The 112,490-nt window shown below is 66.4% G+C and carries 97 protein-coding genes, 3 tRNA genes and 1 pseudogene (1 of these 101 cut by a window edge); 48 read left to right on the top strand and 53 right to left on the bottom strand.

The genetic code is table 11. The features are described 5' to 3' along the window. The 9 genes and pseudogenes from AC5RVD_RS06830 to AC5RVD_RS06790 all read right to left on the bottom strand — a co-directional run. Window positions 1–334, bottom strand: a pseudogene (locus AC5RVD_RS06830) (hypothetical protein); the annotation flags it as partial. Then, window positions 318–2,000, bottom strand: coding sequence for an ABC-F family ATP-binding cassette domain-containing protein (locus AC5RVD_RS06825; protein WP_494126452.1), 1,683 nt, complete (start codon window positions 1,998–2,000; stop codon window positions 318–320). The gene AC5RVD_RS06825 and the pseudogene AC5RVD_RS06830, both read right to left, overlap by 17 nt. Before the next feature lie 275 nt (window positions 2,001–2,275). Further along, window positions 2,276–5,131 carry a helix-turn-helix transcriptional regulator gene (locus AC5RVD_RS06820; RefSeq protein WP_494126451.1) on the bottom strand — a complete coding sequence of 952 codons (2,856 nt, stop codon included), beginning with the start codon at window positions 5,129–5,131 and terminating at the stop codon, window positions 2,276–2,278. Window positions 5,132–5,170: 39 nt separating this feature from the next. Beyond that, window positions 5,171–5,995, bottom strand: a complete 825-nt coding sequence (locus tag AC5RVD_RS06815) for a fumarylacetoacetate hydrolase family protein (RefSeq protein WP_494126450.1) — start codon at window positions 5,993–5,995, stop codon at window positions 5,171–5,173. A 106-nt stretch (window positions 5,996–6,101) separates the two neighbouring features. Next, window positions 6,102–7,097, bottom strand: a complete 996-nt coding sequence (locus tag AC5RVD_RS06810; RefSeq protein WP_494126449.1) for a cation diffusion facilitator family transporter — start codon at window positions 7,095–7,097, stop codon at window positions 6,102–6,104. Further along, window positions 7,094–7,576: a transporter substrate-binding domain-containing protein gene (locus tag AC5RVD_RS06805; protein WP_494126448.1), complete on the bottom strand. Its 483-nt coding sequence runs from the start codon at window positions 7,574–7,576 to the stop codon at window positions 7,094–7,096. Before AC5RVD_RS06805 ends, AC5RVD_RS06810 begins: the two co-directional genes overlap by 4 nt. Window positions 7,577–7,732: 156 nt before the next feature. Further along, window positions 7,733–8,752 (bottom strand): PHP domain-containing protein, encoded by a 1,020-nt coding sequence (locus AC5RVD_RS06800; RefSeq protein ID WP_494126447.1) that lies wholly within the window; start codon window positions 8,750–8,752, stop codon window positions 7,733–7,735. Window positions 8,753–8,791: 39 nt separating this feature from the next. Next, window positions 8,792–10,231 carry a phytoene desaturase family protein gene (locus AC5RVD_RS06795; RefSeq protein ID WP_494126446.1) on the bottom strand — a complete coding sequence of 480 codons (1,440 nt, stop codon included), beginning with the start codon at window positions 10,229–10,231 and terminating at the stop codon, window positions 8,792–8,794. Next, on the bottom strand, window positions 10,228–11,817 hold the full coding sequence (locus tag AC5RVD_RS06790; RefSeq protein ID WP_494126445.1) for a glycosyltransferase family 87 protein: 1,590 nt from the start codon (window positions 11,815–11,817) through the stop codon (window positions 10,228–10,230). Before AC5RVD_RS06790 ends, AC5RVD_RS06795 begins: the two co-directional genes overlap by 4 nt. Before the next feature lie 140 nt (window positions 11,818–11,957). On the opposite strand from AC5RVD_RS06790, the gene AC5RVD_RS06785 reads away from it, so the two are divergent. From AC5RVD_RS06785 to AC5RVD_RS06750, 8 genes are all read left to right on the top strand, one after another. Then, window positions 11,958–13,187, top strand: a complete 1,230-nt coding sequence (locus AC5RVD_RS06785) for a cytidylyltransferase domain-containing protein (protein ID WP_494126444.1) — start codon at window positions 11,958–11,960, stop codon at window positions 13,185–13,187. Continuing rightward, entirely contained in the window at window positions 13,187–14,104 is a 918-nt protein-coding gene (locus AC5RVD_RS06780) for an N-acetylneuraminate synthase family protein (RefSeq protein WP_494107057.1), read from the top strand. Before AC5RVD_RS06785 ends, AC5RVD_RS06780 begins: the two co-directional genes overlap by 1 nt. Window positions 14,105–14,113: 9 nt before the next feature. Further along, window positions 14,114–15,085 carry a glycosyltransferase gene (locus tag AC5RVD_RS06775; protein ID WP_494126443.1) on the top strand — a complete coding sequence of 324 codons (972 nt, stop codon included), beginning with the start codon at window positions 14,114–14,116 and terminating at the stop codon, window positions 15,083–15,085. Continuing rightward, entirely contained in the window at window positions 15,082–16,434 is a 1,353-nt protein-coding gene (locus AC5RVD_RS06770) for a polysialyltransferase family glycosyltransferase (RefSeq protein WP_494126442.1), read from the top strand. Before AC5RVD_RS06775 ends, AC5RVD_RS06770 begins: the two co-directional genes overlap by 4 nt. Window positions 16,435–16,444: 10 nt before the next feature. Beyond that, on the top strand, window positions 16,445–17,557 hold the full coding sequence (locus AC5RVD_RS06765; RefSeq protein ID WP_494126441.1) for a hypothetical protein: 1,113 nt from the start codon (window positions 16,445–16,447) through the stop codon (window positions 17,555–17,557). A gap of 68 nt (window positions 17,558–17,625) precedes the next feature. Next, on the top strand, window positions 17,626–18,801 hold the full coding sequence (locus AC5RVD_RS06760; protein ID WP_494126440.1) for a DUF6716 putative glycosyltransferase: 1,176 nt from the start codon (window positions 17,626–17,628) through the stop codon (window positions 18,799–18,801). Between the two features lie 129 nt (window positions 18,802–18,930). Further along, the gene (locus AC5RVD_RS06755) at window positions 18,931–20,016 is read left to right on the top strand and encodes an inositol-3-phosphate synthase (RefSeq protein WP_494113578.1); all 1,086 of its coding nucleotides are present in this window, start codon (window positions 18,931–18,933) and stop codon (window positions 20,014–20,016) included. A gap of 89 nt (window positions 20,017–20,105) precedes the next feature. Further along, window positions 20,106–21,206: an acyltransferase gene (locus tag AC5RVD_RS06750; protein WP_494126439.1), complete on the top strand. Its 1,101-nt coding sequence runs from the start codon at window positions 20,106–20,108 to the stop codon at window positions 21,204–21,206. Window positions 21,207–21,281: 75 nt separating this feature from the next. Here the strand turns inward: AC5RVD_RS06750 and AC5RVD_RS06745 are convergent, their stop codons facing one another. From AC5RVD_RS06745 to AC5RVD_RS06735, 3 genes are all read right to left on the bottom strand, one after another. Beyond that, a complete protein-coding gene (locus tag AC5RVD_RS06745) occupies window positions 21,282–22,970 on the bottom strand; it encodes a formate--tetrahydrofolate ligase (RefSeq protein WP_494126438.1) in 1,689 nt (562 codons plus the stop codon). 251 nt (window positions 22,971–23,221) lie between these two features. Next, the gene (locus AC5RVD_RS06740) at window positions 23,222–23,482 is read right to left on the bottom strand and encodes a GlsB/YeaQ/YmgE family stress response membrane protein (RefSeq protein ID WP_494065357.1); all 261 of its coding nucleotides are present in this window, start codon (window positions 23,480–23,482) and stop codon (window positions 23,222–23,224) included. Window positions 23,483–23,804: 322 nt separating this feature from the next. Continuing rightward, window positions 23,805–24,197: a hypothetical protein gene (locus AC5RVD_RS06735; protein WP_494126437.1), complete on the bottom strand. Its 393-nt coding sequence runs from the start codon at window positions 24,195–24,197 to the stop codon at window positions 23,805–23,807. A gap of 741 nt (window positions 24,198–24,938) precedes the next feature. Between AC5RVD_RS06735 and AC5RVD_RS06730 the strand changes: the two genes are divergently transcribed. Then, window positions 24,939–26,114, top strand: coding sequence for a DUF418 domain-containing protein (locus tag AC5RVD_RS06730; RefSeq protein WP_494126436.1), 1,176 nt, complete (start codon window positions 24,939–24,941; stop codon window positions 26,112–26,114). On the opposite strand, the gene AC5RVD_RS06725 is transcribed toward AC5RVD_RS06730, so the two are convergent. Both AC5RVD_RS06725 and AC5RVD_RS06720 read right to left on the bottom strand, forming a co-directional pair. After that, window positions 26,111–26,797 (bottom strand): histidine phosphatase family protein, encoded by a 687-nt coding sequence (locus AC5RVD_RS06725; protein WP_494126435.1) that lies wholly within the window; start codon window positions 26,795–26,797, stop codon window positions 26,111–26,113. The genes AC5RVD_RS06730 and AC5RVD_RS06725 overlap by 4 nt on opposite strands. 2 nt (window positions 26,798–26,799) lie before the next feature. Next, on the bottom strand, window positions 26,800–28,266 hold the full coding sequence (locus AC5RVD_RS06720; protein WP_494126434.1) for a CCA tRNA nucleotidyltransferase: 1,467 nt from the start codon (window positions 28,264–28,266) through the stop codon (window positions 26,800–26,802). Window positions 28,267–28,369: 103 nt separating this feature from the next. On the opposite strand from AC5RVD_RS06720, the gene AC5RVD_RS06715 reads away from it, so the two are divergent. From AC5RVD_RS06715 to AC5RVD_RS06690, 6 genes are all read left to right on the top strand, one after another. Then, on the top strand, window positions 28,370–28,894 hold the full coding sequence (locus tag AC5RVD_RS06715; RefSeq protein WP_494126433.1) for an NUDIX hydrolase: 525 nt from the start codon (window positions 28,370–28,372) through the stop codon (window positions 28,892–28,894). A gap of 55 nt (window positions 28,895–28,949) precedes the next feature. Beyond that, window positions 28,950–30,647, top strand: coding sequence for a murein biosynthesis integral membrane protein MurJ (murJ, locus tag AC5RVD_RS06710; RefSeq protein WP_494126432.1), 1,698 nt, complete (start codon window positions 28,950–28,952; stop codon window positions 30,645–30,647). A gap of 92 nt (window positions 30,648–30,739) precedes the next feature. Continuing rightward, on the top strand, window positions 30,740–32,263 hold the full coding sequence (locus AC5RVD_RS06705) for an ABC transporter substrate-binding protein (RefSeq protein ID WP_494126431.1): 1,524 nt from the start codon (window positions 30,740–30,742) through the stop codon (window positions 32,261–32,263). A 141-nt stretch (window positions 32,264–32,404) separates the two neighbouring features. Then, entirely contained in the window at window positions 32,405–33,388 is a 984-nt protein-coding gene (gene trxB / locus AC5RVD_RS06700; protein ID WP_494126430.1) for a thioredoxin-disulfide reductase, read from the top strand. 24 nt (window positions 33,389–33,412) lie between these two features. Beyond that, the gene (trxA, locus tag AC5RVD_RS06695; RefSeq protein WP_494110919.1) at window positions 33,413–33,739 is read left to right on the top strand and encodes a thioredoxin; all 327 of its coding nucleotides are present in this window, start codon (window positions 33,413–33,415) and stop codon (window positions 33,737–33,739) included. Between the two features lie 4 nt (window positions 33,740–33,743). Further along, complete coding sequence (locus tag AC5RVD_RS06690) at window positions 33,744–34,931, top strand: N-acetylmuramoyl-L-alanine amidase (RefSeq protein ID WP_494126429.1); 1,188 nt, start codon at window positions 33,744–33,746, stop codon at window positions 34,929–34,931. A gap of 3,661 nt (window positions 34,932–38,592) precedes the next feature. On the opposite strand, the gene AC5RVD_RS06685 is transcribed toward AC5RVD_RS06690, so the two are convergent. From AC5RVD_RS06685 to rpmH, 8 genes are all read right to left on the bottom strand, one after another. Beyond that, window positions 38,593–39,891, bottom strand: a complete 1,299-nt coding sequence (locus tag AC5RVD_RS06685; protein ID WP_494126428.1) for a ParB/RepB/Spo0J family partition protein — start codon at window positions 39,889–39,891, stop codon at window positions 38,593–38,595. A gap of 84 nt (window positions 39,892–39,975) precedes the next feature. Beyond that, entirely contained in the window at window positions 39,976–41,061 is a 1,086-nt protein-coding gene (locus AC5RVD_RS06680; RefSeq protein ID WP_494126427.1) for a ParA family protein, read from the bottom strand. Window positions 41,062–41,160: 99 nt separating this feature from the next. Continuing rightward, window positions 41,161–41,802 carry a 16S rRNA (guanine(527)-N(7))-methyltransferase RsmG gene (gene rsmG, locus AC5RVD_RS06675; protein ID WP_494110923.1) on the bottom strand — a complete coding sequence of 214 codons (642 nt, stop codon included), beginning with the start codon at window positions 41,800–41,802 and terminating at the stop codon, window positions 41,161–41,163. 34 nt (window positions 41,803–41,836) lie between these two features. Further along, a complete protein-coding gene (locus AC5RVD_RS06670) occupies window positions 41,837–42,403 on the bottom strand; it encodes a Jag family protein (RefSeq protein ID WP_494126426.1) in 567 nt (188 codons plus the stop codon). Continuing rightward, window positions 42,400–43,365, bottom strand: coding sequence for a membrane protein insertase YidC (yidC, locus tag AC5RVD_RS06665; RefSeq protein ID WP_494110925.1), 966 nt, complete (start codon window positions 43,363–43,365; stop codon window positions 42,400–42,402). Before yidC ends, AC5RVD_RS06670 begins: the two co-directional genes overlap by 4 nt. After that, window positions 43,365–43,709, bottom strand: coding sequence for a membrane protein insertion efficiency factor YidD (yidD, locus tag AC5RVD_RS06660; protein ID WP_494126425.1), 345 nt, complete (start codon window positions 43,707–43,709; stop codon window positions 43,365–43,367). Before yidD ends, yidC begins: the two co-directional genes overlap by 1 nt. Window positions 43,710–43,765: 56 nt before the next feature. Beyond that, window positions 43,766–44,170, bottom strand: coding sequence for a ribonuclease P protein component (gene rnpA / locus AC5RVD_RS06655; RefSeq protein WP_493988365.1), 405 nt, complete (start codon window positions 44,168–44,170; stop codon window positions 43,766–43,768). A gap of 71 nt (window positions 44,171–44,241) precedes the next feature. Continuing rightward, on the bottom strand, window positions 44,242–44,379 hold the full coding sequence (gene rpmH, locus AC5RVD_RS06650; protein WP_127513203.1) for a 50S ribosomal protein L34: 138 nt from the start codon (window positions 44,377–44,379) through the stop codon (window positions 44,242–44,244). A 401-nt stretch (window positions 44,380–44,780) separates the two neighbouring features. On the opposite strand from rpmH, the gene dnaA reads away from it, so the two are divergent. The 12 genes from dnaA to AC5RVD_RS06590 all read left to right on the top strand — a co-directional run bounded on the left by dnaA (window position 44,781) and on the right by AC5RVD_RS06590 (window position 57,705). Then, window positions 44,781–46,223, top strand: coding sequence for a chromosomal replication initiator protein DnaA (gene dnaA / locus AC5RVD_RS06645; protein WP_494126424.1), 1,443 nt, complete (start codon window positions 44,781–44,783; stop codon window positions 46,221–46,223). A 519-nt stretch (window positions 46,224–46,742) separates the two neighbouring features. Beyond that, window positions 46,743–47,867, top strand: a complete 1,125-nt coding sequence (gene dnaN / locus AC5RVD_RS06640) for a DNA polymerase III subunit beta (protein WP_494110927.1) — start codon at window positions 46,743–46,745, stop codon at window positions 47,865–47,867. A 34-nt stretch (window positions 47,868–47,901) separates the two neighbouring features. After that, the gene (gnd, locus tag AC5RVD_RS06635) at window positions 47,902–48,831 is read left to right on the top strand and encodes a phosphogluconate dehydrogenase (NAD(+)-dependent, decarboxylating) (RefSeq protein WP_494126423.1); all 930 of its coding nucleotides are present in this window, start codon (window positions 47,902–47,904) and stop codon (window positions 48,829–48,831) included. Between the two features lie 10 nt (window positions 48,832–48,841). Next, window positions 48,842–50,038 carry a DNA replication/repair protein RecF gene (gene recF / locus AC5RVD_RS06630; protein ID WP_494126422.1) on the top strand — a complete coding sequence of 399 codons (1,197 nt, stop codon included), beginning with the start codon at window positions 48,842–48,844 and terminating at the stop codon, window positions 50,036–50,038. Further along, complete coding sequence (locus AC5RVD_RS06625; RefSeq protein WP_494110930.1) at window positions 50,019–50,648, top strand: DciA family protein; 630 nt, start codon at window positions 50,019–50,021, stop codon at window positions 50,646–50,648. The genes recF and AC5RVD_RS06625 overlap by 20 nt, the downstream gene beginning before the upstream one ends. Before the next feature lie 315 nt (window positions 50,649–50,963). Beyond that, on the top strand, window positions 50,964–52,988 hold the full coding sequence (gene gyrB / locus AC5RVD_RS06620) for a DNA topoisomerase (ATP-hydrolyzing) subunit B (RefSeq protein ID WP_494126469.1): 2,025 nt from the start codon (window positions 50,964–50,966) through the stop codon (window positions 52,986–52,988). Window positions 52,989–53,058: 70 nt separating this feature from the next. After that, on the top strand, window positions 53,059–55,734 hold the full coding sequence (gyrA, locus tag AC5RVD_RS06615) for a DNA gyrase subunit A (protein WP_494126421.1): 2,676 nt from the start codon (window positions 53,059–53,061) through the stop codon (window positions 55,732–55,734). Beyond that, complete coding sequence (locus AC5RVD_RS06610) at window positions 55,731–56,294, top strand: DUF3566 domain-containing protein (protein ID WP_494126420.1); 564 nt, start codon at window positions 55,731–55,733, stop codon at window positions 56,292–56,294. Before gyrA ends, AC5RVD_RS06610 begins: the two co-directional genes overlap by 4 nt. 60 nt (window positions 56,295–56,354) lie before the next feature. Continuing rightward, window positions 56,355–56,428 (top strand) — tRNA-Ile (locus AC5RVD_RS06605). Window positions 56,429–56,464: 36 nt separating this feature from the next. Further along, the gene (locus AC5RVD_RS06600) at window positions 56,465–56,581 is read left to right on the top strand and encodes a DLW-39 family protein (protein WP_494107038.1); all 117 of its coding nucleotides are present in this window, start codon (window positions 56,465–56,467) and stop codon (window positions 56,579–56,581) included. A 36-nt stretch (window positions 56,582–56,617) separates the two neighbouring features. After that, window positions 56,618–56,690, top strand: a tRNA-Ala gene (locus AC5RVD_RS06595). A 109-nt stretch (window positions 56,691–56,799) separates the two neighbouring features. Beyond that, window positions 56,800–57,705, top strand: a complete 906-nt coding sequence (locus AC5RVD_RS06590) for a DMT family transporter (RefSeq protein WP_494126419.1) — start codon at window positions 56,800–56,802, stop codon at window positions 57,703–57,705. A gap of 3 nt (window positions 57,706–57,708) precedes the next feature. Here AC5RVD_RS06590 and AC5RVD_RS06585 read toward each other — a convergent pair whose 3' ends face one another. Further along, a complete protein-coding gene (locus AC5RVD_RS06585; protein ID WP_494110933.1) occupies window positions 57,709–58,548 on the bottom strand; it encodes a glycosyltransferase family 2 protein in 840 nt (279 codons plus the stop codon). Between the two features lie 126 nt (window positions 58,549–58,674). Further along, a complete protein-coding gene (locus AC5RVD_RS06580) occupies window positions 58,675–59,685 on the bottom strand; it encodes a hypothetical protein (RefSeq protein WP_494126418.1) in 1,011 nt (336 codons plus the stop codon). A gap of 119 nt (window positions 59,686–59,804) precedes the next feature. Here AC5RVD_RS06580 and AC5RVD_RS06575 point away from each other — a divergent pair, with 119 nt between their 5' ends. The 3 genes from AC5RVD_RS06575 (at window position 59,805) to AC5RVD_RS06565 (ending at window position 63,159) form a co-directional block, all read left to right on the top strand. Further along, a complete protein-coding gene (locus AC5RVD_RS06575; RefSeq protein ID WP_493988400.1) occupies window positions 59,805–60,347 on the top strand; it encodes a peptidylprolyl isomerase in 543 nt (180 codons plus the stop codon). Between the two features lie 61 nt (window positions 60,348–60,408). Next, entirely contained in the window at window positions 60,409–61,266 is an 858-nt protein-coding gene (locus AC5RVD_RS06570) for a rhomboid family intramembrane serine protease (protein ID WP_494110935.1), read from the top strand. Between the two features lie 717 nt (window positions 61,267–61,983). Beyond that, complete coding sequence (locus AC5RVD_RS06565; protein ID WP_494110936.1) at window positions 61,984–63,159, top strand: NAD(P)-dependent malic enzyme; 1,176 nt, start codon at window positions 61,984–61,986, stop codon at window positions 63,157–63,159. Between the two features lie 86 nt (window positions 63,160–63,245). Here the strand turns inward: AC5RVD_RS06565 and AC5RVD_RS06560 are convergent, their stop codons facing one another. Both AC5RVD_RS06560 and AC5RVD_RS06555 read right to left on the bottom strand, forming a co-directional pair. Then, a complete protein-coding gene (locus AC5RVD_RS06560) occupies window positions 63,246–64,238 on the bottom strand; it encodes a magnesium and cobalt transport protein CorA (RefSeq protein ID WP_493988403.1) in 993 nt (330 codons plus the stop codon). 6 nt (window positions 64,239–64,244) lie between these two features. Then, complete coding sequence (locus AC5RVD_RS06555) at window positions 64,245–64,496, bottom strand: cell division protein CrgA (RefSeq protein WP_493988404.1); 252 nt, start codon at window positions 64,494–64,496, stop codon at window positions 64,245–64,247. A gap of 269 nt (window positions 64,497–64,765) precedes the next feature. On the opposite strand from AC5RVD_RS06555, the gene AC5RVD_RS06550 reads away from it, so the two are divergent. After that, on the top strand, window positions 64,766–65,410 hold the full coding sequence (locus tag AC5RVD_RS06550; RefSeq protein ID WP_494110937.1) for an anthranilate synthase component II: 645 nt from the start codon (window positions 64,766–64,768) through the stop codon (window positions 65,408–65,410). 51 nt (window positions 65,411–65,461) lie between these two features. Here the strand turns inward: AC5RVD_RS06550 and pknB are convergent, their stop codons facing one another. The 7 genes from pknB to AC5RVD_RS06515 are packed head-to-tail and all read right to left on the bottom strand — an operon-like array spanning window position 65,462 to window position 74,833. Continuing rightward, window positions 65,462–67,405: a Stk1 family PASTA domain-containing Ser/Thr kinase gene (pknB, locus tag AC5RVD_RS06545; protein WP_494126417.1), complete on the bottom strand. Its 1,944-nt coding sequence runs from the start codon at window positions 67,403–67,405 to the stop codon at window positions 65,462–65,464. Between the two features lie 37 nt (window positions 67,406–67,442). Further along, the gene (locus AC5RVD_RS06540; RefSeq protein WP_494126416.1) at window positions 67,443–69,212 is read right to left on the bottom strand and encodes a protein kinase domain-containing protein; all 1,770 of its coding nucleotides are present in this window, start codon (window positions 69,210–69,212) and stop codon (window positions 67,443–67,445) included. Then, window positions 69,209–70,657, bottom strand: coding sequence for a peptidoglycan D,D-transpeptidase FtsI family protein (locus AC5RVD_RS06535; protein ID WP_493988408.1), 1,449 nt, complete (start codon window positions 70,655–70,657; stop codon window positions 69,209–69,211). The genes AC5RVD_RS06540 and AC5RVD_RS06535 overlap by 4 nt, the downstream gene beginning before the upstream one ends. Next, entirely contained in the window at window positions 70,654–72,075 is a 1,422-nt protein-coding gene (locus AC5RVD_RS06530; RefSeq protein WP_494110940.1) for an FtsW/RodA/SpoVE family cell cycle protein, read from the bottom strand. The genes AC5RVD_RS06535 and AC5RVD_RS06530 overlap by 4 nt, the downstream gene beginning before the upstream one ends. A 3-nt stretch (window positions 72,076–72,078) precedes the next feature. Next, window positions 72,079–73,617, bottom strand: a complete 1,539-nt coding sequence (locus tag AC5RVD_RS06525; protein ID WP_494126415.1) for a PP2C family protein-serine/threonine phosphatase — start codon at window positions 73,615–73,617, stop codon at window positions 72,079–72,081. 2 nt (window positions 73,618–73,619) lie between these two features. Continuing rightward, window positions 73,620–74,096: an FHA domain-containing protein FhaB/FipA gene (locus AC5RVD_RS06520; RefSeq protein WP_494110942.1), complete on the bottom strand. Its 477-nt coding sequence runs from the start codon at window positions 74,094–74,096 to the stop codon at window positions 73,620–73,622. Further along, window positions 74,096–74,833: an FHA domain-containing protein gene (locus AC5RVD_RS06515; RefSeq protein ID WP_494126414.1), complete on the bottom strand. Its 738-nt coding sequence runs from the start codon at window positions 74,831–74,833 to the stop codon at window positions 74,096–74,098. The genes AC5RVD_RS06520 and AC5RVD_RS06515 overlap by 1 nt, the downstream gene beginning before the upstream one ends. A gap of 362 nt (window positions 74,834–75,195) precedes the next feature. Here AC5RVD_RS06515 and AC5RVD_RS06510 point away from each other — a divergent pair. Further along, window positions 75,196–75,278 (top strand) — tRNA-Leu (locus AC5RVD_RS06510). A 169-nt stretch (window positions 75,279–75,447) separates the two neighbouring features. Here the strand turns inward: AC5RVD_RS06510 and AC5RVD_RS06505 are convergent. Beyond that, a complete protein-coding gene (locus AC5RVD_RS06505; RefSeq protein ID WP_493988896.1) occupies window positions 75,448–75,798 on the bottom strand; it encodes a DUF5997 family protein in 351 nt (116 codons plus the stop codon). Between the two features lie 60 nt (window positions 75,799–75,858). Between AC5RVD_RS06505 and AC5RVD_RS06500 the strand changes: the two genes are divergently transcribed. The 3 genes from AC5RVD_RS06500 to AC5RVD_RS06490 are packed head-to-tail and all read left to right on the top strand — an operon-like array spanning window position 75,859 to window position 78,343. Further along, window positions 75,859–76,671: a LysR substrate-binding domain-containing protein gene (locus AC5RVD_RS06500; RefSeq protein WP_494126413.1), complete on the top strand. Its 813-nt coding sequence runs from the start codon at window positions 75,859–75,861 to the stop codon at window positions 76,669–76,671. A gap of 50 nt (window positions 76,672–76,721) precedes the next feature. Further along, window positions 76,722–77,501 (top strand): inositol monophosphatase family protein, encoded by a 780-nt coding sequence (locus AC5RVD_RS06495; RefSeq protein ID WP_494126412.1) that lies wholly within the window; start codon window positions 76,722–76,724, stop codon window positions 77,499–77,501. Window positions 77,502–77,545: 44 nt separating this feature from the next. Further along, window positions 77,546–78,343 carry an enoyl-CoA hydratase/isomerase family protein gene (locus AC5RVD_RS06490; RefSeq protein WP_494110946.1) on the top strand — a complete coding sequence of 266 codons (798 nt, stop codon included), beginning with the start codon at window positions 77,546–77,548 and terminating at the stop codon, window positions 78,341–78,343. Between the two features lie 23 nt (window positions 78,344–78,366). Here AC5RVD_RS06490 and AC5RVD_RS06485 read toward each other — a convergent pair whose 3' ends face one another. Both AC5RVD_RS06485 and AC5RVD_RS06480 read right to left on the bottom strand, forming a co-directional pair. Then, window positions 78,367–78,789 (bottom strand): hypothetical protein, encoded by a 423-nt coding sequence (locus AC5RVD_RS06485; RefSeq protein ID WP_494126411.1) that lies wholly within the window; start codon window positions 78,787–78,789, stop codon window positions 78,367–78,369. Between the two features lie 66 nt (window positions 78,790–78,855). Next, on the bottom strand, window positions 78,856–80,550 hold the full coding sequence (locus AC5RVD_RS06480; RefSeq protein ID WP_494126410.1) for an NERD domain-containing protein: 1,695 nt from the start codon (window positions 80,548–80,550) through the stop codon (window positions 78,856–78,858). A 226-nt stretch (window positions 80,551–80,776) separates the two neighbouring features. On the opposite strand from AC5RVD_RS06480, the gene AC5RVD_RS06475 reads away from it, so the two are divergent. Beyond that, complete coding sequence (locus tag AC5RVD_RS06475) at window positions 80,777–81,361, top strand: SRPBCC family protein (RefSeq protein ID WP_494110949.1); 585 nt, start codon at window positions 80,777–80,779, stop codon at window positions 81,359–81,361. Window positions 81,362–81,411: 50 nt separating this feature from the next. Here the strand turns inward: AC5RVD_RS06475 and pstS are convergent, their stop codons facing one another. Both pstS and AC5RVD_RS06465 read right to left on the bottom strand, forming a co-directional pair. Next, window positions 81,412–82,527, bottom strand: a complete 1,116-nt coding sequence (pstS, locus tag AC5RVD_RS06470) for a phosphate ABC transporter substrate-binding protein PstS (protein WP_494110950.1) — start codon at window positions 82,525–82,527, stop codon at window positions 81,412–81,414. A gap of 42 nt (window positions 82,528–82,569) precedes the next feature. Further along, the gene (locus AC5RVD_RS06465) at window positions 82,570–84,075 is read right to left on the bottom strand and encodes an FAD-dependent oxidoreductase (RefSeq protein ID WP_494110951.1); all 1,506 of its coding nucleotides are present in this window, start codon (window positions 84,073–84,075) and stop codon (window positions 82,570–82,572) included. 124 nt (window positions 84,076–84,199) lie between these two features. On the opposite strand from AC5RVD_RS06465, the gene AC5RVD_RS06460 reads away from it, so the two are divergent. Beyond that, on the top strand, window positions 84,200–84,766 hold the full coding sequence (locus tag AC5RVD_RS06460; RefSeq protein WP_494110952.1) for a cysteine hydrolase family protein: 567 nt from the start codon (window positions 84,200–84,202) through the stop codon (window positions 84,764–84,766). A 13-nt stretch (window positions 84,767–84,779) separates the two neighbouring features. Here the strand turns inward: AC5RVD_RS06460 and AC5RVD_RS06455 are convergent, their stop codons facing one another. Then, window positions 84,780–85,370, bottom strand: a complete 591-nt coding sequence (locus AC5RVD_RS06455; protein ID WP_494126409.1) for a TetR/AcrR family transcriptional regulator — start codon at window positions 85,368–85,370, stop codon at window positions 84,780–84,782. A 356-nt stretch (window positions 85,371–85,726) separates the two neighbouring features. Between AC5RVD_RS06455 and AC5RVD_RS06450 the strand changes: the two genes are divergently transcribed. After that, window positions 85,727–87,337 carry an MFS transporter gene (locus AC5RVD_RS06450; RefSeq protein WP_494110954.1) on the top strand — a complete coding sequence of 537 codons (1,611 nt, stop codon included), beginning with the start codon at window positions 85,727–85,729 and terminating at the stop codon, window positions 87,335–87,337. Between the two features lie 95 nt (window positions 87,338–87,432). On the opposite strand, the gene AC5RVD_RS06445 is transcribed toward AC5RVD_RS06450, so the two are convergent. The 3 genes from AC5RVD_RS06445 to AC5RVD_RS06435 all read right to left on the bottom strand — a co-directional run bounded on the left by AC5RVD_RS06445 (window position 87,433) and on the right by AC5RVD_RS06435 (window position 91,357). Beyond that, on the bottom strand, window positions 87,433–88,908 hold the full coding sequence (locus tag AC5RVD_RS06445) for an MDR family MFS transporter (RefSeq protein WP_494126408.1): 1,476 nt from the start codon (window positions 88,906–88,908) through the stop codon (window positions 87,433–87,435). Window positions 88,909–89,005: 97 nt separating this feature from the next. Next, a complete protein-coding gene (locus tag AC5RVD_RS06440; RefSeq protein WP_494126407.1) occupies window positions 89,006–89,485 on the bottom strand; it encodes a MarR family winged helix-turn-helix transcriptional regulator in 480 nt (159 codons plus the stop codon). A gap of 132 nt (window positions 89,486–89,617) precedes the next feature. Then, entirely contained in the window at window positions 89,618–91,357 is a 1,740-nt protein-coding gene (locus tag AC5RVD_RS06435) for a CocE/NonD family hydrolase (protein WP_494110957.1), read from the bottom strand. 230 nt (window positions 91,358–91,587) lie between these two features. Here AC5RVD_RS06435 and AC5RVD_RS06430 point away from each other — a divergent pair, with 230 nt between their 5' ends. Then, a complete protein-coding gene (locus tag AC5RVD_RS06430) occupies window positions 91,588–92,529 on the top strand; it encodes an MBL fold metallo-hydrolase (RefSeq protein ID WP_494110958.1) in 942 nt (313 codons plus the stop codon). Between the two features lie 78 nt (window positions 92,530–92,607). Here the strand turns inward: AC5RVD_RS06430 and AC5RVD_RS06425 are convergent, their stop codons facing one another. The 5 genes from AC5RVD_RS06425 to AC5RVD_RS06405 form a co-directional block, all read right to left on the bottom strand. Next, window positions 92,608–93,534 (bottom strand): alpha/beta hydrolase, encoded by a 927-nt coding sequence (locus tag AC5RVD_RS06425; protein WP_494126406.1) that lies wholly within the window; start codon window positions 93,532–93,534, stop codon window positions 92,608–92,610. Beyond that, window positions 93,531–94,652, bottom strand: a complete 1,122-nt coding sequence (locus AC5RVD_RS06420) for an FAD-dependent oxidoreductase (protein WP_493988429.1) — start codon at window positions 94,650–94,652, stop codon at window positions 93,531–93,533. The genes AC5RVD_RS06425 and AC5RVD_RS06420 overlap by 4 nt, the downstream gene beginning before the upstream one ends. Window positions 94,653–94,785: 133 nt before the next feature. Further along, window positions 94,786–95,739, bottom strand: a complete 954-nt coding sequence (locus AC5RVD_RS06415; RefSeq protein WP_494123005.1) for a phosphotriesterase family protein — start codon at window positions 95,737–95,739, stop codon at window positions 94,786–94,788. A gap of 48 nt (window positions 95,740–95,787) precedes the next feature. Then, window positions 95,788–96,777 carry a phosphotriesterase family protein gene (locus AC5RVD_RS06410; RefSeq protein WP_494126405.1) on the bottom strand — a complete coding sequence of 330 codons (990 nt, stop codon included), beginning with the start codon at window positions 96,775–96,777 and terminating at the stop codon, window positions 95,788–95,790. 288 nt (window positions 96,778–97,065) lie between these two features. Continuing rightward, complete coding sequence (locus AC5RVD_RS06405; RefSeq protein ID WP_494110962.1) at window positions 97,066–97,809, bottom strand: GntR family transcriptional regulator; 744 nt, start codon at window positions 97,807–97,809, stop codon at window positions 97,066–97,068. A gap of 148 nt (window positions 97,810–97,957) precedes the next feature. On the opposite strand from AC5RVD_RS06405, the gene AC5RVD_RS06400 reads away from it, so the two are divergent. Beyond that, window positions 97,958–98,200: a DUF2630 family protein gene (locus AC5RVD_RS06400; RefSeq protein WP_493988433.1), complete on the top strand. Its 243-nt coding sequence runs from the start codon at window positions 97,958–97,960 to the stop codon at window positions 98,198–98,200. 65 nt (window positions 98,201–98,265) lie between these two features. On the opposite strand, the gene ku is transcribed toward AC5RVD_RS06400, so the two are convergent. After that, window positions 98,266–99,120: a non-homologous end joining protein Ku gene (gene ku / locus AC5RVD_RS06395; RefSeq protein WP_494110963.1), complete on the bottom strand. Its 855-nt coding sequence runs from the start codon at window positions 99,118–99,120 to the stop codon at window positions 98,266–98,268. Between the two features lie 82 nt (window positions 99,121–99,202). On the opposite strand from ku, the gene AC5RVD_RS06390 reads away from it, so the two are divergent. The 5 genes from AC5RVD_RS06390 to AC5RVD_RS06370 all read left to right on the top strand — a co-directional run bounded on the left by AC5RVD_RS06390 (window position 99,203) and on the right by AC5RVD_RS06370 (window position 105,708). Beyond that, window positions 99,203–101,872 carry an ATP-dependent DNA ligase gene (locus AC5RVD_RS06390; RefSeq protein ID WP_494126404.1) on the top strand — a complete coding sequence of 890 codons (2,670 nt, stop codon included), beginning with the start codon at window positions 99,203–99,205 and terminating at the stop codon, window positions 101,870–101,872. 134 nt (window positions 101,873–102,006) lie between these two features. After that, on the top strand, window positions 102,007–103,086 hold the full coding sequence (locus tag AC5RVD_RS06385; protein WP_494110965.1) for a LacI family DNA-binding transcriptional regulator: 1,080 nt from the start codon (window positions 102,007–102,009) through the stop codon (window positions 103,084–103,086). A 20-nt stretch (window positions 103,087–103,106) separates the two neighbouring features. Continuing rightward, on the top strand, window positions 103,107–103,892 hold the full coding sequence (locus tag AC5RVD_RS06380) for an alpha/beta hydrolase (RefSeq protein ID WP_494126403.1): 786 nt from the start codon (window positions 103,107–103,109) through the stop codon (window positions 103,890–103,892). Window positions 103,893–103,932: 40 nt separating this feature from the next. Further along, the gene (locus AC5RVD_RS06375) at window positions 103,933–104,847 is read left to right on the top strand and encodes a carbohydrate kinase family protein (protein WP_494126402.1); all 915 of its coding nucleotides are present in this window, start codon (window positions 103,933–103,935) and stop codon (window positions 104,845–104,847) included. Window positions 104,848–104,886: 39 nt separating this feature from the next. Further along, window positions 104,887–105,708: an HAD family hydrolase gene (locus AC5RVD_RS06370; protein WP_494126401.1), complete on the top strand. Its 822-nt coding sequence runs from the start codon at window positions 104,887–104,889 to the stop codon at window positions 105,706–105,708. Between the two features lie 19 nt (window positions 105,709–105,727). On the opposite strand, the gene AC5RVD_RS06365 is transcribed toward AC5RVD_RS06370, so the two are convergent. Beyond that, window positions 105,728–106,405: a hypothetical protein gene (locus tag AC5RVD_RS06365; RefSeq protein ID WP_494126400.1), complete on the bottom strand. Its 678-nt coding sequence runs from the start codon at window positions 106,403–106,405 to the stop codon at window positions 105,728–105,730. 48 nt (window positions 106,406–106,453) lie between these two features. On the opposite strand from AC5RVD_RS06365, the gene AC5RVD_RS06360 reads away from it, so the two are divergent. The 3 genes from AC5RVD_RS06360 to AC5RVD_RS06350 are packed head-to-tail and all read left to right on the top strand — an operon-like array spanning window position 106,454 to window position 108,910. Then, window positions 106,454–107,257 (top strand): glycerophosphodiester phosphodiesterase family protein, encoded by an 804-nt coding sequence (locus AC5RVD_RS06360; protein ID WP_494126399.1) that lies wholly within the window; start codon window positions 106,454–106,456, stop codon window positions 107,255–107,257. After that, window positions 107,254–108,375 (top strand): glycerate kinase, encoded by a 1,122-nt coding sequence (locus AC5RVD_RS06355; RefSeq protein WP_494126398.1) that lies wholly within the window; start codon window positions 107,254–107,256, stop codon window positions 108,373–108,375. Before AC5RVD_RS06360 ends, AC5RVD_RS06355 begins: the two co-directional genes overlap by 4 nt. A gap of 28 nt (window positions 108,376–108,403) precedes the next feature. Next, complete coding sequence (locus AC5RVD_RS06350) at window positions 108,404–108,910, top strand: hypothetical protein (RefSeq protein WP_494126397.1); 507 nt, start codon at window positions 108,404–108,406, stop codon at window positions 108,908–108,910. A 114-nt stretch (window positions 108,911–109,024) separates the two neighbouring features. Here AC5RVD_RS06350 and AC5RVD_RS06345 read toward each other — a convergent pair whose 3' ends face one another. The 4 genes from AC5RVD_RS06345 to pgm form a co-directional block, all read right to left on the bottom strand. Continuing rightward, a complete protein-coding gene (locus tag AC5RVD_RS06345; RefSeq protein ID WP_494110973.1) occupies window positions 109,025–109,276 on the bottom strand; it encodes a hypothetical protein in 252 nt (83 codons plus the stop codon). Window positions 109,277–109,422: 146 nt separating this feature from the next. After that, a complete protein-coding gene (locus tag AC5RVD_RS06340) occupies window positions 109,423–109,632 on the bottom strand; it encodes a dodecin (protein ID WP_494110974.1) in 210 nt (69 codons plus the stop codon). A 138-nt stretch (window positions 109,633–109,770) separates the two neighbouring features. Next, complete coding sequence (locus tag AC5RVD_RS06335) at window positions 109,771–111,096, bottom strand: uracil-xanthine permease family protein (protein ID WP_494126396.1); 1,326 nt, start codon at window positions 111,094–111,096, stop codon at window positions 109,771–109,773. Between the two features lie 119 nt (window positions 111,097–111,215). Beyond that, a protein-coding gene (gene pgm / locus AC5RVD_RS06330) for a phosphoglucomutase (alpha-D-glucose-1,6-bisphosphate-dependent) (RefSeq protein ID WP_494126395.1) crosses the window boundary here: on the bottom strand, window positions 111,216–112,490 show its 3' portion. The gene runs 372 nt beyond the window's last position; only the last 1,275 of its 1,647 coding nucleotides appear in the window; the start codon falls outside the window, past its right edge; it ends in the stop codon at window positions 111,216–111,218.

Here is a 112,490-nt window from a genome sequence, read left to right as displayed (position 1 = left end):
CCGCGCTGGCGGCCGCGATCAGCCCGCCGGCCCGGACGCTGTTGGCCGTGCCGATCCTGGCGGCGAGCGGGCCGGCCAGGGGCAGCGAGATGACCGATCCGAGGCCGAGGGCCAGCAGCAGCGCGCCGATGCTGCCGGCGCTGATGTCCAGCGTCGCCGCGGCCGCCGGGATGCGGGCCGCCCAGCTGGCGAAGACCAGCCCGTTGAGCCCGAAGATGGCGAAGGTCGCGTAGGTGGCGGCGCGGACCGGGCCGGGTGTGCCGGGCCCGCGCTTCAGGGCCTTGCTCCGCTCGACGTTCTCCCCGACACCGGGCGGCTCAGCGCTCCCGGACAACGCGTTCCTCGTCCCAGACCGGGGTTTCGCTCTCGTAGACCCTGCCGTCGGTGCCGAAGACCAAAAACCGGTCAAAGCTGCGCGCGAACCAGCGGTCGTGGGTGACGGCCAGCACCGTGCCTTCGAAGGCGTCGATGGCCCGCTCCAACGCCTCCGCGGAATGCAGGTCCAGGTTGTCGGTCGGCTCGTCGAGCAGCAGCAGGGTGGCGCCGGAGAGTTCCAGCAACAGGATCTGCAGCCGGGCCTGCTGGCCGCCGGAGAGCGAGTCGTACAGCTGTTCCGCCTGCCGGGCCAGGCCGTAGCGGTCCAGGACGGCGGCCGCGGCTTCGCGTCCCAAACCGGAGCGGTGGTCGTCGCCGCGGTGCAGGATGTCCACCAGGGAACGGCCGAGCAGGTCGGGGCGGATGTGGGTCTGCGCAAAGAAGCCGGGACGGATCCTCGCCCCGAGCTTGACGGTGCCGGCGTGCGGCACGTGGGCTATCCGGACCTCCGAGACGGGCAGGTGCTCTTTCTCCGGGTCGCTGCCGCCGCCGGCGAGCAGGCGCAGGAAGTGGGACTTGCCGGAACCGTTGGAGCCCAGCACCCCCACCCGGTCGCCGAACCAGATCTCGGTGCTGAAGGGCTTCATCAGGCCGGTCAGCTCCAGCTTGGTGGCCACCACTGCCCGCTTGGCCGTCCGCCCGCCCTTGAGCCGCATCTGCACGTTCTGTTCGATCGGCACGGCCTCCGGCGGCCCGGCCTCCAGGAACTTCTCCAGCCGGGTCTGGGCGGCGTGGTACCGATTGGCCATGTCGGAGCGGAACGCGGCCTTGTTCTTGTACATGTTCACCAGCTCTTTGAGCTTGGCGTGCTCCTCGTCCCACCGCTTGCGCAGTTCTTCGAAGCGGGCGTTGCGGTCGTCCCGGGCCTGCAGGTAACTCTCGAAGCCTCCGCCGTGGACCCAGGCCGTGGCCCCGAGGGCGCCGGGTTCGAGCGTGACGATCCGGGTGGCCGCATTGGCCAGCAGTTCACGGTCGTGGCTGACGAACAGCACCGACTTCCGGGATTCCCGCAGCTTCTCTTCCAGCCAGCGCTTGCCGGGGACGTCCAGATAGTTGTCCGGTTCGTCCAGCAGCAGCAGTTCGTCCGGGCCGGCGAAGAGCGCTTCCAGCACCAGGCGCTTTTGCTCGCCGCCGGACAGGGTCGATGCGGTGCGGTGCTGCGCGCGGTCGAAGGGCACGCCCAGGGCGGCCGTGGTGACCTCGTCCCAGACGGTCTCCTGCTCGTAGCCGCCGGCGTCGCCCCAGTCCGCGAGCGCCTGCGCATAACGCATCTGGGTGGGCTCGTCGTCGCGCTCCATCATGGCCAGCTCGGCTTCGTCCACGGCCCGTGCCGCGGCGGCGAGGGCAGGCGGGGCGGCGCCGACCAAGAGGTCGCGGACCGTGGTCCCGTCCCGGACCTGCCCGACGAACTGCCGCATGATGCCCATGGTGCCGGAGCGCGCCACGGCGCCTTCGTCCGGGGCGATGTCGCCGGCGATGATCCGCAGCAGGGTGGTCTTGCCGGTGCCGTTGGGTCCGATCAGCGCGGTTTTGGCGCCGTCGCCGACCTTGAAGCCAACGCCGTTGAGCAACTGGCGGCCGTCGGAGAGGAAATAGGCGATGTTGGAGACGTCGAGATGGGCCACGGACCCAGTCTGTCATGGTCGCGGGCATACGAAATGGCTCAAAGTCAGGCCTCCCCATTAGCCAACTCACTTCGAGCCATTTCGTGTGCGGCATCGGATCCACCGCCCTAAGGCACGTCCCCCCAACTCGGATCCGGATGCCGCCGCCTCCGGTGTGGTCTCCCGTTCCGGTTGCTGACACCTTCAATCATGGTCCCGGCGGCTTCGGTATGCCAGATTAATCCACCCTAGTTAGGAAAACCTAGGGTGTGCCGCTGCGCTAACACCGGCATGTCTCAGTCCTGCCGGTCCAGCACGGCCGCCAGTTCCTTGCGGGACGCAATCCCGAGCTTGGCGAACGACCGGGACAGGTGCCATTCCACCGCCTTGATGGTGATGAACAGTTCTGCCGCAATTTTCCGGTTTGTGAGTCCCCTGGCCGCCAGGGAGCAGACCCGGTACTCGGCCGGGGTCAGCCGGTCCGCCTTGTTCTCCGCGATCAGCGGCAGGTGCAGATCCTGCTGCGCCAGCAGGCGGGTCATGCGCCGTGCCACCGCGGCGGCCCCTATCCGGTTCCCCAGGACCAGCGCCTTGCGCGCCGCCGCCAGCGCTTCGGTCCGGAACGCCTGCAGCGCGTCCGCCTGCGCCGGCTGCAGGCAGATCTCGGCCAGGTCGGCCAGGGCCAGTGCCAGCTGGTAGCGGCCCTCATGGGCTTCGAGCAGCGAGATGGCTTCGCGCAGCATGACGACGGCGCCCGGCCCGGGCTGGGCCAGCGCGGCGGCCCGCAGCACGGTGCCGGTCAGGCGCGGAGCGCCGAAGGAGCGGACCTCTTGGAGCAGCTCGGCGGCAACCGCGGAGGCGTATTCGGTCTGCCCGGCACGGGCGGCGGATTCGATGGCGCTGCGCGTCCACAGGTTCAGCGTCGGGCCCAGACCGGCCCCGAGGTCCATGGCGGTGGCGAAGTATTCTAGCGCCAGCTGGTGGTCACCGTGTCCGGCGGCCACGACTCCGTGCAGCTGCAGCGCCATCGCCTGGACCAGCGGCACGCGTTCTTCCGCGAGCGGGACCCGTTTCAGCAGGGCGTCGGCGGCGGCAAGGTCATCCCGGGCAAGGTAGACCTCGGCCAGCGTGACGCAGGCTACCTCCAGGTACGTCCGCCAGCCGGTGTCCGCCGCCTGCATGCTCGTTTCCAGGTCCATCTGGGCCAGCCGCAGCCGCCCCCGGTTCAAGTGGATTGCACCGCGGCAGTAGGTCAGGGTGGCGTTCGCCATGGGCGAGGAGTTGGCCCGCGCCTCGGCTATGGCTGCGTCCAGCAGCTCCAGGGCCGCGGCGTCCTGTTCGGAGCCGTTGAGCGCACCGGTCGCGTAGTTGATGATGTTGGACTCCGCGCCGACTTCCGCCAGCAGTTTTCCGCCGGCGCACGCCCGCAGGGCCAATACCCCGCTGCGTTGGGCATCCGTTCCGGTCACGGTCAACCGCAGCGCCTCCTGCACCAGCAGCAGCCGGTCGCTCGGGCCGTCCTGGGCCGGGTCCTGCGCCAGGATGCTCGCCAGTTCCTGCCTGTACTCCGCCGAGAACTGCAGTTGCTGGAACCCTGCCCCTGTCGCCAGCGCAACCACCCGCCGCCTGAGCTCGGTGTGCGGGTCGCCGTCGTTGTCCAGTTCGCTCAGGGCCTGGCTGTAGTAACGCGCACTTTCCTGGATCCGGTTGATCGAATACCGGGCCTCGGCGAACTCCAGCAGCAGCTCGACGCGCGCCCGGGTGCCGCGGGTCATGGCCAGCGCCCGTCGTCCCAGGACCTCCGCCTGCGGGAGGTGGCCGGCGGCCTGATGGGCCAGCGACGCTTCAATCACGATCCGGCGCTGCAGCTCCTGTGCCAGCCCGTTCTCCGCCATGGCCCGTTCGATGAGCCGGACGGCGAACTCCGCCGCGCCGATCCGGCGGGCTCCCCCGGCGGCGTCGAGCAGGATCTCGGCCGAGGCAGGGTCGGCGCCCGGTTCGGTCGCCAGGAGGTGGCCCGCCACCACGGCGCTCTCGCTGCCCTGTGCGATCAGGGCGGCCGCCGCCCGGCCGTGCAGTTCGGCCTGCCGTTCGGGCTCCAGCGAGGCGAGCACCGCTTCGGCCACCAGGGCGTGCTGGATGCGCGGGCGGGGACGCAGGGCGCTCAGGAACCGCGCGGCGGCAAGGCGTTTCAGCACCGGGGTCAGGTCCGCCGCCGACAGCCCCGTCATGCGCGCCAGGAGTTGGTGGCTCGCGTCCTCCCCCAGGACGACGACGGCGTCCAGCACGGCGCGCTCGGTCGCCGAGAGCCGGTCGAGGCGGTCTTGAAGGACGGCGGCTTCCGCCTGGGCCTTGCCGATTGCGGCGGTATCGAGAGTTGGGCCGGCGCCGCCCTCCAGGAGCTCGTGGACATAGAACGGCGTTCCCCCCGCCGCCGCGTGGATGCGCGCCGCCACGGCATGGTCCGCGGCGGGCCTCCGGGTGGCCGTCCATTCGGCCACGGCCTGGCGGTCCAGCGGTTCCAGCGGCCAGTGCACGCGGCCATCGGCGCGGGAGGCACTGCCCCGGGCACCGCCGTCGTCGGCGTCCAGCAGCAGGGAGTCCGCCAGGATGCCGTCGCCGCGCTCTGCACCCTGGCCGGTACGCACCCCGCGCAGCAGCAGCAGCGGGACGTCGATCAGCAGGCCCGCCATGTCGGACAGCGACTGGAGCGAGAGTTCGTCGAGCCACTGGGCGTCGTCCACCACGGCGGCCACCGGTCCCTCCTGGGCCAGCGAGCGCAGCACCCAGGAGGCGGAATAGGTCAGGGCGTCCTTGTGCAGCGGACCGCCCGCGTAGGTCAGGAAGGTATGGAGCACCCGGCCCTGCCCGTCGAACGGCGGGCCGTGGTCCGGCACCTGCTGGGCCAGCGGCGCGAACCACTGCCAGAACATGGATCCGGGCAGCGAGCGGCGGGCGGCCCCGGCGGCGCGCAGCAGTTTCCAGCCGCGCGCGGAGGCATCGGCGCACACCGCCTCCAGCAGGGACGTCTTGCCGATTCCGGACGGGCCGCTGACGGTCAGTTCGAGGCTGCGGCCGGACTCCACAGCAGTGGCGAGGTCGCGCCACTGCGCCACCTCCCGGTCACGCCCAAACAGCCGTGTTTGTGCCACTCCTTGATCCTAGGACGCCGGAGGGAGAAATTCGACGTTTCAGCGCGGTTCTTCGGCCACGCAGCGGTTGTGCATCTCGCCGATTCCCTCGATCCGGGTCACCAGATGCGCGCCTGCGGGAATCCATTCCCGCGGTTTCCGGGCCAGTCCCACGCCGGCCGGGGTGCCGGTGGCCAGCAGGTCGCCGGGTTCCAGGGTCATGAATTGGCTGACGTAGGACACCAGCTGCGCGCAGGAAAAGATCAGGTCAGAGGTGTTGCCCGACTGCTTGGTCACGCCGTCCAGCTCGCATTCCACCGCCAGCCCGGCCTCCGGATCCAGCTCGTCTGCCGTGACGACGACGGGGCCCACCGGAGTCATCCGGTCCCAGTTTTTGCCCTGGAACCATTCCGAGGTGCGGCCCTGCCAGTCCCGGACCGAGACGTCGTTCATCACCGTGTAGCCGGCGATCGCGTCCCGGGCTGCGGCGTCATCGGCGTGCCGGACGCGGGAGCCGATCACCACGGTCAGCTCGGCCTCCCAGTCGATCTTCGTGCTGGCGGCGGGCAGCACTACGTCGTCCGTGGGGCCGACCAGCGCGTTCGCGTACTTGGTGAAGATCGTGGGGTACTTCGGGACCTCCTGGCCCACTTCTTTGGCGTGGGCGTAATAGTTCAGGCCGGCGCAGAGGATCTTGCCCGGGTGCAGGATCGGCAGCTGAAGTTCCGACGCCGCGGGCGCCGGGCCCTGCTCGCCGGAGAGCGTGCGCCAGTCCCCGCGCTGCAGCAGCTCTCCGACGTCCCTGGCGGGCAGGTATTCGGTGGCGTCGCCGTCCTGCCGGAACGCCTGCGTGGTCCCGTTCCGCCGTACTGTCCCCAGACGCATCTGTACCTCCTTGCGGCAGCCGTGCACCGCCGTCGTGATGTTGTTGGGCTCCGATGGCAGCCCTCTTTGCACGATATACGGTTGCTGCGTGGCGCGCGGGGAGCGTTCAGAGGTTCCTTTCGGACTGGCGCTCGGATGCTCCGCCCGCTTCCTCGGGCAGTTCGGAGACGGGCACCAGGACCAGGTCGTGGATCATCCAATGCAGATCGATGCAACCGTCTCTGGCCTCTTCGAGGACATCGACCGAAGGGACGCGGCCGTTGCGGGGGACGACGAAGGCTTCAACGTGCAGCACGTGGCCCTGGTCGCGGACACGCGAGCCGGCTTGTTCGACCCATTCCAGTTGGCGCAGATAATCATCGATGCGTTCGATCAGCGGGTGGGGCTCCGAGTCATCGTAGGTGGTGGCCCGGGTGTCCATCAGGTCGGTGACGGAGCCTCGCATGTTTTTGTAGCCGTCGCGCAGAATTCCTCCGGCGATGAACAGCGCGGCGGCGGCGTCGGCCCACCAAAGCCCGACCCCGATGCCCGCGACCCCGACGATGGAGCCGGCGGCCGTCATCCAGTCCGCCTTGTTCATGTCCGCATCGGCATAGAGGACTTTGTCGTGCAGTTGCTCGGCGAGTTTTTCTTTGGCCCGGCCCAGCAGTACCGGCGGTACGGCAGTCGCTGCCATGACGGCGATCATGAGCCACCCGAGCCAGATGGTGTGGCCCAGCAGCTGGACCGATCCGATGGGCGGATGCTCCCCTTTCAGCAGGCCCATGCCGGAGTCAATCACCAGGAACGCGCCCATGGTGCAGAGCGCCACCGCCGCCACAAGATGCGCGATCCCGGTTGACCGGTGGTATCCGTAGGGGTATTTCCTGGTGGGCGGCCGGTTGATGATTTTCATGGCCAGCAGGAACGCGATGGGTGGGGCGAAGGAGAGCATGTCTTCGATCCAGGCCGCCTTCATCGCCTGTGAATTGCCCATGACCAGAAAGACCAGGGTGACCGACACTGCCAGGACGGCGATGGTGATCCACTGGATCCTGATTGCCCGCCGGAGGGCCTTTTCCTGCTGATCGGGCAGCTCGGTGCGGCCGAATTTGGTATTCATCCCTGTCCCTTCCGATCGAGAAGAAACTTTTCCAGTTCCCGCAGGAAGGCGTTTTCGCCCATCCTCGACGCCATGACGTATTTCTCTTTTCCTCCGTCGGGGGCCTGGCCCTCGGCGTAGGGCTGGGTCAGGGCGGCTTTGTCCGACCACGGCGATTTTTTCGTCAGGCCTCCGATGACGAGGTCCAGCTCGCCGCGTTCGAGCTGCCCCATCAGGGATTCCTCGCCGGCAGTTGTCCATTCAACGGTTGCTCCACGGGCAGCAGCGAATTGCTTCACCAAGTCTGCCTCCGACCCTGCCGGGTCCTCGCCGTCCCGCACTGACGTCCAGGGCGGGTTGTGCGAGACACCCACTCTGAGGGTTCCGCCGGTGATGCGGTTCAACGTTCCTTCCGGATCCGCAGGCACCTGCAGCCCGCAGGAGGCCATCAGCAGCATGACCAGCGCCGCCACGGCCGCCTTCGAAAAACTGTTCAGCATACTTCAGGACCATAACCGAATGATCGCCGAATTTCGGGCGCTCTGATCGTTACTCGGGCTCGGCGCCGGCGGGCCTGCGATCCGATTCCGCAAGGGCGGCGGAATCGGTTGACAGCAGGGCGGGGTGCCGGCCGCCCGGGTCCACTCGAGCAGGGGCTACCGGCCCTCGCGGCACCACTCGAGCAGGCGCTCCACCGGCCAGGTAGTGATGATCCGTTCGGCCGGGACGCCGTTTGCGGCCGCCCGTTCGGCGCCGTAGTGGAGGAAGTCGAGCTGACCGGGCGCGTGGGCGTCGCTGTCGATGCTGAACAGGCAGCCGGCGTCGAGGGCCAGCTGGATGAGCTCGTCCGGAGGGTCCTGCCGCTCGGGTCGGGAGTTGATTTCGACCGCAACGTTGTTCTCCGCGCAGGCGGCGAACACGCGCCCGGCGTCGAACTCCGACTGCGGGCGCGTTCCCCGTGATCCCTTGACCAGCCGCCCCGTGCAGTGGCCCAGCACGTTGGTGCGCGGGTTCTCGATGGCGCCGAGCATCCTGCGGGTCATGGTGCCCCGGTCCGACCTCAACTTGGAATGCACGCTGGCGACCACCACATCCAGCCGGTCGAGCATCTCCGGCGACTGGTCCAGTTCGCCGCTCTCCAGGATGTCGGCTTCAATCCCGGTCAGCACCCGGAAGCCGTCCGCTCCGGCGTTGAGCTCCTCGACCAGCTCAAGCTGCCTAACCAGCCGCTCCGCACTCAGGCCATTGGCAACCGTGAGGTTCGGCGAGTGGTCGGTCAGGGCGAGGTAGTCGCGGCCGAGCCAGCGGGCGGCATCGGCCATGGCTTCCGGCGGCGAGCCGCCGTCGGACCAGTCGCTGTGGCTGTGCAGATCGCCGCGCAGGGCCTGGTGCAGCTCGTGGCCTCCCTCGGCCAGGGGTGCGGCGGCGCGCTCCCGCACCTTCGCCAGATAGTCGGGGACCTCGCCGTCGACCGCCTGCTGGATCACCACGAAGGTGCTGGAACCGATCCCTTTCATGCTCTTCAGCCGGCCGGTGCGCGCCCGCTCGGCGAGTTCGCCGGGATCCAACCCGCCGGCGACCGCAGCTGCCCTCCGGAACGCCTGCACTTTGTACGTGGGGGCGAGTTCGCGCTCCAGCCAGAAGGCGATTTCGTTCAAGGCCGCGACAGGATCCATGGGACCATCTTCCACTGGCACCGCCCGCTGAGCCATGGCTTACGGACTCAGGGACGGGACAGCCAGCCCGAATTGCTCCCGCAGAGCCAGTTCGGCGGCGCGGTAGCCGGCCATGCCGTGCACGCCCGGGCCGGGCGGCGTCCCGGCCGAGCACAAATAGACGCCGTGCAGCGGGGTCTGCCAGGGCTTCCGGCTCAGCACCGGACGCGCCGCGAGCTGCGGGAGGCTGACGGCCCCGGTCCCGAAGTCGCCGCCGACGTAGTTGGGATTGTAGGCCTCGTAGTCGGCCGCGGACATGCTGGCCGAATCCACCACGAGGTCGGTAAAGCCGGGGGCGGCACGCTCCAGCGCAGCGGTGATGACCGGCTCCATGTCCCGGGTGGAACCGCCCGGAACGTGGCAATAGGTCCAGAGCACGTGGCGCCCCGCGGGCGCGCGGGACGGATCGACCACGGCGGGCTGCGCGGTCAGGATCACCGGATCCTCCGAGTGCCGGCCGCGGGCGATGTCCCGCTCGGAGGCTGCCATCTGTTCCCGCGTGCCGCCCAGATGCACGGTGCCGGCCCGGCGCAGGTCCGGATGGTTCCACGGAACCGGCCCGGACAGGATGTAGTCCACCTTGGCCGCCCCGGGTCCGTAGCGGAAGCGCTGCAGGGCGCGCGCATAGCGGGACGGGAGCCGGCCGCCGGCCAGCCGCAGCAGCTCGGTGGGCGAGGTATCCAGCATCACTGCCTCGGCGTCGGTCAGCTCGGCGAGCGAGGAGACCCGGTGCCCGGTCTCCAGCCGGCCGCCGTGGGCCTGCAGATCCTCGACCAAGGCGTCGATGATGGCCTGGGATCCCCGGGCGGGCAGGGGGAAGCCAACGGCATGGGCGAGCGCGCCGAGCATCAGCCCCGCACCCGCGGACGAGAGGCGGCGCACCCCGCCGGTCGTGTGTGCGGCGACGCCGGTCAGCAGCGCCGGTGCGAACTGTTCCTTAAAGCGCAGGTTCCAGGCGGGTGAGCCCTGCTCCAGGGCACGGAGCCCGTATCGGAAGGCCGTGACCGGGCTCGAGGGCACTTGGAGGAGCTGGTCCATGGTGAACTCGAGCAGCGCGTCGGTCCGGGCGACGAGCGGCTCCATCAGCTGCCGGTACGCGCCGCCGTCGGCCCCCAGCCCGTCCACGGTCCGGTTAAGGTCGCGATGGGCCACCGCCGCGGCGGCCCCGTGGATCACCTGGCCGTAGGAGACGTCCGGCACCAGCAGTTCGATCCGCTGGTCCAGCCCGAAGTCCCGGAAAAACGGCGAGGCCGCGGCCATCGGATGTACCGCGGAGCAGACGTCGTGCCAGTGGCCCGGCTCCATCAGTTCCACCGTGCGCGAGCCGCCGCCGGGCGTGGCTGCCGCTTCGAAGACTGTGACGCCGAGGCCCGCGCGCGCCATGATGACGGCCGCGGCCAACCCGTTCGGCCCGGCGCCGACTACCGCTACATCCGTCACGTTGGATCTCCTTCCCGCTGTTGCTTCCACCTTGTGGCCTGCGCACCCTCACCGGCAATGCCCCGCCAGGTCGAAGGCCGCCGCGCGGCTTCCATGCCGGGCGAAGCATATTCGGTCTGCCCGTTCGCCGTGGCGGCCGCCGAACCTGCACTGCTGCCTCGGGCGCGGTCCGGAAGCGGCAGGGTGAACTTGTCCGGCGCCCCGTTGTACTCCCCGCCCTGCGGGTCGTCGGTGCCCACGCGGCGGACCGGATCATGCCCCGGCAGCCAGATGGCACGCACCACCTTCCCCGCTATGTATGCCGTTGCTGCAATATGCGCTAGTACGGCGAGTACGTAGTACGGGGCGTCCAGGTTGCGTGCCGCTTCGCCGCCGCTCGTCACCTGGCCCAGATGCATCCAGGTGGCCCACCAGTGCATCGCCTCGAAGAACTGCCAGATCAGGAAGTCGCGCCACCGGGGATGGGCGAGTACGGCCAGCGGGACCAGCCACACCACGAATTGCGGCGAGTAGACCTTGTTGGTGAGCACGAAGGCCGCCACGACCAGGAAAACCAGCGACGCCATCCGCGGGCGCCTCGGCGCCGCCAACGCCAGGAGCGCGATGCCCGCGCAGGCGGCCGCAAACAGGAGGAAGGAGGCGGCGTTGATGAATTCGGGGCTGAGGACGGGCAGCTGCTGCCGTTGCGCCGTCAGGTTGTAGGCGTACCAGATCGACGAATGACCGGCTTCGCGCTGCCGGCTGTAGTCGAGGAAGTGGAACCAGCCGTCGAAGTCCCGCAGCATGAACGGAAGATTGACCGCCAGCCAGGTCGCGGCCGCCGCCAGGGCGGACCGGACCAGGGGCCGGTACCTGCCGGTCCGCACCGCCAGCAGCAGGATGGGCCCGAAGATCAGCACCGGGTACAACTTGAGCGCGGCGCCGAGGGCGATGAGCACCCCGGCCAGGCCCGGGCGGCGCCGTGCGAAGGCGAGCATCGCCAGGGCCGCCAGCATTGCGGCCCAGAGGTCCCAGTTGATCGTCCCGGCGAGCACAATGCCCGGTGCCAGCGCCACCATCGCCGCGTCCCAGGGCCGCCGGTGGCTCATCCGCGCCGTCGCGATGACGGTGACCAGCCAAACCACGGCCACCAAGGTGGCGTTGATATCGAAATACGCCAGGGACCGTTCCGGGGACGCGCCCTCCCCGGGAACCAGCCACGCCGTCGCCCCGGCCACCAGTCCCAGCAACACGGGGTACTCGAAGGAACTTCCCGCCGTGACGAACGGCATCACACCCTCGGCCAGGCCGCGGGACTCGAACAGCACCGGCCAGTCCGAATAGCAGCCCATGTAGAAATAGTCCGGCAACTCCCACCCGGCCAGCCGGCACGGCGTCTTGACCAGAACGGAAAGCAGCGCGGCGAGCGTGGTCAAGATGATCAGCACCCGCTCCACGGTGAAAAATCCGGGCGAGACCAGGCCCGGGGCGCTGTGCCGGCCCAACGGTCCGCCCACCATTTCGGTGAACTGCCTCAGGAGCGGGTCGTTACGGCTGGGCACCACTATGCGCAGCGGCGTGCGGCGCGAAGAGCGAAACCCGGGCATGGTTCAAGACTACTGTCGGCGGCACCATCGGCCGCAGAGCCGGGTCCGTGCGGCAGGTTACCCATTTCGTCCGCTGTTGCACGCCTTCCCGTAACCTGGTCCACCCCCGGCCGTTACCGGTGCTTCCTAGCGTGACTCCAATGAGTTACAAAGACCCCCGGGAAGTCCTGGTCGTCATCCCGGCCCGCGGCGGTTCCAAGGGGATCCCGTTCAAGAACCTGTCGCCGGTGGCCGGGCAAAGCCTCGTGGCGCGCGCAATCGACAGTGCCTTGGCGGCCCCGTCGGTGACCGACGTCGTCGTCAGCACCGACCATCCGGACATCGCGGCCGAAGCCGAACGATGCGGCGCCCGCGTCGTCATCCGCCCCGCGGAGCTTTCCGGGGACACCGCCACCAGCGAATCCGCCGTGCTGCACGTGCTCGCCGCGCTGCCCCGGCGGCCGGCGGTCACCGTCCTGCTGCAGTGCACCTCGCCGTTCATTGAACCGGAGCACCTGGACCGGGCCGTCCTGCACGTGCTGGAGGACCGCGCCGACGTCGCCTTCTCCGTCACGGAGAGCCACGCGTTCCATTGGTCGCTTGACGACGACGGTGCCGTCACCGCCGTCGGGCACAGCGCCGACGTGCGGCCCCGCCGCCAGGACCGCCGGCCGCAGTACCGCGAGACAGGGGCGTTCTACGCCATGCGCACCGAGGGTTTCCTCGAACGCGGGCACCGTTTCTTCGGCCGGTTGAAGCTGCAGGAAGTGCCCGCCGGGCAGGCCGTCGAAATCGACTCGCTGGAAGACCTCGACGTGGTCCGGGCACTGGCGAGCCGGGCGGGCGCCCCGGTGGCCGGCGCGGTCGACGTGGACGCCCTGGTCATGGACTTCGACGGCGTCCACACCGACGACCACGCCTTCGTGAATGCCGAGGGCGAAGAGTTTGTCCGCGTCAGCCGCGAGGACGGCATGGGAATCGCCCGGCTGCGCAGCACCGGCATTCCGCAACTGATTTTGTCCACCGAACGCAACAAGGTGGTCAGCGCCCGGGCCGGGAAGCTCGGCATCGACGTCCTCCAGGACGTCTCGGACAAGGCCGGAGCGGTCCGCCAGTGGATGGCCGCGAACCGGCTGGATCCCGACCGGGTTGCCTACGTGGGCAACGACGTCAACGACCTGCCCGCCATGGGCGTCGTTGGTTGGCCGGTGGCCGTGGGCGACGCCCGCGCCGAGGTCAAGGCTGCGGCACGGACCGTGCTGCAGCATCACGGCGGCGAAGGTGCGGTCCGCGAAATCTGCGAACTCATCCTCGCCGCCCACAGCGGTGCCGCCGACGAGCGCCGCCGGCAACAAGCCACCACAGCAGCAACAACAGAAAGAGTGCACTGATGACTACCGAAGCTACCGTTTCCGCCAATGTTCCCGCCGGTTCCCCGGCGCCCGTCGCGATCGGCGACGTGCAGGTCGGGGCCGGCCAGCCGGTTTACGTGATCGGCGAGATCGGCATCAACCACAACGGTGACATCGAAATCGCCAAGCAGCTGATCGACGTCGCCGCCGAGGCCGGCGCGAACGCGGTGAAGTTCCAGAAGCGCACCCCGGAGATCTCCACCCCCGCGGACATGCGGGACAAGATGCGCTCCACCCCGTGGGGCGAGATGACCTACCTGGACTACCGGTACCGCGTTGAGTTCGACATGCCGATCTACCAGAAGCTGATCTCCCACGCCGCCGACCGGGGCCTGCACTGCTTCGCCTCGCCGTGGGACGTGCCCTCGGTCGCGTTCATGGAGGAAGCCGGCGCGCTGACCCACAAGGTCGCCTCCGCCTCCGTGACCGACCTTGAACTGCTCACCGCGCTGCGCGAGACCGGCAAGCCGGTGATCCTTTCCACCGGCATGTCCACGATCGAGCAGATCGACAAGGCCGTGGAGGTTCTGGGCACGGACAAGCTGATCCTGATGCACGCCACCTCCACCTACCCGCTGCCGCCGGAAGAGGCGAACCTGCGGATGATCACCACCCTGCAGGAGCGTTACCAGGTGCCGGTCGGCTACTCCGGGCACGAACGCGGCCTGCAGATCTCGCTGGCCGCCGTGGCCCTGGGCGCCGTGACGGTGGAACGACACATCACCCTGGACCGGACCATGTGGGGATCGGACCAGGCGTCCTCGCTGGAGCCCAAGGGCTTCGAGGCGCTGATCCGCGACATCCGGATTCTGGAAGAGGCCATGGGCGACGGCGTCAAGCGCGTCTTCCCGGGCGAACTGGCACCGCTGTCCCGCCTGCGCCGGGTGGACGGCTAACCACACGTCATGAACCAGCCATTACTGAGCGTCATCATCCCGGCGAAAGACCAGGCCCCTTTCATCCGCGACGCGATGACCAGCCTGACCCGCCAGTTCGATGATCCCTCGGTCATGGAAATCATCGTCGTCGATGACGGTTCCACCGACGGTACCGGGGAGCTGGCCGCCGCCTTCACCGGCCGGCTCCCCGGCCTGCGCATCCTCCGCAACGACGCCGCGACCGGCCTGGCCGCAGCCCGCAACAAAGGACTGGACGCCTCCACCGGACGCTACATCGCCTTCTTCGACCCGGATGACTGGTACGCGCCCGGCCACCTGTCACGCATCACCGCCGAGATCATGGAGCTGGGGGTGGACTTCCTGCGCGTGGACCACGTCCGGCACGCCAATGGAATCCGGACCATCCATCGCGCGCCGCAGGCAGTGCGCGGCGTTGCCCTCGACCCCCGCCAGGACATCGGACCCGTCGACGCCTCAAGCATGGTGGACTATCCGTTCGCTCCCTTCGGCATCTTCGACGGCGCGCTAAAGGACGCCGGGCTGCTGCACTTTGTGGACGGCCTGCACACCGCCGAGGACCGTCCGTGGATTTGGCGCCTGCATCTGGAGGCAACCTCCTACGCGGTTTCGGACCAGTTGGGCGCTTTCTATCGCCGCGGCGTCGCGACGTCCTTAAGCCAGATATTCGACCGCAGGCAGTTGGACTTCCTGCGCAGCTACGCCGAGGTCTTTCGACTGGTGGCCGCAGACCGCGAGGCAGACCGTTTTCGGCCGAAAGCGATCCGGCAATTCTTGGCCATCGCCTGCCATCATCTCGATCGGTCGGACTCGATGTCCAAAGCTGTCCGCCGGGAACTAACGTCCGGGATCCGCGCTGCCGTCGCCAGCCTTCCGGCCCCCGCGGTCAGCGGCTGTTTGGCGGCCCTGGACAAGAACCGGCGTCAGAAGCTGGCAACAGCGATCGGAACAGTGAAGTGAAAGAACTCTTCGTCGTATCAACCCTCTACCAGGTCGTCTCGCTTGCCGCGGCCGTGGACGACGGGACCGTGCCCGAAACCGGCGCCGAACGCATCCTCGTGTTGACCAACAACGCGATGATTCCGGAGATCACCGTCCCGTTCCACGAGTCGCCGGGCTTCACCGAAGCCGCCCGCAGGTTCGACCGCGTGGTGGACCTCGGCAAGCTGCTCTGGCCCCGGCGGCCGGGGCAGTTCAATCCGCGCGAACAAGACCTGGATCTGTGGCAAAAGCTGCTGCGCTCGGAATGGGATCTGGGCGACGCCCCGGTCCATCTTTACGTCGAGTCCATCCAGGTCAACCCTGCGGTTGCCCTGGCCCGGACCTTCGCCCGGGCCGCCGTCTCGGTACATTCGGACGGCCTGATGAGCTACGGCCCCACGCGCAACCCTGTCCCGATGGCCGTGGCCCAGCGGCTCGACTCCCTGCTGTATGTGGACCTTGTCCCGGGGCTGCGCCCGCAGTTGTTGCGCGAGCATGACCCCAAGCTGCTGCCGGTGGATCCGGCCTCCCTGCGCCGCGCCATGGAGGAGTTGAACCGGTCGGTGCCGCCCATGGTGCTTCCGGTGTCCAAACCGGAGGCCGCCGCTGGAAGCGCGCTGCTGCTGGGCCAGTACCTGGCCGAACTCGGAATCCTGTCGGCCGAGGAAGAAGTGGCGCTGCACCGCCGGATGATCGAAAAGGCCGTGGAACGGGGGCTGCGGCACTGCATCTTCAAACCCCATCCCAGCGCCGGCCCGGGAGCCGTGCGCTCCGTCCAGTCGGCGGCCGGGGACCTCGGCGTACAGCTGGATATCCTGGAGTCTTCGCTACCCGCGGAAGTGGTGATGCAGCGTCTGCAGCCGCAGTTGGTGGTCAGCTGTTTCTCCACCGCCCTCATGACCGCCAAGTACCTGTTCGACATCGAAGCGGCGGCGGTGGGAACGGAGCTGCTGCTGGAGCGGCTGACTCCGTACGAAAACAGCAACCGCGTGCCGGTCACCATCATCGACGCGATCCTGGAACGGAACTTCCAAGCCCCGGACCAGGAGGCGGCAGACACTCCACCTGCCGGCCGCCTGCAGCAACTGGTCGAGGCCGTCTCCTACTGCATGCAGGCCGATACGCTGGCAGCAGGCCGCCGGAGTGCGGAGACTTATCTGCACCACATCCAGGACGGACCCCACATGCGCTACTTCAAGCGGCGGCGGCTGACCAAGCTTCAGCTGCCGGGCGGATTGCCGCCGGCCGTGGCCGCCCATCCGCTGGCCAAAGTCGGGCGGATGGGCCGGCGAGCGGTCCGCAAACTCCGGCCACGGGTTGCCTCGTGAGGCAGGCGCGATGACGGAAACAGCGATCACCGCGGACTTCCTTTCCCAGCTTGGAGCGGCGGCGGACGGCCGTCCGACCGGTCGGCCCGTCGGGTCCAAGACGCAGCGGGGGCGCCGGAGCGAACTGGTGCGCCCGCGCTTCGGCCGGGCTGCCGTCTGGGCCGAGTCCCCCTTGCAGTTGCTCAGCGCGGTCGAGGCACACGGTGCCGGCCTGCTGGGTCAGGAAACGCTCATCTACCCCCGCAGCGATGCCGTAGGCATGGACAGCACCCTGCAGTCTCTGATGGAACAGGTGCCGAGCGGCGTCCGGTTCGCGCCGCCGTCGGCCGCCCTCCCTGCCGTGCGCAACAAAAAGCTCGACCGCTGGGTCACCGGCGACGCCTACTCCGGCAAGGTCCAAGCGGAACTGTTGCGCGGCGTCGGCGCGGACGAACTGGTTATCGTGGACGACGGCCTGGCGACGCTGAGCCTGCTGCACATGCTGGTCAGCGTGCGACCCGTCCCGCTGATCCGACCGCGGGCCGTGCCGACCACCCGCCGCAAGGCGCTGGGCCTGGCCACCTGGTGGACCCTGCGCCGGATGGCCAGCCAGGGCCGGCTGCTGGTGTTCACGGCATTGGCCGTTCAGCCGGCAGTGGAGAAGAAGTTCCGGGCCCTCGGCGGGCATTTGGAACGGCACCGTTTCGAGTGGCTGGGCACCCAGCCTGTCACCGAGAACATCAGCGAACCGACGATTGTGGTCGGTTCGGCCATGCCCGCCGACGGACTGATCCGGGCGGAGCCATACCTGGACTGGGTGCGGTCGCTGACCGACGACGGACCGGTGGCGTATTTCCCGCACCGCCGTGAACAACTGGAACTGCTTAGCGTCTTGGCGGAGCATCCGCTGATCCGCGTCAAGCAACACACCATTCCGGTGGAAATGCGCCTGCGCGGCCTCCGGCCCGGGCAGGTAGTCCGCGCCCTGCCGTCCACGGTGCTGGCCTCGCTGCGCCTGATCCTTGCCCCTTCCGGCGTACCGCTGAAGGGGCAGCCGGTACCGGACGACTGGTGGCTGCCCGAGACAACCGAAGAACTGCGCCGGCACTTGAGCAGCTCCCTGGGCCACGGAGGCAATCGGTGACGGCGGATCCGCGGCAAGCCGCTACACCCGCGGCCGCCGGGCGCCACCCGATTCAGCCGTTCCGTCTGTTGGCAATTGCCGACAGCGACTCCTACCTGAAGTTCGCCTGCGCCACGCTGGAGGCCGTCGGTGCCGGGTGGGAGCGCGAGGTGCTGCTGGTGCGCTCCCCCATCCTTCCGACACTGGAGCAGACCCAGGCTGCTACCGCCGGGACGTTCCTGGCCGGCAAGGCGCCGCGGGTGATCCCCGCCTCCGGCTTGCGGGCCGCGCTGGCCGGCGCCGACGTCGTGCTGGCAGCAGCCACCGGACCCATTGTGGAGGAAATCTTCACCCAGGCGTCCCGGATGCCGCAGCGGCCGGCCCTGGTGTCCGCGCTGCCCGGCGTCGCCTTCCCCGCGACCCGCAAGGCGCTGAACTACCGGGCGCTCGGCGACGCGTTCATCACCCACAGCCACGCCGAGTGCCGGGCGTTCAGCGACTTGGCCGACGCCATGGGGCTGCCCCAGCGGATCCTGGTTTCGCGGCTGCCGTTCCTGGCCTCGCCCGGCCGTCCGGAGCAGCAGCATAAGCCGCTGGCCTCGGTGGTGTTCGCGCCGCAGGCGAAAGTCCCGGTGGAGCGCGAGCAGCGGGTCGCCATCCTGCAGGCCCTCGCGGCGTTGGCCAGGCGGCGGCCGGAGCTGTCCGTGCGGGTGAAGCTGCGGGCCTGGGCGGGCGAGCCGCAGACGCACACGGAGCAGTACCCGTTCGACCAGTTGTGGTCGGACCTGGTCGCGGCGCGCGCGGTGGCCGGGCACGAACTGCAGTTCTGCACGGGCCCCATGTCGGAACAGCTCACCCCGGGAGCGGCCATGGTGACCGTCAGCTCCACCGCCGCCCTGGAGGCGCTCGACGCCGGCCTGCCGGTGCTCATCCTGGACGACTTTGGACTCTCCGAGCAGATGTTGAACAAGGTGTTCGACGGTTCCGGCCTGGTCGGCAACCTGCAGGACCTGGTGGCCGGCCGATTCGGGCACCCCGACCCGCGCTGGCTGCGGGACAACTACTTCCACGCCCAGTCGGTGCGGCTGGACGAATTGCTGGCCAGCTTCGCGGGGCGCGCCAGGGCCGGAAAGCTGGCGACCGATCCGGAGCGCCTGGCCGCGGTGCAACGCCGCAAGCTGCGCGCCAGGCTGCGCACCGTCCTGCCCGCGCCGGCACTGAGGCTGGTGCGCCGGCTGCGCAACGCCCGGCGACAGCCCGCCTGAGCGCCCAAACCACTCCGCGTACCTGCCCGGGAATGGACAAACCCGCTGATGTGTTGAAACACGGCGTAGACTGGATAGGCTGCCCGCCATCGGCGCGGCGGCCATACAGAAGTGTTTCGAAGGAGAACCGTGGCAGAGAACCCCATCCGGGTAGCGATCGTCGGTGTTGGAAACTGTGCGGCCTCGCTGGTCCAGGGCGTCCACTACTATCGTGGCGCCGACCCGAGCGCAACGATCCCCGGCCTGATGCACGTCAAGTTCGGCGCCTACCACGTCGACGACGTGGAGTTCGTTGCCGCATTCGACGTCGACGGCAAGAAGGTGGGCCTGGATCTGGCTGACGCGATCGGCGCCAGCGAGAACAACACCATCAAGATCGCCGATGTTCCCGCTACGGGCGTCAAGGTCCAGCGCGGGCACACCCTGGACGGCCTGGGCAAGTACTACCGCGAGACCATCGTGGAGTCCGACTACGAGCCCGTGGACATGGTCGCTGCTTTGCGCAAGGCCAAGGTAGACGTCATGGTCTGCTACCTGCCGGTCGGCTCCGAGAAGGCCGCCAAGTTCTACGCGCAGTGCGCCATCGACGCCGGCGTCGCCTTTGTTAACGCACTTCCGGTCTTCATCGCCGGCACCCAGGAATGGGCCGACAAATTCACCGCGGCCGGGGTTCCGATCGTCGGCGACGACATCAAGAGCCAGATCGGTGCCACCATCACCCACCGCGTGATGGCCAAGCTGTTCGAAGACCGCGGCGTGGTGCTGGACCGGACCTACCAGCTGAACGTCGGCGGCAACATGGACTTCAAGAACATGCTCGAGCGCGAGCGCCTGGAGTCCAAGAAGATCTCCAAGACCCAGGCCGTCACCTCCAACACTTCGGCCGTGCTCGGCGACGACGACGTGCACATCGGCCCCTCGGACTACGTGTCCTGGCTGGATGACCGCAAGTGGGCGTTCGTCCGCCTCGAAGGCCGCAACTTCGGCGACGCCCCGGTCTCCCTTGAATACAAGCTCGAGGTCTGGGACTCCCCCAACTCGGCCGGCGTGATCATCGACGCCATCCGTGCCGCCAAGATCGCCCTGGACCGCGGCGTCGGCGGGCCGATCCTCTCGGCTTCCAGCTACTTCATGAAATCTCCGCCGGAACAGTACGACGACGACACCGCCCGCGCGAAGGTCGAAGCCTTCATCCGCGGCGACTCCGACCGCTAAGACGCCCTAAGAACCGGGGCCGGTCCGTTGAGGCCCGGCCCCGGTTCTTCTTTTGCCAGCAGGCGGCGGCTTCCGGGTAGATTGGGCTCATGGCCGTCCCCTCCCTGTCCCCCGCCGGGAAGCTCGGAGGACCGACCCCCCTCCCCCGCCGCAACTACGCGCTGGACATCCTGCGCATTGTCAGCATCGTCGGCGTGGTTGCCATTCACTCCTTCGGTGAACTGGCCGGCGACGATGACCGCCGCCACCAACCGGACTGGATCTGGGCGGCGATCATCGACATTGCCTTCATCTGCGTGGTGCCGGTCTTCGTGGTCATCTCCGGCGCGCTGGTGCTGGCGCCGCGGACGCACGCGGAAGGCGCCATCGCGTTCTACCGCAAACGCGCCCTGCGGCTGCTGCCCGCCCTCGTGGCCTGGCACCTGGCCTACATCTTCCTTGGCAGCCACCTGATGCTCGGACGCGAACTCGAACCGGTCGCCGTGCTGGTGTCCGTCTTCGACACCCACGTGTACCCGCACCTGTACTTCCTGTGGCTGATCCTGGGCCTGTACCTGGTGGCACCGCCGCTTGCCCGCTACCTGCAGCGGGTAACGTTACGACGGGCGGCCGCCGCGACCGGCGGCGTGCTGGTCCTGACGCTGGCGCTGTTCAGCCTCCAGGCCGCCAGCATCCAGTACGAGTGGGGCTGGCAGTACCCCTGGAACATCCTGACCCAGTGGTTTCCTTACCTGGGATACTTCATGGCCGGTTGGGTGCTCACCCAGGTGCGCCTCCCGCGCGGTGCGGTCGCCGCGGCGGGGGGCGCCGCCGTCGTGCTGTCCGTTTTCAACATCTGGCACTGGATCAACCAGGATTCCACGCCGCTGCTCAACATCATCACGCCGTCCAGCTACGTGGGGCTCGGTGTCACCGCGGCAGCGTTGTGCATCTTTGCCTCGGTGTACCACCTGCTGGCCGGGTGGCAGCCGCCGGGCTGGCTGGGCCGGATGCTCGTCCAGCTGTCCAACGCCTCATTCGGCGTGTTCCTGTGCCACTACCTGTTCCTGACGTGGCTGAGCTTCCACGTCTTCCCGGACCGCGATCCGACGCTGCCGCTCTTGTTCCTGAAGTTCTCCGTGGCCACGGCCTGCTCCTTCGCCCTGACCCTGGTTGCGTTGCGGATTCCGGTGCTGCGGCGGTTGTTCTAGGCCGAAGCGGCCGTAGCAAGCCGACGCTGCCGTCCCGGGCCCGAGCTGCAGTACCCAGCCGAAGCGGCACAGGGGCTAGAAGAGTCCGGTGATGACGCCGTCGTCGTCCACGTCCATTCGGCCGGCCGCAGGTTCCTTCGGCAGGCCCGGCATGGTCATGACGTCGCCGGTCAGCGCCACGATGAAGCCCGCCCCGGTCTTCGGGATCAGGTCCCGCACGGTGATGCTGAATCCGCTCGGGGCGCCCAGGACCGAGGGGTTGTCCGTGAAGGAATACTGCGTCTTGGCCATGCACACCGGAAGCTTGCCCCACCCGTTCGCCTCGATTTCGGCCAGCCGCTTGCGGGCCGGGCTGGTGAACTCCACGTGGTCCGCCCCGTAGATTTGCTGGGCGATCGTCTCGATCTTTTTCTCCACGGTCAGGTCCAGGTCGTACAACGGGGAGAACGACTGCGGCTGCTGAAGGACGTCCGCCACCTTCGCGGCCAACGCATCGCCGCCGGGGCCGCCGCCGCCCTGGCCCCAGACATCGGCAATAGCCGCTTCAACACCCTTCTGCCGGCACCAGTCCATCACCCAGTCGAGTTCTTCCGGGCTGTCGGTGGTGAACTTGTTGATGCCCACCACGGGCGTGAGTCCGAATTTGAGTGCGTTGTCCACGTGACGCTCAAGATTGGCGATGCCGGCTTGCACGGCGTCCAGGTTCGGTTCCTTCAGCTGCTCCTTCGGGATGCCGCCGTGCATTTTCAGCGCCCGGATAGTGGCCAGCACCACGATGGCGGACGGGGCGAAACCGCCGGCGCGCGCCTTGATGTCCATGAACTTCTCGGCGCCAAGATCGGACCCGAACCCGGCTTCGGTAACCACGACGTCGGCGAGCCGGCGGGCGGTCTGCGTGGCCAGCAGCGAGTTGCAGCCGTGGGCGATGTTGGCGAACGGGCCGCCGTGCACAAAGGCGGGCGTTCCGGCGATGGTCTGGACCAGGTTCGGCTTGATCGCGTCTTTGAGCAGCATGGCAAGCGCGCCCTGCACGCCCAGGTCTGCCACGGTGACCGGCTTGCGGTCGTAGGTGTAGCCGACGGTAATCCGGGACAGCCGGGCCTTCAGGTCGGCGAGGTCGGACGAGAGGCAGAAGACCGCCATGACCTCGGAGGCGACGGTGATATCAAAGCCCGCTTCCCGCGGCACTCCCTGCGTCGGCCCGCCCAGTCCGATCACTACCTGTCGCAACGCCCGGTCGTTCATGTCCAGCACCCGCCGGAACGTCAGCCTGCGGGGGTCGATGCCCAGCGCGTTGCCCTGGTAGATATGGTTGTCCACCAGCGCCATCAACGCGTTGTTCGCCGAGGTGATGGCGTGGAAGTCTCCGGTGAAGTGCAGGTTGATGTCATCCATCGGGAGCACCTGCGAATAGCCGCCGCCGGTTGCCCCGCCCTTCATGCCCAGGATCGGGCCGAGGGACGGTTCACGGATGGCCACCATGGTCTTGTGCCCGGCCCTGGCCAGGGCGTCCGCCAGGCCCACCGTAAGCGTGGATTTGCCTTCACCGGCAGGCGTGGGCGACATAGCGGTCACCAGAACCACCTGGCCGCGCGGTTCCTGGTGGCCCTCCCCCAGTTTGGCGGGATCAACTTTGGCCTTGTAGCTGCCATAGAACTCGAGGGCTTCCGCCGGGATGCCCGCGGCGTCGGCAATGTCGGTGATGGGCCGCAAAGTGGCGCGCCGGGCAATCTCCAGGTCGGTCAGCGGAGCCGGTTCAGACATCGTCGTCCTTCTTCCTTCGCATAAGCCAAACAGGCGGCAGCGCCGCCACAGCCAACGTATCAGCCGAGCAGGCCGTCGTCACCGGTCTTCGCCGGGACAGAAGAGAAGCCGCAGAACGAGGACTGGTGAGCCGGCTGGAACCAATGATGCGAATCGCCGCCTTGAATCGTCCGGCTCTTCGTCCGTGCAACAAAAAATGGCCTGCCGCGCGATGATCACGCGGCAGGCCATCTCCTGTTTATTTGCAGCCGTTAGCGGCGAACAGCCCGACGACCGGACAGGCTTTCTGCTACACCGATCAGAAGTACCGCAGCAATGACGGCGACGATGAATCCAAGCACGTTCAGCTCGAAGATGTCGCCGGTGCCCAGCAGGTTCGCGATGACACCGCCAATGACTGCTCCGACTATGCCAAGCAGCAGCGTGGCCACGAGCCCTAGGTTCTGCTTTCCGGGCTTGATAAGGCGGGCAAGTGCGCCGATAACCAGCCCTGCAATGATGAAACCGATCATGTTGCCTCCTCAGGTTGCGATGAAACCACAATAAGCATACTTAGTGATCGGTTGCAAAACGTTTCATTAGAGCGGCATCGGTCAGGCGTCGCTCGGATGGCGCTGCCGGGCTGCCTCGAGACGGGGGCCTTCAATGAAACACCGCTGCACTGAATCGTCGACAAATGCTTACGGAGGAGGTGCTTAAAGGCCGAGGCCCGCGCCTGGGAGCAACCCGGGCGCGGGCCTGAAGCTACATCGGGTCCAATGCGACTCATCGGATCCTCCTCGCGGATGTGTCCCCTACAGGACGGCGTATTTATTTGCACTTGCCGGCTGGAACTCAGCGGATGAGCTGCCGGTGCGACAGCAATTCGTCGCGCACCTGTTCCAAGCGCTGTTCGTCAACACACACGTTCTGTATTCGTTTCCACAGCGAGACGCTTTGGCGGAGCTTGCGGATCATGGCATTCACCTCCTGCCGGCCCAAGTAGTTCGGCATGCCCGCTTCTGCGGAAACTTTCCGGCTGCCCGGCGCCGGCCCGGCGGAACCCGGGCTCCCGGCATCGGCACCGGCGTCGCCGGGACTGTCGCGACGGGTGTCCAGGTCGCGCAGGCTTCCGGCGGTGATCACCTCGCCGTGGCCGCGCCGCTCCCCTTCCCGGGCCTGCGTTGGCTCGGGCGGGCGGATGGATCGTTCCGGTGCAGGCAATACGGCTGCATCCAGCGGTTTCATGAGGGGTTCCTCTCTGGGATCGGCGGAATTTTCTCCGGACTGGGTTGGAGTTCGGGCAGGACGCATGGCGGTATCCATCGGGATTTCCGGTGCCGGCGCGGGACCCCCGGCCTTGCTCGAAGCAGGAGCGGGGTCCGCGACAGCGGCAGCGGGGAATGCGGTAAGGGTGCTCATAGCGAAGTCCTCAAGGCAGAAGGTGAGGCCTCCGCGCGGGAGAGCTAGAAAAGAGCGGTGATCGACATACGGCAGCGGATCAAGACTTGAACCGGCCCAATCAGCGAAGTTCTAATGCGCAGAAATGGCGGAGGCGGGTCGTCGGAGCGCGGCGAAGGAGTTAAACACTCCGCCCGGCGTCTTGGTTATATTCACGATTCCCACCTCCCTTTCCTGATAGCGCCAATAGATTGTGTCCGAGTAGAAGCCCCTGATTGAGAAAGTTCAATCGGACTCGTCCAACGTACCCGATTGCTGCTGCTTCTGCCTAGCCGACCGGGGAACTTATTGCGCTTTTTCGCGCAGTACCGGCGTGTCGCCCGCGACACGCCGTACAACGACGCCGGCGCCCCCTTTTAGACCGGTGGGCTTCCCCTGTCAACGGCCCGCTGGTTCTCGCCTCGTCCGGCGGCGCCCCCGGATGATCGCCCGTTCCAGAAGCCGGGCAGGGTTCCTAGACTGGACCCGGATGCGAGCACCCACCCCCGACGGGACAACGGCATGGAAAATGGAGTTCCGCCAGGACCTGTGAACGGAGCTGTGGCCCCGAAGGCCCCGGCCCGCATCAACGAACTTGATGCCCTGCGGGCCTTCGCGCTGCTGGGCATCCTGTGCGTGAACATCTGGTACTTCGCCGACCCGTACGCCGTTACGGGCGGCTCGAGTCCGGAGTTCCAATCCGGTGCGGACACCGCGGTCCGCTTCGCGGTCAGCCTCCTGTTCGAGGCCAAGTTCTACATCCTGTTCTCGTTCCTGTTCGGCTACAGCTTCGTCCTGCAGTGGGCTTCCGCCGTGGCGGACGGCCAGTCGGTGGTCATCAGGACCGTGCGCCGGGCAGCCGGCCTCGTGGTGCTCGGGCTGCTCCACGGCCTGCTCCTGTTCCACGGGGACATCCTGCTCGCCTATGGCCTGCTGGGCCTGGTGCTGCTCTGCACCCGGACGCTTCCCGCGCCGGCCGCAGCCGCAGCCGGCGTGACAGTCATCGGCTGCATGGGAGTCTTCATTGTTCTGCTGGGACTGGTCTCGGCAGCCGTAGGGACATACGGCGGCAGTGCCGCGGGGGTTGCGCCGGCGTTCGGGCTGGCCGGCTCTCCCGCCGACGTTCTGGCCCAGAACGCGTCGCTGTACCCGCTGTCGCAGCCCACCGCCGTGCTCCTCCAGGGCCCGATTGCCCTCGGCGCGTTCTACCTCGGCATGTCGTGTGCCAAAGGACGGCTCTTTGAGCACGGCATCGCAGAACGCACACTCCGCCGCATGGCTTTCGTGGCGTTGCCGGCCGGGCTGGCGGCTTCTGCGTTGCAGGCGTGGCTACAGCATTATGTCGGCGGTGCTGCCATGACCGTGGTGGCCTTCGGCATTTCCACGCTGACGGCGCCGCTGCTGACGGCCGGTTACGTCGGTGCGCTGCTGCTGTCCTTCCGCACTGCGGCCGGACGTGCCCTGTGCACCGTGCTGGCCCCCGCCGGCCGCCTGGCGCTGACCAACTACGTGGGACAGTCCGTGCTGATGGGCCTGGTCTTCACGGGCTTCGGGCTGGCGTTGACCGGCCGGTTGGCCCCGCCCGCGGTGCTCGGCGTGGCGGCGCTCCTCTTTGTGGCCCAACTGCTGGCCAGTGCCTGGTGGGTCAAGAGGTTTCGGTACGGGCCGCTGGAGTGGCTGCTGCGCTGCCTCACCTACTGGCGGCGTCCGGCCATGCTCCGTTAGAGGTTCCAGCCTGCGATCGCGGGCGTCTTCTTGTCCCAGCCCAACCGGCAGACGGCAGCGGTTTCCAGGACAAAGTGCCGGCCCGCGACGGGTTCCAGGCCAAGCCAGCGGGCGGCAAGCACACGGAGGAAATGTCCGTGTGCCACCAGCAAGACCTGCCGGGGCCCCGGCGGTTCGGACGAAGAGGTGGGAAGCGAAGGGGTGGGAAGCGGAGCGGCGGGGGCGGTGCCGCCCCCCGGAGTCTGGCCGTCGAAGGGAGAGCCGGCAGTGCTGTCCAGCACCTTGGCGATTACATGGTCGGCCCGGTCTGCCACCTCTTGCAGGGACTCGCCGCCGCGGACGCCGTGGGTCCAGATGAGGTACGAGGGATCCTTGGCCCGGATGGAGGCGCTCTGAAGACCTTCATAGTCTCCGTAATCCCATTCATGCGCCTCGGCCACCACCTCCGCATCCGGGTAGCCGGCCAGTTCGGCCGTCCGGCGGGCCCGCACCAAGGGGGAGGTCAAAACGGTGTGGAAACGGACTCCCGCCAGCTTCGCCGCGGCGTCGCGGGCCTGCTGGACGCCGGCCGGAGTCAACTCCAGGTCGGCCAACCCGGTGTACCGGTGGTCGCGCGACCACTCGGTTTCGCCGTGGCGCATCAGCCACAACACCGGAAAATCGTGCGGACCATCCACAGTCATGGCTAAGCCTGCTCCGTGTATTCCGGCTGCGCGCGCCACCAGGCCAGCAGTTTTGCTTCTGCCTCTTCCTGCACCGCCGGACCGTTCTCCAGCCGCTCTTCCAGCAGGAACTTGTAGGCGCGGCCGACCAGCGGGCCGGGCCCAATCCCGAGCAGCGCCATGATCTGGGCGCCGTCCAGGTCGGGACGAACCGCTTCCAGTTCCTCCTGCTCCTTCAGCGTGGCAATCCGCTGCTCCAGGTCGTCGTAGGCAAAGGCGAGCCGCTCCGCCTTGCGCTTGTTCCGCGTGGTCACGTCCGAGCGCGTCAGCCGGTGCAGCCGCTCCAGCAGTGGTCCGGCGTCGTTGACGTAGCGGCGGACGGCCGAATCCGTCCACCCCGCCTCCCCGTAGCCGTAGAAACGCATGTGCAGTTCGACCAGCCGGGACACGGCCTTAATGGTGTCGTTGTCGAAGCGCAGCTTCTTCATCCGCTTGGCGGTGAGTTTGGAGCCCACGACATCGTGGTGGCGGAAGCTGACCGCACCCGAGGGTTCGAACCGGCGGGTAGCCGGCTTGCCGACGTCGTGCATCAGGGCCGCGAACCGCAGGACGAAGTCCGGACCCGGCACCGCACCGCCGTCGTCCGTCTCCAGGGCACAGGCCTGCTCCAACACGGTGAGGGAATGCTGGTAGACGTCCTTGTGCCGGTGGTGCTCATCAATCTCCAGCCGCAGCGCCGCGACCTCCGGCAGCACGTAATCCGCCAGGCCGGTGTCCACCAGCAGGTCCACACCGGCGCGCGGGTCCTTGCCGTTGATGAGCTTGGTCAGTTCGTCGCGGACGCGTTCGGCGGAGATGATCTCGATCCGCCCGGCCATGTCCGTCATCGCGGCCTCCACCTCGGGTGCCACGGTGACGTTGAGCTGGGCGGCAAACCGTGCGGCACGCATCATCCGGAGGGGATCATCGGAGAACGACGCCGACGGCGCGCCCGGGGTGCGCAGCAGCCCCGCGTGGAGGTCCTTGACGCCGCCATGCGGATCCACCAGTTCCAGCGACGGCAGCCGCAGGGCCATGGCGTTCATGGTGAAGTCGCGGCGGAACAGGTCGTCCTCCAGGGACGTTCCGAACGCCACCACGGGCTTGCGGGAATCCGGGTCGTAGGCCTCGGCCCGGTAGGTGGTCACCTCGATCATGTGCTGGCCCTTGCGCAGGCCGATGGTCCCGAAATCGCGGCCGATCTCCCAGAACTTGTCCGCCCACTTCTTGACGACGGCGATGGTGGCATCGGGATCGGCGTCGGTCGTGAAATCGAGGTCCGGGGAGACCCGGCCCAGGAACAGGTCGCGCACGGGGCCGCCGACCAGCGAGAGTTCGTGGCCCGCTGCCGCGAACAGTTCTCCCAGTTCGATCACAACGTCCGGCAACGGCAGGGACGGGACGCTGGAACCGGGAGCTGATGCGAACTGCGAACCAAAAAGGTGAACCATAGTGACTTAAGCGTGCCAGATGCCGGGCGCGATGTTTAACAAAGTCCCGGCGGCTCGGCCCCGGCATCATCGGGCCGTTACAAAAATCGTTAGAGTGGACTGCATGGCACACCCGGTTCCGAGCGCCCCGAAGCGCACCCCGCTGACAGCGTCAGTGGGCAGCGCCGCGCCCGGACACCATACGCTGCCCACGGTGGAGGAGATATCGGCCGGCGGCGTGGTGGTCGATACGTCGACCCCGGACCTGAACGTGGCGATCATCGCCCGCTTCAACCGCGGCGGCCGGCTTGAGTGGTGCCTGCCGAAGGGCCACCCCGAGGGCCGGGAGACCAACGAAGAGGCCGCCGTCCGGGAAGTCGAAGAAGAAACAGGGATCAAGGGGCGCGTGCTGGCCACACTGGGCAGCATCGACTACTGGTTCACCGTCAGCGGCCACCGGGTCCACAAGACCGTGCACCACTTCCTGCTCGAGGCCACCGGCGGCCTGCTGACCATCGAGAATGATCCGGACCATGAGGCCGTAGACGTGGCATGGGTTCCGCTGGCGGAGCTGGGCCGAAAGCTGTCCTTCCCCAACGAGCGGCGGATCGTGGACCTGGCCCGGGAAGTCCTGCCCGGGCACCTTTGAGCCCGCACGCCGGGTCCGGCGATCCGCCCGGTTTCAGGTGAGAACATAGAGGACGATGTCCGAGACCCAGACCCCCTCCCCCAGTGCGACCGTGCAGCACAGCACAGCCAAGTCCAGTGCCATCATGGCGGCCGGGACCATGGTGTCCCGCGTCCTGGGCTTCGTCCGCACCGCCCTGCTGGCGGTCGCGATCGGCGCCAACACGACGATGGGCGACATCTTCGAGAAGGCCAACACCATCCCGAACATCATCTACCTGCTGCTGGCGGGCGGGGTGTTCAACGTGGTGCTGGTGCCGCAGATCATCAAGGCCAGCCAGAAGAGCGACGGCGGCGCGGACTTCGTCAGCCGCCTGCTGAGCCTGACGCTGCTAGTACTGGCCGGGATCGCGCTGCTGGCGACGCTGCTGGCCGCGCCGATCATCACCGCCCTGACCCGGGGCTGGACCCCGGTGATGCTGGAACTGGGCACCGTCTTCGCCATCTGGTGCCTGCCGCAGATCTTCTTCTACGGGCTGTACGCCGTCGTAGGCCAGGTGCTCAACGCCCACGGCCGGTTCGGCTGGTACATGTGGGCCCCTGCCCTGAACAACGTCGTCGCCATCGGAACGCTGGGGTTGTACATATCCCTCTACGGCCGCTACCTGCCCGCGAAGGACAACCCGGAGCTTTGGACCAGTTCCCAGACGATGGTGCTGGCCGGCGGCACCACGCTGGGCATCGTGCTGCAGGCACTCATCCTGTTGTGGCCACTGGGACGGCTGGGGCTGGGCCTGAAGCTCAAGCTCGGCTGGCGCGGCATGGGCTTCGCAGCCACCGGAAAGGTCGCGCTGTGGAGCCTGGCCACCATGGTCATCGCGAACACCGCGTACCTCTTTTACGGGTCGATCGCCTCGGGCGCCACGGCCGCGCGCGCCGAGCTGGCCGGGCCCGGCGCCTCGGTCCCCGGCGAGTACGCCCTGAATACCGCCCAGCTGATCGCCATGCTGCCGCATTCGGTCTTCGTCCTCTCGGTGGCCACGGTGCTGTTCAACCAGTTGTCCCGCCAGCAATCCATCGGTGCGGTGGACGACGTCCGGCACACCGTGAACTCGGGGCTGCGCACCATCGGTGTCGCCACCGTCTTCGGGTCGGCCGCTGTGGTCGTGCTGGCCGGGCCGCTGGCCCGGCTGTTTGCCGGATCGGGCCCGACGGCGGCGGCCTCCGCTGCGTCGATGGGTCAAGTCCTCGCCATCCTGGCGGCAGGCATGCCCTTCATGAGCATCTATTTCTTCCTGGGCCGCGTGTTCTACGCGGAGGAAGACGCCAGGACGCCGTTGATCATGCAGGCGATCTGCTCCGGCGCTTCGGTGGTGCTGGCCGTGCTGATCGCCTGGTTGATTGATCCCACCTGGGTGGTCTACGCGCTGGCGCTGCTGTTCACGGTGTTCCACGTGGTCTCGGCGGTACTTGCCCACTACTTTGCCCGCCGCAGGCTGGGCGACTACGGCGCGGGCCGCGTGGTGGATACCTACATCCGCCTCGGGTATGCCGGACTGGGCTCGGGTTTAGTGGGTGCAGGGGTCCTGTGGCTGTTCGGCGGTTACGCTACCGGCGGATTCGCGTGGCAGTCCATCGTCACCGCCATGGTGACCATCGCCGTCGTCGGACTGGTCATGGCAGCGGTTTACCTGCTGCTCCTGCGCGCGCTTCGGGTCGACGAGCTGCAGGAGTTCCTGCGGCCGATACTTAAACGGTTGCCCGGACGCGCCTGACAGAAGCGGGTATCGACTCCGGCACCGGATAGCATGGAAACCAAATTATCTAGTCACGGGCACCCGCCCAGGACATTCGCCGGGAGGAACTAGTGCCGCAGCCAGTTGATGTGGGCATGCTGCTTGGTGGCCGTTACAAGGTCACTGCCCAAGTGCTTGCGTCCGCAGAAAACGATTTGGTCCTCGACGGCGTGGACCAGGTGCTCAACCGGCCCGTCAGCATCCTGGTGGCAGCACCGGAGAATGCCAGCCAGGTCGCCATGAGCGCCCGCGAAATCGCCACCGGTGAGCGGATGGGCAACGTCCAGGTGCTGGACCTCGGCAATGCCGACGGGTTCACCTATCTGGTGACCAACGAGGCCCAGGCGGCCGACCTGCTGGACTTGGTGATCCAGCAGGACGGACCGTATGTGGAGCCCTTCTTCACCGACACACTCGGTTCCGAAATCTTCGGCCAGGCTCGCTCCACCGAGCCGGAGCCGTATGAGGACGAATATGAGGACTACGACGACGAGCCTCGGCAAAGCCTGCGCGAGAGGCTGAACAAACTCGACCTGCCCAAGTTGGGCAGGAACGGGACCGAAGGGACGTCCAAGGCCCGGTTCGGCGCCCGTCCCGCGGCCGCTGCCCCCGGCGCCGGGTCCGCTGCCGGAGCTGCGGCCGCAGCAGCAGCTGCCGGCGCCAGCGTGCCGCCGCCTCCCTCGGCGCCCCCGGCCCCACGGGTCGCGAGCCCCTCCACAGCGCCGGTGTCGCGGCAGGCTCCGGCGGCTAGCCGGCCGGCTGCCGCCCAGGCTCCGGCAGACAAGCCCAAGGTCAGCTTGTGGCCCGGGGACGACAACGAGACCGGTGTGCGGTCAGCCGGCATGTTCCCGTCCGCTGCCCGCACCAGCAGCGAACCTGCGGCGGACGACTACGAGTACGACGAATACGACGACGAGGAACGCAACAGCCCGCGGTCGTCCCGGTTGTTGGTGGGCGGATTGCTCGCTGTCCTGTTGGTGATCGCGATCGTGGTGGCGGTGAGCCAGCTGAATCTGTTCCGCGGCGGCCCGGTCGCCGGCGGCTCGCAGGCCGGAAACGAAACCGCGGCCGCGTCCGGCCCGGCAGAGACCGGCGCGGCAGAAGAAACGGCGGCTCCGGCCGACGAAATCGTCGAGCCGGTCATCGCAGGACTCACGCGCCAAGTACCGGACCTGCCGGAACTCGACGTAGAGAACGACGGCAAGCTGCCCGAAGCCATCGACGGCAACCCCGCCACTTACTGGGCAAGTTACCAGTACGCGTCAGACCAGTTCGGCGGTTACGCCGGAAACATGGCGCTGGTTGTCGAGTTGGAAGAGTCCTCAAACATCAGTTCGGTGGTGTTGACGCAACTGAGCGGCACCGGAGGAAACTTCTCCGTGCTCCTGAACGATGAACCGACGTTGGACGGGGCCGACCAGGTCGCGCAGGGAAGCTTCACGGCACAAAAGACCACGATTCCGGTCCCTGAACAGGATGGCACTGCCCCCAAGGCGCAGTACGTCCTGATCAACTTCACGCAGTTGCCGAGGCTGTCCAACCCCATGGGCGGCATGCCGTTCGGCATCCGCATGGCCGAGATCGAAGTCTCCTAGCCCGTCGGGGAGGCGCCTGCGCCGCTGGCGTGCGGAATAAGCCGGGGGCACGCACCGTTGACACAAGTGCCGGGCTAACCGCCCCCTCGGGTGGCCGGCCCTTAGGTTTACATCAACATCAGAGGAAGAGGTTCGCAGGCAGTGAGCACAGATACCACACCGTCCGTCCGCGACGTCATCATTGTTGGGTCCGGTCCGGCCGGCTACACGGCAGCTGTTTACACCGCACGTGCCAACCTCAAGCCACTGCTCATCGCCAGCTCCGTGGAGGCAGGCGGCGAGCTGATGAACACCACCGACGTGGAAAACTATCCCGGGTTCCCCGGCGGCATCCTCGGCCCGGAGCTGATGGAGAACTTCCAAAAGCAGGCCGAGCGCTTCGGTACCGAGATCCTGTTTGAAGACGTCACAAGCCTTGAACTGGAAGGTCCGGTCAAGAAGGTGACCATCGGTACAGGCGAAACCTTCCTGGCACGCTCGGTGATTATCTCCACGGGTTCCGCCTACCGGGAGCTTGGTCTACCGGACGAAAAGCGCCTCGCCGGCCACGGTGTCAGCTGGTGCGCAACCTGCGACGGTTTCTTTTTCAAGGGCCAGAACATCGCGGTGATCGGCGGTGGCGACTCGGCCATGGAAGAAGCACTCTTCCTGACCAAATTCGCGGAGTCTGTCACGGTGGTCCACCGGCGGGACACCCTGCGCGCCTCTAAGATCATGCAGGACCGTGCCTTGGCACACGAAAAGATCAAGTTCGTGTGGAACTCGGAGGTCGTGGGCCTTGAAGGCGACACCAAGGTCACCGCCCTGAAGCTCAAGAACACCGTCGACGGCTCCGAGTCCGTGCTGCCTGTAACCGGCGTCTTCGTCGCCATCGGCAACGATCCCCGGGTTTCCCTGGTGAAGGATCAGCTGGAATTGACCCCGGAGGGTACGATCGCCGTCGAGGGCCGGTCGTCCCGGACCTCCCTGGCGGGCGTCTTCGCTGCCGGCGACGTTATTGACCCCACCTACCGCCAGGCCATCACCGCCTCGGGCAGCGGCTGCGCCGCGGCCATCGATGTGGAACACTATCTGGCCGAGCGCGCAGACACCTTGGCCGGCGTCGCCGAACCCGCAACAGTCTGATTTGGTTGGAAAAGGAGAAACAGCATGAGCAACGCAAAAGATGTCACTGACGCTACTTTCGACGCGGACGTCCTGAAGTCCGCCAAGCCCGTGATCGTCGATTTCTGGGCAGAGTGGTGCGGCCCGTGCCGCATGCTCTCCCCGATCCTCGATGACATTGCTGCTGAGCATTCCGACAAGGTAGAGGTCGTCAAGCTCAACGTGGATGACAACCCCGCGACGGCAGCGCAGTATGGCATCACGTCCATCCCTGCTGTCTATGTCTTCAAGGACGGCGCGGTGGCCGCGACCTCCATCGGGGCCAAGCCGAAGCAGGTCATCGAGCAGGAATTCGCCGAGTTCCTTAACTAGCCAGATGGAAAACGACGCTGCGGACCAGAGCCTGCGCCGTTCAGACATAAGTCGACGCGTAGTAGCCCTTCGTGAAGGGCTACTACGCGCCGGCGTTTCCATGGCCTATCTGGCTCCGGATCAAGTAAACAACCCGACGGTCTTCGACGACCACGTTGATGCGGCCGTACGCACCTTCCAGCAACACCGGGGGCTGATGGTCGACGGTGTGGTCGGTCAGGAAACCGAGCGAGCCCTGGCGGAGGCTCAGTTCAAACTCGGGGATCGTCCGCTGACCTTCACGTTGGAGGCATCGCCTCTTCGGGGCGATGATGTCACCGAGTTGCAGCGGCAGTTGTCTTTCCTCGGCTTCTACTACGGTCACATTGATGGCGAGTACGGGGAACGGACCTACCACGCCGTCCGCGAACTGCAACTAAATCTGGGGCTTGAACCTTCCGGCGTTGCCGACCAACAACTGGCTGCCTCGATGGACCGAATCAACCGGACGATCAGTCCAAGCCAAGCGTTTTCACTCCGCGATTACGAACGACTCAACCAGGCCTCTGCGGCGTTGCGCGGCCGGACTATCGCGATCGCTCCCGGCTCTGGCGTAGAGCACTGGGCCGACATCCCCGACGTTGCCTCTGGCCGCCGCCTGACCGAAAAACTCGTGGCCGGCGACGTCGCCGGCCGAGTGAAGAAGATCCTGACCGAACTCGGCGCCAGTGTTGAAATTGTTGAAAAACAAACGCACGACGGCGGCGCAGACCGCACAGACCTCATCAAGAGGGCTTCTCCGAGCTTGAGCATCGCCCTTCACTGCGACTGGTTGCCGCAAGAGGCAGCCAACGGCGTCAGTGCGTTCTTTTGGGGCCGTCCCGAATCAGGTGAAGTCCGGTCTCCCATTGGACACCGTGCCGGCGAACTGATCCTGAAGGAGATCGTGGCCCGCACTGGGTCGACGAACCTGGGCATTCACGGTCGAAGCTGGGATATCCTGCGGCTCCCCAGTACCCCGTCTGTTCAGCTGGATCTTGGTTATTTAAGCAGCCCTTTCGACTCCCCTCGCCTCGCTGACCCCATCTATCGGCAAGTCTTGGCCGACTCCATCGTTATTGCTATTCAGAGGCTCTATCTGTTGGAAGAGGACGATGAGCCGACGGGCACCCTGGCGCTCGACGACGTCCTTCGGTTTAACCCGGGCACCTGACACCGGCTCACGTCTCCTCTGTTTCACGTGAAACTAGGGGTAGGTTCCTTTGTGGAGCACGGGGCGGGCGCGGGTCCGAGCCAGCGGCGTTTCACGTGAAACAACAACATTGCTACTAGCCACTGCTGACCCTCGTGCCCACGGGCCGCCGCCTGAGTGCCCAAGATGTTTGGCGCGCTTTCTGGCCGGCCTGGGTACATCCACTCGAGGCCGCCTAATTCGGAGTAATTTGCCCCTCGGAGTAGCTGCGACTGGCCGGGTATGGAGCCGAATGCTTACCCCATGTACGCGGGCTTCCACTTAGCCAGGCACTGCGTTATCTTCGATGAGCGCAGTGCCGGCGCCGGATCCGAGCACCTCGGGTGGCTCGGCCTCTCCCCCGCCCTGAGCTGGCCTAATGGATACTGACGCACGCGGTCATGCCGCCGCTAAGCCTCACTTCGCCTGCGAAGGGCGCTGCCCTTCACCGGTCCGGTTACGCGTCTACAGGCGAAAACCAGTACCGCATACGGATGCGTGACATTGTTCCGCATGAAACCGTCATTAAGTGCGCCGGTGGGGGTATGCCCAAAGCCGCACCATTTCAATCACGCACATGGTGGCGCCGGTCGGTCCAAACGGCGACGGATGGTAGCAAGTTTCACGTGAAACGCCTGGCCCAGTCATGTGTGCGATTGCGAGACCCCTCCCCGAAGAGCCGCGGAGCAGCGGCGCCCGCCTATGGAAAAGTTCCGCGGGAGAACCGTGCGCGCCCGGCTTTCCTCAACCACCTATGTACGGTCCGACGTAATCTCGAAGGCCATTGTGCCCCACCAGGCCCTGTTTGTTTGGGCCCCGACGAGGACCCCTTCGCCCGCCACCGGCCGCGCCGCCGTGAAAGGCTTCCGGCCGCTGCACAATCCCTCCTCCGGTGCGACATGTGCATGACCTGTGCGGTGCGGGCTGATAGGACGGACCCGAATCGTGATCGACCTGCCGCTGGCGCGCGGTCCGGCTAAACCCTACGCAAGTCCCTTGTTTCACTTGAAACTATCCACCAAACAGCCCCGGGGGTGCCGTCTCAGCTGCCTTGATACAGATACATGTCTGCCAAGTGGTAGTTTCACGGGAAACATCCCCCTTTCATACGGACAGCACGACGGATGTCTTGTACCTGATCGTGTGGCCGCAGCAGCGGAAACTCAAGACTCCTATGTGCTGGGCGGCAGGTACCCGCGCTCCGGGCTATGTGCAGGAGGTGATAGAAGGTGCGCGCTCCCCTTCGCGGCGTGACAGCATGTGCTGGGCACAAATTGCATGGCCGAAGTAGTAGAACCGGGTCGCACAACTCACCCAACTGCTGCGCAGGGTCAATGTTTCACGTGAACTTGGGGATCCGGGTCTCGAGACTGCTCGGTGATCTCCTCGAAGCCCAAGGCAAATGACGCGGACAGCCGAACCAATAGACCAGGGACCCTCCCCTGTCCCCCAGTTCGTTGGAAGGTCCGAACCCTCGACGGCTCCTTCTGGGCGATATTGGTGCCCCGATCCAGGCTTCCGCCGATGAAATCCCGGGCCTTGGCTACTGCAAGCGCACCTCCTGTGGCCGCCCCTCCGGCGCGTCGCGGAGAGCTACCGGTTCCGTTGGGCGACAGCATCGACACTCGCGGCGGCGGTAGATATGGAGGATTGTAACCCGTTGCAGAACGGTTCAGCTCGCAGGGGGCGGCGTCGCGCGGTCCCGCGAGCAGGTAAGCAGGTCTCACCTGCCCACGCCCGCTGGCGACCAAAGCCGTACGCCGGCCGCGTCTGGAAGTTTCACGTGAAACACACCGAAACAAACCGTCGGCTTGCACATAGTCGTCTGGAAAGCATGAGCGAATAATGCGGCGCGTTGTCTCACGGACGCAGGTGCAAGCGTTCCCGGTGCCAAGCCTTGGTGCTCTTGGGACAGTCATCCCCGCTGCTCCCCGGACGAACGGCTCGGTAGGTAAACTTCCGGCATGCTGGTTGGACTGAACGCTAGACAAAGAGGCGATCACCCACCCGCGCGTTTGCTATGCCTCGAGAGCGCAGACGATCCTCGCCACATTAGTGCGGGCGGTTTCACGTGAAACACGCCGAACCGTGTTCGCTGACTGAGGCCGCGCGGACACGTGTGCTGAAAAAGCCCGTAAGGGGTATCTCGCCGGATCTCGTCCGAAGAGGTGTTTGATCCGGTCGAATGGCTGCCCCAAGTAGAACGTTAAGTCCTGGCGATAGGCGGACGGAAAAGAGTCCGGCCCCTGGTTCCTAACCACGTTCCACGCGGTCGCCGTGCCCGGCCCCGCGTCCTCCGGCGCCCATGCCACCAGCTGGCTACGCCCCAGAAGTTTCACGTGAAACAACGCAGTCCCTCTGCGCTGGCAAGTAGGACACGATTAGCGCTTGCACTAAGTCACTTGACGCGTATCCATCTCTATGAAGGAAGTCTCACCGACGGCCGGTGCTAGCGGTTCCATTTGCTGCGCGTTTGGACCCTACGGGGCGGTGCAGTGCCGCTGCTCCCCCGGCGACCGCCTCAGCACGTGAACTAGCGCGCACCGGGTGGGCTGGACGCTGGCGACGGCAGCGATCTCTCATCCGCTTGCTAAGCCTTGAGAGTGCAGAGGATCCTCGCAAGGTTGGGCCGGGCTGTTTCACGTGAAACACGTTCTCTACGTTCTCTGACTGCACCCGAGCTCAGTCATGTGCTGAAACCAAAGCTACAAAAGGGGTACATCGCTGGATCTCGTCCGAAGAAGTGTTTGACGCGGTCGAACGGCTTACCCAGTAGAGAGTCAAGGCCCTGGCGATAATCGGACGGACAGTGTAGCCCCCCCGGTTCCCTAGCCACGATCCACGCGTTCGGCGTGCGCAGGCCCGCGAGCCTGTGCACAAGCCACCAGCGAACCAAGACCGAAGGCCGGCCACGCCGCAGGAGTTTCACGTGAAACACACTATCCATCTGCCCTTTGCCCCCCCGGCCAGTAGGCCACGATTAGCGCCGGCACGAAGTCACTCGGCGCCCATCGATCTCATTGCGAATGGTCTATCACAGACGGCCGGTGCTAGCGGTTCCACTGCCTTAGCTGTGAGGCTCAACGGGCAGTGCAGTGCCGCTGCTCCCCCGGAGAACGGCTCGTGAACTAGCGACGCGCGTCAGGTGGACTGGCCCCTGCGCACAATACCGATCTTCCGTCCACCTGCTAAGCCTCGAGTCTGCAAGCGATCCTCGCCAAGTGGGTCCGAGCGGTTTCACGTGAAACACGTTCTCTAGGTTCTCTACGTTCTATGCTTGGACCCGAGCTCAGTCAGCTGAAACCAAAGCCACATAAGGGGTACATCGTCGGATCTCGTCCGAAACGGTGTTTGATGAGGTCGGACTTCTTATCCAGTAGAGAGTCAAGGCCCTGGCGATAGTCGGACGGACAGGGTCGCCCCTGTTCCCTAGCCACGTTCCAAACGGTCAGCGTGCGCGAGCCCGCGGACGATACCGACTCTCTTCTGAAAGGGGGCTAGCCGCCGTGGGTTTGGGAGGGGACCCTCAGCCTCGTCCAAATCCAACGCTCCCTACAATTCCTATGCCTTGCGGTCGCTAAGAGCGATGGAAATGGGCCCCGTCCCTGTGGAACGGAGCCCATTGTTTCACGTGGAACGAAGGCTATGACGTCGTGGGGTTCAGGACGTCCATGATGCGGTTCAGGTCGTCGACGCTGGCGAACTCGATGCTGACACGTCCCTTCTTGGCGCCCAGGGTGATCTTTACGCTGGTATCCAAGCGGTCGGACAGGGAGGTAGCAAGGTAGTCGAGCCGCTCGTGCCGAGCTCCTTCGCGCGGCTTGCTTTCCCGTTTGGGTCGGCGTACGCCGTCACTCAGGGAAACAATTTCCTCGGTTGCGCGAACGGAAAGGCCCTCGGCGACAATGCGCTGAGCCAGCTTTTCCATTTCTCCGGGATCGACGAGTCCCAGGAGGGCACGGGCATGGCCAGCGCTCAATACGCCGGCGGCAACTCGCCGCTGGACGAGCGGCGGAAGCTTCATCAACCGCAAAGTGTTGGAGACCTGCGGTCTCGAGCGACCGATGCGGTCCGCTAGTTCATCATGAGTACAACCGAAGTCATCAAGCAGCTGCTGATAGGCCGCGGCCTCTTCGAGCGGATTCAGCTGGCTCCGATGGAGGTTCTCGAGCAGCGCGTCCCGCAACAGGTCATCATCTGAGGTGGACCTGATGATCGCTGGAATCGTTTCCAGGCCCGCGGCTTTGGTGGCGCGCCAGCGGCGTTCACCCATGACCAACTCGTACCGTGCGCCACCATCGTCGGAGGGACGCACAACGATCGGCTGAAGGACGCCGATCTCGCGTATGGAGTGCACCAGCTCCGCCATGTCTTCCTCGTCGAAGACGGTGCGAGGCTGTTTACGGTTCGGCTGAATGGCGGAAACAAGGACTTCGGCGAAGGTAGCACCCGGAACCTCGACCAAGTCAACTGCTCCGGCCGTTTCACGTGAAACGGGCACGTCGTCCGAGGCTGAGTTGGACTCGAGTGCTTGGTTACCCTCCGACGCTGCTGCATTGCTTGCCTTTGCGGACGCGTCGGGGTGACCGGCAGCGCCGTTGCCGCCCGTCCGCGAAGACGCGCCTTCCGAATCTCCCTTTACCGTTTTCTTCGCAGCAGGCTTCTTGGCGGTGGTTGTCCCCACCTTGCGAGGAGCCCGCAGCACTTCGGCTACCTGTGCGGCGCTCGATCCTGTCACCGTCTCGGAGTCGGTCGTCGTGAGGACTGCGGTGTTCCCCTCTTCCCTCCTGCTGGAAGCGGGAAAGAAAACGTCTACGGGTCGCTGGGTCCGGCGTTTCGCGGAAGCTCCCTGCCCCTCCGTCGGCTCGGTCTCCTCACTTGCCGGAGCGCTGGGAATCAACGCGCCCAGGCCTCTGCCCAAGCCGCGACGTTTCTCACTCATCTGGACCCTCTTCCGTCATGCGCCGAGCTGGCATGCACCAGCTCGCTTAAGGCGTAATTCTACCGTTGCAGTGCGGCTTCACAGTTACTTGCCGCGCTCGGCGATTTCGGCTGCTGCCTCTTGATATGACAGGGCCCCGCTGGACGACGGATCATAAGTGATCACCGTCTGCTGGTAACTCGGAGCCTCCGAGATGCGAACCGATCGCGGAACGACTGCACCCAAAACTTCGTTCGGGAAATGCTCGCGCACCTCGGCTGCAACCTGGGCTGCAAGGTTTGTGCGTCCGTCGTACATGGTCAGCAAGATGGTCGAAACTACCAATCCAGCGTTGAGGTGCTTCTGGATCATCTCAATGTTCTTGAGGAGCTGGCTCAGCCCTTCCAAGGCGTAGTACTCGCATTGGATGGGAATCAGTACCTCTTGGGCTGCAACGAAAGCATTAACGGTCAGCAGCCCCAGGCTGGGCGGGCAATCGATAAACACATAATCCAGCCTGGGCAGTCCGGCCGCCTCCCGTTCCTGCGCGTATACCTCGATGGCCCGGCGCAGGCGTTGTTCACGGGCCACCAACGAGACCAGCTCGATCTCTGCCCCGGCCAAGTGAATCGTGGCCGGTGCGACGATCAGGTGGGCGATGTCGGGGCATTGCGCAATCACATCCCCCAGCGGCATATCGTTGATCAGCACGTCGTAAATACTGTCGACTTCAGCGTGATGCTCGACCCCGAGGGCCGTCGAAGCGTTGCCCTGCGGGTCGATATCGATGACCAGTACGTTCAGACCGGCCGTAGCCAGGGCCGCTGCGATGTTGACCGTCGTCGTGGTCTTGCCGACCCCACCCTTTTGATTGCTGACAGTCAAAACCCGGGTATGAGCGGGCCGGGGAAGCTCCTTGGCCTTCAGCCTCTCGCGCCTGCGGTTTTCGCTCGCCAGTTCCTGCGCGAGAGGTGTGCTTTCGTCGATCGAATCCATAACGTTTGGAACCGTAGCCTCTATCTTCATGTTGGAGTTGGCTATTTCAGCCTCGTTCCCAGGGGAGGTTTCACGTGAAACAGGACCACTATGGGGGTCAAGCGCAACCGCGTTCGGTTGTTTGGCTACTTCTTGAGGCGACGATTCTTCGGCTTCGGTCCCCATGAAACCCGACACCGTGTTGTTGATCGCCACTTGGATTCCGCCCGCTTTCTCTGTCCGCCACCGGCCACTCTTAGCCTATCGTTGCGCGGTCGGATTCACGGGCGTTCCGTGGGTGTGTGGAGCAATAGGTCACGCAGCAACCCGGATGCGCACCACCGTCGTCGGCTCTTCCAAGAGACCGTCTCCTACGGTCAGGACCTCTGTTTCACGGCCGCCGAGCTTCCTGATGACCTTTTCAGCCTTCTGGACTTCGTCAGCCGCACTGCGGCCCTTGATGGCCAGCATCTCGCCGGTGCCGTGCAGCAGTGGAATGGAGAGGCGGGCGAGCTTGTCGAGAGCCGACACTGCTCGAGAAGTCACGACATCCGCTGTGACTTCATCCCCCGCAAGTTCGGCTCGCGTCCGCAGCACTGCGACATTGTCGAGTGCGAGATCCTCAATGACTTCATTGAGCCAGGCGACCCTGCGCTCCAGCGGTTCGATCAGCGTCAGCCGCAGGTCAGGCCGCGCCAAGGCGAAGGTCAGTCCCGGCAGGCCGGCCCCGCTTCCTACATCCGCAACCGCGGCGTCGCGCCCGATCAAGTTTGCGACGACGGCACAGTTGAGGACGTGCCGGTTCCACAACCTCGGGACCTCCCGGGGGCCCAGCAAACCTCGTTCGATGCCGGAAGTGGCCAAATGCGCAACGTACCGCTCCGCCAGGCCCAGGCGTTCACCAAAAACGGCGTGAGCCGCTCTGGACTCCGCCACACTCATTTCAACTACGGACATACCTCTGCCTATCAGACCGATCCGCCGGACAAGGTCAGGACTCCACCGACACCACGATGTGGCGGTTGGACCCCTCGCCCTCGGATTCGCTGATCAGCCCGAGTTCAGCAACGGCGTCATGGACGATCTTGCGTTCGTACGCACTCATCGGCTCGAGCGTCACGTCGCGGCCTGTCTCCTTGGCTTCGGCGACGGCGTCTTCGGCGATCTTAAGCAGTTCTTCGCTACGGCCTTCGCGGTAGCCGGTGATGTCCAGAACCAGGCGGGAGCGGTTGCCGGTGGTGGTTAGAACCGACAACCGGGCCAGCTCCTGCAGTGCTTCGAGGACCTCGCCGTCAGGGCCCACCAGCGCCTTGAGCGCGTTGTTGTCTTCCTCTTCGGAGACGATCGAGATATAGGTGCGGCCGTTACGGACCTCAATGTCGATGTCCCCGTCGATGTCCGCGATGTCGAGGAGTTCTTCGAGGTAGTCCGCAGCTACATCTCCTTCTTCCTCCAAGCGCTTGGCGGAATTCGAGACAGCGTCCTCCTGCTGTTCATCCGCCGCAGCAGCCTCGTCGGAAAGTTCTTCGGTCACTTCGGATACGCTTTCGCTGCTCATTTTTTCTTCCTGTTCTTCCGCTGTGGCTGCTGGCGCTGGCCTTTCACCTCTGCTGGGGAGTCGGCCGCGGGCGCCTCGGTCTTCCGCTCGCCCAGAAGCGGTACCATCGGCAGGCCCTTCTTCGCACGGCGTTCGGCCAGTTCGCGGGCAGCCTGCGAACCCGGGGTGGGCATGCGCCGGATCACGAAGAACTGCTGCGCCATGGTCCACACGTTGGTGGTTGTCCAGTAGATCAGCACGCCGATGGGGAAGTTGATGCCGCCGATGCCGAAGACGAGAGGCAGGATGTAGAGCATCATCTGCTGCTGCTTCATGAACGGGGACTGCATTGCTTCGGCGGACATGTTCTTGGCCATGATCTGCTTCTGCGTGATGAACTGCGACGCAGTCATCGCCAGAATCATGATGATCGACAGGATGACCACGGAGACTTGCTGGGCGCCCCCTCCGCCGTGCAGGAGGGACGCGGAAAGCGGCGCACCGAAAATGGACGAATCGTCGAACTGACGGATGAGGTCAGGCGATAGAGCGCCAATCCCCTCGCCGTTCGCACTGGCGCGCGAAGCGTTGTTCAGCACGCTGAACAACGCAAAGAAGAACGGCATCTGCACCAGCATCGGCAGGCAGGCCGAGAACGGGTTGGTGCCGTGCTTCTTGTACAGCGCCATTTGCTCCTGCGTCATGGCCTGACGGGAAAGCTGGTCGGTCTTTCCCTTGTACTTCTGCTGCAGCTTTCGGAGATCAGGCTGCAGTGCCTGCATCCCGCGCTGGGCCTTGATCTGCTTGACGAAGACCGGAATGAGGGCTGCGCGGATCACCAGCACCAACCCGATGATCGAGAACGTCCACGTCCAGCCGTTGGCCGGATCCATCCCAAGCCAGGAGAAGCCGGCGTGGAATGCCCACAGGATCCCGGAGACGACCCACGTGAACGGGGTCAGGATGGTGTTTAAGAAGTCCATTACTGATTTGCTCCTCGGGCCGCGCCGCGGCCTTCATCGTCGGCCGGAATGAATGGGTGGTTAAGCTCCACGATCCGGGGGATTCTGGAAGGGTTCTCCTGCAGCCAATGGTCGAAGGATGCAGACGCCGGAACATGATCTACTCCGCCTGGGTTCCATGGATGGCACCGGAGCAGGCGGCGGACGGCCAGCCAACTGCCCTTGGCGGCGCCATGGACCGTCACTGCTTCCAATGCGTACGCAGAACAGGACGGGAAAAAGCGGCAGACCTGGCCGTACAGGGGCGAAACGAGTTTGCGGTACACCCGCAGCAGACCGATCAACGCATACTGCGGAGGACTCATGGTCCTCCTGGGCACGGCGGAATGAGCGGGAACAGGTACGTCATGGGCGCAGGCACTCATTCGGCTCTTCCCTTCTCTCCGTGCGCAGCTTCTGCTGTGGCGGTGCGCGTTAAGGTCAACTTGCCGAGGGCGGCCTTGAGAGCCTTCCGGTAATCCAGTTCCAAAGCCGTGAAGTCTGCGTTGGCAGCTGCCGGAAGGGCCCGCACAACCACGGTGATCCCTCGGGAATACTCATTCTCCCTTAACCCGGCTGCTGCCAGTTCCCGCAGTCTCCTTTTAACGCGGTTGCGGATGACGGCGTTCCCCACGGCCTTCGAGACGATGAAGCCAAAAGATGCCGGTCGGGCCGGGTCTGCTGCCGCCGCATATAACACTAAGTTCCGGCGCCCTGAGCGGGCGCCGGAACGTACAGTTGTTGAGAAGTCCGCCGATGCGCGCATCCGGTGCTGGCTGGGAAGCATGCGCTACCCAGCCGGCCGAAGAACACCGCTGCGGGAACTGAACCTCACAGCCGGGTCGACAAACTGGCTATTTAGGCCGACAGTTCGGTGCGGCCCTTGCTGCGGCGGGCGGCCAGAATGGCGCGGCCGGCGCGAGTGCGCATGCGAAGGCGGAAGCCGTGCTTCTTGGCACGACGGCGGTTATTCGGCTGAAAAGTCCGCTTGCTCACGGTGGTTACTCCAAGACGATCGACAGATGCGGTTGGACCCATTGCAACAAGGGGGAAGAACAGGTCGGCGCTCTATATGGGGTCTATTCCGTTGCCAGGGCGTCGGACGCACAAGGACAACAAAGTAGACATGAAGGACTAGTCAACGTTAGGCGATGGCGGTGAGTACCGTCAAACCGGCGGTCTCGGCGCCCGGGCGTTTCCGTGGATAACGCCTGTGGACAACTCTACGCCAAGGCCGCTTTGAGCGGTCTTGGCGCCTCCCTAAAGTGGCGTCCACAGGGGCCTGCATCGCAACTGTCGCCCAGCAGATTCATGCTCTACTCTTGGCAGGAGCCCCTTATCCACTGTCTGTGAATAAGTCTGTGGATTTCGGGCGGGCTGTCGGCAAATGCCGAAGCATGCCGAGCATTTCTGAGGGGTACTACGTGGACACGGACCAGATAAACGACGTCGGAAGTTCCTGGCGCAAAGTGGTCCGGACGCTGGAACAAGACGACCGCGTCTCTCCCCGGCAGCGCGGCTTCATTGTCTTGGCGCAGGCCAAAGGCCTGATCGGCACAACGCTGCTGGTGGCGGTCCCCAACGAACTGACACGCGAAGTCTTCCAGTCGCAACAGCTCAAAGACCCGCTCCACGATGCACTGTTCGAAGTATTCAAGGACGACATCCTCTGCGCTTTCAGCGTCGACACGGATATGGCTCCGCAGGCGGAACCGGAACCCGAACAAGAGCCCCGTCCGGCCCCCACGGTGGTGCGGAGCGAGTCACTGCCCCAGCCGGCGGCGCAGGCCGCGTCCCCGGAACTGGGCAGGCTCAACCCGAAGTACATTTTCGACACCTTCGTCATCGGTTCATCCAACCGCTTTGCCCACGCCGCGGCCGTCGCGGTGGCCGAAGCACCGGCCAAGGCGTACAACCCCCTCTTCATATACGGCGACTCGGGCCTCGGGAAAACCCACCTGCTGCACGCCATCGGGCACTACGCGCGCCATCTCTACAACAGCATCCGCGTCAGGTACGTGAACTCGGAAGAGTTCACCAATGACTTCATCAACTCCATCCGCGACGATGAGGGCGCCAGCTTCAAGCAGCTCTACCGCAACGTCGACATCCTGCTGATCGACGACATCCAGTTCCTGGCCAACAAGGATGCGACGCAGGAAGAGTTTTTCCATACGTTCAACGCCCTCCACAACCACAGCAAGCAAGTAGTCATTACTTCCGACCTGCCGCCGAAACAGCTCTCCGGTTTCGAGGAGCGCATGCGGTCCCGGTTTGAGTGGGGGCTGCTGACGGACATCCAGCCGCCGGAGCTGGAGACCCGCATCGCGATTCTGCGCAAGAAGGCCATCAGCGAGGGGCTGTCCGTCCCCGACGAGGTCCTCGAGTACATCGCCTCGAAGATCTCCACCAACATCCGCGAGCTCGAGGGCGCCCTGATCCGCGTCACCGCGTTCGCCAGCCTGAACCAACAGGCAGTCGATATGGGTCTGGCCGAGATAGTCCTCAAAGACCTGATCACCGACGAAGGGGCGCAGGAGATCACATCGGCCACGATCCTTGGCCAGACCGCGGCGTATTTCAAGCTCAGCATGGAGGAGCTGACCAGCAAGTCCCGGACCCGGACGCTGGTGACGGCCCGCCAGATCGCCATGTACTTGTGCCGGGAATTGACCGACATGTCCCTGCCGAAGATCGGCCAGGAACTCGGCGGCCGCGACCACACCACCGTCATCCACGCCGACCGGAAGATCCGCGAGTTAATGGCTGAGCGTCGGGCGATTTACAACCAGGTCACGGAGCTGACCAACCGCATCAAGCAGCAACAGCGCGAAAGCTAGCTCCCTTGGCGGCCGGCAACGGCCCCTGCCGGGAACTACACCGGTGAAATTAACAGGTGTGGATAAGGCTGTGGATTCTTAAGTGGAGAACCCGGGTCCTTAAGAGGAAAACCACCATGCCGCCTGTGGACGCCCGAAATCCCAAGGATTTTCGTCCACAGGCACTCGATGCCGGTTACGAACGCCCTGCACATCTTGTGAACAGCCAACTTCCGCCAAGGGGAAGGGCCAACCGGGGTTTTCCACAGTATCCACAGCAGTTATTAACACTACGAATCCCATTTCTTGAAGTTCTTCCAAATAACATTTGACCCTGTCCCGGTTCCCACACATCGTGCCGAATCGGCTCATCCGGACGTCGTCGCACTCTCGGTGCGCAATGACGGTTGCTGCGGCTAAGCTTGCACAGAGAATCGTTGCCATCTGCTTCAACCTGGTGCTCGCAGTCCCACGCACTGCACCCGGCCAGACGCAGGCGGTCTTCCCCGGCATGTTCGTTGTGAAAGGTGGCTTACTTCAGTGAAGTTCAGAGTTGATCGGGATGTTCTGGCGGAAGCCGTGACATGGACAGCCCGTTCCCTGTCACCACGTCCGCCTGTCCCCGTTCTGTCGGGCCTGCTCATCCGGGCCGAAGGCGGCATGGTGAGTCTTGCCAGCTTCGACTACGAAATTTCCGCCCGTCTTCAGATCCCGGCGGACGTCACTGACGAAGGCACCATCCTGGTCTCCGGACGCCTTTTAGCCGACATCTGCCGAAGCCTGCCGTCGGCACCTGTCGATATCGAAACCGACGGTTCGAAGGTCGCTCTCACCTGCCGCAACAGCCGGTTCAACCTCGCCACCATGCCAGAAGGCGATTATCCGGAACTCCCTGCCCTGCCCGATGTCAGCGGCGTCGTGGATGGAGAAGCGTTCGCCCAGGCTGTCAGCCAGGTCATCATTGCGGCGAGCCGTGACGACACCCTGCCCATCTTGACCGGTGTCCGGATGGAAATCGAAGACGACCTGATTACTCTGCTGTCCACCGACCGCTACCGCTTGGCCCTCCGGGAGCTGTCCTGGCGACCGACGACGCCGGGTATTTCCACGAGCGCGCTGGTCAAGGCGAAGACCCTGAGCGAAGTAGCCAAAACGTTGGGTGGTTCCGGCGACCTGAACATCGCGCTTTCGGACAATAGTGAACTCATCGGTTTCGAAAGCGGCGGACGCCGTACCACGTCGCTGCTGGTCGACGGCGACTACCCCAAGATCCGTTCGTTGTTCCCGGACAACACCCCGATCCATGCGACAGTCGAAACCACGACGCTGATCGAAGCCGTCCGCCGTGTTTCCCTCGTGGCCGAGCGCAACACTCCGGTCCGCTTGGCCTTCACCGATGGTCTGCTGACCTTGGACGCGGGAACCGGCGAAGACGCCCAGGCTTCGGAGGCGATTGAAGCCTCGCTCTCCGGCGACGAAATCACCGTCGCCTTCAACCCGCACTACCTGTCCGAAGGCCTGAGCGCCTTCGACAGCAAGTACGTCCGGTTCTCCTTCACCACGCCCCCGAAGCCTGCGGTCATATCGGCCCAGGACGACCTCGAGGGCGAAGACAAGGAAGACTACCGGTACCTGCTCATGCCAGTGAGGTTGCCCAACCAGTAATTTGATCCCACCGACCCACGGACGAGAGGAAAGAGTGACTGGGATGCACATCGGACTGATCGGCTTGGGCCGGATGGGTTTCAACATGCGGCAGCGGCTCCGGGACGGCGGCATCGAGGTGACCGGCTACGACCGGAACCCGGAGGTCAGTGACACCGCGAGCGTTGATGAAATGCTCCGGGCGCTGCCGGGTCCGCGCACCGTGTGGGTCATGGTGCCCGCCGGCGAGGTCACCGACACGGTCATCGCGGAGCTGGCCGGTAAGCTCTCCGGCGGAGACCTGGTGATCGACGGCGGCAACTCGAAGTTCACCGAAGACCAAAAGCACGAAGCCCTCCTGGCCGAACGCCGGATAGGTTTTATCGATGTCGGCGTGTCCGGCGGCGTCTGGGGCCTGGCGAACGGTTACGGCCTGATGGCCGGCGGACCCACCGAACTTATCCAGGCAGCGATGCCGGTCTTCGACGCGCTGCGGCCGGAGGGCCCGCGGGAGGAAAGCTTCGCCCACGTGGGCGACGTCGGCGCCGGCCACTACGCCAAGATGGTGCACAACGGGATCGAATACGGGCTGATGCAGGCGTACGCCGAAGGGTACGAACTGCTGGAAGCCAAGGACATCATCAAGGATGTTCCGGGCACTTTCCGTGCCTGGCAAAAGGGGACGGTGGTCCGATCCTGGCTGCTGGACCTGATGGTGAAGGCGCTCGAAGAGGACCCGGGGTTGAGCCAGGTCAGCGGTTACGTCGAGGATTCCGGCGAAGGCAGGTGGACGGTCGAGGAAGCCATCGAGCACGCCGTCCCGGCCCCGGCCATTACCGCGGCGCTGTTCGCACGGTTCGCGTCGCGCCAGGATGATGATGCGCCCGCGATGAAGATGGTGGCCGCCCTCCGGAACCAGTTCGGCGGACACGCAGTCAGGAAGCCTGCACAAGACCAGTCCGGCCCCCGCAACGAGTCGAAGTAGCTGTAACGCATTGTTTGTTGAATACCTGTCCCTCACCGATTTCCGCACCTACCCCCAGCTGGACATCGCCTTGAAGCCCGGCATTACGGTGTTTGTCGGAGCCAACGGAGTCGGCAAGACCAACATCGTCGAGGCCCTCGGCTATCTTGCGTCGCTCTCATCACACCGGGTCAGCAATGACGCACCGCTCATCCGGTTCGACAGGCAGCGTTCGCTGGTGCGGGCGCGGGTGGACCGCGGCGGGCGCAGCACCTCGCTGGAGTTGGAAATCACCGCGGGCAAGGCCAACAGGGCGCGGATCAACCGCGCCAATCCCGTGCGCGCCCGGGAGATCCTCGGACACCTGCGCACGGTGCTTTTCGCCCCCGAAGACCTCGCGCTGGTCAAAGGCGACCCGTCCAGCCGGCGCCGCTTCCTGGACGAGCTGCTGGCCAGCCTGGTCCCGCACCACGCGGCCACCCGCAGCGATTTTGAACGCGTCCTCAAACAGCGCAATGCCCTGCTCAAATCGGCCCGCGCCAGCGGACGGTTCACCTCCGCCCACGAAGCTACCTTGGAGGTCTGGGACCAGCACATGGCACAGGCCGGGGCCGCCCTGCTGAAAGCACGGCTGGAACTGGTGGACCTGCTGCAGCCACATCTGGACGCCGCGTACGCCGCCCTCACCGATGGGTCCAAGCATGCGGCCGCCGTCTACCGATCCACCATCCACAGCCAGCTATCCGATGACGGAGAGGTGGAGAAAGACGGCGGGGAGGGCCTTCCGCCGTTGGCAAGCCTGGGTGCGACCGAACTGGCGGATCTCTACCTTGCCGCCTTCAAACAGCAGCGCAAACGGGAAACGGAGCGGGGCATCTCGCTGGTGGGACCACACCGGGATGAGTTGGAACTGTTGCTGGGACAGGCGCCGGCCAAGGGCTACGCCTCGCACGGCGAAACCTGGTCGCTGGCGTTGGCCCTCCGGCTGGCTTCGTACTACGTTTTCTGCGACGACGACGCGACTCCGGGCGCGACTCCTGTCCTGATCCTGGACGATGTCTTCGCCGAACTGGACAACCAGCGGCGGACTAAGCTCGCGGGCATCGTGGCCGGCGCCGAACAGGTGATCGTCACGGCTGCGGTGGCCGAAGACATCCCCGAGGCCTTGGCGGGAGAACAGTTCATGGTAGTGCCGGGAGGCGTGGCCAATGGCCAGGAAACCGCCTGACCGGGCCCAGCCGCAGGAGCCGGCGGGCCGTCGGCCGGACCTGCCCGATCCCGCGGTGCCTCCCCTGCCCGCGGGCCGGGCCGGAGCTGAGTCGTCACCGGACGAAGGTGCCGTTGAAGACCTGGACGCCGCGAAAGCCGTCCTGAACCGGGTGCGCCTCGCGGCAGCGGCCCGCGGCGACGTGCGCACCCGGACCAACAGCCGCCGTCGCGCGTCCAAGGGGGCACGGCCTGCCGGGGGGTCGCAGGATTTCGGCCGCGACCCCCAGGGGGTGGGGCGCGTGTTCGACCGGTTCGTGGCAGAACGCGGTTGGAACTCCCCGGTGGCAGTCGGGTCGGTCATTTCGCGGTGGGATGAATTGGTCGGCGCGGACATCGCCGCCCACTGCAGGCCGGAAAGCTTCGAGGAAACCACGGTGCAGGTCCGCTGCGACTCAACGGCCTGGGCTACACAGCTGCGATTGCTCAGCAGCGCCCTGCTGAAGCGTTTCGACGAAAAGCTGGGCCCCGGCGTCGTCACCAAAATCCAGGTCCTGGCGCCGGCAGCGCCCAATTGGCGCAAGGGCAAGAGGTCCGTCGGCGGCCGCGGACCGCGGGACACCTACGGCTGATTTCGCCCCTCACAGGATGCCCGCGGGAAGCAGCCGGCACGCGCTTGCTTAGACGGCGTGTAGGGCGCTGGAGACGTCCGCGGACATACACCGTCCCATCGGGCACCCGGCGGCGTCGTCAAAACCCGGTTTCCGTGCCGCATAGAGCCATGTTCGTGCAGGATTCACCGTCCCGACACGGTAGAATTGACTAGGCGGCGCCCGTCCTCTTACCGGAAGGGCGCCGACACACGAGTCCCCCGGACGGAACACAAGGAGTCAACGGCAACTGTGGCAGAGGACAATGAGCTGGAAAACACCGGCGCAGAACCCCAAATGACAGAGGGCAACGACGGCAAGCACTACGACGCCAGCGACATCACCGTCCTCGAAGGCCTGGAAGCCGTCCGCAAGCGCCCGGGCATGTACATCGGTTCCACCGGTCCGCGCGGGTTGCACCACCTCGTTTATGAGGTCGTGGACAACTCCGTCGACGAAGCGCTGGCCGGCTACTGCGACACGATCAACGTGACGCTGCTGGCCGATGGCGGCGTCCGGGTAGTGGACAATGGCCGCGGCATCCCCGTGGACATGCACCCGACCGAGGGAAAGCCGACCGTACAGGTCGTCATGACCATCCTGCACGCAGGCGGCAAGTTCGGCGGCGGCGGTTACGCAGTCTCCGGGGGCCTGCACGGCGTGGGCATTTCGGTGGTCAACGCGTTGTCGGCCCGCGTGGAGACCGAGATCCGCCGGCAGGGTTACGTCTGGCACCAGTCGTTCGCCAACGGCGGCCTGCCCGTGGGCGACCTGCGCCGCGGCGAGGAGACCACCGAGACCGGGACCTCGCAGACCTTCTGGGCGGACCCGGAGATCTTCGAATCCACCGAATTCGACTTCGAAACACTGCGCGCCCGGTTCCAGCAAATGGCCTTCCTCAACAAGGGCCTCAAGATCGTCCTGACCGATGAGCGCCACCCGGAAATCCACGCACCGGACGCCGAGGACGTGGATCTGGACACGACGCCCGGCACCGAGGTCGAGACCACCGCGGAACACCGCCAGGTCGTCTACAAGTACGACCACGGCCTGCTGGACTACGTCACCCACTTGAATTCCTCCAAGAAGGTGGAAGTCATCCACCCCGAGGTGATCGCGTTCGAGACCGAGGACACGGACCGCAAACTCTCGGTGGAAGTTGCGATGCAGTGGACCACATCCTACTCGGAGAGCGTCCACACCTACGCGAACACCATCAACACGCACGAAGGCGGCACGCACGAAGAAGGCTTCCGCGCCGCGATGACCTCGTTGATCAACCGCTACGCGCGCGAGAAGAACCTGATCAAGGAGAAGGAAGAAAACCTCACCGGCGACGACATCCGCGAGGGCCTCACCGCCGTCATCTCCATGAAGCTGGGCGAGCCCCAGTTCGAGGGCCAGACCAAGACCAAGCTGGGCAACTCCGAGGCCAAGGGCTTTGTGCAGCGTGTGGTCACGGACGAACTCGGCGACTGGCTGGAGCGCAATCCCGGACCGGCCCGCGACGTGATCCGCAAGTCGATCCAGGCCTCGCAGGCCCGGCTGGCCGCCCGGAAAGCGCGCGAATCCACCCGGCGCAAGGGGCTGCTCGAATCCGGCGGCATGCCCGGCAAGCTCAAGGACTGCTCGTCCCGCGATCCATCCAAGTCGGAAATCTACATCGTGGAGGGCGACTCCGCAGGCGGTTCGGCCGTCCGCGGCCGGAACCCGGAGACCCAGGCCATCCTGCCGCTGCGGGGCAAGATCCTGAACGTGGAGCGGGCCCGGCTGGACCGCGCGCTGGGCAACGCCGAGGTCCAGGCCATGATCACCGCGTTCGGCGCCGGCATCGGCGAGGACTTCGACGTGGAGAAGGCCCGGTACCACAAGATCGTGCTGATGGCCGACGCCGATGTGGACGGCCAGCACATCACCACGCTGCTCCTGACCCTGCTGTTCCGCTACATGCGCCCGCTGATCGAGAACGGTTACGTCTACCTGGCGCAGCCGCCGCTCTACCGGATCAAATGGTCCAACCACCCCCACGACTATGTCTTCAGCGACCGTGAGCGGGACGAGACGGTCCGCCGCGGCCTGGCGAACAACCAGCGGCTGCCCAAGGAAAACGGCATTCAGCGGTACAAGGGCCTCGGTGAGATGGACTACACGGAGCTGTGGGACACCACCATGGACCCCGACCACCGGACACTGCTGCAGGTGACGATGGAGGATGCCGCCGCCGCGGACCAGACCTTCTCGATCCTGATGGGCGAAGACGTCGAATCCCGGCGCACCTTCATCCAGCAGAACGCCAAGGATGTCCGCTTCCTCGACATTTAGCCCCCGCCGCAGCCGGCCACCGGCCGCTGACCGGGCCGCACCAAGTTTTGACGCAAAGGAAACTTAAACGATGAGCGACGAAGAGACGCCCGACCTGCCCGCAGGCACCGGCGATGAGCCGATCGAGGGCGAAATCCTGACCGACCGGGTGGAGCAGGTCGACCTCCAGACCGAAATGCAGCGGTCCTACCTGGACTATGCCATGGCGGTCATCGTCGGGCGCGCCCTGCCGGACGTCCGCGACGGCCTCAAGCCGGTGCACCGGCGGGTGCTGTACGCGATGTTCGACGGCGGCTACCGCCCCGAGCGTTCCTTCAACAAGTGCGCCCGCGTGGTGGGCGAGGTCATGGGCCAGTACCACCCGCACGGCGACATGGCCATCTACGATGCCCTGGTCCGCCTGATCCAGGACTGGACCATGCGCTACCCGCTGGCGCTGGGGCAGGGCAACTTCGGCTCGCCCGGCAACGATGGTGCAGCCGCCCCCCGGTACACGGAAACCAAAATGGCGCCGCTGGCGCTGGAAATGGTCCGCGACATCGACGAGGACACCGTCGATTTCCAGGACAACTACGACGGCAAGAACCAGGAACCGACCGTCCTGCCCGCCCGCTTCCCGAACCTGCTGGTCAACGGCTCCTCGGGCATCGCCGTCGGCATGGCCACCAACATCCCGCCGCACAACCTGCGTGAAGTCGCCGACGGCGTCCAGTGGTACCTGAACAATCCCACTGCCAGCCGTGAAGAACTCCTCGAAGCGCTGATCCTGCGGATCAAGGGTCCCGACTTCCCCACCGGCGCGCAGATCCTGGGCCATAAGGGCATAGAGGACGCCTACCGCACCGGCCGGGGCTCGATCACCATGCGCGCCGTGGTCAACGTGGAGGAAATCCAGGGCCGCACCTGCCTGGTGGTCACGGAACTTCCGTACCAGGCGAACCCGGACAACCTGGCCATGAAGATCGCCGAGTTGGCCAAGGAAGGCAGGGTCGCCGGCATTGCAGACCTGCGCGATGAGACCTCTGGCCGCACCGGCCAGCGCCTGGTGATTGTGCTCAAGCGCGACGCCGTGGCCAAGGTGGTGCTGAACAACCTCTACAAGCACACCTCGCTGCAGGAAAACTTCGCGGCCAACATGCTCGCGATCGTCGACGGGGTGCCCCGTACCCTGACCCTCGACGCGTTTATCCGCCACTGGGTCACCCACCAGTTGGAAGTCATCGTCCGGCGCACCCGCTTCAGGCTGCGCAAGGCCGAGGAGGAAGCGCATATCCTGCGCGGCCTGCTCAAGGCCCTGGATGCACTCGACGACGTCATCGCCCTGATCCGCGCCTCGTCCACCACGGAAGAAGCCCGCGACGGCCTGATGCAGTTGCTGGACATCGACACCGAGCAAGCCTCGGCCATCCTGAACATGCAGTTGCGCCGGCTGGCCGCGTTGGAACGACAAAAGATCCAGGACCGCCACGCCGAACTCGAGCGGATGATCCAGGAGTTCAACCGCATCCTCGCCTCCGAAGAAGCCCAGCGCAACATCGTCAGCGAGGAACTGGCCGAGATCACCGGCAAGTACGGTGACGACCGCCGGACCCAGATCATGATGGGCTACGGCGGGGACATGAGCATGGAAGACCTCATCCCCGAAGAGGAAATGGTCGTCACCATCACCCGCGGCGGGTACGTCAAGCGCACCCGCAGCGACAACTACCGCTCCCAGCAGCGTGGCGGCAAGGGAGTACGCGGCGCCCAGCTCCGGGGCGACGACGTGGTCGAGCACTTCTTCGTCACCACGACGCACCATTGGCTGCTGTTTTTCACCAACCTGGGCCGGGTGTACCGGGCCAAGACGTACGAACTGGCCGAAGGCGGCCGCGATGCCAAGGGCCAGCACGTGGCGAACCTGCTGGCCTTCCAGCCGGACGAGCACATTGCCCAGGTCATGGACCTGAAGGACTACCAGCAGGCCCCCTACCTGGTGCTGGCCACCAAACGCGGCCTGATCAAGAAGACCCGGCTGGAGGACTACGACACGAACCGTTCCGCCGGCGTCATCGCGATCAACCTGCGCGACGGCGACGAGCTCGTTTCGGCACGGCTGGTCGCCGAGACCGACGACATGATGCTGGTGTCCCGGCGCGGCCAGTCCCTGCGGTTCACCGCGACGGACGAGGCACTGCGGCCAATGGGACGTGCCACCTCCGGTGTGACCGGCATGAAGTTCCGCGAGGACGACGAACTGCTGGTGGCCGGCGTGCTGCGCGAGGACTCCTACGTCTTCATCGTGACCGCGGGCGGCTACGCCAAGCGGACCAAGGCCGACGAATACCGGGTCCAGGGCCGCGGCGGCCTGGGCATCAAGGTGGGCAAGTACCAGGAAGAACGCGGGCACCTGGTCGGCGCACTCATCGTGCAGGAAGAAGACGAGGTGCTGGTGGTGATGGAAAGCGGCAAGGTGGTCCGCTCCTCCGTCGCCGGTGTCCCCGTCAGGGGCCGCGACACCATGGGCGTCATCTTCGCCAAGCCGGATAAGAAGGACCGCATCATCGCCGTCGCCCGGAACTCCGAACGAGGCCTGGCCGCCGACGAGGAAGACACCGACACGCCGGAGGTGCCCCAAGGTCCCGAAACCGGCGGCACAACCGACGCCGAATCTGCGCAGCAGGCAACCGATGAAGTACCGTTGAACGCAGACATGACGCAGTCCGCAGCCGAAACGCCGGCGCCGGAAAACGGAGGTAACGAGTGAGTACACCTAAAACGCCACGGCCGGGCACGCGCCCGCAGCCGGCCAACGCGCCCCGGGCTACCACTCGCAGCGGCGGCACGCCGGCACGCCCGGCCCAGCGCCCGGCGAACGGCGGGCAGCGTCCGGCCACTGGCGCACAGCGCCCGGCCGGCCAGCCCGCCCGTCCGGGACTCGTGCGCCCGGCCCCGAAGGCCAAGGTCCGCCGTGCCCGCCTGCTGGTCAGCAAGGTCGACCCGTGGTCGGTGCTGAAGATGGCCTTCCTGCTCTCCGTTGCCCTGGGCATCGTCACCGTGGTGGCCTCAATCGTCCTCTGGACTACGCTGGACATCACCGGCATCTTTGACCGGGTTAACGGGCTCCTGACGGAAGTAGCGGGCACCGAGGGCGGCGGATTCGATCTGCGGTCCTATGCTTCGCTGGGACAGGTCGCGTCCTTCGCCACCATCATCGCCGTCGTCAACGTGGTCTTGCTGACCGCGCTGGCGATGCTGTCCGCGGTGCTCTACAACATCTCGGCGACGTTGGTCGGCGGCATCGGGGTCACGCTGACGGACGACTGAGCCGATTTGAAGTTCCGGCCCGGCGTACTGTAAAGTCGTATCTCGGCCCGCAAGGGCAGGGGGCGTATAGCTCAGGCGGTTAGAGCGCTTCGCTGATAACGAAGAGGTCCCAGGTTCAAGTCCTGGTACGCCCACGGATTGACTGATCCCACCGATGTCGGGAGGACACCGTGAAGAAGTTGCTGCTGATGGCAGCCGCGGCCGCGGGTGTCTTCGTGTACAAGAAGTGGCAGGAATCCGAAGCGGAGAAAACCGCATGGAGCCGCGCGACCGATAAGGTCGAGTGACTCAAGAATCGGCCGGGCTGACCGGCCGGACCCTCCGGGGGCATGGCGCAATTGGTAGCGCACCTGCTTTGCAAGCAGGGGGTTAGGGGTTCGAGTCCCCTTGCCTCCACCGGAAACGCGAGGCCCCGATCTGCGGATCGGGGCCTCGCTGCGTTCGCTCCCGCACCGCCCCCGCCACGGGATGGGGTTTTGACCGGCTTCGCCCCTACGCTGAAGGGGTGATCATCTTCCTGGCCACGCTGGCTGTGCTCGGCATCTCCGCGTCCGGCCCCATCATGGCTGCCACTGCCGCCCCCGCCCTGGCCATCGCGTTCTGGCGGAACATCATCGGCGCCGTGGTGATGGGATTACCGTCAGCCGTTGGCCGCCGCCATGAGTTCCGGAACCTGACGACGTCGGACATCGGCTATAGCGCGGTGGCGGCCGTCGCGCTGGCACTCCACTTCGCCTGCTTCATCACCGCCCTGCAGTTGACCTCGGTGGCGGCGGCCACCGCGTTGGTCTGCCTGCAGTCGGCGTGGATCGTCCTGTTCAACCGGCTGCGCGGCGTTAAGGCGTCCCGGCTGATCTTGTGGGGTGTTGGCCTCGCGTTCGCCGGCGTACTGGTGATCTCCGGGTTTGACCTGCGGCTCTCCAGCGAGGCGCTGTTGGGCGACCTGCTCGGCCTGGTTGGCGGGGCCATGGCCGGGATCTACACGATGGCTGGCAGCCGGGTGCGGCGCCGGCTCTCGACCGGGCCCTACACCACCATCTGTTACGGGTTGTGCGCACTCATCCTGCTGGCCATGGCGCTGGCCTTCGGGCAGCCGCTCACCGGGTTCCCGCCGGGGGCGTGGGCCGGGATCCTGGGCGTGACCGTGGTTGCCCAGTTGCTGGGACACTCGGTGTTAAACCATTTGCTGGCCGTCTTGAGCCCGCTGGTGGTTTCGATGATCATCCTGTTGGAAATCCCCGGGGCCGCGGGGCTGGCGGCCGTGTTCCTCGGCGAGACCCTCCCGTGGGGCACCTACGCGGGGCTCGCACTGATTCTGGCGGGCCTGGCCGCCGTCGTCCTCTCCCAGAACCGGGCGAGAGTGCAAGAACGCATCCCGGCGCCGGAAGCCAGCGGGCCCGGGAGGGAATAGCGGCTACAGCCCGCCGCGCGTCACGCGGACCTGCGTCCGGGCCTGGTGGACCCGGCGCAGCAGCTTTGCAGGGTAGTAAACGCTCATAAAAATCAGCATGGGCACGCGCGCCATGCGGCGGTCGATCTTGTGGACGTTGTACGTCCGGTCGAAGCGCGTGACGTAGTACCGGTAGTCCTTGGGCGAATCTTCCAGCCGCCGGGCCGACATTCCGCTGATCATTTCCGGCACGTACTGGATCCTGAGCGCGTGGTCGGCCAGATGCACGGAGATATCGATGTCCTCGTGCATCTCGTCTGCTTCATCGCGGCAGACCTCGTTGCGGATAATGTCCCAGGCCCCGCGGCGGATGGCCATGTTGGACCCGAAGAGGAAGTGGTACTGCTTCTTGGCCAGTTTCAGGACGAAGCGGCGCAGGCGGTCGTCGGCCTGGAGACCGAAGCGCCGCATCGGCATGTCGTAGTACAGCACCGGGCCGGTGCACGCCATCACTTCCGGGTCGGCGAAAGCCGCCTGCACGCGCTCCACCCAGTCAGGTTCCAGGACGGAATCCGCGTCGATCCTGCCCAGGATCTCCCCGGTGGCGTGGTCCAGCCCGAAGTTGCGGGTGGGGATCAGGCCTTGCTCCGCATCCTGCTCGAGCAGGATCAGCGAAACCTCCGGGTATTCGTCCTGCATCGCGCGGACCAGGTCGGCCGTCCCGTCCGTCGATTTATTGTCCACGACGATGATTTCCCACGGTGCCACTGATTGGCACACCGCGGCGTAGACGCATTGGCGGATGACCGACTCTTCATTAAAGGCCGGGATGACAATCGACACGCTGGGCGCAGCACTTCTCACGGCATGAAATCTATCAGCACGCCCGCCGGGAGGCAGGGAAGCCGCGTCCTGAAGGGGAATGGGCCAGGAAAGACGAATGGGAGCTCCCCACCGGGGAGCTCCCATTACTGGGTGTTCGGAAGGAAACTACTTTTTGGTGTCCTTCTCGGCGGCAGCGTCGGCAGCTTCAGCAGCCTTCTGGCCGGCCGCCCGCGCGGAGCGGGTGGGACCGCTGCCGGTCGCTTTGGCCGTGGCAGCTGCCGCTTCGGAACCCTTATCGGCGGCAGGCGTTCCCGCTGCGGTGTCCGAGGCGGCGGGGGCTGCAGCGTGCTTGGCTGTTGCGGTGTCGGCAGCCGAGGCGGTACCTGTCGAGGTTGAGGCCGACGTCGACGTCGAGGTCGAGGTCGACGGAGCGGGGGTGGTGGAGGTTTGACCCGGTGCCGTAGTCGAAGCCGTCGGCTGGACCGGCGTCTTCCACGGATCTTCGACAGGCCGGGCAGCGCGCCATGCCGCCACACCTGCCGTCGCCGCCGCGGCCAGGATGCCCACGATCAGCCATCCCTTGCCGCCACCGGACTTCTGCTGCCTCTTCAACTCCTTGGCCGCCTTCCTGGCGTGCCCGGCTGCTGCCTTCTGGGCTTTCTTGAGGCCGCGCTTGGATCCGCCTGCCTTGATGACGGCGGCCTGGACCGATACGGGCAGGGCAGTCTTGTCCAGCGTCTTGGCGACTTGGTCCGCGGTCGCGCCGAGCCGGGCGGAGACGGACGGAATGTACTCGCCGACCACTTTGTCCCGGGCGTGCGTGATGGCGGGGGCGGCCCGGTCCAGGGTTTCCTGAATGCGCGGAGCCGCCTCATCCACAACGTGGGAAATCTTCGGCGCGAGGCTGTCCAATCCGTCCTGGATTCTCGGCGTCACAGTGACGACGGAGTGGGAAAGGTCCTTGGCGGCCTTCTGCAATCCCCCCTGGATGCGCGGTGAAGCGGTCTCAATGCCCTTTTCGATCCGCGGGATGGCCCAGTTCCGCGCGGCTGCCATCTTGGGAGAGGCCCAGTCCTTGGCTGTTCCCACGAGGACAAAAACATTGCCTTCTGCGTCGTGGGCTATTCGTTTGGTCTTCTTCACTACTACCTCCCGGAAATGGTGACGGTCGTTCATCAGCCTACTTCCTGCACTTGCAGACGGCTATGCCGACGGTGAAACGCGCGGCATTTTCACTCATCGCGGAACCGGCCGCTGGCGGGAACCGACGGGAATCGCCGTGGAAGAATGGTGCCATGACTGCTATCGCTACAGCTAAAGCCACTATCCACACCAACCACGGCGACATCGTGGTGAACCTGTTCGGCAACCACGCCCCGAAAACCGTCAAGAATTTCGTCGGGCTGGCCACCGGCGAGATCACCTGGAAGCACCCGCAGACCGGCGAAGAGACCAACGCCCCGCTCTACGACGGCGTGATCTTCCACCGCATCATCAAGGACTTCATGCTCCAGGGCGGCGACCCGCTGGGCCAGGGCATCGGCGGCCCGGGCTACCAGTTCGACGACGAGATCAACCCTGAACTGAACTTCAACGAGCCCTACAAGCTGGCCATGGCCAACGCCGGCATCCAGGGTGGCCGCGGCACCAACGGATCTCAGTTCTTCATCACGACCGTTCCCACCACGTGGCTGCAGGGCAAGCACACGATCTTCGGCGACGTCACCGACGAAGCGTCGCGTGCCGTCGTCGACTCCCTCAACGCGGTGGCTACAGACCAGCGGGACAAGCCGCTGGAGGACGTGGTCATCAAGAACATCACTGTCGAGCAGCTCTAAGTTGCCTACTGTCCCCGCCCGGAACCCGGGCGGGGACCTTTTTCCCAGCAGGAGCGCCTCCATGTCCTACGGAATGCCGGCCGATCCGCCGCAAACCGATGTCCCCGTCTGTCCGCGGCATCCGGACCGCGTCTCCTATGTGCGCTGCCAGCGTTGCGGGCGCCCGGCGTGTCCGGAATGCCAGCGCACGGCGTCGGTCGGCGTCCAGTGCGTCGACTGCGTCAACGAAGCGGCGCGCAGCCTGCCGACTGTCCGTACCGTCTATGGCGGAGCCGCGGCGGTCGGCCGGCCTATGGTCACGCTGACCCTGATCGGCATCTGCGCCGCTGCGTATCTGCTGCAGTGGGTTGTTCCCGGTTTTACCGAAAGGTTCCTGTACGCGCCGGTCTACACCCTTCCGAACCCGATCTACGCGCCGGAACCGTGGCGGATGATCACCTCGGCTTTCCTGCACTCGCCGACCTTCCTCTTGCACATTGCCTTTAACCTCTACGCATTGTGGATCTTGGGCCGGCACCTGGAGCCCTTGCTGGGGCGGCTGAGGTTCCTGGCGCTGTACCTGCTTTCCGGCTTCGGCGGTTCGATCGGCGTGCTCCTGCTTTCCGTCCCCAACATTCCCGTGGTTGGCGCCTCCGGGGCGATCTTCGGTCTGTTCGGCGCACTGTTCATCGTGCAGCGCCAACGCGGCGGCGAGGTCAGATCGCTGTTGGTCCTGATCGGCATCAACGCGGTGCTCGGCTTCGTTGTCTCCGGCATTGCCTGGCAGGCGCACTTGGGTGGACTGGTGGTCGGCGCCTTGTCCGCTGTGGTGCTGGCCTATGCGCCGAGGGGGAAGAAGCGGAGCCTGGTCCAGTTCACGGGGCTCGGCGCCATCCTGCTGGTGCTGGTCGCGGTCACCGCCCTGAGGGCGCTGACGTAACCCAGGCCGGCTTCCGCCAAGGGCGGGCAGGAACAGTGTCCTCGTGGACGCAGTACCTGCCCGCCCTTCCTGTTGTTGGGTTGTAGGGGCACCGCATTCCCCCAGCGACCCGCCTGCTTCCCTGAGTGGGTGCTGTGTACCCCCGCTGTCCCTGCGTACGGATGCACCCGGACCCCCTGCTGTCCCCATCCTGTGGGCGAACTGTGGAAAGTCAGGACTCCGCGTGTGGGGTCAAACGATGTTATCCACAGCAGTTATGCACAGTGAGGATAAGTTACACACATGTAATTCCACAGGTGTGGATAACGCGATGACGGTCGAGGAATGGTGGAAGGCGGAGTAATCCCCAAAGTTATGCACCCCTGTGGATAACTTCGGTCTACAACTGTGAAAACGTGGACAACTAAGGCTGCGGCCCCTGCAGGGAGGCGAGTACTACAGTGGAAATGCGAAACAATCGGCCGACCGAAGACATATGCAGACCCTGCGACCCGGCCGTCAGGTAGCCTAAAAATCCGGTCCCCTCGCTCGACCAGCCACGGGGCCCGCGCGGCCGTCCCGGAACCCAGGCGATAGTCGGATCGAATGCGCCGCGCCCGATGCCTTGAGAACGGCCGGCCGCGGCCTCTCGGAAGACCTGCTTCCTGTCGGGCCTGTCCCAGGCCGGGCCACTCATGCGCCCTCCCGTGAAGGGAAGGAACAACAGAAGGAAACTACGTGACTACCGAAACTGGCAACTCCGCACGAATCGACCTCACCCGCGAGGAGATCTTCAGCGCCCACGAGGGCGGCAAGCTGCACATCGGCCTCACCGCCCCGCTGGAGACCAAGCGCGACCTTTCCATCGCCTATACACCGGGGGTTGCCCAGGTCAGCCGTGCCATCAACGCGGATCCGGAAATGGCCGGCAAATACACGTGGGCCTCGCGCTTGGTGGCAGTGGTCTCCGATGGCACCGCGGTGCTGGGATTGGGCAACATCGGTGCGGCTGCCTCGCTCCCGGTGATGGAGGGGAAGGCTGCCCTCTTCAAGCAGTTTGCCGGCCTGGACTCCATTCCGCTGGTCCTCGAGACCACCGACGTCGACGAAATCATCGAGACCCTGGTGCGGCTGCGATCGAGCTTCGGCGCCGTCAACCTTGAGGATATTTCGGCGCCGCGCTGCTTCGAGCTCGAGGCACGTCTCATCGAAGCCCTGGACATGCCGGTCATGCACGATGACCAGCACGGCACCGCCGTCGTAGCCCTTGCTGCGCTGACCAATGCCGCCCAGGTGGTCGACCGCGAGCTGGCGTCGCTGAAGGTGGTTATTTCCGGGGCGGGCGCGGCGGGTATCGCCGTCGCCGAAATCCTGCTGGCCGCCGGGGTTGCCGACGTGACGCTGCTGGATTCGCGCGGCATCATCCACAGCGACCGCGGCGATTTGACCGGGGTCAAGGCCGCCTATGCTGCCCGCACCAACCCGCGCGGGGTGACCGGCGGCAGCGCGCAGGCACTCGACGGGGCAGACGTGTTGATCGGCGTTTCCTCCGGCACGATCCCGGAAGAGACCCTGGAGAAGATGTCCGACGACGCCATCATTTTCGCGCTGTCCAACCCGGATCCGGAAGTACACCCGGATACGGCCGCGAAGTTCGCGAGGGTTGTGGCCACCGGACGCAGCGATTTCCCCAACCAGATCAACAACGTCCTGGCTTTCCCGGGAATCTTCCGTGGCGCACTGGACGCCGGTGCCCGCCGCATCACCTCCGCCATGAAAGTCGCCGCGGCGGAGGCAATCGCGGGAATCGTCGGGGAAGACCTCGCGGCCGACTACATCATCCCCAGCCCGCTGGACCCCCGGGTCGCCCCGGCCGTCACCGCAGCCGTGATGGCCGCGGCAGACGCCGGCTGACCTCCCCGCGGCCGCCGTCCCGCCAGGAGCCCGTTCCCGTATCCAGGGAGCGGGCTCCTGCCCCATCTGCCCCGGTCACGCGGGCTTCAGAGCCACCTGTTGCGCCGGAAGAACCAGTAAAGCCCGAGGGCGGTCAGGAACATCAGGACCAGCGACATCGGGTAGCCCAGCGGCCAGTCGAGCTCCGGCATCACGGTGAAATTCATCCCGTAGACCGACGCCACCAAAGTCGGGGCGAAGAGTATGGCGGCCCACGATGAGATGCGCTTGACCTGTTCGTTCTGCGCAACGCTGGTTTCGGTGAGTTTCTGGGCCTGCAGGGTGGAGCTGAGGCTCAGGGCGTTCTGCAGGACGGCCCGGAAGGCGTCGACGCGCTCGTTCAGCCGGATCACATGGTCCTCGACGTCACGCAGGCCGCGGGCCACCTCAAGGTCCAAAGCAGGATCGTCGGTGCCTCGTTCGAGGACGGTGATCATGCCCTGCAGCGGCTGCAGGGCACGCTGGAACTCGATCACCTCGCGCAACAGTTCGTAGATCCGTCGTGAAACGTCTGGATCGCCGCCGAAGAGCTGGTCTTCGATCTCGTCGATGTCGTTCTCCAGGCCGAACACCACCGGCTCGTACTCATCGACGACCTGGTCCAGGACCGCATAGAGCGCCGCCTGCGGTCCGGTTGCCAGCAAATCGGGCACGGCCTCCATCCGTTGCCGGACGTGCGCCAAATCCGGCGACTCCGCGTGCCGGACGGTGATCAGGAAGTCCCGCCCCATGAAGACGTGAAGTTCGCCGAACTCCACTTTCTCCGTCTCGTCGATGTAGCGCGCGGGCCGGAGTACGGTGAAGAGCGTGCGGCCGTATTGTTCCAGCTTGGCGCGCTGGTGGCCCCGCAAGGCGTCCTCCACGGCCAAGTGGTGCAGGTCGAACTCCGCTGCCACAGCGGCCAGCTCCGGCTCGCTCGGCCGGTAGAGGCCAATCCAGGCCATGCCCGCGTACCGGTGCAGCTCGCTGAACGTCTGCTCCAGGGTTTTTGGCGTGGCGGCACGGACGCCGTCGACGTAGATGCCGTTATCAACCAGCATGACTGCCTACGAGCGCCACCTGGTCGTCATCAGGAAGCCGGCGATGGCGATACCGAAACCGATCATGATGTTCCACGACCCTGCTGCCGGCAGCGGCCATGCCCCCTGCGTGATGTAGAAAACGATGATCCACAACAGGCCAATGATCATGAGGCCGAACATAACCGGTTTAAACCAGACGGCGTTGGGCTTATTGCCCTTGGCGGTCAATTCCTCGGGACGCCGTTCGGTCCTCTTGCGGCGCTTCGACTCGGGCACAGATCCTCCGGGGCATCAAGGGGTGGTTGGCACTGCCTGACCGGGGCCGCAGTCTCCATGCGAGTCCGCCGCCGCCGGCCGTCTAGCTGTTTAGTCTAGCCAATGTATGTGACGTTCGCCGCCGCGCATTTGCCGGGATCACCGCGCGGGACCGATCATGGAGTGAGTGCTGCTGAATTGCCGCTTGGCCCCTGGTCCCCTGACGGGGCGCCGGCCGGCTCCCGCAGCCTCCTGTCCCGGAACAACTCCACGATTGGCACGACCGTCACATGAGCAAGACTCCGCGCATCCTCGTCGTCGACAACTATGACAGCTTCGTCTACACCCTGGTCGGTTACCTCCAGGAACTCGGCGCGGAAACAACTGTGGTCCGCAACGACGACGTCACCCTCGAGGAGGCGGTGGAACTGGCCGTAGCCCGCGATGGCGTGTTGGTCTCCCCCGGCCCGGGAACGCCGGCTGAGGCGGGCATCTGCATCGAGCTGATCCGTTGGTGCGGCCGGGAAGCGAAGCCCATGTTCGGCGTGTGCCTGGGCCACCAGGCGCTGGCCGAGGCCTATGGTGCCACCGTCACCCACGCTCCGGAATTGATGCACGGGAAGACCTCCCACGTGACACACGGTGACCAGAACGCCTTCGTGGGTGTGCCGAACCCGTTCACGGCCACCCGCTACCACTCGTTGGCGGCCGTGCGCAGCACCATCCCTGCCGAGCTGGAGATTACCGCGGAGACCGACAGCGGAGTCGTGATGGGGCTGGCGCACCGGAGCGCGCCCCTATGGGGCGTGCAGTTCCATCCCGAATCGGTGCTGACCGAAGGCGGGTACCTGATGCTCGGCAACTGGCTGGAGTCGCTAGGTGCTGAGGGCACGGCCGAACGCGCTGCTACGCTCAGCCCACTCATCACCCACTGACCCCTCCGGGACGGGACCGCCCCGGAGGGCCGGTCCCCTCTACCGGTTGGCTCAGTCGTTGCCGTTGCCGTTGCCGTTGCCGTTCCCATTGCCGCGGCCGTTCCCGCTGCCGTTGCCGGAGTTGTTCCCGCTGCCGGAACCATTTCCTTTGTTGGAGTCCTCCGGGTCCGACGTCGCGGTCTCCGAGGGCTCAGGTGCAGGCGGTTCAACGGTGACCGTCAGGACAATCTCGGTACCCTGTTCGACGTCCGCTCCCGCTTTAACGCTCTGGCCGACGACGGTGCCGGGCGCGACCACCTCGTTGTCGACCTCTTGCACCCGGTAGGGCAGGGCGACGGCCGCGTCTTCCAGCATCGTGCCGGCTTCTTCGAGAGTCTTGTTCATCAGGTCGGGAACGCGCACCATGCCGTTCGAGATGACCAGGTCCACCGTGGAGCCGGTCTTGACCTTCTCACCGGGAGCGGGCTTGGTGGTCACCACATTCCCGCGCGGCAGGGTGGCGCTGTTGGCCGGAACGTTTTCCCCCGGCTCCAGACCCAGGTTCCGGAGCTTGTCCCGTACCTCGGCTTCGGTGCGGCCGGCCAGGTCCTTGGGAATGGTGGCGAATTCGCTGCCCTGGGAGATGTAGACCACGACTTGGCTGCCCGGTTCCAGCTGTTCTCCGACGTCCGGATCGGTTCGGGTTGCCATGCCCGCCTCGACGTCGTCGCTGAACTCCTGTTCAACCCGTGGCTGGAGGTCCGCTGCCCAGACGGCGTTGGTAGCGGCGTTCTGGTCCATCCCCGCCACGGCTGGAACGGCAACCGTATCCGGGACGGCGTTCTGCGCCAGCATGTTGTAGACGTAGTAGCCCCCGCCCACCAGCACCAGCAGCAGGGCAATGATCAGCGTGACAATCCAGGCCCGGCGCTTGGCCCGGCGTTCGGGTTCGACGTCCTCTTCGGTGCCCACGGCCAAGGCTGTGGGAAGATGCCCGCGGTCATAGGAGGCGGTGTCCGGTCCGGCGTCGTCGTCGGGTGAGTAGGCGGTGTGGGATAGTTCCGGAGTCTCGCCAGACACGGCCTGGGCCTGCTGCGTGATCAGTTCCGTGGCGGGAGCCAGTGCGGGGAACGCTTCGGTTGCCGTCCCGGCCGCCTGGTGCGACGTCCCGGCCAGGGCCGCACGCAGCGCGTCCGAGAATGCCGCGGCCGTCTGGAACCGGTCGGCTTTGTCCTTTTGGAGCGCATGTTCCAGCACGGAATCCAGCGCAGGAGTGACGTCCGGGTTGAAGCGGCTGGCCGGTTCGGGGAGTTCGCGGACATGTTGGTAGGCCACGGAGACCGGGCTGTCACCGATGAAGGGCGGACGGCCGGCAAGCATTTCGTAGAGCAGGCAGGCGGCCGAGTACAGGTCGCTGCGCGCATCCACGGCTTCGCCCCGGGCCTGCTCGGGGGAAAGGTACTGCGCGGTCCCCAGGACGGCCTGGGTCTGCGTCATCGTCGCTGCCGAATCGGCCAGCGCCCGTGCAATGCCGAAGTCCATCACCTTCACGCTGCCGTCCGGCGTGACCATGACGTTGGCCGGCTTTATGTCGCGGTGCACGATGCCCGAGCGGTGGCTGTATTCGAGCGCGGCCAGGACGCCGAGGGCATAGCGGACCGAATCCTCGATGCTCAGCTCGCGGGCCTTGATGAATTCACGCAGCGTCCGGCCCCGGACGTACTCCATCACGATGAACGGGACCTTGACGTCGTGCGCCGCACCCCCGGGTAGATCCATGTCCCCGGTGTCGTAGACGGCAACGATTGCCGGGTGGTTCAGCCCGGCCACCGCTTGGGCTTCGCGCCGGAACCGGGACTGTAGCATCGGGTCGCGGGCCAGGTCGGCGCGCAGCTGCTTGACCGCCACCGAGCGCCCCAGGCGGATGTCACGGCCCAGCAGCACATCGGCCATCCCGCCGCGTCCGATGAGTTCACCCACCTCGTAGCGGCCAGCCAGGATGTGCGGCGAGTCCACTGGTTGTCGTCCTTCCATCAGACCGACCAGGATCCGGTCACGGCTTACCGCCGCGCGTGTCGGGTGCGGAGGTCGGCAGGCCCTTGGCATCAGGTGAGCCCGTTTCTGTCGGCGCCGGAGTTTCTTCTTCTTCCGGCCCGCTGGAGACAACGTAGCTGACGGTGGACCCGACCGGAACGTCACCGCCGTCGGGAGACAGGCTGAGCACGGTGCCGGCCTCTTCATCGCTCGGCTGTTCGCCGGACTTCTGCGGAACCAGGTTCAGGCCGATCAGGGCTTCGCGCACCTGCTGCTCGGACTGCCCGGCAAGCCCGTTGGGAATGGTGACAGTTCCGGGGCCGGTGGAGTAGGTGACGGTGATTGCTTCGCCGACCACGACGGCGCCGGTCGGCGCGATGTCGATGACGGTATTCTCGGCTTCGCCGCTCTCCACCGGGTTGGGAACCACCTGGTAGCCCATGTTTTCGAGCTCGGACCGGACGTCGCTGAAGGGTCGGCCCAGGAACGCATTGGCCGACAGTTGGTTGGTCTCCTGCGTTGGTGTTTCGCGCGGTTCCTCGGTCTCTTCTTCGGTTGGCGCGGCGGAGGTGGTCTTCGGCGCCGACCGTGTTGTCGAGCTGGAGGCGGACGGCGACGACTCCGTGCCGCCGGTGGGGGTCAGCATGGGCAGCAGGATCGCGCCGGCCACGGCGAACAGAATCAACAGGATCAAGCCGACCAACGGCCAGGTCCAGGGACTGCGTTTCTTCTGCTGGCGGCGCGGTGTTTCGTCGGGCTCGTCGCTGTCCAGATCCTGGTCGGTCCAGTTCCGTTCGGCGCCGAGGCTCGCAGCTTCCGCGTCGTCGACGGCAGGCAGCTGGGATGTCCCGGCGCTGACGGCGCGGGTCGGAGCGGTTCCGGGGGCGGGGACCGGAGCAGTCATCAAACCGGTGCTGTCGTCCTCGCCGAACAGCAGCATGCCCGGGACAGCTGCTTCGGCGGCCCGGATGTTGCCGGCACGGATGGCGTCCGCCGCCTCGGCGAGCTTTTCCGCGTTGGCCGGCCGGTCGGCTGGGTCCTTGGCCAGCATGGACATCAGCAGTGCGCGGACCGGCCGCGGCAGGGACTCGGGCAGCGGCGGGGGAGTGTCGTTGACCTGGGCCAAGGCAATGGCGATCTGCGATTCACCGGAGAACGGCCGGGAACCGGAGAGGCACTCGTAGCCGATGACGCCGAGCGAATAGATGTCGCTCTGTCCGGTGGCTGTCTGTCCCGTCGCCTGCTCCGGCGCCAGATACTGGGCGGTGCCCATGACCTGGCCGGTTGCGGTCAGCGGAACCTGGTCGGCCAGCCGCGCAATGCCGAAGTCGGTGATCTTGACCCGGCCTTCGGGCGTGATCAGCAGGTTTCCGGGCTTGACGTCGCGGTGTACCAGGCCCTGTGCGTGGGCGACGGCAAGCGCCTTGGCCGTCTGGGTGATGATGGACAGCGTCCGGTCCGGTGATAGCACACGCTCGCGCTCGATGATGGCCGAGAGCGGATGGCCGGGCACGAGCTCCATCACCAGGTAGGCGGATCCGGCCTCTTCGCCGTAATCAAAGACATTGGCAATACCGGTGTGGTTCAGCAGCGCGGTGTGCCGGGCCTCGGCTCGGAAGCGGTTGAGGAAGCCCGGGTCGCCCGTGTACTCCTCTTTGAGGACCTTGATGGCGACAATGCGGCCCAGGACCTGGTCCTGCGCCTTCCAGACCTCACCCATGCCGCCGATAGCGATACGTTCAGTGAGCTGGTACCTGCCGCCTAAGGTGATACCCGAGGTAGGTCTCACTTATTTAACACCGCCTCTAGGAGTTGCCGAGCACTTGGACTTGAGAGTGAAGAACCGGTAGTCACATCGACGTCCTCGAAGACGACGGATACGACGGCCTGGGGGTCATCCGCCGGCGCAAATCCGGTGAACCACGAGTTGTTTCCTTCTTCGCCGGCCAGCAGTTCTGCCGTCCCGGTCTTGCCGGCCACCTCGACGCCCGGAATGGCGGCCCCGCCGCCGATGCCCCGGCTGACCACATTGACCATCCAGTCCTGGATCAGCTGTGCGTTGTCTGCGGAAAGCGAACGCTGCAGTTCTTGGGGCTCGGGGCTGTCCATGACGCGCAGGTCCGGCGCGCGCACCGTGCGCACGAGGTTCGGCTTCATCAGCACGCCGTCGTTGGCGATGGCGCTGGTCGTCATGGCCACCTGCAGGGGGGTCACGCGGACGTCGTACTGGCCGATGGCCGACTGGGCGAGCAGGTCATCGCTCATGCCGGTCGGGAACTGGCTCGCGGTGACATGGGTCGGGATCTGGTAGGACTCGCCGTATCCGAACTTGGCGGCCTGCTCTGCGATGGCGTCTTCGCCCAAATCCATGGCGATCTGCGCGAAGGGCGTATTGCAGGATTGCTCCAGGGCGAAGGAAAAGTCGGCGGTGGTCCGGGCTGCACAGCCGCCATTTAGGTAGTTGGGCAGCTCAACGTTAGTGCCGGGAAGCGGCAGGGACGGGGGGTTGTCGAGCTTGCTGTCGGCGTCGTATTGGCCCGACTCCAAGGCGGCAGCGGCTACGACCAGCTTGAACACGGAGCCCGGGGCCAGCAGGCTCTCGGTCGCCGGGTTGGTGAACGGAGACAGTCCCGGCACCTTCTCCAACTCGGCCATGTTCTGCGTGACCTCTTCGGTGTTGTGCCCCGCCAGCGCGTTCGGATCGAAGCTGGGCTTGGACACCATCGCGAGGATGTTGCCGGTGTCCGGCTCCATCACCACGATCGAGCCCTTTACGCCGTCGGGAATCAGGTCCCAGGCCAGCTGCTGCAGCTCGGGGTCCAAGGTCAGCTCCACGGAGGCGCCCTCGACCTGGCCGCCGGAAAACATCTGCACAATCTGTTCGTAGAAGAACTCGTCGCCGGAACCGGAGAGCTGATCGTTCATCGCCGACTCCATCTGCGTGGAGCCGTACACCAGCGAGTAGAAGCCGGTGATCGGCGCATAGAGCGCGGGTTCGTTGTAGACGCGCTGGTAGGCGAACTCGTCGTCCGAGGGAACCGACTCGGCGATCGGATCGCCGCCCACCAGGATGGCGCCCCGGTTCTTGTCGAAGTCCTTGTAGATGGTCCGGCTGTTCCAGGGGTTGGCATTAAGGTTTTCGGCCTCGAAGAACTGCACGACCGTGAGCGAGCCAAACAGCAGCGCGAACATCGCGATGGCGACGATCCAAGTATTGCGGATGGCTTGGTTCATGGCTGGATCACCTCCGTGGATCCGGTGTTCCGTCCTTCGGTCTGGTTGCGGCGCGTCGGCTGGACCCCACCCGGAGGACGTCGGCCGGCGGCCGGTCCGGTCAGGGCAGGGCGGCGTGCCGCGTCGGAAATCAGCAGCAGCAGGGCGACGATCAGCCAGTTGGCCAACAGCGAAGAGCCGCCGGCTGCCAGGAACGGTGTGGTCAGGCCGGTCAGCGGAATCAGGCGGGTGACGCCCCCGATCACCACGAAGCACTGCAGCGCCAAGGTGAACGAGAGCCCCGTCGCCAGGAGCTTGCCGAAGGCATCCCGGCTTCCCAGCGCCGCCCGGATGCCACGGCTGACCAAGAGGATGTAGAGCATCACGATGGCGCTGAGCCCGATGAGCCCTAACTCCTCGCCGAGTGCGGCAATGATCATGTCGCTGTTCGCGTAGGTCACCAGGTCGGGCCGGCCTTGCCCGAGTCCCGTGCCGGTAAGCGCACCGCTGGCCAGCCCGAACAGCCCCTGGACAATCTGGTGGCTGCCGCCGATCCGGTTGTAGACCTCGGGGTCGAACGCATTGATCCAGCCGTCAATACGTGCGGTGACGTGCGGGAACAGCTGGAAAGCCACAACCCCGCCCACCGCAATCATGAGCAGGCCGATCAGGACCCAGCTGACGCGGCTGGTGGCCACATAGATCATAGCCATGAACAGGCCGAAGAACAGGATCGAGGAGCCCAAATCCCGCTGGAAGACCAGGACGCCGATGCTGACCAGCCAGGCCACCAGCATGGGGCCCATGTCCTGCCAGCGGGGCAGCTGCAGCGGGCCGATCTTCTTGCCCGCGAGCAGGATGAGGTCGCGGTTCGTGGATAGATACCCAGCGAAGAATATGGCGAGCGTGATCTTCGCGATTTCGCCCGGCTGGAAGGTGGCGAACCCCAGGTTCACCCAAATCCGGGCGCCGTTGATTTCCATCCCGACGAACGGCAGCAGCGGGAGGATGAGCAGGATGGCGCTCGTGATCAGCGATATGTAGGTGAAACGGCGCAAAACGCGGTGGTCGGGCAGCAGCCAGATAACGGCGACCACGACGGCGATGGCCACGCCGGTCCACAGGAGCTGGCGTCCCGCGGCGGAGTCGTTGTTGGCAATGTCCAGGCGGTGGATCATCGCCAGCCCCACGCCATTCAGGGCGGTCACGATTGGAAGTATTACCGGGTCGGCATATTTCGCCCGGAGGCGCAGGACCACGTGCACCACGAGGACCAGCACCACCAAGGTGCCGCCCTGGGTAAAGAAGTCGCTGTCGAAGGCCCGGTCCTGGTCCAACCCCACCAGCATGTTGGCTCCGATGCCGACAATCAAAGCCAGCACGAGCAGGAGCAGTTCGGTGTTGCGCCGGGAACGGGGCACGGTCTGGATGTTACTCATGGCTTATCCACCTACACATTCCGGTGGCACGGTGGGTTGGGGACTGGCAAGCGGTCCAGGAGTCGCCGGCGGCGAACCGCTGGGCCGGTCGGTCGGTACAGCACTGGGGCTGGGTCCGGGTGCCGGGCAGTTCCGCTGGCTGCTGATTCGCAACTGTTCCACGATCTCCTCGGCGTGCCCCAGGTCCCGTGCGGAAATGCTCGACTCCAGCCGTTGCTGTTGGTAGGCCGGCAGGCTTTCCAGCGGGATGTTGTAAACCGTGTCCACATGTGAAAGCGCTACCGGCCCGAAGTTCTGGGAGACGCCGTTGAAGATGGCCACCCGTCCGTCGGCCGAGGCAACGAAATACTGCGTCTGCGTCCACAGGTAGCCGAACCACATGACCGCCACCAGCAGCAACGACATGACGGTCAGGAATGCCGGAATCAGCCAGGGCTTGCGGACCGGTGCGGGGGCCTCGGCGTCGGGCGTTTCCGGTTCCTCCGGAGCCTTGTGGGTCAGCAATGCGGCCGCCCGGCGCTTGTTGGAGTGGGCCGTGACGATTGGAATCTGTCCGGTTTCGGTGGCCAGTGCCGCGGCACCCACCAGCACATGCGGACGGGTCTCCAGTTCCCGGCGGATGGCCTCGGCACGGATTGCCTCGTGCGGTTGCAGCTCTTCGTCGGCGGCGCCCGTCCCCGCTGCGGCCCCCTCGGGAGAGGCTCCGGCGGCGGGTGTCGGCGCCGGGACCACCGGGGAGGCGACGCCGTCGTGCTTCAGGGCTGATGCCTTCGGCCGTTCCGGGGCGAGGCCAAGGGAGGCGGTATCGGCTGGCTCGGGTGCCGCTTCGGCGACCTCGACCATCACGATGGTCACGTTGTCCGGGGAACCGCCGTCAAGCGTGAGATCCACCAGTTCATCGACGGCGTCCTGCAGCGTGGGTGCGTTGCGCACCACGGACTCCACCACACTGTCCGGCACTACCGCGTTGAGTCCATCGGAGCAGAGCAGCCACTTCTCTCCCGGCTCGGCCTGATGGCTGGCCAGGTCGAGTTCGGGGCTGGCATCGACGTCGCCCAACACGCGCATCAGCACGTTGCGGTGCGGGTGGATCTCGGCTTCCGCGGGAAGGAGCCGGCCTTCGTCGATGAGCCGCTGGACGAACGTGTGGTCGACGCTGACCTGCTCGAAGGTGCCGTTTTTCAGCCGGTAGGCACGGGAATCGCCGATATGGGCGAATTCGAGCTTGTCGTCATGCAGCAGCAGGGCCGTGACGGTCGTGCCCATGCCCGCCAGCTTGGGACTGGTCTGCACCAGTTCCGAAAGGATGGAATTGGCGGTCTGGATCTCGTCGGCCAGCACGTTGGCCGGATCCTGATGGCCCGAGCGGTCCAGGTGGACCAGGTCCAGCACCGTGGACGCCGAGGCCACGTCACCGCCGGCATGGCCGCCCATGCCGTCGGCCACCACGGCAAGATAGCGCCCGGCGTAGGCGGAATCGTCGTTTTTGGACCGCGCCTTACCCACGTCAGACCGCGCTGCATAGCGCAGAACCAGAGCCACCGTCAGGGCCTCAACTCAATGACCGTCTTGCCGATCCGGATGGGAACGCCGGGGTCAACGGGCAGCGCCCGCGTCAGCTGGTTCTCTGCCAGGTAGGTGCCGTTGGTGGAGCCGAGGTCCTCGATGAACCAGCGGCTGCCCTGCGGAAAGAGCCGGGCGTGCCGGCCGGAGGCGTAGTCGTCCTCCAGCACCAGCGTGGCTTCCTGGGCCCGGCCCAACAGGATGGGGCTCGCGGCCAGTTCCAATGAGTGCCCTGCCAGCGGCCCTTCCGTGACCACCAGGCGGCGCGGAGCCACCCTGGGAGCCGGAGCGTCCGCCAGGTCGGGATTCTTGCGGACTTCGCGCGCGGTGGGGGAGCCGGTGCGGCTGCGCTTGCCGATCTGCAGGTCCCGCCGCAGGGCGGCGACGATGCTGATGATCATAATCCAGAGCAGGATCAGGAAACCGAACCGCAGCGCGGTGACGACCAGCTCGCCCATTAGGCCCCGCCGCCCCGTGTCGGCAGCAGGCGGAAGGTAATGCGGGTGCGGCCCATGGTGATGACGGAGCCGTCGGTGAGGTCAATCTGGCCGTTGATCTTTTGGCCGTTGACATAGCTGCCGTTGGTTGAGCCCAGATCCACGGCCACAGCCGAGCCGCCTTCGGTGCGGATCTCCAGATGGCGCCGCGAGACCCCGGTGTCGTCCACCATGATGTCGGCTTCGGAGGAGCGTCCGAGGACGATGGACGGCGCGTTGAGCGAGTAGCGCTGCCCGTTGATTTCCAGCACGGGCGTCAGCAGCGTGGGCTGGCGCGACGGCGCCGCGGGGGCGCTGCGTTGCACGGGCTGCTGATGGTGGCCCTCGGATTTCACCACGGTGGCGTGGACTTCAAAATCGCCGCCCTTGAGTTCGCCGTCCTTGGTGAAGGAAACGCGGACCGGACCCTGCAGGGTGTACTTCTGGCTGTTGACGTGGCGGATGACCACGTCGCACAGTTCTTCGGCCAGCGTGGCGCCCCATTGTTCTGCCATGGCGTAGTCGGAATCGCCCAGCCTGACGTCGAAGACGTTGGGGGCCAGCGTGCGGCCCTGGGCCAACGTGATGGAACCGTTGTCCAGTTCGCGGCGCAGCCGGCTTGCAATCTCCACCGGCTGCACCTGGCCTTTGCCGCCGACGGAGAAGGCGCCGCGGACCATCTTTTCGATGCCGCGCTCCATACTGTCCAGAATGCCCATCGGGCCGCCTCCTCCCAGAGTTGTCGTCAGGTGGTGCCCCGCTGCGACAGCGGACAGGGCACACCTGTCTGGCGATTCTTCCCTTCGATACTACTTGGGCGTGTCCCAAAAGGCCCCATTCAGCAACGATGGCCGCGGGCGCGGCGGCGGCGCAGTGTGGTGAACGTCACCGCCAAGGAAGCGCGACGGCGGTGCGTGCGGCCCGCGGCGCGGGCCCTCCGATCCCCGTCAACGTGCGGTAACTCGGGGGCCGGCGCCCCGATTGGGAATTTGGGACTGTTTCACGCTACTATTGATCTCGCTGTTCTTGAGGAAAGCGAACCGGGAAATCGGTTGGCTCACCAAGAGGGCAGGCGAACTGCGCGCGAGTGGCGGAACGGCAGACGCGCTGGCTTCAGGTGCCAGTGTCCGAAAGGGCGTGGGGGTTCAAATCCCCCCTCGCGCACGCAGAGCAAGAGCCCCGGTCTTCGGATCGGGGCTCTTGCCGTTAACGGGCAAACCCCCGGGCCCTTCTTAATCGAAGGCGGCCGCTTCCTCGGAGGCGGGACGACGCCGGTTGACGTCCCGCCGGTAAGTCAGGCGCTGCGCGGATCGGCGGTGGCAGCGCCGGCGGATCAGCCTTGTTTGCCGGCTGCCTTCACGCGCTGCTCCTCGGCGCGCACGGCGGCAAACGAGGCGCGTTCTGCCACCAGCCATTCCGGCGGATCCTGCAGCAGGGCGGTGATCTCCGCCGTCGTCAGCGGTTCGGTGATGCCGCCGCGGGCCAGGCCGGAGATGGAGACGTTGAGTTTACGGGCTACTTCCGGCCGCGGATGCGGACCGTTGCGGCGCAGGTCGGCAAGCCATTCCGGCGGATCCGACTGCAGCTGGTTAAACTCCTCGCGCGAGATCAGGCTGTCCTGGAACTCCTGCGGGGCCGCGGGCAGGTAGATGCCCAGTTTCTTGGCGGCCGTGGCCGGTTTCATGGACTGTGCCGATTTCGCGCTCATAAGCCCAGCCTAGCCGCCCTGCGCTACGGTGATGAAGTGCAGGATGCAGACCAGGAGCCGACGACCACGGCCCAATTGGCCGGACTGAAGGTCGGCTACGTCCCGGGCGTGACACCGGGGAAGTGGACCCGCCGGTGGGCGGAGCGGCTGCCCGACGTCCCGCTGACCGCATTCCAGTGCGGCGAGGAGGAGCAGACAGCCATCCTGCGCGACGGCCGGGCCGACCTGAGCTTCGTGCGGCTGCCGGTGGACCGGGAGGGGCTGAGCGTGATCCCGCTGTATACGGAACTGCCCGTGGTGGTCGCGCCGAAGGAACACGATGTTGCCCTCTACGACGACGAAGTCCCTTACCAAGAGATCGCGCACGAGAACTTCCTGGACCCCGGACAGATGGGCGGCGCCAAGACCGGTATCGAGGTCGTGGCGTCCGGTGCGGGGCTGATGATCCTGCCGATGTCCGTGGCCCGGCTCTACAACCGCAAGGATGTCATCTACCGAACGGTCACCGACCACCCCGAAACACAGATCGGCCTCGCGTGGCTCACCGACCGGACCGAGGCCGCCATCGAGGAGTTCATCGGGATTGTCCGTGGCCGCACGGCGCGCAGTTCGCGCCAGCCCTCGGTGCAGGAACAACAGGGCAAGGGCAAGGGCAGCAAGAACCCGGCCAAGAACGACGGCGGAGCCTCCGGCGTGGGGAAGAAGGGCACCGCTGCGGGAAAGGGCTCCGGATCGGGGCGGGCGGCGGGAGCCGGCAAGGGCGCGGGCAAGCCGTCCGGCCAGGGCAAAGGCAAACCAGGCGGCGGCCGCACCCCCAAGGGCCGCGGGCCGCGGCGCGGCCGCCGGTAGCAACTGCACCTGCATGCCGCGTTCCCTGCGGCGTTGGCTAGGCTTCAGATATGACCGTGAGCAGCCCTGACCACCTGGACGATACCGAACTCGCGGCCTGGCTGGTGCGCGCCGCAGGAACGCTGGCCAACGGAATGCGGTCCGGGGTGACCACGTTCGAGGAGAAGACCAGCATCTCCGACGTCGTCACCGCTGCAGACCATGCCGCGGAGAAACTGGTCGTGGACACGCTCCGGCAGCTGCGGCCGGAGGACGCGATCCTGGGCGAGGAAGGCTCCAGCCACGAGGGAACCTCCGGCCGGACCTGGGTCATCGATCCGGTGGACGGCACCTACAACTTCTTCACCGGTGGGCACTACTGGTGCTCCGCGCTGGCGCTGACGGATGACGCCGGAGCCCGGCTGGGGGCGGTCTACCACCCCGCCGAGGACGTCCTGTGGATCGGCGGACGGGACCTGCCCACGACCCGGAACGGCCTGCGCGTGGGCGAAATCGCCAGCGCTCCCTTGGCGGCCAGCTGCGCCGCGGCGTACCTGCACCACACGTATTTGCGCGACGAGGCCGCGGGCGAGCCGTACCTGCGCACTCTGCTGGGTTCGGCCACGTACCGTACCTGGGGGTCGGCGTCCTGTGAGCTGGCGGCAACCTCCGCCGGAATTTTCGGCGTCTGGTACCAGCAGGGGCTGCCGGACTGGGACTGGCTTCCGGGCAAGACCCTGGTCGAAGCGGCAGGAGGTTCCACCGCCGTCCTGGAGGTCGGCGGCTACCGCTGGTCGGTGGCCGGGGGACGCCAGCAGGTGGCCGACGCGGTCGCCCTGCTGCGGGGATGACCGCGTCCCGATCCTGGCATGCCCTTCCGTGGCATAGTGGGGCTGTGGAAAAGACCTATGAAACGATCCAGCTCGAATGCCTCGGCGAATTGGCCACCGTCGTCATCAACCGCCCGGAGTCGCTCAACTCATTGAACACGCAGGTCGTGGCGGACCTGGCGCAGTTCGTGGCGGACATCCGCTCGCCGGAAGGCGGGGAAGTTCGCAGCATCCTGATCACCGGTGCGGGCGGGAAGGCCTTCGCCGCCGGCGCAGACATTCGCGAACTGGCCTCCATGGGACCGGCGGAAGCGGAAGCACACAGTGCAGCCATGCAGGACCTGACCCGGATGCTGGAGACCCTGGACCTTCCCGTCATCGCCTGCGTCAACGGGTTTGCGCTGGGCGGCGGCTTGGAACTGGCGTTGGCCTGCGACTTCATCTACGCCACGGCCAACGCGAAGTTCGGCCTGCCGGAAGTCGGCCTGGGCCTCATTCCGGGCTTCGGCGGGACGGTCCGGCTGCCGCAGCGGGTTGGCCCCGGCAGGGCCAAGGAACTGATTTTCACGGGCCGCAGCATCGGCGCCGAGGAAGCCCTGCGGATCGGACTGGCCAACGCCGTCTTCGCCAGCAAGGACGACATGCTCGACGCCGCCGCCGCCACCTGCCGGGAGATTTCCGCGAAGTCCCCCGCCGCCGTCGCGAATGCGAAACGGACGGTCGATGCGGCCCTGGGCCGTCCCACCGCCGACGGGTTGCAGGTGGAGCGCCGGGCCTTCGGGCAGGCCTTTACCACCGAAGATTCACGGATCGGCCGGGATGCCTTCCTGGCCAAGGAGGCGCCCGCCTTCACCGGGCACTGAAGGCGGGCGCGGGCAGGGATAGATCAGCGATGGCGGCGCCATGCCGGATCGTACTGGGTGGCCAGCCGCGCCAAGGTCAGTCCCGCCAGCAGCAGGCCGACGTCACGCAGCGCCACGTCGTAGAACCCTGGCAGCGTCAGCAGGTTGGCGATGATGCCCGCCAGCCAGAGGGAAACAATGTAGGCGCCGTAGCGGGGCTTGAACCAGACGATCATGCCGGCGGCTATTTCCACCACGCCAACGATCAGCATGGCGGTGTGGGCGCTGAAGGGCAGCAGGTTGGTGATCCACGGTGCCAGATACTGTTCCCAGTCAGTGAGCAGATTAAAGAACTTGTCGAGCCCCATCAGGATCGGCAGGACGGTGAATCCCAGCCTGAGCATCCAAAAGGCACCGTACGCGGGCTCGGTCCGGACCCGTTGCAGTGCAGGAGTGGTGGTTGCCATCGGAACCTCCGGTTAATTCTAAAAACCGAATAAGTAGTTTTAGAATGCTCCGGTGTTGCACGGATGTCAATGGCCTTGCTGTTGCTGTTGCTGCTCCGGATCCCAGGATTGCGTCTGGGTCAGTCTCTTGGCCAGGGCAGGGCCGCCAACACCCGCGATAACCGACCGTTCGCCGACGATGACCAGCAGGCTGCGCGCCCGGGAGAACCCGGAATAGAGCATCTCGCGCGCCCGCTCCGGATCGCCGAATCCGTTGACTGCCAGTACCACCACCGAGCGTTCGAGTCCCTTGAAGCCAAGCACGTTGCCGTAGAACACGTCGTCGTCGTCAAAAAAGGCGTCCCAGTATCCGTGCCAGCCCAGTGCATCCACCGCTTGCTGATGGGCCGGATGCTTGCGCTTGGTGGTCAGCAGCGCCACCTGCTGCGGGGCCCAGCCCTCACGCTCGAGCAGTTGGGCAACCGCATCGTCGGCCCGAGGGATGACGGTCCCGGCCGTTGCCTCCACCAGCCGGATGCGCGGGCCGGAGAGGCCCCGCGGAATCGCCAGTTCGGTGGACAGCGCGCCGCAGAGCGCCGCGATCTGCCTGGTATTCCGAAGGTTTTCATTCAGCACGAGCGGAGGCGCCTCGATCGGCGGCCGGCCGTCTCGGCCGAATATGCGCTGGTCTTCGTCCATAAACACATACAGGCCCCCGGCGGCAGGTTCCTTCAGGCACTCCAGGACGGCCTCCCACCACAGCGCGCCAAAGTCCTGTCCCTCGTCCACGACGATCGCGTCGAAGAGTTCGCGGACCGGTTGGTTCTTGGCGAGCCGTTGCAGTGTCCGGGGGAGGTAGTGCTCGTAGTACCGGTTGGTCAGCAGCCGGGGATCCAGCGGATGGTGCGCGGACCAGCGGAGCGGCAGGTCATAGAACATGCCCACGTGTGCCGGGCGTTCGGTCGGCTTCCACCCGGCCGTCTCGGTTTCGAAGTACCGGGCCAGGCCTCGGCTGGAGCACAGCAGCGCCACCCGCTGTCCGTCGCGGGCCAACCGCCGGGCCTGTTCCAACGCGAGCCAGGTCTTGCCGGTGCCTGCGCCGCCGATAACGCGTGCCCGCGGCTGGTCCTTCAGGACATCCAGGATCGCCGATTGGTCCCGGGTCATCTGGTCGGCGCGGCTTTCGTGCTCGGCCGCCGCGGAGAGTGCACCGTTGTCCGGGCGGGCGCGCGTCAGCCATGCCAGGATGCGGTCGGCGATATCCGGCGAGGTTTCGCCGTCTCCGTCGCCGCAGAAGTTGATGGCTTCCCGGACGGTGTCGTCCGGATACTTCAGGTCCTGGCTGCCGATCACCATGGACCGCCTGAGGCCGGGGATGTCCCAATGCCGCGGTAGCCAGGTATCCGGAAAGGCCAGCAGGTGGGCGAAGCGGACCTTCCGGCTAAGCCCCAACTGGGAGCCGAGGTAGCGCTGGAGCATGTGCCGGGCGTCCTGGACGTGGACCAGTGGGTCCTTGATGCGGTGCTGCCGGCCGTTGCCGGACTGGTACCACTGGCCCGCGTCGTAGCTGATCTGCCCGCCTTTGACCTCGATGGCCGCGATGCCGACACCGGGCCAGACAACGAGCAGGTCGATCCGACGGGCGGTGCCGTTTTCGACGATGTCGACCGAATGCAGCAGGGCGGCGGACGACGGCAGCGTACGCTTCAGCGCCTCCCAAACCTGCCGTTCGGCAGGCTGGTCCCGGCCGAACTCAGGCTGTTCCGGAAAACAGCGCGGCATACCGCCCCCTCAACATCAACGCAGTGGTTTACCACACAGACTACCCAATGCAGGTCATCGGCCCTTCCGCCCGGGAACGTCGGGGCCGTTGCAGCAATCCCTCGCGTGCCGTGTCGGTGCGGCCAATCATTGCCGCGCCTCGGGCCGTTCTGTAGCGTTAATGCCAGGTGGCAACTCATGAAGGCGGTGCCCGCGGCGCCGTTTCACGGGTGGAATGAGGATGATCATGGCAACCATAGAAGAAACGGTCGAGATCGCCCTGCCCGCACACAAGGTTCATGAGGAGTGGCTGCGCTTCGAATACTTTCCCTCCTTCATGCACGGCGTGAAGTCAGTGATCCGGACGTCCGACACCACGCACCATTGGGTCACGAAAGTCGGCGGCGTACAGCGCGAATTCGATACGGCCGTGACCGAGGACGAGCCCGGCCAGCGGATCGTGTGGAGGAGCGAGGGCGGTGTCAGGCACAGCGGCACCGTGACGTTCGGAAGAATTGACGCCGACACGACGTCAATGCACGTGCACATCGATTGGGAGCCAAGTTCCCTGCTGGAAAAGGCCGGTTCCGGGCTGGGATCGGACCACCGGGAGGTGCGCAACGAGTTGTGGCGCTTCAAGACCTTCGTCGAGTCCGGAGGATCGGAAATGCACGAGCCGGGCAACCAGCAGTTCTACGGCGGAACCTTTGCCGGCGGATTTCCTCCGGAAGCCTCCGCCCAGCCGGACATTCCGCGCAACGAGGATGCCAACGCCTACAACCGGGAACCAGACGTCCAGGAGCCGGAGGACCGGGCGGGTTCGGGCAGCTAGTCCGCCGCGGCCGCCGCATGGCGTGCCGCCGCTCCAGCTTGCGGCCGCCGTCAGGAACGGGTGCTGATCCGCTCCACGGAATCCACGGCGCGCCTTGACAGCTCCTCGGACAGCGGCGCGCTCTTGGCGGAGTCCGCCGCGTCGTTCTGGCCTTCGGGGCTGAGGACATACTGCGCAAACGCCTTGACCAGGTCAACCTTCTCCTGGTCCTCGTACGTGGTGCAGTAGATGTGGTAGGAGACCAACATCAGCGGATAGGCGCCGGGGGCGGTAGTCGTCCGGTCCAATTCCAGGGCCAGATCGTACTCCGGCCGCCCCTCGACAGGTGTTGCTTCGTCGAGCGCCTTGGCTGCCGCTTCCGCGCTCACCGCAACGTAGTCCTCGCCGACCTTGAGGTTGACCTTGCCCAGCGGAGCCCCGACGGCGGAGTCGTCTGCATAGGTGACGGCGCCTTCCGTGCCGGCCACCATGCTCACGACGCCGGTGGTGCCCTGCGCGTTCTCCCCGGCGTATTCTGCGGGCCAGGTGTCGCTGGGCTCGGGCGTCCAGACATCGGGGACCACGGCGTGCAGGTACTCGGTGAAGGTCTCCGTGGTGCCGGAGTCCTCCGAGCGGTTGACGGGAGTGATCGCAAGATCGGGCAGCTCGATGTCAGGATTGTGCTCCGCGATGGCGGGGTCGTCCCACGACTGGATCTCGCCTTGGAAAATCCTGGCAATGGTTTCGGCGTCCAGATTCAGTTCGGTGATGCCCGGAAGATTGAACGCCACGGTGATGGGCGAGATGTAGGCCGGGACGTTGAAGCCGCCGTCGGGGCCGCAGACCTTGCGCGACCGTTCCACTTCTTCGTCGTCCAAGTAGGCGTCCGAGCCGGCGAACTCAACGGCGCCGGCCAGGAAAGCGGTGCGGCCCGCGCCGGAACCGTCCGGCGAATACTGGACCTGCGCGTCGGAGTGGAGCAAGCCGAAGCCGGCCACCCAGGCGTCCATCGCCGCGTTCTGGGACGATGCTCCGGCACCTGTCAGGGTGCCGGACAGGGAGGAGCCCTGCCGGGCGGCGGCTTCCTGGGCAGGACCCAGCGGGTAGTCGGAGCCGCAGGCGGCCAAGGACAGGGACATCAGGGCGGCGGTGCCAAGGGCGGCCGCGCGGCGTTTCAACTCAGGCATCCGCACTAGCCTACCGGTGCGGCGGCGTCAGGCCCAAGGGGGCTACCGCCCGTCGAGGTCCTTGACGGCGGGGCCTTCCAGTACCTTTCCGTCCGCGCTGAAGCGGGACCCGTGCAATGGGCAGTCCCAGCTGCCTTCGGCGTCGTTCCAGGACAGCACGCCGCCCAAATGCGTGCATATCGCGCTGACCCGGTGCGTGGCGGAGTTCATGGTACAAATGCCAACCGGTCGCGAATTTTCCCGCACCACCGTGCCCTGACCCTCCGGCGGTGCGGCGTGGGTGGTACGGGTCAATCCGCCCAGCCATCCGGACAGCAATTCCAAACCGACGGACAAATTGGTGCCGGCGGTGCTGGCGGCGTCCCGTCCGGAGATGCGCGACTTATAGAGGTCCTTGGCCCAATGATTGTCGCCGCCCAGGATGGAGGCCGACAGCGCCAGTGCCGCCGCCACTCCGTTCGTCATGCCCCACTTGTTGAATCCGGTGGCCACCATGATGCGCTTTTCCCCGGGCAGGATCGGCCCCACATAGGGCACCGCACCGGCCGGTTCATAGTCCTGCGCCGACCAGGTATGTGTAGGCTGGGCACCCGGAAAGTGCTGTTGGCCCCAGCGGAGCAGGTCATCGACGAGGCCCCGGGTATGGCTGTGGCGGCCGACCACGTGGCCGTTGCCGCCGGCCAGCAAGACCTCCCGGTCGCCGTGGCGGGCGCTCCGCAGCGAGCGGGTCGGCGCGTCAATGGATAAGTACATCCCGGACGGGATCCGCCCAGGGACCGTGAAGGCGGCGGCGTAGGAACGCATGGGCTTGAGCACGCTGAAATGTCCACCGCGGTTCAGCATGGGCGTGCCGGTGGCCAGCACCAGAATTCCGGTCTGAACATCGCCCAGCCCCGTGCGCACGGTGATGTTTCGCGGCCCCGCCCCGGCACCGCCGTCTTCCGCGCGGCCGATGCCCGTGACCCGCATGCCCTCAAAGACCATGCCTCCGCGGCTGCGCAGTTCTGCGACAAGCGCGGCCAGCAGGTGCATCGGATGGATCTGCGCCTGGTCGGCCAGCCGCAGCATCCCGGTGACCTCGAACGGCAGCTCGCCGGCGCCGGAGACGGTTTCGACCGGCAGGCCGGCGGATTCGCTGGCACGCTGCTCCGCCGCGAGATCCTCGGCGCCCTGGGGGGTGGTGGCGTAGGTGAACGCATCACGCCGGTCGTACTCCACCCGGTGTTCGTCGCAGTACCGCAGGATCCACGCCTGGGATTCCTGCTGGGCGGCAACATAGGCGGCGGCAGTGCCGGAATCGTGGTGGTGCGTAATGCGCGAAAGCTGGCTGCCCTGCAGCAGGGATACCTTGGCGGTCGTATTGCCGGTGGTGGCGGCCCCGACGGTCCGGGCCTCCAGCACGGCAACCCGGTGCCCGGCCCTCGCGAGCAGGACGGCAGTGGTCAGACCCGTCAGCCCGGCTCCGGCCACCACCGAGTCGAACCCGGTTTGGCCGGAGTACGTGTCTACGGGAACCTCTTGAGCGGTATCGAGCCAGAGCGAATGCATGATGCTGTCCTTTCGGCCGACTGGTAGTACACACCACACCCTGTCGCTGCTGGCGCGTCAAGACCCAAAGTGGGGGTGCACCTGACAGGATGGAAGCGACGACGACCGGCGGAAGGCGGAGGGCATGAAAACTGCGGTGCTGATGATCGACTTGCAGAACGCGTACTTCGAGGACCCTGCCTTGGCCAAGCGGCAGGAAGCCGTGGTGGAGTCAGCCAATCTGTTGATCAGGACCGCGACGGCGGCGCAGGTGCCGGTGCTGCTTGTTTACACCCAACACCGCAGGGACCGTTCAACCTGGACCCTCAGCATGCTCGACGATGACCAGGGATTCTTGTTCGAGGGGACCGAGCAGGCCGAATTCCTGCCCGGGCTGCAGACCGAGGGCCTGGAGCGCATTGTCAAGACACGCGACAGCGCGTTTTTTGGCACGGACCTGGCCGGGCGGCTGCGGGACGCCGGGGTGGAACGCCTGGTCCTGGCCGGAGTGGCGACCCACAACTGCGTGGCGCAGACCGCGGCTGATGCCTTCGCGCACAACTTCCGCGTGGTCTTCGCCAAGGACATGATCGCCTCGACCAATGAGGACTATGCCGGCTCCATGCTGCAGATCCTCAGCGATGAGTACCGCCAGCCCGTGCTGGGCCGCGGGGCGCTGGCCGAATTGCTGGCGGGCGCGCGCCAAGGCTGAGCCTGCTGCGGGATCACCCTTCCGAGAGCAGGTGACACCAGGAATCCGTCAAGGTCTCCAAGCATACGTCGCGATCCATGATCCAGCCCGTGCGGATCCACCGCTGCGAGAGGTATTCCAGCTGGCCGAAGGCGAGGACGCAGCGGACCTGCCGGCTGGCCGGGTCGAACCGCCCCGACCGGTCCAGCCCGGACGTCATGTCAGCGGCCACATCACGGAACCAGTCCTCCATGACCTTCGCGACCTCCGGCTCGACCGGGGCTGCCTGATAGACGGCATGCAGGTAGGGGCGGGTTGCTTCCCACTGGTCGAATTTCCGACTGATCCAGGCGCGGATCAAATCGCGGGTACCCAGTTCCACCACGGTCGATAGGGCCGGGTCGTCCACGCTGGTGAGGATGGAGTCGACCGTCTTCACCACGTCGCCCATCAGCTGTGCCTTCGACGCGAAGTGCAGGTAGAAGGTGGTCCTCGTGGTGCCGGCCCGGGCGGCGATGTCGTCGATAGTCGTGGCCGCGTAGCCCTTGGATTCAAAGAGCTCCAGGCCGGTGTCCAAGAGAAGTTGCCTGGTCTGCTGTTTCTGAGCCTCGCGGAGTGTTGCCATGCCACACAGAATAGCCGGTGGCCGTGCCCCCTCCGGACCACGCCAAGCTGCCCTGACGGATTTTCCTCCCTCATCTGCTGCCCCTGGGCGCGGCCGCCCCATCCTTTTGCGCATAGGCCGCTGAAGCGACATAACGAGTTGTCACTTGACACCATGTATTCCCAATCAATACTGTTATCCCCATCACGGCGATCCTGTCGCGTGCGTCACAGCAGGACGCGAGGTAAAGGGCTTTGCGGCAGGGCTTCGTCGAGCACCCGTCCGCTACCAGGGCGGGCGGATGCAACCGCCTCGACGAGGACCGCCAGGCAGCGCCCGTTCACCACATCGCTCACACCATGACAAGGAAGTTTCACATGAGCCAGGACCAGGGGACCCACACGTCACCGCCGCAGTCCGATCCACCGCCCCAGGCCCCGCCCGTGGAAGTCACGCCCGCGCGCACCAGGGGCACTTTGGTCGCTGCCTCGTTGGCTGTCATGGTGGCGCAGATCGCCAACGCGCTGCCCGGCGCGCTGAACGGCGAGTTCCAGCTCACCTTTAACACGTTCGGTTCCCAGCTCACCTGGATCACCGCCGCGTTCATGATTCCGGTGGTGGTTTTCGAGCTGACCTTCGGCGTGCTCGGCGACAAGTACGGCCACCGCAAGCTCGTGGTGGGCGGCGCCGTGCTTGTCATGATCGGTTCGTTGATCTGTGCCATTTCCCCCACGGTCCAGGCCATGTGGATCGGCTCGGCCATCAACGGCCTGGGGGCGGGGGCGATTTTCCCCGCATCGCTGGCGTTGGTCGCGTCTGTGGCGCGCTCCATGCAGGAGCGGGTGCGCGGCATCGCCATCTGGGCGGGCTTCCTCTCCGCCGGTTCGGCCCTGTCGCCCTTGCTCGGCGGCGTGTTTGCCGGCTTCGGTTGGTGGCGCGGGGCCTACGCCGTGGTGGTGTTGGCGGCCCTCGCCGCACTGCTGCTGACCGCTCTGCGCTCCGCCGAGGCCAAGGTGGCCCGGGAGCGCCGGCTGGACATCTGGGGCCAGATCACCTTCGCGCTGGGCCTGATCCTGGTTCTCTTTGGCCTGGTGCAGGGTCCCGAAGACGGTTGGACCAGCACCCTTGTGGTGGCCGCCCTCGCCTCCGGTGCAGTGCTGCTGGCGATCTTTGTGGTCATCGAACTGCGCGTCGAGTCTCCGCTGCTTGAGCTGAGGCTGTTCCTGAACCGCCAGTTCGCCATCGCGTCGATCGTGGCCGTGGTCGGCATGTTCGCCTTCCTCGGCGCCTGCTTCTCCACGAGCATGTGGCTGGGTCCGGTCCAACACCAGAACCCGCTGTACCTCGGCCTGCTGTTCCTGCTGCTGCAGGGGCCGGCATTCGTGTTGATCCCCGTGCTGTCACGGCTGCAGACCCGAGTCTCGTCCCGCTGGCTGATGACCTTTGGATTCCTGGCCATGGCCGCCGGCGCAATGATCAACTCCAACGCCGATGTCACCAGCCGCGACGTGACCACTTTCATCCTGCCGTCCCTGCTGGTCGGACTTGGTTTCGCCTTCACGCTGAGCCCGATGACCGCTATTGCCGTGAACTCGGTGCCGCGGGAGATGACCGGCATGGCCAGCGCCACCACCAACCTGCTGCGCGACCTCGGCTTCGCGCTCGGACCGGTTCTGGTAGGCGCCATTGCCCTCTCCACCGCCGGCGGAAAGCTCATGACCTCCCTGCAAACGTCCGGTCTGGCTCCGGACCAGCTGGGTCCGGCGATGGGCATTGCGGAAGCGGGCGGTCCGATCGCGCTCAACAGCATCCCCGAGGGCGTGCCCGGATCGGGCGGCAGCCAATTCGCGCTCGAGGCACTGGGCAGCGGATTTACGCAGGCCTTCCTGGTGGTTGCCATCGCGGCCTTGGCAGCGGCGTTGCTCAGCTTCTTTGGGCTGCACGGTGTCAAAGAAACCGAACCGGACGCACCGGAAACGGCCTCCTGACACCGCCGCCGCCGGGCGCACACCGAGACAGAGGAAGCCGGCCATCCCATGGGGGGGGTGGCCGGCTTCCTTTAGGGGGCGGGTGCACCCGGACCTTAGTGGTCGGCGTTTTCCTGCAGGCGCCGAACGAACGGAGCGCAGACGACGGCCACGAGGCCGAGGATCCCGCCGACCGTGAAGGCGACCCGGACGCCGTCGACCAGGGCCACGTTCCCGGCGATGCCGCTGGCGGCTGCCGCCGCCGTACCGATGGTCATGGCGGCAATGAGAACCGCGGTACCGGCGGCGCCGGCCAACTGCTGCAGCGTATTCATGATCGCGCTGCCATGGCCGTACTGCTCACGCGGCAGGGCGCCCAGGGCGACGGTCATCAGCGGGGTCATCAGCATGGCCATGCCGACGCAGAACACCGTATGGAAGACGACGATCGTCGTCACCGGGGTATCAATATGGACGCTGCCCAGCAGCCACTGGCCGCCGGCCAGCAGGAAGGCGCCGGGAATGACGATGGGCCGGGGGCCCACCTTGTCGTAGATACGGCCGACGATCGGGGAAACGATGCCTTGGATCAGGCCGCCGGGCAGGAGGGCCAGGCCGATGGTCAACGTGCTCAGGCCCATGCCGTTCTGCATGAAGATCGGCATCACCATAACCGTGCCCAGCATGGTGGCCATCGCGATCATCACGATGATGACCGAGATGCGGAAGTTGTGCACCTTGAACGGACGGAGGTCCAGCAGGTCCGACTCGGTCTTGCGCAGGGCACGCTGGCGCTGAATGAAAAGCACCAGGGCGGCGGCACCCACAACCAGTGCCACGACCGGGGCCCAGGCGCCTTCCATCAGGTCGGCGATGGAGGAAAGTGCATAAACGATGCCGCCGAAGGCGAAGGCGGAGAGGATGACCGAAAGGACATCCAGCGGAGCCTTGCGCGTCTCCTTGCCGGTCTTGATGGCAATAACGCCGAAGAGGAAGACGATGATGGCCACCGGGACCATCAGGCCGAAGACCCAGCGCCACGTCAAGGAGTTGATGACGGCGCCCGAGAGGGTGGGACCTATGGCCGGAGCCACGGAGATGACCACGGAGTTGAGGCCCATGACGGTGCCGCGGTGCCGGACCGGCACGGAGGTGAGCGTGGTGGTCATCAGCAACGGCAGAATGATGGCCGTGCCGGCCGCCTGGACGATGCGCGCGATGAGCAGGACCGCGAACGTCGGGGCGATGGTTGCCAGCGCCGTGCCGGCGATGAAGAGCAGCATCGCACAGACGAAGAGGCTCTTCGTGGTAAAACGCTGAAGCATGAAGCCGGTGGTCGGAATGACGACGGCCATCGTGAGCATGAAACCGGTGGTCAGCCACTGCGCGGTGGTGGCCTGAACGCCCAGGTCCGCCATCAGGTTGGGCAGGGCGACGGTCAGCACGGTCTCGTTGAGGATCATGATTAGCGCTGACAGCACGAGTGCGGTGATCACGGCGGCAACGCGCTTGGGCGAGATCCTCTCGGGCTCCACGGCCTCTGCCGCCTCCACCTCTCCGGGCGGAATTTTCTCCTCTAGGACGTCTTTCATGGACACCTTTTCTGGTTGTTGAGTTGCAGGCAGACATGGGCTGGCTAATACTTACAAAAGTATAAGTATAACGGCAAAAGAATGCGCGACCGACGGCTTACCGTTGGTCCGGCTCGTTGATCAGGGCCGCAAGGCGCTGGAGGGTGGGCAGGCTGGCGGCGATCTGATCCTGTTCCTCGGGGTGCAGCCTGGCTGCAGCCGCCCCGAGCGTTTCCGCCCACGCGGTTTCCAGCAGGATCCTGATGCGCTGGGACTCGTCAGTGGGGTGCAGGGTCACATAGCGCTTGTCCGCCGCATCGCGGATCCGCGTCACCAGCCCGCGCGCTACCAGTTCGCGCAGTTGCGTACTCACGTTGCTGAACTGGCGGTCAAGCCTGGCAGCGACCTCGGCCACTGTTATTCCGGGGTGCGCTTCAATGACCCGCATGATGTCCACCATGCCGTTGGGCAGCAACGGGACGCCGGAATTCTCATGGGATTTTCGGCGGACATCGGAGGAGATGTCGATCAAGGCCACGGCCAGATCGCGGTTGTCCTCGACGACTTTCGGCGCCTTGCCGTGCTCCGTTGTTTCCATTCCATAAGCATAAGAGGCGCGGTAAGAACCTCCGGCCTTTGATATTCAGGGTTAGCCCGTTCATCACGGCCGGAGGATGTCTCACGCTTCAGGTTGGGGAGGGGCCGGTCGGCAGCGGGTGCCGCTCGGGCCTCAGTCCGCCTGGTCTCCCGCCTTGCGGGCGGTGAACGGCAGGACCAGTCGGGACCGGTGTGCGGCGTCACGGTAAATCTTGTGCGTCACCGGGCGTCCCACCGGGAGGTGGAAGGCGTCCGGGGGCAGCAGTGCGTTGTGCTCGTCGGCCAGCGGCTCGCCGTTGGAAAGTTCGGCGACCAGCCTGTGTCCCGGCTTAAAGGTGTTGGCAAACGGGTAGAGGCGCAGGACATACTCCTCGATCTTCCCCGGCTCCACCGGTACGGCACGGGTGTGCGGGTGGATCGGGCTGCCCTCGCTGGTGCGCTCCTCATCGAGCTCGCGGTGCGAGGCCTTGAGGTAGCCGGTGGTGATCAGCTGGCGCCTGCCGTTCGGGGCGTAGTCCCACAGGCGCAGGATGAAGTTCGAGTCCGGCTGGTCGATCTCGGCGAAGATGTGCGCCGCGCCGGTGCCGATCATCTCCGTGTCCTCCTCGAACGGCCCGGTGCTCCAGCTGAGGATTTCCACCTTGTCGGTCACCGTCAGCGGCGCCTGGTAGAAGCCGTCCGGGGCCGCGTACTCCATGCCCATCAGCTCCGGCTCGGCGGACAGCTTGTGGCGCGGGCGCAGGTACAGGGACTTGTACTCGATCTCCTTCGGCGGCCACTGGTCCGCCTCGACGGTCTCGCGGGAACCTTCCACGAAAACGCTCACGGCCGGCTCGTCCATCACGCCGTTGTCGATGCCCTTGATCCAGTAGTCGTACCAGCGGAACATCTTGTCGTGCTCCTCGATGAAGGGGCGCGACTGCATGGGCGGGTAGGGGCCGATGGTCAGCTTCTTGGGTCCCTTGAGCGAGTTGTACAGCTCGATGGTGCCGTCCATGGTCCAGCCGCGGCCCTGGTCGATCTGCAGCCAGACCGGGATGTCGATGTTAGGAGCGAGCGTGATCGGGTTGCGCTCCTCATACCATTCGCCGTCCAGCTCATTCATGACAATGTCGAACCAGGCTTCGTGGTTCTTGGGGTAATGCAGCACGTGGACGAGGTTCGGCCAGGCGGCGACATCAGGGTCCTCAAGGCGCTTGGCGACCAGCTTCTTGAGCTCCTCAGGGGAGTACTTTTCGATCATGCGGGACTTGACGTTGTCCGTGAAGGCCCAGCCCGAGTCTCCGCCGCGGCCTTCGCGGGCGGCACGGGGCATAAACCACATGATGCCGCCGTGGTAGGTGGTTTCGTAGAAGTCGTAGTGGCCGCCGCTGACGAAAATCGCCTTCAGGTGGGGCGGGCGTTCGGCCGCAGCCAACACCTGCATGGAGCCGAAGTAGGAGATGCCGACCATGCCGACGTTGCCGTCGCACCACGGCTGTTCGGCGACCCATTCGATGAAGTCGTACGCGTCCTGGCCCAGCGAGACGCCACCGGCGTTGTAGTTGCCGATGTGTTCGCCGCCGGAGTCACCGGAGCCGCGCAGGTCGCCGATGACGTGGACGTAGTCCTCCTTGACGATCCGGGCGATGTCGCCGGCCTCGATGCAGCCGTCCCACATCGGGCTCGGACGCCGCTGCGGGGGGGTGGTCAGCGCCAGCGCCTGCAGCTCCTTGCCGTACGGGCTCAGGGCCACCAGTGCCGGCCGGGGCTTGTCCTCAAGGCCCTGGTAGGTGTCCGCGGCCAGCTCGACGCCGTCGCGCATCGGGATCCGCAGGTCCTTGCGGATCTTGATCGTCTCCCCACCGGCATTCCACGTCGTGAAATCAGTCATGAGTGTGCACTTCCTTGTCAACGTTCGAGTGCCAGGCATCCCGCTGGCCGACTCGCTCTCCCGAGCGTGACTCGATCATATTATTATAATAAAGTGCAAGGCAAGACGATGAGGTCGAAACGGGTTCGGCCTGCGGCCCCGAAAGGCCGGCCGGCGGGAGGGCAGAGGTCCCGCGCAGCGGCGCCGTACCATCAGGACCGTGAACGGGTCCCGGAGCTGAGGAGAGAACAATGACGCAAGAAGTGACAATCCATCCGCTGGTCTCACCGTGGGGCCGCTTCGGCCTCTACAGCTTCTTCATCGACGCGCCCGAGCCGGCCATCGTCGACACGGGCATCACCACGTCACCGGCCGAGGGCATGGTGCCGGAGCTGCAGAAGCTGGGCCGGCGCATCGAGGACGTCAAGTGGATCCTGCTGACCCACGGCCACATCGACCACCTCGGGGGTGCCCACGCCCTCTGGGAGCTCACCGGCCGGAAGGCAAAGGTTGCCATCCACCACGCGGACGCCCCGTTGCTGCGCTCCCGGCAGGCGCACGTGCAGAACTACGTCGACGTCCGCCAGCGATACCTGGACAATCCGAACGCCATCGAGGAGCAGGTGAGGGCAGCCGGGCATGCCATCTCGGGCGAGATGGAGCCGGACATGCTCCTGGAGGGCGGCGAAACCCTCAGCCTCGGCTCAGATGTCACCGTCTCCGTGCATCACATCCCCGGTCACACCGCCGGCTCGGTGGCCTACGTGGTGGACGGGCAGAACGCCGTGTTTGTCGGCGACTCAGTCCAGGTCCACGGTGCCGCCAACCATTTCCCGGGTTATGAGGACCCGGATGCCTACCGGGCCAGCCTCCGGTACCTGCGCGACGAGATCCGTCCCGAGCGCCTGTACCTTGGCCACCCCTACCGCAACACCGAGGGTGTGCCGTTCGACATCGGGATGGACGGCACCGCGGCCCGGCAGGCCCTGCAGGAGAGCCTGGATATCGAGGCCCGGGTCCGCGATGCGGCCCGCCGATCCTTGCAGGGCGGCCTGCAGGAGACCGGCTCGCCCTATTCGCCGTTTGCCTCGGTGGCCGAGGAGCTCGGCTATACCGGGGATCCGTCGCTGGAGCCCTCGCCGTTCTTCACCACGCTGCACGGCTACCGCAAGCTGTACGGCAAGAACGCCTGACGGGCTACCGCACCAAAAACAACGACGGCGGCGCGCACCCTTGGGTGCGCGCCGCGGATGCGTGTGGGGCGGGCGGGGTCAGCCCCGGTTCAGGAACCCGCCCGCCTCCTGGTAGGCCCGGTACATTTCCGGGATCCAGAAAAAGTTCTGCACGAACCCGTGGTTGGCGCCCGCGTAGCGGCTGACGGTGGTGTCCACGCCGGCGTCCTTCAGGCGCTGGCCGTAGAGCTCGCCCTCGTCACGCAGCGGATCGTACTCCGCGGTGATGATCAGTGCCTTCGGTAGGCCGGCGAGGTTCTCGCGCTTGATCGGGGAGACCAGCGGATCGGCCGGGTCCGCGCCGCTCTCAAGATAGAAGGAGTTCCACGGCGCCAGGGCCAGCGTCTCCAGACCATAGCCGGTGGCGTTCTCCCGCAGCGAGGCGTAGCGGTCCTCGTCGAAGTCCAGGTCCAGCGAGGGGTAGAACAGGATCTGGTGCGTGATCCGATCGAAGCCCTCGTCGTGGGCCATCGCCGTCACCGCGGCCACGAAGTTTGCCCCGGAGCTGTCGCCGGCCAACGCCAGGTTCTTTCCGTCCCAGGCCAGGCTCCCGCCCTGCTCGGCGGCCCATCGGACCACCCCGTAGCACTCCTGCAGGCTGGTCGGGAAGGCGGCCTCCGGTGCCAGCTGATAGCCGACGGAGATGACTTTGTGGCCGCTCTCCTTCGCCAGCGCCCGCGCGACGTGGTCGTGCGTCTCGAGGCTTCCGGAGAAGAACGCGCCGCCGTGGAAGTACACCAGCAGCCCGTAGGACGCGGCCTCGGCCGGGGTATAGATCCGCACCGGGACCTCGCCCGCCGCAGTGGCCGCAACGGTGTCCTCGACGGCGGTCAGTGGCAGCCGCTCCTCCAGCGGCGCGACGGATTGCAGGTCGCCCGCGCGCTTGGCCTCGGGGTCCGGCCGCGTGCCGTGGTCGAACGGCGGCAGCGTGGCGAGGAGTTTGCCGATCTCGGGATGGATGGTCACTCGACACCCGCCCCCTTCTCGAAGGACGTGGTCTCCGGGAAGGAGTCACCGATGTCGAAGGGCTTGCGGGAGATGTCCTGCAGCACGTCGGTGATGGGCTTGCGCTTGGCCTGGTAGGTGCGCAGGGCCTCCTGCAGGTCGGAGCCATCCTTGATGGCGTCGGCCAGCCAGGCAGCGTCCTGCATGGCCGAGTTCGCACCCTGGCCCTGGTGGTGCAGCATGGCGTGCGCGGCATCGCCCACCAGGGCAACGCTGTCGGTGTGCCAGTTTGGCTGCTTGTCGATGTCGTAGACGCCGCGGTTGGTCATCGAGGCGATGTCCAGTTCCTGGCCGATCTTCTGCAGGCGTTCGTCGAAGCCCTCCAGCAGCGCCCCGATGTACTCGTGCGTGACCTCCGGCGCCCAGGCGGTGTCGTCGCTCGGTGCGGTGATGTCGAAGGACACCTGGTTGCGGTGGCGCAGCGGCAGGAAGTACACGGTAGTGCCGTTCTGGCCGACGTAGACGCGGAAGTTGTCGTTCTCCACTAGGCCGTAGGCAGCGTCGGCGGAGATGACGGCGCGCATGGCAATGGTGTGGGAGAACACCGGCTGGACTTCACCGAAGATCTGGTTGCGGACGCTGGACCGGATGCCGTCGGCGCCCACCACCAGATCGGCGGTGACCTCGACGCCGTTCTCGAACTTCACGGTGGCGGAGTTGCCGTGATCGGCGATGCTGATCATCTTGTGGCCGATGTGCACGCGCTCGGACGGCAGGAGGCGCAGGAGGGTCTCGATGACGTCCCCGCGGTGGACCATGCGGCAGTGGTTGACCTGGGCGTACTCGTTGATGCCCGGCCACGGGTCGCGGGCGATGAGCTCGCCGTTGGCCTGGTAAACCTCGATGGCCTCGGAGGGAGCGGAGACCTTCTCGAACTCTTCGAACACGCCCCACTTGCGCAGTACCTCGACGGTCGGCGGGCGCAGGCCGATGCCGGCTCCTACTTCACCAAGCTCGGGGGCCTGCTCGTAGACGTGCACGTCGGCGCCGAGCTGCAGCAGTGCCAGGGCAGCGGAAGCGCCGGCGTAGCCGCCGCCCACAACGGCAACCTTCAGGTTCTGGATGTCGGAAGTCTGCATTGTTCTGTGTTCCTTCACTGGACGCCGGTGCAGGCGTCCTCGGGGTGAATGGGTTGGGTTGGGATCCGTCGCCGTCGCCGTCGTCGTAGGCGGCAGCGGAGCCGGCGCGTGGCGCCGGATGGAGTGATGCGGGTCAGGCCTTGATGGAGAGGAAATCGGCCGGGTTGTCCTCGAGGAGGAGCTTGATGGTGGCGTCGTCGATGCCGGCGGCGCGCATGTCCGGGATCATGTCGTCGAAGATGTAGTTGATGGTGTGGCCCTTCACGCCCGGCCAGCCCAGCGGGCTGCAGTTGGCGTCGGCCGAGACGAGTAGCTTGTCCGCGTAGCCCTTGTTCACGAGCTTGACGAAGTGCTCCATGCGCTCGGCGCGTTTGCGGCCCCAGAACGGCGGGTCGGGCAATTCGAGGTCGTAGCCGAAGGTGTCGAAGCCGATGCGGCCGCCCTGCTCGTAAATCCAGTCGTGTGGCGTGATCGGGGCGTTCAAGCCGTCGTCGGCGTGGCCGAAGAGGACGCGATCCAAGGCAAGGCCCTCTTCGTTGAAGATGTTCACGGCGGGCTCGGGGTCGATGGCCAGATGCGTGAGGATCGGCACGCCGGTGAGGACGGCGGCGCGGGCGGCGGCGCGGTAGATCCGCTTGTCGAGTTCGGTCATCTTGCCGCCGCGGCTCACGCCGACCTTGATGACGCCGGCCTTGGCGCCCGTGTTGCCGATCCCCACGGTGATCTCGTGGATGAACACCTTCGCCAGGTAGTCCACCGACGCCCGCGCGAAGTGCGGCAGGGCAGTGTCGCCGCCGACGAAGCCGGTGCAGGCCACGATATGCACGCCGGTCTTGGCGGAGAGGGACTTGTAGTAGTCGACGTCGCGCCCGTTGCAGATGCCGGTGGCGTCCACGAAGGTGCCGCCGCCGTTCTCGCGGAATTGGCGCAGCTTCGGCACGGTTTCCTCGTAGGCCTGCTCCGGCGACTTCCACCATCTCGTGTCGAGTTCGGAGCCAGGCATGCCGTAGCCGATGTGTTCGTGGACTGCCACGATTTCCAGTTCTTCAGCGGGGATGGTTCCCAGCACGGTGTTGACCTTGGTCATTCCTTCACCTCAGGAGTTTCGAAAGCTTGTTGATGGCGGCCGCGGTGCTCAGCGCACAGTCAGCAGGTTGCGCGGATTGTCCACCAGGATGCGGCGGGCGTCGTCGTCGCCCAGGCCCAGTGATTTCAGGAAGGGGACGAAGGTGGCCAGGACGTGGCTGAAGGGCAGGTCGTAGTCCGGCTGTCCCTTGGCCACGCCGATGGCGTTGGACGAGAGGATGACGTTGTCCGTGTGGCCGGCCTTGACCAGATCGAGCACCAGTCCGGCCCGCTCGCGGTCGGTGAGGTAGTCGCCGTCGTCGTCCAGGCCCACGTGGTCCAGGCCGACGAACGCGCCGCGGCGGGCCACCTCAAGGGCGGCGCCGGCGGATGCGGCGTCCCGGCGGTCGAGGCCGCCCACGAGCACCCGCCCGGACGGCAGCTTTTCGTCGAGGACGACGTCGAGGTCGCGCAGGGCGTCGGCGCCGTAGCGGATGGAGACCGGGACGCCGGTGGCCAGGGCGGTCCGGGCCGCACCGCGGAACAGGCTCTCGTCGGTGGGAGTCATGCCCTCGCGGGTGGCGGTGGTGGTGACCAGTCCGGCGGCCCCGCGGCGTTCGACCCGCGGGACGACCATGCCCTCGCTGACTTCCTTCGAGAAGAGGTCGGCGAACTTTTCGGCCGGCCACGGGGTGGGCGGGTTGGTCTGCGGGGTGAGGAAGTAGCCGCCGAGCATTTCCTCCGGACCCATGCCCGTGGACGCGATGATGTGCACTCCGGTCGAGCGCGAGAGCGCCTCGAACAGCTTCACGTCGCGGCCGTGGAACATGCCGGTGCTGTCCACGATGGTGGTGCCGCCGTGCTCGCGGAAGTCCGTGAGCTTGGCGGCCAGGACCTCGAAGATCTCCGCCCGGTCCATGCTGATGTCCGGGGCGTACTGGGCTCCCGGGACCACCGAGAGCAAGGCCTCGTGGACCGCGACCACACCCAGTTCATGGGCGGGAACGGGGCCAAGAACAGTATTGGCCGTCTGGTGGGGGGTTGTCGTTGTATCCGTCATTGGCACAACCTTTCGTCTGACGCCACGCCAAGGCCGGCGTCACGCGGGGAAGGATCATGCACCGCGACCTCTGGATTCATTCCTCGCCGAAACCGGTGCAGGCGGTAGTAAACGAAGGAGGCAGTCCATCGCAAGGCCTGGCGTCCGCTAAGGGCCCGGCCTCACGCTGATGTGACCTTGATTACCTGTCAACTAGGTTTACACGATGTCATGTCAAAGTCAAGGCAATCGAGCGGAAAACATCGCTGGTTGGGGATTGGGAAAGCGGGTGGATTCCCGCACGGCCGTCTACTGGCTGGTGCTGAACCGGTACTTGAATTTTTCTGCCTGATGCACCGCGGAGCGCCAGCCGGCGGGCAGGTCGCCCGTGGTGAAGAAGATTGTCTCGATGACGAGCAAGGGGCTCCCCAGGCCCACCCCGAAGGTCGCCGCCTGTTCGGCAGTGGCCGCAGTTGCCCAGGCTTCGTGTTCGGCGCGAACGTGCGCGATGCCGAACTCTTTCTTGAGAAGCTCGAAGGCGGAGCCAGCGCGTTCCAGTTCCGCGGCCGTGGGGCTGAAGTCTTCCGGCGCCCGAATGTAGACGTCGGCTTCGACCAAAGGCTCATCCTCGACCGAGATCAGGCGAGTGAAATGCAGGAGCCGTTCGTGCGCTTCGAGCGCCAGGAGGTCCCGGATCCGGCCAGGCGGTTGCACCCGCTCGATGCCGGCGACTTTCCCCGTCGGATGCAGTCCGCTCTCGGCGAGGTACTGGTAGAGGGCCCCCGAGCGTACGTCGGCCGGGCGCTGGACCCTGGTGCCGACGACGGGAAACGTCCCCTTGCCTTGTTTCCTGTAGATGTACCCCTCGCTGGCAAGCTCCTGGAGTGCCTGCCGGATGGGCGCCCGGCTGACCTCGAATCGGCTGAGCAACTGCGCCTCGGTCATGGGCTTCCGGGGATCCGCGATCCCCTCGGTTATTTCCCGGCGCAGGATTTCCCTAATCTGCCGATACAGGGGTACCCCGGACGAGGTGTCGAGCTCGCCATATGCCATGAGTCTTCTGTTCCTCCACGTCGCTGGTCACCGGGTTTGCCCTGCAGGAAGTCAACCACAGAACGCAATCCGTTGAGGAGGCGGCTGCCCTAGCCCGCGGGTAGCGCGCGAAGTAGCCTGAGGTGACTACCGCCAGGAGGGACGTGCCATGGACCAGGACATCCAGCAGTACATCAGCGCGCTGGTCGAGAAGGAACAACAGCTGCGCGACTCCGCGCCGGAGGAGCCGGACAAGGCCGCCGCCCGCGCCGCCGAGCTGCGCCGCCTGGAGGAGCAGTTGGACCAGTGCTGGGATTTGCTGCGCCAGCGCCGGGCCAAGCGCAAGGCGGGCGAGGACCCGGGCGAAGCAGAAACCCGGCCGGTTGGGGAAGTGGAAAACTACCGGCAGTAGCCGCGCCGAACGCCGGGGGGAGCAGCACCGGCCCCGCCCCGCCGTCGTGCCGCATTGATGGCGCGTCAGGCGCCCTTTGAGGCCTCGGATTTGGAGCCGGACTTCTTCTTGGACGAGGTGCCGGCGGAAGACTTGGCCTCCCGGTTCTTCTCGACGCTGCGGCGCAGCGCCTCCATCAGGTCCAGGACCTTGCCGCCTTCTTCCTCTTCGTCCGTGCCGAAGGTCTTTTCCGTGTCCAGCGCCTCGCCCTGCTCCAGCTTCGCCTCGATCAGGGTCCGCAGCTGTTCCTGGTACTCGTCGGTGTAGTCGCCGGGCGTGAAGTCGGAGGAGAACGACTCCACCAGGGCGGCGGACATCTCCTTCTCTTTCGCGGAGATCCGCACGGTTTCTTCCAGCGACGGGAAACTGGCCTCCCGCACCTCGTCCTCCCACAGCAGGGTCTGCAGCATCAGCACCTTGCCGCGCACACGCAGTGCCGCCAGCCGGGTCTTCTGCCGCAGCGCGAACTGCACGATGGCCGTCCGGTCCGTTTCTTCCAGGGTCCGCCGGAGCAGGACGTAGGCCTTGGTGGACTTCGAATCCGGCTCCAGATAGTAGCTGCGGTCGAACATGATCGGATCGATCTGGTCGCTCGGGACGAACTCGACCACTTCGATTTCGCGGCTCTTTTCGACCGGCAGGGACTTGAAATCCTCGTCGGTGATCACCACGGTGTGCTCACCGTCGTCGTAGGCCTTGTCGATGTTCTGGTAGTCGATGGTCTTGCCGCAGACCTCGCACCGGCGCTGGTAGCGGATGCGCCCGCCATCCTTGTCATGGACCTGGTGCAGGCTCACGTCGTGGTCTTCGGTGGCGCTGTAGAGCTTGACAGGAACGTTGACCAGCCCGAACGCCACCGCGCCTTTCCAGATGGCTCTCATGCCACTAGTGAACACCCGCGGGCGGTACAAAGCCAGAGGCGGGGCCCTAGCCAAGCGGCCACCCGGCGGACAGACTGGCGGTATGGCCAGCCAGAAATCCAGCCAAAAGGAGACCGTAGCCGTTGACGGACACCGGCTCAGGCTGACGAATTTGGACAAGGTGCTGTACCCGGAAACCGGGACCACCAAGGCGGACGTTATCGCCTACTACTCGGAGATCGCCGAGTTCCTCGTTCCGCATGCGGCGGACCGGCCGGTCACGCGCAAACGCTGGGTCCACGGCGTCGGGACGGCGCAGGAGCCGGGCGAGGTGTTTTTCCAGAAGAACCTGGACAAGTCCGCGCCGGACTGGGTCATGCGGCACACCATCGAGCACAAGAGCAACACCAATGTGTACCCGCTGGCGAATGACCGGGCCACCCTGACCTGGCTGGCGCAGATTGCGGCCCTGGAAATCCACGTTCCGCAGTGGAAGTTCGGCCCGCGCGGCAAGATCAACAATCCCGACCGGATGGTGCTGGATCTGGACCCGGGGGAAGGGGCCGGGCTGGCGGAGTGCGTTGAAGTGGCCTTCTTGATCAAAGACATCCTGGAGGGGATGGGGCTCGACCCGCGGCCGGTAACCTCCGGTTCCAAGGGCATCCACCTTTACGCCGGGCTGGACGGCAAGCAGACCTCGGAGGACGTGAGCCAGGTGGCGCACGAGCTGGCCCGCCTGCTGGAGGCCGACCATCCGGACCTCGTGGTCAGCGACATGAAGAAGTCGCTGCGCACGGGCAAGGTGCTGGTCGACTGGAGCCAGAACAACTGGGCCAAGACCACGATTGCCCCGTACTCGCTGCGCGGCCGGCCGCACCCCACCGTGGCGGTACCTCGAACCTGGGCCGAGCTGGAAGATCCCAACCTGGCGCACCTCGATTTCCGCGACGTGCTGGAGCGCGTCAAGGAGATGGGCGACCCGCTGGCCGGCATGGCGGGAGGCACCGCGGACGAGCAGTCGTTGCAGGAAGCTGCGGAGCCGGACACCGACGGCAGGGACGGCGGCAGCCGGACCGCCGCGGAGAACGACGGCGGCGCGCGGGGTTCCCTGAAAAGCAGCGGGGGGAACGGTGCGGCCAAAAAAAGCCGCCCGGACAAGCCGGAGCAGGAGTCGGACCGGCTCAGCGTGTACCGTTCCATGCGCGACCCGGACCGAACGCCAGAACCGGTGCCCGCGGCGATCGAGCCGCGGGAGTCGGACGATGAACCTGTTTTCGTCATCCAGGAACACCACGCTCGCCGGCTGCACTACGACGTCAGGCTGGAGCACGACGGGGTGATGGTGTCCTGGGCCGTGCCCAAGGGGCCGCCGGTCTCGACCGGCAAGAACCACCTGGCCGTGCACACCGAGGACCACCCAATGGAATACGCCACCTTCGAGGGCACCATCCCCAAGGGCGAATACGGCGCCGGGGTGATGACGATCTGGGACAGCGGCACCTACGAAGTGGAGAAGTGGCGCGAGGGCAAGGAAGTCATCATTGTGCTGCACGGGCGCGCCGACGGCGGCCTGGCCAACGACGGCGGCCCCTCCGGTGCGCGTCGGTACGCCTTAATCCGTACCGGCGGCGAGGACGGCAAGGACAATTGGCTGATGCACCTGATGAAGGACCAGCCGCGTCCTGCCGCCGGGACAGCGCAGGACGGCGGGTCCGGGCGCCAGGCCAAGCCGGCAGCCGGCAGCACGGTGCAGCCGGAGGGCGCCGGCTCCGCGGGCGGGGACGCCGGGACGCCGCAACCGGTGAAACCGATGCTGGCCGTCCAGGGCACCGAGGCCTCCATCGACGAGGACGAGGGCTGGGCCTACGAATTGAAGTGGGACGGAATCCGGGCCGTCGCCGTCGTTGCCGACGGGGGCGTGCAACTCGTCAGCCGCAACGGCAACGACCTGACCAAGACCTATCCGGAACTGGCAGACCTGCCCGACCACGTCCTGGCCCAAACCGCGGTGCTGGACGGCGAGATTGTCGCCCTCGATGCCCAAGGGCGGCCGGATTTCGGGCGCCTGCAGAACCGCATGAACCTCACCAGGAAGGCAGACATCGAGCGCGCGGCCGCGAAATACCCGGTGGAGTACTTCCTCTTCGATTTGCTGGAACTGGACGGAACATCGACACTTGGGCTGGAATACACCCAACGGCGGGAAATCCTCAAGGAAGCCGTGGAAACGCCGGACGACGGACACATCCAGGTGCCGCCGGAGCTGGACGCCACCGTGGCGGAAGCGGTCGCAGCCAGCCGGGAGGTCGGCCTGGAAGGCATCATCGCCAAACGCACGGACAGCAACTACGCGCCGGGCCTACGGACGAGGAGTTGGATCAAGATCAAGAACCAGCTGACGCAGGAAGTGGTCATTGTGGGCTGGCGGCCGGGCAAAGGCTCGCGCGCCCGCAAGGTCGGCTCGCTGCTGGTGGCCGTGCCCGACGGCGTGGAGCTGAGCTACCTCGGCCGCGTCGGTTCCGGCCTGACGGAGCGCGAACTGGCCGAGATCGGTTCACGGCTGAAGAAGATGTCGCGCAAGACCCCGCCGCTGGAGGGCGTGCCGTCGGCCGACGCCTCCGACGCGCACTGGGTGCGGCCCGCGCTGGTCGGCGAGGTCCAGTTCAGCGAACGCACCGGATCCGGCAAGCTTCGCCACCCGGTCTGGCGGGGCTTCCGGCCGGACAAAAAGCCGTCGGATGTCGTGGTCGAAATCCCGCAGCTTGAGGCCTGACTCGCGGAGCGGCCGCCCAAAAATTTTTACCCTACCCCTATCATTCTGCCGATGAATCGTTAGTCTTTACCAAGGGGAACTTCTGGGGGGAAGTTTCGGGGGATGTTTCTTGGGGAAGAAGGCAGAACCGCATCATGGGGAGTTCATTTAAGCCGACTATTCGCGACGTTGCCGAGCGGGCCGGAGTCTCGCTGGCAACAGTCTCATACGTCTTGTCCGGCCGGCACGGGGGTTCAACGAGGATCAGCGAGCCGACCAAGGCCCGCGTAATCGAGGCGGCCAAGTCGCTGGGATATGTGCCCAACCACGCCGCCCGGGGCATGCGCCGCGGGCGGACGGACACCGTGGCCGTCGTGGTGGAAAACCTGGATTCGGCCTGGGACCGGCAGCTGGCGGAGGTTGCAAACCGCGTGCTGCCGGAGCACGGGTACCGGGTGGTGGTCCTGCTGGGCCAGGAGGCCTGGCGGAACTTCATGCTCTCCGGCGGCGCGGACGGGGCCATCTTGGGTTTCAGCACGGAAACGCCCGAGGAAGACCACACCCTGCGCGATCTCGCCGACCGGGGCGTGGCGCAGGTGGTGGTGTCGCAGTTCCTGCAGCCTGACGGCTTCGACGTGCTGTCAGTGGACGCAGAGGTCGGCATCGCCGAGGCGGCAGAGTATCTTGCTGCCAGGCACCGCCGCATCGCCGTGCTGCACCGGGGCGGGCCCGCTCCGGGCCCCCGGGGTACCCGGCTGGGATTGTTCCGGCAGGCGATGGCCGATCTCGGTGCCGAGCTGGACGAGAACCTGATACGTGCAACGCATGGGTCCTGGCGTGAATCCTACGAGGAGACCGGCGCGCTGCTGAAGTTGGCCGATCCGCCCACTGCGTTCTTCACGACGGCGGACCTGGAGGCCCTGTGCGTTTCCGGTTCCGCTACCGCGGCCGGACTCCGGATCCCGGAGGAGATGGAGATCATCGGCGTGGACACCTCGGATCTGGGACACCACTCCGACCCGCCGCTGAGTTCGGTAGGGCCCGAGCCGCTGGTGGGCACCGTGGTGGACCTGCTGATCGACCGGCTGGAGGGGCGCGCCTCCGCCGGCGGGCGCCTGGTGCCGGCGCCGTGGAAGCTGAACCACCGCGGGACCACCGTGGCGGGGTTGCCCGGTGAAGGCAACGCGGAAGGCTCGGACGAGGTGGAAGACAGCGTCTCCAACGGGGCGCCGTAGCAGCGGGCTAAAGTGCAGGGATGGAGTGTACCCGGCACAGCTACGGCCCGGATCCCAGCCAGTATGCGGAACTGTACCTGCCCGCCCGGCGCCGGCACACCGCCGTCGTCGTCATTATCCACGGCGGGTACTGGCGCGCTGCCTATGGTGCCGAGCTCGGACGCCCGCTGGCCCGGGACCTCGCCGGCCGCGGCTGGGTCTGTTGGAATGTCGAATACCGGCGCGTAGGCAACGGCGGCGGCTGGCCGGAGACGTTCGACGACGTTGCCTCCGGCATCGACCTGCTCGCCGATGCGGCGCAAGAGTCGGGATTCGCGCTCGAGCGCGTGGTGGGGCTGGGCCATTCGGCCGGCGGCCAACTGGCGGTGTGGGCCGCCGGACGGGGCCGGTTGCCGTCGGAGGCCTCCGGCCTGCGGGTGCCCGGCGCGGCCCCGCGGGTGGAGTTCGACGCGGTGCTCAGCCAGTCCGGGGTACTGGATGTGGCGCGCGCCCACGAGCTGCGCGTGAGCGACGGCGCGGTCGAAAACCTGCTCGGGCGGCCGGAGGGTGCGGACGCAGATGGGGCGGATCCCTACCGGCTCGCCGATCCCATGCGGAACGTGCCGCTGCCGGTCCCCGTCTACGCCTTCCACGCCGACCAGGACGCCGACGTGCCGAGGGAGCTGTCCGGGAACTATGTCGCCGCCGCCCGCTCTGCCGGCGGGACGGCCGAGCTGGTGCCCGTTCCCGGGGACCACTATGCGCTGATCGATCCTGCTTCTGCTGCGTTTGCACGCATCCGCGGGGTGCTGGCCCGCCTGGGCTGAGCCGGTGCCGCAACCGTCGGCGCTCTGCTACGTTGGCACTGTGCTCACGGTCATAGGCGAAGCGCTGGTGGACGTAGTCCGCTCCGACACGAGGCCGCCGCGCATGCACGTCGGGGGCAGCCCGATGAACGTGGCGGTGGGCCTGGCCCGGTTGGGCCACCCGGTCCAGTTCGTCGGCCGGTACGGCAAGGACCAGTTCGGGGACCTGGTACACGGCCATCTGCGCCGCAACTCCGTGCTGGTGCCGCTGGGTCCGGATGCGTCGCCGACCAGCACCGCCACCGCCACCCTGGACCCCACCGGTGCGGCCCATTACTCTTTCGACCTGCTCTGGGAACTGCCGGAACTCGACAAGGCCCGGCCCCGGCTGCTCGACGAGACGGTCTGGCTGCACACCGGCTCCGTCGCCACCATGCTGGAGCCGGGCGCCCACACCGTGTTCAGGACCGTCCAGCGGGCCCATCCGCGGGCCCTGGTCAGCTACGACCCGAACTGCCGGCCCACGCTGATCACCGACCGGGACTTCGCCCGGCGGCAGGCCGAAAAGTTCGTGGTGCTGGCCGACGTGGTCAAAGCCTCCGATGAAGACCTTCGATGGCTGTACCCGGACCGTGCCGTCGAGGACACGGCCCGCGCGTGGTTGAAGCAGGGGCCGGCCGCCGTGGTGGTCACGCACGGGGCGAAGGGCAGCTGGGGAGCGGTCCGTGCCGGGACGGCGGAGGTTGCGGCACCGGCGGCCGTGGTCGTTGACAGCGTGGGCGCCGGCGACGCGTACATGTCGGGGCTGCTCGATGCGCTGCTGAACGCAGGGTTCTCCGGCTCCGCCCGGCGCGAGAAGCTGCGGGACATGGCATCCTCCACCCTCGAAGACGTGATGGCGCACGCCGCCCGGGCGGCGGCGGTCACGGTATCCCGGGCAGGGGCGAATCCGCCCCGCCGCGACGAGCTGGGCTAGCGCCGCCTCCGCCGCCGGCCAGACTCCTAGACTGGTGCAATGCGCCTTATCGCCAGCGACCTCGACGGGACCATCATCGGCCGGGACGGCAAAATCAGCCCCCGCACCGTCCGGGCGTTCCGCAGCGCCGCGGCCGCGGGAGTTGAGATCGTGTTCGTGACCGGCCGGCCACCGCGCTGGCTGACTCCGCTGGCCGAACAGATCGGCCACCGCGGCCGGGTGATCTGCTCCAACGGCGCCGTGGTCTACGACCTGGTGTCCGAGCGCGTGCTCTCGGCGCAGACGCTGCCCTACGCGAACATCCTCGAGGTGCGCCGAATCATCCTCGGCCTGCATCCGGCGGTGACGTTCGCGGCGGAAACCACCGAGGGTTTCCTGCTGGAACCGAACTTTCTGCAGCCCGGCTCGGTGGAACTTCTGGACGGCACTGCGCCCGAACTGCTGCCGGAAAGCCTGCGCGGCACCGACTCGGTCGTGAAACTGCTGGCCCGCGGCACGGACATCGACCCCGACGACTTCTTGGCCGAGGTGGCCCCGGCGGTGGGGCATCTGGCCGCGGTGACGCATTCCGCCCCCGGCAACCCGCTGCTGGAAATGGCGCGGCCGGGACTCAACAAAGCGGTGACCCTGGCCGAGTACGCCGGTTCCTTGGGCATTGGTCCCCAGGACGTGGTGGCCTTCGGCGACATGCCGAACGACATCGAGATGCTGCGGTGGGCAGGGGCCGGCTACGCCATGGCCTCGGGCCACCGCACCGCCCTGGAAGCAGCTCCGTTCCGCGCCCCTGCGTTCGCCGAGGACGGCGTCGCCCAGGTGATCGAGGAACGGCTGGCCGGCCGGCAGGCACCGCAAGGGGCGTGACCGCTGCCAGGGGCCCGGGTCAGGAGCCTTGCACCGCTCCGGCAGGCGCCGCTCGGCGCCGGGTTTCCGGACGCTCGGCCAGGTACCGGCGGGCAAACCAGCTGGGGCCCACGCTCCGGTTCCGCCGGGGCGGATCCACGTCCGCAACGATCAGCTCCTCATACGGGCCGGCCTCGGCCGCAACTCCCGTGTCCGGCGCGGCGATGAAGCTGCGGCCCGGCCCGCTCCAGGCCACCGCCGGTGCGGATGCCCCGCGGCGGGCCAGTGCACGGAACCAGCAGTCCCGCCCGCTACTGCCGCCGGGCACCAAGAGCAGTTGTGCGCCGTCGTCGGAGACCGCCCGGCGGGACCTGCCGGTGCCCGGAGCGACCGCGCCGGCGTCGTCCTCCGTAGCCAGGCCGATGAGCAGCCCGTCCAGCGGGACGACCGCGGCAGCGTCGGTGCAGGCCTGGAGGTCGCCGGTCGCGTCGAACAGCCAGAGTTCGGCGCTGTTGCCCTCGCCGATGGTGCCGGCCGCCACTGCGACCCGATGCCGCGCCGCGAGCCTGCCCAGCTCGCGGCGGAAGTCCGGGGCGAACCCCGCGGGCAGCACCAGCAGCTGCGCACCCAGCCCGGCGGCCTGTTCCAGCCAGCGCCGGCATCGCACCCGCGCCCCATCGCCGCGTAGCCCGGCAGCCTGCACCACGGCTAGACGCATCGGTTCCTCCTCATCGGCGGTCGTGGCGGGGCCGGTAGAGTACCGACTGTGAGCAGCGCCAGCCCGTACCTCAATCCTACGTTTCCCGGTTCCGGGCAGGGCCGGCCCCTGGCCATGTCCCACCGGGGTTTCTCGTTGGACGGGCGGGAGAACTCGATGGCGGCGTTCCGCGCGGCGGTCGGTCTCGGCTACGCCTACCTGGAGACCGACGTCCGGTCCACCCGCGATGGCGTGCTGGTGGCCTTCCACGACCCGACGCTGGAGCGTGCCACCGACGGCCGCGGGGAACTGGCGGCGCACACGGCCGGCCAGCTGGCGCAGGTGCGGATTTCCGGCGAGCCTATCCCCACGTTCGAGGAGTTGCTGGCCGCCTGGCCCGACGTGAACCTCAACGTGGATGTCAAGGACATGGCGGCCGCCGACGAATTGGCCCGGTTGATCGAAGCCTACGACGCGCACGGCCGGGTGCTGGTGGCTTCCTTTTCGGACCGGCGCCGCCTCCGCGTGCTGCGTGGGCTGAGCCGCCCCGTGGCCGGCTCCGGCGGTGTATATGCAACGTTGGCAATATACCTGCTGGGGTATGTAGGTTTGGCCGGCTGGTTGGCGCGGCTGGCCCGGGTGCACGCGGTGCAGGTGCCGGTGAAGTACGGTCCGTTTGCATTGGTCACGCCGGGGTTCGTGCGGCGCTGCCATCGCGCCGGCCTGCAGGTGCACGTGTGGACCATCAATGATCGCGCAGAGATGGAACGGTTGCTCGCACTGGGAGTTGATGGAATAGTCTCCGACCGCGCGGATATTCTGGCCGAGGTGATGGCTGAGCGCGGCAGTTGGCCGCAGAGGGAGTCTGCATGAAGGTCTTGATTGCACCGGACAAGTTCAAGGGAACCTTGTCGGCTGCCGAGGCGGCTGCCGCAATGGCCGAAGGTGTGCTGCGGGTCTACCCGGACGCCCACGTGCAGCTGCTCCCGGTGGCCGACGGCGGAGAGGGCACCTTGGAGGCGGCCCTCGCCGCTGGTGCCACCGAGCACACCGAGCGCGTAGTTGGTCCGCTGGCGCGTGAGGTCACCGCATCCTGGGCCCTGCTGGAGCGGCCGGATGGCAAGACTGCCGTCATCGAAACCGCGCGGGCGTCCGGGTTGCTTCTCACCGAGCCCAGCGTGCAGTCGGCGCTCACGGCCCATTCCTACGGGTGCGGCCAGCTGATTGAAGTGGCGCTGAATGCCGGCGCCACCGAGATTGTGCTGGGGGCCGGCGGCTCCGCCATGACCGACGGCGGGTCCGGCGCCCTCCGCGCACTCGGCCTGAAGATCCTCACCGGCGGCGGCGCCGAAGTCCTGCTCGGCGGCGCCGCCCTGGCGACCGCGGACCACTTGGACACCTCCGGCCTGGACCCGCGCTTGGCGGAGACCGTGCTCCGGGTGGCAGCCGACGTCTCGAATCCGCTGTACGGCCCCGACGGGGCGGCGCACGCTTTCGGTGAACAGAAGGGCGCCGATGCGGTCTCGCGGCGGTTGCTCGACGAGGCGCTGCAGCGGTGGGCCCAGCTGCTGCTGAAGGCAACCGGCCGCGACGTGAACGTGGCGGGCGCCGGCGCGGCAGGCGGCTTCCCGTCCGGTTTCATGGCGCTGGCCGGTGTGCGGCTGGAGCGGGGTTTCGACGTCGTCGCCGATCTGGTGGGGCTTGAGGCTGCCTTGGCGGATACAGACCTGGTGCTGACCGGCGAGGGGACGCTGGATCGGCAGTCTGAATTTGGCAAAGCGCCGCTCGGCGTCGCCGGGCGTGCCCAGGCACGGGGCATCCCCGCCGTCGTCGTTGCCGGGCAGATCGATCTGGCGCCCGACCAGTTGGCCGAACACGGCGTGCACGCGGCCGCCAGTGTGGTCGAGGCGGCAGGCAGCCGCGAACAGGCGATGGCCCAGGCCGCGCGCTATGTCACCTTGGCCACGCAGCAGGCGCTCGAAGGGGCTTGAGCCCGGTGGCCACGCCTATCATGAGGGCATGAGCAGTACCGTCGTCCCGCCGCCCTCGGCCGTCCGCCAGGGCCTTCTCCGCACCCTGGTCCTTTGGCTCGCTCTTCCGATGGCGGTGCTGGTGCCGCTGTGGGTGGTGGCCGGACGGGCGCTCTTTGGCATCGGCGGCCAGATGGTGCTCTGGCTGGGCATCAGCCTGGGCCCGGTGCTGCTGGTCCTGCTCTTGCTGACCGGCGTAAAGCTGATCGAGACCGCGCGCCGGGGCGTGCTGCTCCCGGTGCGGGCCGCCGTGGTGCCGGCGCTGGCCTGGCTGCTGGCGCTAGCCTTCGGTTTCACCGTCCCGGACTTCGGCGGCGGCGCCGGAGAGGGCGCGTCCATCATGTCGCTGCTGGCCGGCCAGTCCGCACTGGGAATGTCCACCGCCTTGTGCAACCCGTGCGGAATCATCGCCGTCGGGCTGGCGATAGCGGCCACGGTCTTCGCCTACCGGGCCGCGGGCGATGCCCGGCGCGGCAGCGGTGCCAACGGCGCCTGACATCGACCGGGGCTGTTAGGCGAGGCCACCGGTACGGCGGCCCCCCGGGCCGGCGCGCGGCTTGCCAGTTAGCCCCGCGACTACGGATGCGGCGGTGGCGCCGCCGCGGCCTTGCTACTCGGTTGGGGCGGAGGGGGGAACGAATCCGTCCTGACCGGGTTCGTTCTCGTACTCCGGGTCCTCGCTTTGGCGGTATTCGCCGTCCGGGCTCAGGCCTGGTACCTGCTGCCCTGCATTGAGCAGGCTCGAGGTGAAATGCTCACCGTCGAACTTTGCTGCGGAGTCGTTCTCGGGCTCCGGGGCGCCGATGTCGTCGCGCAGATGCTCGTCGTCGGGCAATTTGTCTTCATCACGTTGCTGGCTCATGGGTCAAGCACACCACCGCATCCACCCCGGCACAATGGGGGGGGGCAGCCCCGCGGCGACGGGCGGGCCCGTCCGCCGTGACCCGCCGGCTGCATGCGCCGCCCGCCTCGTCCGCGGGAGGCCTGGCGGCAGCCAGTCCGCCGCGGTCAGCTTTCGTGGCGGAAACCGAGCTTGATGGTCACCTGCCAGTCGGCGACCCTGCCTTCGCTGAGGTGGCCGCGGACGGACTTCACTTCAAACCAGTCGAGGTTGCGCAGCGTCTTGGAGGCTTCGGCGATGGCGTTGGTAACCGCGGCATCGATCCCGTCGGGCGAGGTACCCACAATTTCCGTGACGTTGTAGACGTGGTTGGCCATGCTTTCCTCCTCGTGACATCCCCCGGACCGGACGCCGCGGGAGCGATGACTGCAACGCTAGCCCCACGGGTCCTCACGGTCTAGGGGGCGGCGGTCCTGGGCCCGGCCGCGCAAACAGGTGGCTGCCGTGCGGGTTGATCAACCGAGCTTGGACGGCCTGACGCCCTGGTCTTCAATGGAATCCACGGGCTCGGTGTGGCGCCAGCGGGCCACCGCACTCATGCCGTGGAAAATCAGCAGTGCCGCTGCCGATCCCAGCGCGATGCCTTCGAACTGCAGCTCGCCCACCGTCCATTTGAAGTTGGCAATGCCGATCACCAGGGCAACCCCGGCCACGGAGAGGTTGATGGGGTTGGCGAAGTTCACCCGGTTCTGGACCCAGATCCGCACCCCGAGGATGCCGATCATGCCGTAGAGGACGACGCCGGCACCGCCCAGGACTCCGACCGGAACGGTGGCGATGGCGGCTCCAAACTTCGGGAGCAAGCTCAACAGGACGGCGACAATGCCAGCCACCCAGTATGCGGCGGTGGAGTAGACCTTGGAGGCAGCCATCACGCCGATGTTCTCGGCGTAGGTGGTGGTGCCGGAGCCGCCGCCGCTGCCGGCCAGCACGGTGGCCAGGCCGTCTGCCATCAGTGCGCGGCCAGTCACGGGGTCAAGATCCTGCCCGGTCATCGCGGACACGGACTTCACGTGGCCGATGTTCTCTGCGACCAGTACCAACACCACGGGGAGGAACAGGCCGATCAAGGAAATGTGGAATTCGGGCGCGTGGAACTCGGGCAGACCGATCCAGGCCGCGTCATTGATCTTCGAAAAATCCACCTCGCCCCGCAGGATGGCCACCACGTAGCCGACCAGCACGCCTATCAGGATGGACAGCCTGCCCAGCAGCCCGCGGAACAACACGGTAACGAGCAGGATGGCGACGACGGTGACTAGCGCCGTCACGGGCCCCTTCTCGAAGTTCTGCTTGGCGGCCGGCGCCAGGTTGAGCCCGATCAGCGCCACGATGGCGCCGGTGACCACCGGCGGCATCACCACGTTGATCCAGCGCGTGCCGGCTTTGTGCACAAGCGCGCCGATCAGGAAGAGCAAGGCTCCGGCCATGATGAGGCCGCCGAGCGCTCCGCCCATTCCGTGCTGGTTCATGGCGGCGCCGATCGGGGCGATGAACGCGAAGCTGGAGCCCAGGTAACTGGGCACCCTGCCTGCCGTGATGATCAGGAACAGGATGGTGCCCACTCCGGAGAACAGCAGCGTGGTCGACGGCGGGAATCCGGTCAGCAGCGGAACCAGGAAGGTGGCGCCGAACATGGCGACCACGTGCTGGGCCCCGACGCCCATGGTGCGCGGCCAGGTGAGCCGCTCCTGGGGTCCGACTACCGTGCCCGGTGAAATGTTCTTGCCGTCGCCATGCACGGCCCAACGGAACGGGGAAGACTTTGCAGGCGTGCTCATGGTGGGCCTCTTCGGGGAGTCAGCGGGAAAATGTCCGGGGGACATCCTACCGCCGGAACAGCGGTACCGTGTCGTGCTGACCGTTCGCAGGCGCGGCGGGGGCCGCCCGTGGCACGATGTCAGGCGATGACGGCGTCCACGATCGCCTTGGCCTCCGCCTGCACCTGTACCAGATGGTCTTGGCCACGGAAGGATTCGGCGTAGATCTTGTAGACGTCTTCCGTGCCCGATGGCCGGGCCGCGAACCACGCGTTGTCGGTGGTGACCTTGAGCCCGCCGATCGGTGCGCCGTTGCCGGGCGCTTCGGTGAGCTTGGCGGTAATCGCCTCGCCGGCCAGTTCCGTGGCGGCCACGTCGGCGGCGGAGAGTTTCGCCAGCGCGGCCTTCTGCTCCCGGTTCGCCGCCGCGTCGATCCGTGCGTACGACGGCGCCCCGAACTTCTCGGTCAGCCCTGCATAGAGTTCGGACGGCGAGTTTCCGGTCACGGCCATGATTTCGGAGGCCAGCAGCGCCAGCAGGATGCCGTCCTTGTCCGTGGACCACGGCTTGCCGTCGAACCGGACGAAGGAGGCCCCGGCCGACTCCTCGCCGCCGAAAACGCCTTCGCCGGAGAGCAGTCCGGGCACGAACCACTTGAAGCCTACGGGAACTTCCACCAGCTGCCGGCCCAGGCCGGCCGCCACCCGGTCGATCATCGAGGAGGACACCAGCGTCTTGCCCACGGACGCACCGGCCGGCCAGTCCGGCCGGTGCCTGTAGAGATAGTCGATGGCCACGGCAAGGTAGTGGTTGGGGTTCATCAGCCCCGCATCAGGGGTGACGATTCCATGGCGGTCCGCATCGGCGTCGTTGCCGGTGGCAATGTCGAAGTCGGCGCCGCCGCCGCGCACGGCGTTAATCAGCGAGGCCATCGCCGACGGCGAGGAGCAATCCATCCGGATCTTCTCGTCCCAGTCCAGGGTCATGAACGCCCATTGCGGGTCCACCGCCGGATTGACCACGGTCAGGTCCAGGCGGTGCCGCTCGGCGATGGCGGCCCAGTAGTCCACCGAGGCCCCGCCCATCGGGTCGGCGCCAATCCGCACGCCGGCGGAACGGATGGCGTCCAGGTCCAGCACCTGCGGCAGGTCGTCCACATACGCGCCCAGGAAGTCGTAGGTCCCGATGGCCCCCGAGAACCGGGCTTGACCCACTGTCATCCGCTTGACCCCGCGCAGGCCGGCCTCCAGCAGTTCGTTGGCGCGGGCGGCAATCCACCCGGTGGCATCCGAGTCCGCGGGGCCGCCGTGCGGCGGGTTGTACTTGAAGCCGCCGTCGCCGGGCGGGTTGTGCGAGGGTGTGATCACGATCCCGTCGGCTTGGGCATCCGGATGGGCGGCGTTGTGGGTGAGGAT

The sequence above is a fragment of the Arthrobacter sp. THG-b23 genome, from assembly GCF_059091265.1.
Note: the sequence above shows the minus strand (reverse complement) of the source record. Positions and strands in the feature narration are given on the sequence as shown.

Bases quoted from the DNA above. Each gene is read 5' to 3' on its own strand.
- AC5RVD_RS06405 (WP_494110962.1), bottom strand. From the start codon at position 97,809: ATGGCATATGGCGAGCTCGACACCTCGTCCGGGGTACCCCTGTATCGG.
- AC5RVD_RS06570 (WP_494110935.1), top strand. From the start codon at position 60,409: ATGTCCTACGGAATGCCGGCCGATCCGCCGCAAACCGATGTCCCCGTC.
- AC5RVD_RS06780 (WP_494107057.1), top strand. From the start codon at position 13,187: ATGACTACCGAAGCTACCGTTTCCGCCAATGTTCCCGCCGGTTCCCCG.
- AC5RVD_RS06580 (WP_494126418.1), bottom strand. From the start codon at position 59,685: ATGAACGACCGTCACCATTTCCGGGAGGTAGTAGTGAAGAAGACCAAA.
- AC5RVD_RS06800 (WP_494126447.1), bottom strand. From the start codon at position 8,752: ATGGATCCTGTCGCGGCCTTGAACGAAATCGCCTTCTGGCTGGAGCGC.
- AC5RVD_RS06465 (WP_494110951.1), bottom strand. From the start codon at position 84,075: ATGCATTCGCTCTGGCTCGATACCGCTCAAGAGGTTCCCGTAGACACG.
- AC5RVD_RS06790 (WP_494126445.1), bottom strand. From the start codon at position 11,817: ATGCCCGGGTTTCGCTCTTCGCGCCGCACGCCGCTGCGCATAGTGGTG.
- AC5RVD_RS06445 (WP_494126408.1), bottom strand. From the start codon at position 88,908: ATGAAAGACGTCCTAGAGGAGAAAATTCCGCCCGGAGAGGTGGAGGCG.
- AC5RVD_RS06355 (WP_494126398.1), top strand. From the start codon at position 107,254: ATGAAGGTCTTGATTGCACCGGACAAGTTCAAGGGAACCTTGTCGGCT.
- AC5RVD_RS06685 (WP_494126428.1), bottom strand. From the start codon at position 39,891: ATGAGTGAGAAACGTCGCGGCTTGGGCAGAGGCCTGGGCGCGTTGATT.
- AC5RVD_RS06810 (WP_494126449.1), bottom strand. From the start codon at position 7,097: ATGAATACCAAATTCGGCCGCACCGAGCTGCCCGATCAGCAGGAAAAG.
- AC5RVD_RS06740 (WP_494065357.1), bottom strand. From the start codon at position 23,482: ATGATCGGTTTCATCATTGCAGGGCTGGTTATCGGCGCACTTGCCCGC.
- AC5RVD_RS06805 (WP_494126448.1), bottom strand. From the start codon at position 7,576: ATGCTGAACAGTTTTTCGAAGGCGGCCGTGGCGGCGCTGGTCATGCTG.
- rsmG (WP_494110923.1), bottom strand. From the start codon at position 41,802: ATGTCCGTAGTTGAAATGAGTGTGGCGGAGTCCAGAGCGGCTCACGCC.
- AC5RVD_RS06720 (WP_494126434.1), bottom strand. From the start codon at position 28,266: ATGGTTCACCTTTTTGGTTCGCAGTTCGCATCAGCTCCCGGTTCCAGC.
- AC5RVD_RS06485 (WP_494126411.1), bottom strand. From the start codon at position 78,789: ATGGCAACCACCACTCCTGCACTGCAACGGGTCCGGACCGAGCCCGCG.
- AC5RVD_RS06515 (WP_494126414.1), bottom strand. From the start codon at position 74,833: ATGGGCATTCTGGACAGTATGGAGCGCGGCATCGAAAAGATGGTCCGC.
- AC5RVD_RS06380 (WP_494126403.1), top strand. From the start codon at position 103,107: ATGGAGTGTACCCGGCACAGCTACGGCCCGGATCCCAGCCAGTATGCG.
- AC5RVD_RS06535 (WP_493988408.1), bottom strand. From the start codon at position 70,657: ATGAACCAAGCCATCCGCAATACTTGGATCGTCGCCATCGCGATGTTC.
- gyrA (WP_494126421.1), top strand. From the start codon at position 53,059: ATGAGCGACGAAGAGACGCCCGACCTGCCCGCAGGCACCGGCGATGAG.
- AC5RVD_RS06735 (WP_494126437.1), bottom strand. From the start codon at position 24,197: ATGAAACCGCTGGATGCAGCCGTATTGCCTGCACCGGAACGATCCATC.
- AC5RVD_RS06560 (WP_493988403.1), bottom strand. From the start codon at position 64,238: ATGCTGGTTGATAACGGCATCTACGTCGACGGCGTCCGTGCCGCCACG.
- AC5RVD_RS06775 (WP_494126443.1), top strand. From the start codon at position 14,114: ATGAACCAGCCATTACTGAGCGTCATCATCCCGGCGAAAGACCAGGCC.
- gyrB (WP_494126469.1), top strand. From the start codon at position 50,964: ATGACAGAGGGCAACGACGGCAAGCACTACGACGCCAGCGACATCACC.
- AC5RVD_RS06430 (WP_494110958.1), top strand. From the start codon at position 91,588: ATGACGCAAGAAGTGACAATCCATCCGCTGGTCTCACCGTGGGGCCGC.
- AC5RVD_RS06715 (WP_494126433.1), top strand. From the start codon at position 28,370: ATGGCACACCCGGTTCCGAGCGCCCCGAAGCGCACCCCGCTGACAGCG.
- AC5RVD_RS06495 (WP_494126412.1), top strand. From the start codon at position 76,722: ATGACCGTGAGCAGCCCTGACCACCTGGACGATACCGAACTCGCGGCC.
- yidC (WP_494110925.1), bottom strand. From the start codon at position 43,365: ATGGACTTCTTAAACACCATCCTGACCCCGTTCACGTGGGTCGTCTCC.
- AC5RVD_RS06505 (WP_493988896.1), bottom strand. From the start codon at position 75,798: ATGAAACCGGCCACGGCCGCCAAGAAACTGGGCATCTACCTGCCCGCG.
- AC5RVD_RS06365 (WP_494126400.1), bottom strand. From the start codon at position 106,405: ATGCGTCTAGCCGTGGTGCAGGCTGCCGGGCTACGCGGCGATGGGGCG.
- AC5RVD_RS06390 (WP_494126404.1), top strand. From the start codon at position 99,203: ATGGCCAGCCAGAAATCCAGCCAAAAGGAGACCGTAGCCGTTGACGGA.
- AC5RVD_RS06750 (WP_494126439.1), top strand. From the start codon at position 20,106: ATGGCCGTCCCCTCCCTGTCCCCCGCCGGGAAGCTCGGAGGACCGACC.
- rnpA (WP_493988365.1), bottom strand. From the start codon at position 44,170: ATGCTTCCCAGCCAGCACCGGATGCGCGCATCGGCGGACTTCTCAACA.
- AC5RVD_RS06450 (WP_494110954.1), top strand. From the start codon at position 85,727: ATGAGCCAGGACCAGGGGACCCACACGTCACCGCCGCAGTCCGATCCA.
- AC5RVD_RS06455 (WP_494126409.1), bottom strand. From the start codon at position 85,370: ATGGCAACACTCCGCGAGGCTCAGAAACAGCAGACCAGGCAACTTCTC.
- yidD (WP_494126425.1), bottom strand. From the start codon at position 43,709: ATGAGTCCTCCGCAGTATGCGTTGATCGGTCTGCTGCGGGTGTACCGC.
- AC5RVD_RS06420 (WP_493988429.1), bottom strand. From the start codon at position 94,652: ATGCAGACTTCCGACATCCAGAACCTGAAGGTTGCCGTTGTGGGCGGC.
- AC5RVD_RS06625 (WP_494110930.1), top strand. From the start codon at position 50,019: ATGGCCAGGAAACCGCCTGACCGGGCCCAGCCGCAGGAGCCGGCGGGC.
- ku (WP_494110963.1), bottom strand. From the start codon at position 99,120: ATGAGAGCCATCTGGAAAGGCGCGGTGGCGTTCGGGCTGGTCAACGTT.
- AC5RVD_RS06335 (WP_494126396.1), bottom strand. From the start codon at position 111,096: ATGAGCACGCCTGCAAAGTCTTCCCCGTTCCGTTGGGCCGTGCATGGC.
- AC5RVD_RS06350 (WP_494126397.1), top strand. From the start codon at position 108,404: ATGAGCAGTACCGTCGTCCCGCCGCCCTCGGCCGTCCGCCAGGGCCTT.
- AC5RVD_RS06725 (WP_494126435.1), bottom strand. From the start codon at position 26,797: ATGACTGTGGATGGTCCGCACGATTTTCCGGTGTTGTGGCTGATGCGC.
- pstS (WP_494110950.1), bottom strand. From the start codon at position 82,527: ATGCCTGAGTTGAAACGCCGCGCGGCCGCCCTTGGCACCGCCGCCCTG.
- AC5RVD_RS06370 (WP_494126401.1), top strand. From the start codon at position 104,887: ATGCGCCTTATCGCCAGCGACCTCGACGGGACCATCATCGGCCGGGAC.
- AC5RVD_RS06440 (WP_494126407.1), bottom strand. From the start codon at position 89,485: ATGGAAACAACGGAGCACGGCAAGGCGCCGAAAGTCGTCGAGGACAAC.
- AC5RVD_RS06520 (WP_494110942.1), bottom strand. From the start codon at position 74,096: ATGGGCGAGCTGGTCGTCACCGCGCTGCGGTTCGGTTTCCTGATCCTG.
- dnaA (WP_494126424.1), top strand. From the start codon at position 44,781: ATGCCGAGCATTTCTGAGGGGTACTACGTGGACACGGACCAGATAAAC.
- AC5RVD_RS06530 (WP_494110940.1), bottom strand. From the start codon at position 72,075: ATGAGTAACATCCAGACCGTGCCCCGTTCCCGGCGCAACACCGAACTG.
- AC5RVD_RS06475 (WP_494110949.1), top strand. From the start codon at position 80,777: ATGGCAACCATAGAAGAAACGGTCGAGATCGCCCTGCCCGCACACAAG.
- AC5RVD_RS06670 (WP_494126426.1), bottom strand. From the start codon at position 42,403: ATGAGCAGCGAAAGCGTATCCGAAGTGACCGAAGAACTTTCCGACGAG.
- murJ (WP_494126432.1), top strand. From the start codon at position 28,950: ATGTCCGAGACCCAGACCCCCTCCCCCAGTGCGACCGTGCAGCACAGC.
- AC5RVD_RS06745 (WP_494126438.1), bottom strand. From the start codon at position 22,970: ATGTCTGAACCGGCTCCGCTGACCGACCTGGAGATTGCCCGGCGCGCC.
- AC5RVD_RS06435 (WP_494110957.1), bottom strand. From the start codon at position 91,357: ATGACTGATTTCACGACGTGGAATGCCGGTGGGGAGACGATCAAGATC.
- AC5RVD_RS06410 (WP_494126405.1), bottom strand. From the start codon at position 96,777: ATGACGGATACAACGACAACCCCCCACCAGACGGCCAATACTGTTCTT.
- trxA (WP_494110919.1), top strand. From the start codon at position 33,413: ATGAGCAACGCAAAAGATGTCACTGACGCTACTTTCGACGCGGACGTC.
- AC5RVD_RS06785 (WP_494126444.1), top strand. From the start codon at position 11,958: ATGAGTTACAAAGACCCCCGGGAAGTCCTGGTCGTCATCCCGGCCCGC.
- AC5RVD_RS06690 (WP_494126429.1), top strand. From the start codon at position 33,744: ATGGAAAACGACGCTGCGGACCAGAGCCTGCGCCGTTCAGACATAAGT.
- AC5RVD_RS06815 (WP_494126450.1), bottom strand. From the start codon at position 5,995: ATGCGTCTGGGGACAGTACGGCGGAACGGGACCACGCAGGCGTTCCGG.
- AC5RVD_RS06765 (WP_494126441.1), top strand. From the start codon at position 16,445: ATGACGGAAACAGCGATCACCGCGGACTTCCTTTCCCAGCTTGGAGCG.
- AC5RVD_RS06340 (WP_494110974.1), bottom strand. From the start codon at position 109,632: ATGGCCAACCACGTCTACAACGTCACGGAAATTGTGGGTACCTCGCCC.
- AC5RVD_RS06385 (WP_494110965.1), top strand. From the start codon at position 102,007: ATGGGGAGTTCATTTAAGCCGACTATTCGCGACGTTGCCGAGCGGGCC.
- AC5RVD_RS06400 (WP_493988433.1), top strand. From the start codon at position 97,958: ATGGACCAGGACATCCAGCAGTACATCAGCGCGCTGGTCGAGAAGGAA.
- AC5RVD_RS06480 (WP_494126410.1), bottom strand. From the start codon at position 80,550: ATGCCGCGCTGTTTTCCGGAACAGCCTGAGTTCGGCCGGGACCAGCCT.
- AC5RVD_RS06575 (WP_493988400.1), top strand. From the start codon at position 59,805: ATGACTGCTATCGCTACAGCTAAAGCCACTATCCACACCAACCACGGC.
- AC5RVD_RS06415 (WP_494123005.1), bottom strand. From the start codon at position 95,739: ATGACCAAGGTCAACACCGTGCTGGGAACCATCCCCGCTGAAGAACTG.
- AC5RVD_RS06550 (WP_494110937.1), top strand. From the start codon at position 64,766: ATGAGCAAGACTCCGCGCATCCTCGTCGTCGACAACTATGACAGCTTC.
- AC5RVD_RS06345 (WP_494110973.1), bottom strand. From the start codon at position 109,276: ATGAGCCAGCAACGTGATGAAGACAAATTGCCCGACGACGAGCATCTG.
- AC5RVD_RS06460 (WP_494110952.1), top strand. From the start codon at position 84,200: ATGAAAACTGCGGTGCTGATGATCGACTTGCAGAACGCGTACTTCGAG.